Source organism: Salmonella sp. SSDFZ54, from assembly GCF_004010735.1.
Taxonomy (GTDB): domain Bacteria; phylum Pseudomonadota; class Gammaproteobacteria; order Enterobacterales; family Enterobacteriaceae; genus Salmonella; species Salmonella enterica.
Genome location: NZ_CP034819.1, coordinates 230,686 through 346,028, shown reverse-complemented (window position 1 = coordinate 346,028; position 115,343 = coordinate 230,686). Strand labels below are relative to the sequence as shown.

Below are 115,343 nucleotides of genomic sequence, written 5' to 3'. Positions count from 1 at the left end.
GAAATAGCGGGGGAATTACTGAAAGGAATAATGCGACGCGCCTGGCCAAGCAATGTGCGCGAACTGGCTAATGCGGCAGAGCTTTTTGCTGTTGGCGTGCTGCCGCTGGCGGAAACGGTCAACCCGCAGTTGCTTCTGCAGGAGCCGACCCCGCTTGACCGGCGCGTTGAAGAGTATGAGCGACAAATTATTACCGAAGCATTAAATATTCATCAGGGACGAATTAATGAAGTGGCGGAGTACCTGCAAATTCCCCGTAAAAAACTTTATCTGCGCATGAAAAAATATGGTCTAAGTAAAGAGCATTATAAATTCTGATATTACAGTTACTTTCAATCTGGCTGACAACATCAGCAACGATGTCGTTAGCCAGATAACGTCGCATCACCGTAATGGTAAATCATTCCATCATGATTATAGATTGCTTATTATTCACCTGAGCATCAAATTCTATTTCTTAACTTCAATATAAGGTAAAAATGCGTCAAGTTCTCTGGCGTAATAAATGTACTCTTGTCCGACGATTTGACAAGATGAAAACTTCATCACCTCTCCAGATTACATCTGAATATGAGGACAAGAGAAATGAAAAAACATGCTATTGCAGTAATGATGATCGCCGTATTTTCTGAGTCGGTTTATGCGGAGTCTACCTTATTTATTCCGGACGTCTCTCCTGATAGCGTCACGACATCCCTTTCTGTGGGTGTGTTAAATGGTAAATCCAGGGAGCTGGTTTATGATACCGACACCGGGCGGAAGCTGAGTCAACTGGACTGGAAAATAAAAAATGTCGCCACGTTACAGGGGGATTTATCATGGGAACCCTATTCGTTCATGACGCTGGACGCCCGCGGCTGGACGTCTTTGGCGTCGGGATCGGGTCATATGGTTGACCATGACTGGATGAGCAGTGAGCAGCCAGGCTGGACCGATCGTTCAATTCATCCGGACACCAGCGCCAACTATGCTAATGAATACGATTTGAATGTGAAAGGTTGGTTATTGCAGGGCGATAACTACAAGGCGGGCGTGACAGCGGGCTATCAGGAAACCCGTTTTAGCTGGACGGCAAGAGGCGGGTCTTATATTTATGATAATGGTCGATATATTGGTAATTTTCCTCATGGCGTGCGCGGCATAGGTTATAGCCAGCGTTTCGAAATGCCCTATATCGGGCTGGCGGGTGATTATCGTATTAATGACTTTGAGTGTAATGTACTGTTTAAATACAGCGACTGGGTAAATGCGCATGATAATGACGAACACTACATGCGCAAACTTACCTTCCGTGAAAAAACGGAAAATTCACGATATTATGGCGCTTCTATTGACGCCGGATATTATATTACCAATAATGCAAAAATCTTTGCTGAGTTCGCTTACAGTAAATATGAAGAAGGTAAGGGCGGTACGCAAATCATAGATAAAACCAGCGGTGATACGGCGTATTTTGGTGGCGATGCCGCAGGTATAGCTAATAATAACTATACGGTTACCGCGGGGTTGCAGTACCGCTTCTAGACCACATCAGGATGTCATCGGTCATAACCGGCCGATGACGACTTTTTGCTGAACGTATGGCATGTCCGGTGATATTGTGTTTACCTCATATAGATCTGGCGAGTTTGGCGTTAAGATGTGGCAAGGAACAGTAGAGGGGGACCTCATCCAGATGTTATAAACTTCAATTCAGAAAGTTACTTTCCATATACTCTTTGTGGGACTGCTTCAACCTTTGGGCAGATATCGGAAATGAAAAAGATAGACCAGGCGACTATTCGCTATCAGAATATCCGGTACACCAACTACCAACAAATCATTTAGTCGATGGTCTCGTTGCCATTGGTTCATAGAGTGTTGGTCTTGGTATGGATGGCTGGGGAAGTTATGTATCGAACATTCTTATGCAAGATTGCGCAGGGTCTGGTGGTCTATGGTACACATATGGGAAGGCATTCACATATATTTCTGTAATCGATACTAAAACTTTAACACTAACTAATTGTTTGTAGAAAGTGGTTGCATTATTAATGGTTTGAGACTCATTGACATAAAACAAACACCATCTGGTAATCTGTCAGACCCCGCATCCTCAACAGTTAACTATAAAGATTGTATGGTAGCTGAGATGTCATTAGTCCTAATATCGTGTCAGATAAATTTATAAAAGATTACTCATGTTTTGTGTCACATGCAAAAATAATTCGGCTTCGTTAAGGTCTTTAGGGGAAATACCTAATGGATAATTAGTTAGATTAACGTTAACAACACTTTGAACGTGTAATGAATATGGGGGTATAATATAAGTATTGGGATATTGTAATTAAAAATTATGTAATTATCTGATTATTATATATTCACTCCAGCAAAGAAGAAAGGCAATTATGGACGAAAAGAAACTCACAGCTCTTGCGGCTGAACTGGCTAAAGGTCTTAAAACTGAAGCCGACCTCAGTCAGTTTTTCCATATGCTGACGAAATTAACCGTCGAAACGGCGCTCAATGCTGAGCTGGCTGACCATCTCGGGCATGAGAAAAATGCTCCTAAAACGAGCTCAAACTCCCACAATGGCTACTCATTAAAAACGGTGCTGTATGATGGCGGCGAGATAGTGCTGAACATGCTGCGTGACCGTGAAAATACCTTTGAACTGTAGCTGATTAAGGAGCATCAGACGCGTATTACGAGATGGAAAGTCAGATTTATCCCTTTATGCCAAAGGCATGACATGACTACCCGCGAAATCATCGCCACCTTCAAAGAGATGTACGACGCTGATGTGTCGCCCATGCTGATACTTAAGATCACCGCCGCAGTAAAAGAGTTGGTCAAAGGGACGTCAAAAAATGGAGTATGCCGATCCAGGACTGGTCGCTGGCAATGATTCGCTTTATTATCGAGTTCGGTGACCGCCTGAGCGATCACCGTTAATATAGTGGCAGTTACACAGTATGACTGGCATGTTCCATATTGGATTTATATGTAATAGTAACAGCCTATCTATTTGATTATTTTATTTCCAATTTTATTAAAAAGGAAATCAGAACCAGGCTTTGTTAAATGTCCCCAATCAACGGCAGTGATAAAATCAGGACCATTACCAACTCTTGTAAGACATCCACTTTCGTTACATAATGCTTTGTATGCTGATATATATTCAATTCCCATTTTTGGAACATTGTTACTAAAGTAAGAGTCCCACTCGCTTATTTCACTATTTAATCCATATGTCATATACAATGGTGGAGTTTTTTTAAACTCACTCAGGTAGTTAGATATTATTTTAACTAAATTTGCATTCCATTCCGGGACTGGTCCAATGAAAATAATCCTTGAGTCAGGGGATGCCTCTTTAATTTTTTTAATGGTTAATGATAACGCATCAATTGCTAACTTTTTATCATGTACTCCATTTGTTCCTCGAACTGACCATGTCAGCAGAACCACCTCAGGCTGAACACGTTTAATTTCATTAATTCTATTATTGTTTAGAGTGATGACACTTCTCTGTAAATCATCTTTACCGTCAACAAATAGAGGAGGAGCATTACCATCTGTCATTTGGCTTATTATATAATCAGAACCTTTATTATCTATATAATGAGAAAGCCCATTGAAAAGAGCCGCCGCATAAGAATCACCAATGATAAATATATTATGCTTGCCATTTTTTATACATCCATTGGATATGGCAGCAGTAAGTTGTACTGAGTGACATATCCCTCCACGGAGTAGTTCTCCATATTTATAATAATTGTACACGTCAGTAACAGAAGCATATTCACCTGCTGATTTATTGATTTCCCTGTCTTTAACTCCATTTATATGAAAAATAAATGCGCCAATTAAACCCGTCCCAAATACAGATAATGCTAATAATATTGCTGTGATATATTTACTTCTGGAATTTCTCAGTGGTTTTTCAATTAAATAATAAGTTAATATCGCCAAAAAGAACGATAATAATAAAAGAAGAGTTAATTCATGGTAGTCTGATGAACCAGCAAATATTGAACGATAGAATGAATAAATAGGCCAATGCCACAAATAAAGAGGATAGCTAATAAGACCAAAGAAAACAACAGGCCTAACACTAAGCAATTTCGACACAACCAAATCATTACCATTAGATGCTATTATAAGAGAGGCGCCAAGTACTGGGATTATTGCTATATATCCAGGAAATGACATCTTTTCATCTATCATGGTTATTGATAATGCGATTAGTATAATTCCTAACAGGGACATTAATTTTGATAACGAAGTGTTTATTCCTATAAATCTCAATGTGGATATAATCGCTCCAGCCATTAACTCCCAAAATCTTGATGCGGGAGAGTAGTAATTAGCTCCGCCATCAGATGCCATTGTAAAAATGCTAATCGCATAGCTAATTATAAATATAGTTGCGCATGATAATACTATGTTTCTGTTATGGTTTTTGCTTCTAAAGCATAGCAATATAACTACTGGCCATATTATATAAAATTGCTCTTCAATTCCCAGTGACCACAAATGTAGTAAAGGTTTAAGGTATGACTTTGAATCAAAATATCCAGACTCACTCCAAAGAGTAAAGTTTGATATAAAGAATGAGCCACTAAAAACATGCTTACCAAGTAATTTGTAATCATCCTGGAATAAATAAACCCAACCAACAATAAGACATGATACAAGAACTATGGATAATGCTGGAAATATTCTAAGCACTCTCCTTTTATAGAAATCAAGGTATGAAAATGATTTGTTTGATGCAGATTTTAATATTATTGATGTTATAAGGTATCCAGATATCACAAAGAATATATCTACTCCAACAAACCCACCCGGCAATAATGATGGGAAATAATGGAATATTACCACAGATAAAACCGCTATTGCGCGTAATCCATCTATATCAGGTCTGTATTTTAAGTGTTCCAACTTAAATTACCTCAATTTTAAAAAAAAGATTAATAAAATGGTTGTGCATCTTGCATCATTTCCGAAGTTTCGTGTAAACGAAAACGGAATGACGAGTGGATCAGATACGGCTATTATTTTAATTATTGACTCCGTCACATCTTTACTTCCGTCATTAATAAAAATAATCTCAACTTTATATTTTTCAAGTTCATTAAACTCATGTACCGTTCTATAGAAAATCGGTATCGTGTCTTCTTCGTTAAAAACCAGGACGACAAGAGAGATTTTCATTTTTATCCCTGAAGATAATGAATCTGGAATAGATAAAGCCGCATACCAGGCTAATTGCCGAGAAAGTGATGAGGGTAACCAATGGTGGCAAAGAACATTGGTCAGCCATCCATCCAACAACAGCGCTCAGTGTTCCCATAAATCCCACGTACATCATGTAGCGAAGCGTGGTGGTGCTGGCGTTAAAGGTGAAGCGCGCATTGGCATAGAAGCTGAACGATACGGCGATAACAAAACCGGAAAAGTTCGCCAACGCCTGATGCGTATGCATCCCATACACACAAAAAGCAAATACGCCCCAATGAATAAGCGTGTTAAGAACACCGATCGATGTGTACTTAGCGAATAACTTCAACATTATGAAAATCAGCGGATTCGGAAAGGTCTGGAGGGCACTGTTGCAAATAGTCGGTGGTGATAAACTTATCATCCCCTTTTGCTGATGGAGCTGCACATGAACCCATTCAAAGGCCGGCATTTTCAGCGTGACATCATTCTGTGGGCCGTACGCTGGTACTGCAAATACGGCATCAGTTACCGTGAGCTGCAGGAGATGCTGGCTGAACGCGGAGTGAATGTCGATCACTCCACGATTTACCGCTGGGTTCAGCGTTATGCGCCTGAAATGGAAAAACGGCTGCGCTGGTACTGGCGTAACCCTTCCGATCTTTGCCCGTGGCACATGGATGAAACCTACGTGAAGGTCAATGGCCGCTGGGCGTATCTGTACCGGGCCGTCGACAGCCGGGGCCGCACTGTCGATTTTTATCTCTCCTCCCGTCGTAACAGCAAAGCTGCATACCGGTTTCTGGGTAAAATCCTCAACAACGTGAAGAAGTGGCAGATCCCGCGATTCATCAACACGGATAAAGCGCCCGCCTATGGTCGCGCGCTTGCTCTGCTCAAACGCGAAGGCCGGTGCCCGTCTGACGTTGAACACCGACAGATTAAGTACCGGAACAACGTGATTGAATGCGATCATGGCAAACTGAAACGGATAATCGGCGCCACGCTGGGATTTAAATCCATGAAGACGGCTTACGCCACCATCAAAGGTATTGAGGTGATGCGTGCACTACGCAAAGGCCAGGCCTCAGCATTTTATTATGGTGATCCCCTGGGCGAAATGCGCCTGGTAAGCAGAGTTTTTGAAATGTAAGGCCTTTGAATAAGACAAAAGGCTGCCTCATCGCTAACTTTGCAACAGTGCCCTACAAATTGCTTTGATCGATATAAGCGATCAATAATTGTATTTTTAATAGTTTTAAGCTATTGAGTTTTGATATATTGATCGATGTTATCGATCAATTGGTATTGCTGATTTCCAAACGTCTTGGAATAAAAACGGGACATGTAAAGCTTTGCATCGTCTTACAAGGCTTTGCATGTTTTTTCAGGGAGAGGTACTTGAAAGGGTGGAAGTGCTGGGGAGAGGGGGAGCGTTAAAAATTCTGTATAATTTTAGTAACATAAAATAAAAAGAATGGCGCATGTCCCACCCCTTCGATTTCGACAAAGCACTTAAAGCCCTTCAGGTCCGGCCAGGCATTAACGGGCAAAGATGGCATCTTAACGCCATTAATCAAGTATTTAACCGAGTCTACCCTGTCTGCTGAACTTGACTCCCATCTGGCTCAGGATGTTGAGGCAAACCGTAAAAATGGTTCCGGCAAAAAGCCATTAAAGCCCCAACAGGCAGTTTTGAACTGGCAACTCCGCGCAATCGTAACGGCACTTTTGAGCCATAACTGGTGAAGAAGCTTCGGACCCCCCTGTACGACGAGATCGAGCGCAATATCATTCGACTGTTTGCGCTGGAGATGAGTTATCAGGACATCGGCCGGGAGAGTGAAGATCTTGATGCCTTCAGCGTTTCAACCGCCACCGTCAGTGCAGTACCGATAAAGTCCTCCCTGAACTAAAACAGTGGCAACAGCGCCCGCTGGAGAAGATTTATCCCGTCGTCTGGCTAGACGCTATTCATTATAAAAACCGTGAGGATGGCCGTTATCAGAGCAAGGCGGTTTATACCGTTCTGGCACTGAATCTGGAAGGCAAAAAAGAAGTTCTGGGCCTATATCTGTCGGAAAGTGAAGGTGCTAACTTTTGGTTAAGTTCTAACAGCGAGAGGGTACTTTAAAGGGATGTTTTTCGTTATGTTTATAGGCACTATTCGCTGGAAATCATAAGACATCAAAGACGCTGCAACGCCTTGTGTGGTGTGGGTTTGCTGAGATTTGTGAGAGGTGGGTAAAAGAGGTCATGGTGTCCCCTGCAGGAATCGAACCTGCAACTAGCCCTTAGGAGGGGCTCGTTATATCCATTTAACTAAGGGGACAACGCGGCGCCAGTATAGCGTTTTTTATTCGCCGGAGTAAGTGTAGCGCCGCCTGACTGGTTAAACCGTCGCCACTCAGCGCTGTTTTTCCGCTTTTTTCCGCTCCCGTTCCAGGCGCTCGCCGCGTAGCCTCGCTTCTTCCTTACGTTTATTGCTCATATCGTTGCGGATCTGCGCGTGGCTCATTAATGCGAAAATAAAAGTGCCGCCGCAGATATTTCCGGCAAGTGTGGGAAGGGCGAAGGGCCAGAGAAAGTCGCTCCAGGGCAGCGTGCCGTTGAAAACCAAATACAAAATTTCAACGGAACCGACGACAATATGGGTGGTATCGCCCAGCGCGATAAGCCAGGTCATCAAAATAATGACCACAATCTTTGCCCCGCCTGCTGCAGGAAACATCCATACCATTGTGGCGATGATCCAGCCAGAGATAATCGCGTTGGCAAACATCTCCGTTGGGCTATTTTTCATGACCTCCATACCAATTTTGACAAAGGCGTCGCGGGTCTCTTCATCAAATATAGGCATATATTCAAATGCCCACGCCGCAACCCCGGTGCCAATAAGGTTGCCCAATAAGACTACGCCCCATAAGCGCATCAGCAGGCCAACGTTACTCAGAGTGGGATTTTGCATTACCGGCAATACGGCGGTAACGGTATTTTCAGTAAATAATTGCTGGCGGGCCATGATGACAATGATAAAACCAAAGGTATAGCCGAGATTTTCCAGTAAAAAGCCGCCGGGAACGCCTTCAAGCTGCACGTGAAAAATCCCTTTCGCCAGGAGTGATGCCCCCATAGAAAGTCCTGCGGCAATGGCTGACCAGAGCAAAGCCATCGCATCGCGTTCCATCTCTTTTTCACCATCCTGGCGAATATGTTCATGAATCGCCATGGCGCGGGAAGGAAGACGATTTTCATCCACTTCAATCTCTTTACCGCTTTGTTTTTCTTCGCTTTCAACTTCCAGGTCACTGCTGTGCCGGTTAATTTTATCGTCGTTAAGGCTATCCATGATGATCCCTGCTGATTAACACATATTAATAAAGCGTAGCGGTTTTTCATTTACCCAGGCCGGGGCATTCTCCGAAAAAATAAAAATGATCACGCTCGTTTTTATCTGTTTCGTTAGAATAGGGCCGTCACGTTGTTGCGTTACCAGGCTATGCTCAAAGCAATGAGATCGCGCATATAGACATCGTTTGACGTGCTGTTAAAATCGCTCACACCTAAACAGGCGGATACGGTAGCGTTCCGTCATGGATGGCAATCAGCGATAGCCATAATTCACAGGGAGACATCTATGAAGCTTCGCCTGTCGGCGCTGGCGCTGGGAACCACACTGCTGGTCGGGTGTGCGAGTTCCGGTACAGAACAGCAGGGGCGTTCAGACCCATTTGAAGGGTTTAACCGCACCATGTACAACTTCAACTTTAATGTGCTGGACCCGTATGTTGTTCGGCCGGTCGCGGTCGCCTGGCGTGATTATGTTCCACAGCCTGCGCGTAACGGTTTAAGTAATTTCACCGGCAACCTCGAAGAACCGGCGATCATGGTGAACTATTTCCTGCAGGGCGATCCTTATCAGGGTATGGTGCATTTCACCCGTTTCTTCCTGAACACCTTATTAGGGATGGGCGGCTTTATTGACGTCGCGGGAATGGCGAATCCTAAGCTGCAGCGCGTTGAACCGCATCGCTTTGGCAGTACGCTGGGCCATTATGGCGTGGGGTATGGGCCTTATATGCAACTTCCGTTCTACGGCAGCTTCACGCTGCGTGAAGATGGCGGGGATATGGCGGATACCTTGTATCCGGTGCTCTCGTGGTTGACCTGGCCAATGTCCATAGGAAAATGGACTATCGAAGGGATAGAAACCCGCGCGCAGTTGCTGGACTCCGATGGTTTGCTGCGCCAGTCTTCCGATCCTTATATTATGGTGCGCGAGGCGTACTTCCAGCGTCATGACTTTATCGCCAATGGCGGAAAACTCAAGCCGCAGGAAAACCCGAACGCGCAGGCGATTCAGGACGAACTCAAAGAGATCGACTCGGAATAAACGGCAGTAAATAAAAAGGTGAGCGCAATGCTCACCTTTTTGTTCCGTCTCAGAAAGAGATTAGAACGCGTAGTTAAAGTTAGTACCGAACAGCCAGGCTTTCCCTTCAGATTCAAACTGATAAGGGCCTTCATTAATTTTCACGCTCTGACCATGCATATAAGAGACGCCAACGTCGACAGACGCATCTTTATTAAAGGCGTAAGTCGTACCGGCGCTCAGCCAGAAACGGTCCTGGTCCGGAATAGAGATAGAACGGTTTTGCGCTGGTACCGGGCTGTCATCGAAGGCGATACCGGTACGGAACGTCCAGTTGTCATCGTAGTAATAGGTGGTGCCCAACGCAATGCGATAAGCGTCTTTAAAGCCTTCATGCTTCTCAAAGAGCGTATCGCCAGCGGTCGATTTTGCCTTCAATTCCTGGAACTGGCTCCAGCTGGTATAGGCCAGGCTATAGTGGATGGCCCACTGTGGCGCCACACGGTTATAACCGGACACTTCCCACATTTCCGGCAGATTCAGCGTCAGGTAGCCTGACTGCGTCGCGCCGCCGGTTGCCGTTGGGATAGGCAGGTTAAAGCGGTTTATAGCGATGGGAAGATCGCTACTGTAGTTGCCTTTAAAGTCAATTTTGACTTCCGAGCGGTAGGTCAGCGCGTAGCGGTTATTTTTATCCAGTTCATAAAGGATACCGGCATTCCAGCCAAAGCCCCACTGATTACCGTTCAGGTGGGCAATCTTGGTGTCGCTGGGAATCTGACCCGCGACCGGCGCCAGCGCCGGATTCTGTGCCGCGACCAACTGGCCTAAATCGCCCGCAAAACGTTCGATTTTTGCACGCGCGTATACCGCATCAAAGCCGAGGCCGAAGCTCCAGGCCTCATTTAAGCGATAAGCGCCGCTTAAATTCAGGTTCATGGTTTCAAGATCGGTCGTACCGCCAACCGAGCCGCCGGCGTATGTGTCGTTAAACTCTGTCGCCAGACCATAGTTAGAGGTAATAGAAGCCCCCCAGCCAAACTGATCGTTAATCGGGGCGACAAAATGGACGTTCGGCACCCAGGCCGTCGGCGCGATGTTATCCGCATCTAACGTCCGACGAGATGGCGATGTCCCGCTAATATTAACATCAGGATCAATATAAACCGCGCCCGCTGAAAACGTCGGGCGGTCAAACATGGTAATTAACGCCGGGTTGCGGCTAACGTTACCCGCATCATCTGCGATTGCGCCTTCACCCGAATAGGCCCGGCCAAGGCCAGAGGAAGAAAATTCGTTTAACTGAAAGCCTGCAGACCAGGCCTGGGTGGAGATGATTGCCACTGCGACTGCGAGAGCAGACTTTGTAAACAGGGTTTTCTGGCTCATGACCATAACCTCATTGATTATTTTTATACAAACTATGTTACATGCTGTAACAGGAGCGCGAAGTGTAGGGTCTGCGGTACGACTTAGAAATCAGACCAGTGGCGAGAGTATAGGTCTGACCAGCTAGAATGTTGCAAGTATGTTTATAAGTTTTTTCAATTGTGATCTTAGAAACGAGATCTGGCTGGCAAAATCGGCGGGCTTAACGGTCTCCCGATCGCGCGATTTTTGTTTTAGATCATTTTTAAGTGTGATTTCGGTCACTTAACGCGTTTCCCACCATTAACGACTGGAGAGGCGAATGCCGGGAGCGTAAAATATCCCCATCGTTTATCTGGCACCCTGGGTGCAAATACAGAGGAAATCTACAATGAGTAAATGCAGTGCTGATGAAACCCCGGTTTGCTGCTGTATGGACGTTGGAACCATCATGGACAACTCCGATTGCACCGCGTCATACAGCCGCGTATTCGCTACCCGCGCAGAGGCTGAAGAGACGCTGGCGGCGTTAACCGAAAAAGCGCGTAGCGTGGAGTCTGAACCTTGCCAAATTACGCCAACCTTTACCGAGGAATCCGAAGGCGTTCGTCTGGATATTGATTTTGTTTTCGCCTGCGAAGCAGAAACGCTGATCTTCCAGCTCGGCCTGCGTTAATCCGTTCATTCACGACGCCTCCGTCATCATCTGGCGGAGGCGTTTTCTTTTTTTGTCGCTTCCCTTCACTGTGCCTTAGCTCCCACTTTCTTTTCTCTCTGCTTGGCTAAATGTAAAAAATTGGTTAAGACTGTGATCAGGTCAGACCACTAATTTATTTTTTTACAGGGGAGTACTATGCGTCAGGCTTTACCGTTGGTCACCCGTCAGGGCGATCGCATTGCTATTGTCAGTGGGTTACGAACCCCCTTCGCTCGTCAGGCCACTGCATTTCATGGTATTCCCGCTGTTGATCTCGGCAAGATGGTGGTAGGCGAGCTGCTGGCGCGCAGTGAAATTCCAGCCGATGCCATTGAGCAACTGGTTTTTGGTCAGGTAGTACAAATGCCGGAAGCGCCCAACATTGCGCGCGAAATTGTGCTGGGTACGGGAATGAATGTTCATACCGATGCCTATAGCGTAAGCCGCGCCTGCGCCACCAGTTTTCAGGCGGTAGCGAATGTGGCGGAAAGCCTGATGGCCGGCACGATACGCGCGGGTATCGCTGGCGGCGCAGATTCGTCGTCGGTACTGCCAATAGGCGTGAGTAAAGCCCTGGCGCGGGTACTGGTTGATGTCAATAAAGCCCGGACGACCCGCCAACGGCTGACGCTTTTTTCTCGTCTGCGCTTACGCGACCTGTTGCCCGTTCCTCCCGCCGTTGCTGAGTATTCCACCGGTCTGCGCATGGGCGATACCGCCGAACAGATGGCGAAAACGTATGGTATTACGCGTGAACAGCAGGACGCGCTGGCGCATCGTTCACATCAGCGCGCCGCGCAGGCATGGGCGGAGGGCAAACTGGCGGAAGAAGTGATGACGACCTATGTGCCGCCGTATAAAAACCCCTTTGCAGAAGACAACAACATTCGCGGCACCTCCACGCTGGCGGACTACGCTAAACTGCGTCCCGCTTTTGACAGAAAACATGGCTCCGTGACCGCCGCCAATAGTACACCGCTGACCGACGGCGCTGCCGCCGTTATTCTGATGACCGAATCCCGCGCTAAAGAGCTGGGGCTGCACCCGCTTGGTTATCTGCGCAGCTACGCCTTTACCGCTATTGATGTCTGGCAGGACATGCTATTGGGGCCGGCCTGGTCAACGCCGCTGGCGCTGGAGCGGGCCGGGTTGACGATGGCCGATCTGACGCTTTTTGACATGCATGAAGCGTTTGCCGCTCAGACTCTGGCGAACTTACAACTGCTGGGCAGCGAACGATTTGCCCGTGAGGTGCTTGGTCGTGCGCAGGCGACAGGGGAGGTGGATGACGCTAAATTCAACGTGCTCGGCGGCTCAATCGCCTACGGGCATCCTTTTGCCGCAACGGGCGCGCGGATGATAACCCAAACGTTGCATGAATTACGGCGTCGGGGCGGAGGTTTTGGCCTGGTCACGGCCTGCGCAGCTGGCGGTCTTGGCGCGGCGATGGTTCTGGAGGCGGAATAATGACTACCACATCTGCTTTTATGCTTAACGTGCGTCTGGATAATGTCGCGGTTGTCGCTATTGATGTCCCTGGAGAAAAGGTGAACACCCTGAAAGCGGAGTTTGCCGCGCAGGTACGCGCCATCCTGAAGCAGATCCGGGAAAATAAAGCGTTGCAGGGCGTTGTTTTTATCTCAGCCAAAGCAGATAACTTTATTGCTGGCGCTGATATCAACATGATAGGTCACTGCCAAAACGCGCAGGAAGCGGAAACGCTGGCGCGTCAGGGGCAACAACTGATGGCGGAGATTCAGGCGTTGCCTGTTCCGGTTATCGCTGCCATTCATGGCGCCTGTCTGGGGGGCGGCCTTGAAATGGCGCTGGCCTGCCATCGGCGTATCTGTACCGATGACGTTAAAACCGTTCTCGGACTGCCGGAGGTACAGTTAGGGCTTTTACCGGGATCGGGCGGAACGCAGCGTCTTCCGCGGCTGGTGGGGGTCAGTACCGCGCTGGATATGATCCTGACAGGTAAACAGCTTCGCGCCAGACAGGCGCTTAAAGCCGGGCTGGTTGATGATGTGGTGCCGCAAACTATTTTACTGGAAGCGGCTGTCGAGCTGGCTAAAAAAGAACGCCTGGCGCAGCGGACTTTACCGGTCCGTGAACGTATCCTGGCGGGGCCGCTGGGGGGCGCGCTGTTATTTCGCCTGGTGCGTAAAAAGACGGCGCAAAAAACGCAGGGTAATTATCCGGCGACGGAGCGGATCATTGATGTGATTGAAACCGGACTGGCGCAGGGCAGCAGTAGCGGCTATGACGCGGAAGCGCGCGCTTTCGGCGAGCTGGCGATGACGCCGCAATCGCAGGCGCTGCGCGCTATTTTCTTTGCCAGTACCGAGGTGAAAAAAGATCCCGGTAGTGATGCGCCGCCCGGCCCGCTGAACAGCGTGGGCATCTTAGGCGGCGGGTTAATGGGCGGCGGTATCGCCTGGGTTACGGCCTGTAAAGGCGGCTTGCCAGTACGAATTAAGGATATAAATACTCAGGGAATCAATCATGCTCTGAAGTACAGCTGGGATCTGCTTGAAACAAAAGTACGCCGCCGCCATATCAAAGCCAGCGAACGCGATAAACAGTTGGCATTGATATCAGGTTCGACCGATTACCGTGGTTTCAGTCATCGTGATCTGGTCATTGAAGCGGTGTTTGAAGATCTGCCGTTAAAACAACAGATGGTGGCGGAAGTGGAGCAAAATTGCGCTGCTCACACCATTTTTGCCTCCAATACTTCTTCCCTGCCGATTGGCGATATTGCGGCGAATGCGGCCAGACCGGAACAGGTGATTGGATTGCACTTTTTTAGCCCGGTCGAAAAAATGCCGCTGGTTGAGGTCATTCCTCACGCGTCTACTTCCGCGCAGACCATCGCCACGACCGTTAAGCTGGCGAAAAAACAGGGTAAAACCCCGATAGTCGTCAGTGATAAAGCCGGGTTTTATGTTAACCGAATTCTTGCGCCATATATCAATGAGGCGATTCGGATGCTGACTGAAGGCGAACGCGTCGAACATATTGACGCCGCCCTGGTAAAATTTGGTTTTCCGGTGGGGCCAATCCAACTTTTGGATGAGGTAGGAATCGACACGGGCACTAAAATTATTCCTGTGCTTGAGGCGGCGTATGGAGAACGTTTTAGCGCGCCTGCAAATGTTGTCGCTTCAATTTTGAATGACGATCGCAAAGGTAGAAAAAATGGTCGCGGTTTCTATCTTTATGGCGAAAAAGGGCGTAAAAGCAAAAAACAGGTTGACCCTGCTATTTATAAGCTTATTGGCGTGCAAGGGCAGAGTCGACTGTCTGCGCAGCAGGTGGCAGAGCGCTGTGTCATGTTAATGCTTAACGAAGCGGCGCGCTGTTTCGACGAAAAAGTGATTCGCAGCGCGCGCGATGGCGATATTGGCGCCGTGTTTGGTATCGGTTTTCCGCCGTTTCTCGGTGGCCCGTTCCGCTATATGGATGCTCTCGGGCCGGGTGAAATGGTGGCGACATTACAGCGCCTGGTGGCACTTTACGGTCCTCGTTACGCGCCTTGTGAACAATTAGTGCGCATGGCGGAGCGCAGGGAGCATTTCTGGACGAATGGGGAAACTGACCAGGGAAATTGAGGTCAAAGAGAATATGAATCCGCACTGAATGCCTCCTTAGTGGCGAAATAATAATCAAGGATTGACTATACTTACGCCATTGAGGTAAAAAACAGCGTTTCATTCGGTGAATGGATAAGGCACAATGCCGGCCACCGCATTTTTGCCGCAGCCAATAGGGGCATGTGGTAAGCGTGTTGGTGAAACTGGTTAACAAAAGCGGTGCAATATGCAAGTTTTTATCATGCGTCACGGCGACGCAGCCCTCGATGCCGCCAGTGATTCGGTTCGTCCCTTGACCTCTTGTGGGTGTGACGAGTCTCGCCTGATGGCGAACTGGCTGAAAGGTCAAAAAGTGGATATCGAACGTGTTCTGGTGAGTCCGTTTCTTCGGGCCGAACAGACGTTAGATGTGGTCGGCGATTGTATGAATCTGCCGGCTCAGGTGGATGTCCTGCCGGAGCTAACGCCCTGTGGCGATGTCGGTCTGGTTAGCGCTTACCTTCAGGCGCTGGCCAATGAAGAGGTCGGATCGGTGCTGGTGATCTCTCACTTACCTCTGGTCGGATACCTGGTATCTGAGCTTTGTCCGGGCGAAACGCCGCCGATGTTCACGACGTCCGCAATTGCCAACGTTACGCTTGATGAAAGCGGCAAGGGGACATTCAACTGGCAAATGAGTCCCTGCAATCTGAAAATGGCGAAAGCGATTTAATCTTTGCTGCCTGATGGCGCTTCGCTTATCAGGCCTACGACAGCGCTGGCTGTTCGTAGGCTGGATAAGGCGCTTGCGCCGCCATCCGGCAATTCCGCATCAGGGTAATTCGGGCGGTTGCCACTCTTCCACTTCAATCAACACCAGCAGCGCGGCGTCGCCGCCGTACTCTTTCGGCGCCTGGTGAAAGGCCATCACATGCGGATGCTGCGCCAGCCATAACGGCGTTTGCTGTTTCAGAATATGTTTACCGTGTCCATGCATGACGCAGGCGCAAAAAATATGTTCCCGACGGCAGGCGGCAATCAGCGCCCCCAGTTCCTGCTTGGCCTGAAGCTGCGTTAAGCCGTGTAAATCCAGAAACAGTTCTGGCGAATAGTCGCCGCGGCGCATTTTTTTTAGCTCGAAATGGCTGACATCTTCACGGACATACTTTACCGGCCCTTCCGTATTGAGCAGCGGCTGGAACTCATCAGAAAAATAGTGGCTGGCGTCCGCCTGTTCCTGAATTAACCTTCGGGTAGGGACTTCCGTGATTTTCTTGCGCAGTGGCCGATGGACGATAGTATCCTGTTTAATCTTTCGGGTGCCGACCATCAGCTGACGGAACAGCGCCTGGTCCTCCTCGCTGAGCGATGTTTTCTTTTTCATTCGTGGGTCTCGTCTGATCTTTTGCCTTAGTTTACCCGACCCGGAGGATATCCGAACGGTCAAAACGGATTTTTCGTATTCTCCCGCCGCGTCAATGCTGATTTATCCCTGTCTTCGTGGCAAACTAGCCGCCGAATTTAATGCGAGCATGCCCTGGAGGAATACGTGGATAAAATTTTCGTCGATGAAGCAGTAAGTGAACTGCATACCATTCAGGACATGTTGCGCTGGGCGGTAAGCCGCTTTAGCGCGGCGAATATCTGGTATGGACACGGTACCGATAACCCGTGGGATGAAGCGGTACAACTGGTGTTGCCGTCTCTTTATCTGCCGCTGGATATTCCGGAGGATATGCGGACCGCGCGGCTGACGTCCAGCGAAAAACACCGCATTGTCGAGCGAGTGATTCGTCGCATTAACGAGCGTATCCCGGTCGCCTACCTGACCAATAAAGCCTGGTTCTGCGGCCACGAATTTTATGTCGATGAGCGCGTGCTGGTGCCGCGTTCACCGATTGGCGAGCTGATTAATAACCACTTCGCTGGCCTTATTAGCCAACAGCCGAAATATATTCTGGATATGTGTACCGGCAGCGGCTGCATCGCCATCGCCTGTGCTTATGCTTTCCCGGACGCAGAGGTTGATGCGGTCGATATTTCGCCGGATGCGCTGGCTGTCGCCGAGCATAACATTGAAGAACACGGTCTTATCCATCACGTGACGCCAATCCGTTCCGATCTGTTCCGCGATCTGCCGAAAGTTCAGTACGATCTGATTGTCACTAACCCGCCTTATGTCGATGCGGAGGATATGTCCGATCTGCCGAACGAATATCGCCACGAACCTGAGCTGGGGCTGGCGTCCGGCACTGACGGCCTCAAATTGACTCGTCGTATCCTGGGAAATGCGCCGGATTATCTGTCCGATGATGGCGTTCTGATTTGTGAAGTCGGAAACAGCATGGTACATCTGATGGAGCAGTATCCGGATGTGCCGTTCACCTGGCTGGAGTTTGACAACGGCGGCGATGGCGTCTTTATGTTGACCAAAGCGCAGTTGCTCGCGGCCCGTGAACATTTCAATATTTATAAAGATTAAAACACGCAAACGACAACAACGATAACGGAGCCGTGATGGCAGGAAACACAATTGGACAACTCTTTCGCGTAACCACTTTCGGCGAATCACACGGGCTGGCGCTTGGGTGTATCGTCGATGGCGTGCCGCCCGGCATCCCGTTGACGGAGGCCGATCTGCAGCACGATCTCGACAGACGCCGCCCTGGCACCTCGCGCTATACTACCCAGCGCCGCGAACCGGACCAGGTAAAAATTCTCTCCGGCGTGTTTGATGGCGTGACGACCGGCACCAGCATTGGCCTGCTGATTGAGAACACCGATCAGCGCTCGCAGGACTACAGCGCGATTAAAGATGTTTTTCGTCCGGGACACGCGGATTACACCTATGAGCAGAAATACGGCCTGCGCGATTACCGTGGCGGTGGACGTTCTTCCGCGCGTGAAACCGCGATGCGCGTAGCGGCAGGGGCGATCGCCAAGAAATACCTGGCGGAAAAGTTCGGCATCGAAATCCGCGGCTGCCTGACCCAGATGGGCGATATTCCGCTGGAGATTAAAGACTGGCGTCAGGTTGAGCTTAATCCGTTCTTTTGTCCCGATGCGGACAAACTTGACGCGCTGGACGAATTGATGCGCGCGCTGAAAAAAGAGGGTGACTCCATCGGCGCGAAAGTGACGGTGATGGCGAGCGGCGTGCCGGCAGGGCTTGGCGAACCGGTATTTGACCGACTGGATGCGGACATCGCCCATGCGCTGATGAGCATCAATGCGGTGAAAGGCGTGGAGATCGGCGAAGGATTTAACGTAGTGGCGCTGCGCGGCAGCCAGAATCGCGATGAAATCACGGCGCAGGGTTTTCAGAGCAACCACGCTGGCGGCATCCTCGGTGGCATCAGTAGCGGGCAACACATTGTGGCGCATATGGCGCTGAAACCTACCTCCAGCATTACCGTGCCGGGACGTACGATCAACCGGGCGGGTGAAGAAGTCGAAATGATCACCAAAGGGCGCCACGATCCGTGTGTGGGGATTCGCGCAGTGCCGATCGCAGAAGCCATGCTGGCGATCGTGCTGATGGATCACCTGCTGCGCCATCGGGCACAGAATGCGGATGTAAAGACAGAGATTCCACGCTGGTAAGAAATGAAAAAAACCGCGATTGCGCTGCTGGCATGGTTTGTCAGTAGCGCCAGCCTGGCGGCGACGCCGTGGCAGAAAATAACCCATCCTGTCCCCGGCGCCGCCCAGTCTATCGGTAGCTTTGCCAACGGATGTATCATCGGCGCCGACACGTTGCCGGTACAGTCCGATAATTATCAGGTGATGCGCACCGATCAGCGCCGTTATTTCGGCCACCCGGATCTGGTCATGTTTATCCAGCGGTTGAGTCATCAGGCGCAGCAACGGGGGCTCGGAACCGTCCTGATAGGCGACATGGGGATGCCTGCCGGAGGCCGCTTTAATGGCGGACACGCCAGTCATCAGACCGGGCTTGATGTGGATATTTTCTTGCAGTTGCCGAAAACGCGCTGGAGCCAGGCGCAGCTATTGCGCCCGCAGGCGTTAGATCTGGTGTCCCGCGACGGTAAACACGTCGTGCCGTCGCGCTGGTCGTCGGATATCGCCAGCCTGATCAAACTGGCGGCACAAGACAATGACGTCACCCGTATTTTCGTCAATCCGGCTATTAAACAACAGCTTTGCCTCGATGCCGGAAGCGATCGTGACTGGCTACGTAAAGTACGCCCCTGGTTCCAGCATCGCGCGCATATGCACGTGCGTTTACGCTGCCCTGCCGACAGCCTGGAGTGCGAAGATCAACCTTTACCCCCGCCGGGCGATGGATGCGGCGCTGAACTGCAAAGCTGGTTCGAACCGCCAAAACCTGGCACCACAAAGCCTGAGAAGAAGACACCGCCGCCGCTGCCGCCTTCCTGCCAGGCGCTACTGGATGAGCATGTACTCTGATGGACAATTTTTATGATCTGTTTATGGTCTCCCCGCTGCTGCTGGTGGTGCTGTTTTTTGTCGCCGTACTGGCAGGATTTATCGATTCTATCGCCGGGGGCGGAGGGCTGCTCACTATCCCTGCGCTGATGGCCGCCGGGATGTCGCCGGCAAACGCGCTGGCGACCAATAAATTACAGGCGTGCGGCGGCTCCCTCTCGTCTTCGCTCTATTTTATTCGCCGTAAAGTGGTAAACCTGGCCGAGCAAAAGCTCAATATTCTGATGACGTTCATTGGCTCGATGAGCGGCGCGCTGCTGGTGCAGCACGTGCAGGCGGATATTTTGCGCCAGATCTTGCCTATCCTGGTGATTTTCATCGGCCTCTATTTTTTATTGATGCCGAAGCTGGGCGAGGAAGATCGCCAGCGCCGCCTGTATGGATTACCGTTCGCGCTGATAGCCGGGGGATGCGTCGGGTTTTACGACGGCTTTTTCGGGCCTGCCGCCGGGTCGTTTTACGCTCTGGCGTTTGTCACCTTATGTGGCTATAACCTGGCGAAATCCACGGCACATGCCAAAGTGCTTAACGCTACCTCCAACGTTGGCGGCCTGCTGTTATTTATCATCGGCGGCAAAGTGATCTGGGCGACGGGCTTCGTGATGCTGGTTGGTCAGTTTTTAGGGGCGCGAATGGGGTCGCGTCTGGTGTTGAGCAAAGGCCAAAAACTTATCAGACCGATGATCGTTATTGTCTCGGCGGTAATGAGCGCCAGGTTACTTTATGATAGCCACGGACAGGAGATCCTCCACTGGTTGGGGATGAATTAATGAACAATACGCACCATTACGAACAGTTAATTGAGATTTTTAACGGCTGCTTTGCCGAAGAATTTAATACCCGTCTGATTAAAGGCGACGACGAACCGATCTATCTTCCTGCTGACGCGCAGGTACCGTACCACCGCATCGTCTTTGCGCATGGGTTTTACGCCAGCGCGCTGCATGAGATTTCTCACTGGTGTATCGCCGGTAAGGCGCGCCGCGAACTGGTTGACTTTGGTTACTGGTACTGCCCGGATGGACGCGACGCGCAGACCCAAAGTCAATTTGAAGACGTCGAGGTGAAGCCACAGGCTTTCGACTGGTTGTTTTGCGTGGCGGCGGGGTATCCCTTTAACGTCAGTTGCGACAATCTGGAAGGCGATATTGAGCCGGATCGCGTGGCGTTTCAGCGCCGGGTTCATGCGCAGGTAATGGCGTATCTGGAGCAGGGCATTCCTGAACGTCCGGCCCGCTTCATCAAAGCGCTACAGAATTACTATCACACGCCCGAACTTAAGGCGGAACAGTTCCCGTGGCCGGAAGCGCTTAATTAAAGCCAGCGCCACGTTTACAATGAGGAAAGAAGATGATCGCGGAGTTTGAATCACGCATTCTGGCATTAATTGACGATATGGTAGAGCACGCCAGCGACGATGAGCTTTTTGCCAGTGGATACCTGCGTGGCCACCTGACGTTAGCCATTGCCGAGCTGGAGAGCGGTGATGACCACTCCGTCGAGGCGGTCTATGCCAACGTTAGCCAAAGTCTGGAAAAAGCGATCGGCGCCGGCGAACTGTCGCCGCGCGATCAGGCGTTAGTCAAAGCGATGTGGGACAATTTGTTCGACAAGGCAAAACAATAACGCCGTGGGCCGGAAGGCGACGCTTGCCGCCTTCCGCTATTGACAGGCCCATTACTTCACCGCTTTTCCCTTCAATAACTTTCTCACCCATAACCGATTCGGATTTAACGCCGCCAGCGTACTGGCATCCAGAGGAATCGGCTCGTTACTCATCTGCGCCGCCAGAATTTCTGCGCATAATGGCGCTGAGCACAAACCGCGCGATCCCAGCGCGCCGAGCATAAATAAACCCGGATACACAGGCGCAGGCGCCGCCGACGTTTTATTATCGGCTAAATCGGCGTAATGCGTCAGCGTGGCGTGGTAATCCGGGACATTGCCCACCATCGGCAGATGGTCGCGGGTGGCGCAACGCACGCCGCAACGGGCGCTGTTGCCGCTGACGTCAACCTCTGTGGCCCATTTCGCATCCGGAAAACAGTCAAGCAGACGCTGTCGGTTCTGACGCTGATCTTCTTCGCGCCAGACGGTGCTTTCGTCACCCCGGTGATAGCTGGCGCCAATACAGTGCTGCTGATTATGCGGATTTTGCGGCGTCAGATAGCCGTCGTAGCATAACACCTGACGCAACGCCGAGAGAGCGGGGGTGGTGGGAATATGACTGACCTGCCCCCCGACGGCATACACCGGCAGCGGCTGGGTCTGATCAAAACGGTTAATCTGATGGCCGTTCGCCAGAACGACGGTCTCATGGCTGGCGGTTTCACCTGACGTAAAGCGCAGTTGCCAGCGCGACTCCTGCGCAACGAGCGACGTGAGCGTATGGCGAAAGCGCGTTTGTAAACCCTGTTCGGTCGCCAGTGCGATGACTGCGCGAGTTAATTGTTCCGGGCACAGCCAGCCGCCTGCCGGATAGGTAATTCCTCCGCAGCGTGTCGTCACGCCAACCGCCTGTTCCGCCTCTTCGGCATTGAGCGCCGAGGCCAGTCCGGCGGGCAGCGCCAGGGACAGCATCTGGGCAATTTTCTGCTGGCTTTTCTCATCCCATCCGAGCTGCGTTACGCCGCACCAGGCATGATCAAAAGAGACGGGCAGGGCATCATACAGGCGACGGGCAAAGGTGAATGCGGTCGGGAAAAAGCGATTAATGGCGGCGTCATGTTTGCTAAGGAGCGGATAAAGCGCGCCCTGTCGATTACCGGAAGCGCCCTGGGCGGGCTGATCATCTGCGCAATAGAGCGTCACCTGCCAGCCGCGACGCAGTAACGCCAGTGATAACAGCGCGCTGGCAATGCCGCCGCCAATGATCGCCGTTTCACGTTTTTCGCTTCCACTGCGGTAAAACCAGGGCGCGGAAAGGGTCGGCATGAGGTGTTGTTCCATCACTCCACAAAGCATCTCGCGTTTACGCCCGAAGCCTTTGCGTTTTTGCATGGTAAAACCGGCTTCCTGCAATCCCCGACGGACGAAACCCGCCGAGGTAAACGTCGCCAGCGTTGCGCCGGGCCGCGCCAGCCGCGCCATCGCGTTAAACAGGTTTGGCGTCCACATATCCGGATTTTTCGCCGGGGCAAAACCGTCGAGGAACCAGGCGTCGACTGTTTGATTCAGCGTGGCGTCCAGTTGGTCGGTCAATTCATTAATATCGCCAAACCACAAATCCAGCGTCACCCGACCCCGATCCAGCAATAGGCGGTGGCACCCCGGGAGCGGCAGCGGCCATTGCGCCTGCAGCTGCTCTGCCCAGGGCGCGAGCTCCGGCCAGTGTTGGTGCGCCAGCGCCAGATCGTCGCGCGTTAACGGGAATTTCTCAAAACTGATGAAATGTAACCTTTGCAGCGTCGCCTGTGGGTGCGCAGAACGAAAGCTGTCAAACGCCTGCCACAGCGTCAGGAAGTTGAGTCCGGTGCCAAAACCGCTTTCCGCGACTATAAATAATGGATGTGAATGTACGGGAAATCGCTCCGCAAGACGATTGCCGCCAAGAAAAACGTAGCGTGTCTCTTCGAGTCCATTGTCATTAGAAAAATAGACATCATCAAAATCTCGGGAAACAGGTGTACCCTCAGCGTTAAATTCGAGTGTGGCGGGTTGTATGGCGTATTGTTTCACGTAAGTTACTCGTCTGACGGGCGGTATCGCGATCTTAACGATGTGTGCCTGATGGCGCAAATTTCCGTACTAAATGGCTGATCGGACTTGTTCGGCGTACAAGTGTACGCTATTGTGCCAATCGAAACTTAAAAATAGTGCGAATTACAGAGGTATTGAATGAAACGTGCAGTGATTACTGGCCTGGGCATCGTTTCCAGCATCGGTAATAACCAGCAGGAAGTCCTGGCATCTCTGCGTGAAGGACGTTCAGGGATCACTTTCTCTCAGGAGCTGAAGGACGCCGGCATGCGTAGCCAGGTATGGGGCAACGTAAAACTGGATACCACTGGCCTCATTGACCGCAAAGTCGTGCGCTTTATGAGCGACGCCTCCATCTATGCTTATCTGTCTATGGAGCAGGCAGTGGCCGACGCCGGTCTGGCGCCGGAAGTCTATCAGAATAACCCGCGTGTCGGCCTGATTGCAGGTTCCGGCGGCGGCTCCCCGAAATTCCAGGTCTTTGGCGCAGACGCCATGCGTAGCCCGCGTGGTCTGAAAGCCGTGGGCCCGTATGTGGTGACGAAAGCAATGGCATCCGGCGTTTCCGCCTGCCTCGCTACGCCGTTTAAAATTTATGGCGTGAACTACTCCATTAGCTCCGCTTGCGCGACCTCCGCACACTGTATCGGCAATGCGGTTGAACAGATCCAACTGGGCAAACAGGACATCGTTTTTGCTGGCGGCGGCGAAGAGCTGTGCTGGGAAATGGCCTGTGAGTTCGACGCGATGGGGGCACTGTCCACCAAATATAACGATACGCCTGAAAAAGCGTCCCGTACCTATGATGCGCACCGTGATGGGTTTGTCATCGCGGGCGGTGGCGGTATGGTTGTTGTCGAAGAGCTGGAGCACGCTCTGGCGCGCGGCGCGCATATCTATGCGGAAATCGTCGGCTATGGCGCAACATCCGATGGCGCAGACATGGTTGCTCCGTCTGGTGAAGGCGCAGTACGTTGCATGCAGATAGCGATGCACGGCGTAGACACGCCGATCGACTACCTGAACTCTCACGGTACCTCTACTCCGGTAGGCGACGTGAAAGAACTCGGTGCAATCCGTGAAGTGTTTGGCGATAACAGCCCGGCTATCTCCGCGACCAAAGCGATGACCGGCCACTCGCTGGGTGCGGCTGGCGTGCAGGAAGCTATCTACTCTCTGCTGATGCTGGAGCACGGTTTTATCGCGCCGAGCATCAACATCGAAGAGCTGGATGAGCAGGCTGCGGGTCTGAACATCGTGACCGAAACGACCGAGCGTGAACTGACTACCGTAATGTCTAACAGCTTCGGTTTTGGCGGCACCAACGCCACGCTGGTGATGCGTAAGTTGTAAGCCTGACTATTACGTTGTAGTATCAACAATGAAACAGGTCGCTAATGCGACCTGTTTTTTCATTCAGGGAACAACAAATTATATGGATATTATATAAATGCCAACTAATACATTAGATAAAATTAGGCATAGTTTGAGTTGTGTGGCTGTTTTATTTGGTTTGTTCGGCATTTTTGTTTTTGCCTCATTTTCGCCTTCCTATGCCTGGCTTTATTTGGGAGGTCTGGCTGCGCCTTTTATATATAGTATTGTTTTTGTCTATGCGATTGCCGCCTGGAGTATTTATTCAAAGTATTACCCGTTTTTATCATTGGGTCGCTTATCATTCGTGGAGTGTTTTGTTCCGGCGCTGGCCCTGGTGTGCCTTACCGTTCTCTACAATGCTTTTAGTGGCCCGGAACCCTGGATGGCCGAGTTATCAAGGCAATTTTTTCTTCATAAATTTCTTAACACGCTGGCGATGTGCTTTCTGGCTCCTGTGGCGGAGGAAATTATATTCAGAGGGTTTTTATTAAACAGCAGTATCGGTTGGGGTCGGTACTCAAGAGCTTCCGGTATTATTATTACTTCACTCGCTTTTGCATTTATGCATACACAATATCTCTTTGCGGTGACTTTTGTTTATCTGTTTGTTTTTTCATCGATATTATGCGTTGTTCGAATGAGAAGCCGTGGGCTAATGATACCTATAACACTTCATATTTTAAATAATGCCTGGGTTGTTTTCGGCTTACTGTTTTCAGCGACGGAATAAGAGCCTGATGAAATAGGCGCTTTAACCTCTCCGGTACGAACAAGAGACCGATGGCGATTCCCTTTTTTAATGCTTCTTATATTCCGGCGCGACTTTTGCTGACCAGGCCTCAGCCTGGGTGATGGCGCCTGCGTCATAAATCGGCTGTTCATAACCCCTGTCAGCATCCCGAACGCGGTAAATTTTCCAGCGTCCCTCTTCCCAACGGGTATAAACTTCCAGGTGGATGGGCGTTGACTCTGTGCCCAACAGAACATCCACTTTTTCTCCGCCGAGGAAAGGGTGTGCCTTCCCAACCCGTAACTGTGGAATCCACTCTGGCGCATAGTCCTGCGCATACATAAAATAATCTGCCCCTACAATCTCCTGTTCATAAAGGGACTGTATTAGCGCCAGGCGATGAATAACCTCTTTAGCAACGTAACGTTGCATTAAGGCGGTGGTGTCGTCAGGGGTATTCACATCGTTCGTGAACGTCGTCATCCATGAGGTATAGAACTGCTTCACGGCCTGCGTACTGTCGTGATGAGGCGCAGAGCAACTACAAAGCAACAGGATAAGCGCGACAAGGGAGAACGTTTTCATTAATTCTTCCTGTAGATGGTATATGAGGGCCTGGCTGCCCGGTAGCCCGGGCCGGCCCACATATCGCGTTGTTTAAAATCTGAATACCACTCTGTGCCATCGTATATCGCCATGTGACCGCTCGGGTTTCCGCCAGCGTAAGGTTGAATAATGATGACGTCACCCTCGCGCGGCATTTCATAGGTACCAATAGCGGTGAATCCGGCGCTTCTTAACATTGGGCCATAATCTTTCGCATGATATGTATGCCCAGCGTGATACCGCCCGCCTGAATTGCCTTTCGGGTAAATTCCGCACACCGGCCTGACGAGAAAGATCTCTGAGCGTAATACCTCTTTTTTCAAGTGTACTTTTAATATCTGCACGATGCCAGTCCTGGCTTTTTGGTTCCATTCTGTAATCCTAAGAAGATGTGTTATCGGCACCGATATTTTTAAGGTAAAAATTAGCGCGAGAAAAAGAAAGTTACTTTCTTTTTCACTCTGAGAATAGTGCCAGAAAGAAAGCAAAATTTCGCGAAAAAGAAGAAATATTTTTATTTCATCAGGGGAAAGGAAAGAAACCGATGGCAAAGGAATGGTTCACGGTTAAGGAATGTCTTGGCTTACCGGGGTTTCCGGGAAGCGAGCCTGCGGTTCGCGAACGTTTATATAAGTACAGCGAAGGGAAAGAGGGTGTCAGGCGTAAGCGTGTTAAATCAAAGGCCGAGGAGTTTCATATATCTGTTTTCCCTCTTTATGTTCATCGTTATCTTGACGACAGCGGAGAGGAACCGACGCCAGAACCCATTTCCTTACAGGAAGCGGAGCCTGAAGATATCTGGGAGATGATGTTCAGGTTACTGACGCCAGAACAGCGCAAGCAGGTGACCGGACGCTTTAAGGTGAGAGGAATGAAAGCGGTCTTTCCCTTTCTGTTTGATGACACGCCGCCACGTTGATACCCTGGCTGCAATTTCAAGGTTGACAAGTTTCGCGTCTCACAGGCAGACTTCACTCTCTACATTATCCTTCCGATAATGCGTAAGCGTTTAACGTTATCCAACGCACCTTAATCCTGACGTTCAGGTAGAGGGGGGCGTGGCCTTTCCCCGCCTTACTCTGCATTCTGGAGTAATGCATGACAGCAGTTAGCCAAAAAACAACGACCCCGTCTGCGAATTTTTCGCTGTTCCGCATCGCCTTTGCGGTTTTCCTGACCTATATGACGGTCGGCCTGCCGTTACCCGTCATCCCGCTTTTTGTTCATCACGAACTGGGCTATAGCAATACGATGGTTGGGATCGCCGTGGGCATTCAGTTTTTTGCGACGGTACTGACGCGCGGCTATGCCGGACGGCTGGCGGATCAATATGGCGCTAAACGATCGGCGTTACAGGGGATGTTTGCCTGCGGGCTGGCGGGCGCCGCCTGGCTCCTGGCCGCGCTGTTGCCGGTTTCCGCGCCGGTAAAATTCGCGCTGCTTATTGTCGGGCGTTTGATCCTCGGATTTGGCGAAAGCCAACTGCTGACCGGAACCCTGACCTGGGGACTGGGGCTGGTTGGCCCAACGCGTTCCGGTAAGGTGATGTCGTGGAACGGAATGGCGATTTACGGCGCGCTGGCGGCCGGTGCGCCGTTGGGCTTGCTGATCCATAGCCACTTTGGCTTCGCGGCGCTGGCGGGGACGACGATGGTTTTACCGCTGCTGGCCTGGGCATTCAACGGCACCGTGCGTAAAGTGCCTGCGTATACGGGGGAGCGACCTTCACTGTGGAGCGTGGTCGGGCTTATCTGGAAACCGGGCCTGGGCCTGGCATTGCAGGGCGTGGGCTTTGCCGTCATCGGTACGTTTATTTCACTTTATTTTGTCAGCAATGGCTGGACGATGGCGGGATTCACCCTGACCGCGTTTGGCGGTGCGTTTGTACTGATGCGCATATTGTTCGGTTGGATGCCGGACCGCTTTGGCGGCGTGAAGGTCGCCGTTGTCTCATTGCTGGTTGAGACGGCAGGGTTGCTGCTCTTGTGGCTGGCGCCGACGGCCTGGATAGCGCTGGTAGGCGCGGCGCTCACCGGGGCAGGGTGTTCACTGATTTTCCCGGCGCTGGGCGTGGAGGTTGTGAAACGCGTACCTGCACAGGTACGCGGTACGGCGCTCGGCGGCTACGCCGCGTTTCAGGATATCTCCTACGGCGTTACCGGCCCGCTGGCGGGCATGCTGGCCACGTCATGCGGCTATCCTTCCGTATTCCTCGCGGGAGCGATCTCCGCAGTGGTTGGCATCCTGGTGACGATATTATCGTTCCGGCGTGGTTAAGAAACCAGCCAGAAAAGCGCCAGTACAATTATTAGCGCGATAAACAACAGGCCTGGTCGCGCAGACAGATTTTTCACGGTTTCAATCATCGGCGCGAACGGACGGTAGATGGGTTGAATAGAGAGCGGTTCAAGCTCATCCGCCTCCCGCTCTACGCGACGCAGGAAAATATGGTTAAGTAAATCCTGCACCTGGGCGGTGGTCAGCACCGTTTGCGGCTGAATTTGATAAGTGTGTTGGGCATACTCTTTGATCGCTGTGAGCTCGTCCGGCTCAAGCGGTTGTTTTAACGCAGCCTGCAGCGTATGTAGCGTAGGCGCGTGTTGTAGTGACAGCGTCTGCCGCGCCTGTAGCCATGTCGCCAGATGGGTAAACTGCTTTGCCGGAATGAGCTCGCCGCTTTTCACGCCGGAGAGTTCCAGCATTGATTGCCAGATAAGTTTGTTTGACTCGCCGGTCGCGGCTGCCAGCTTCGTCACCAACTGATTCAACGTATTATGTTCAGCAGGCAATAATGGCCGATCCGTTGCCGGACGTTGCTGCGGCTGCGGAATGGAAAGCTGCCCCTGTTGCAGGAGCGTCAGCACGTTTTTGAGTTGATCGGGCGTAAGCTGGCTAAGCGCGGTTTGACCGTATTGCTGACGGATAAAATCGCTGACGGCCTGACGATTATTCCCGACGCCAAGCAGCTCTGTTAGCTGTGAAAGTACCTGACGATTGGCGTGATTTTGCTGCGCTACGCCCAGACGCTGGGTAAGATTCTGTTCAGCGGCGGGGAAGTGGCGCGACAGTAGCGGCGCGTCATTTTTTATCCCCAGATCGTGTTTCATTCCGGCCCATACTTCCGCGCTTTGCTGCTGGGTCAGTGAAATCAGGCGCGTGATCAGCCTTTCCAGTACCGTACGCTGTTGCATGGAAAGCGGCTGCTCGCTCGCAGCGGAAAGAGGATTACGCCCTTCGCCTGGAGGCTGTGCAGGGGCGCCGGAGATGGGATGCATAATTAATTATCCTTTAACCATAAATCTGAGCAATATATGCCTGGCGGCCAGATTATGGCACACTTGTCCGGTTAACTCTCGTTCTCAAACAGGTACGACAGTCGTGAAAATTCTCGTTGATGAAAATATGCCTTACGCCCGCGAATTATTTAGCCGCCTGGGTGAGGTAAAGGCAGTGCCGGGTCGCCCGATCCCCGTTGAAGAATTGAACCATGCCGATGCGTTAATGGTGCGTTCGGTCACGAAAGTGAATGAATCGCTGCTGAGCGGCACGCCGATTAACTTCGTTGGTACTGCTACGGCAGGCACCGATCATGTGGATGAGGCATGGCTGAAGCAGGCGGGCATCGGTTTTTCAGCCGCGCCCGGCTGTAATGCTATCGCCGTGGTGGAGTATGTGTTTTCCGCGCTGTTGATGCTGGCCGAACGTGACGGCTTTTCGTTACGCGATCGCACTATAGGGATTGTCGGCGTGGGTAACGTCGGAAGCCGGCTACAGACCAGGCTTGAAGCGTTGGGTATCCGCACGTTGCTGTGCGATCCGCCACGCGCCGCACGCGGGGACGAGGGTGATTTTCGTACGCTGGATGAGCTGGTGCAGGAAGCGGATGTCCTGACTTTCCATACGCCGCTCTATAAAGACGGACTGTACAAAACGCTGCATCTGGCCGATGAGACGCTGATCCGTCGACTGAAACCCGGCGCCATTCTCATTAACGCCTGCCGCGGTCCGGTGGTGGATAACGCCGCGTTGCTGGCGCGACTTAATGCCGGGCAGCCGCTGAGCGTGGTGCTTGATGTGTGGGAGGGCGAACCGGATCTTAACGTCGCGCTACTGGAAGCCGTGGATATCGGCACGTCGCATATTGCCGGCTATACGCTGGAAGGCAAAGCGCGCGGCACCACCCAGGTCTTTGAGGCGTATAGCGCGTTTATCGGTCGCGAGCAGCGTGTCGCGCTGGAGACATTACTGCCTGCGCCTGAGTTTGGTCGTATTACGCTTCACGGCCCGCTGGATCAACCGACGCTGAAAAGACTGGCGCATTTGGTGTATGATGTGCGCCGCGACGATGCGCCACTGCGTAAAGTCGCTGGAATTCCGGGTGAATTTGATAAATTGCGTAAAAATTATCTTGAGCGCCGTGAATGGTCGTCTTTATACGTGATGTGTGACGACGAAACGGCAGCCGCCTTGCTGTGTAAGCTAGGTTTTAACGCTGTTCATCACCCGGCACATTAATGTCTTCTTAATGCTCCCTGTCGAATAATGCGACAGGGACGCTTATGTATTTCTGGAGTAAATCACCATGTCTGAAGGCTGGAACATTGCCATTCTGGGCGCAACGGGCGCCGTAGGCGAAGCCCTGCTTGAAACACTGGCTGAACGCCAGTTCCCGGTCGGTGAAATTTATGCGTTGGCGCGTCATGAAAGCGCGGGCGAGCACCTCCGTTTTGGTGGCAAGTCGGTCATTGTCCAGGATGCGGCGGACTTTGACTGGACGCAGGCGCAGTTGGCGTTTTTCGTTGCCGGCGCAGAGGCATCGGCTGCCTGGATAGACGACGCGACCAATGCAGGTTGCCTGGTGATAGATTCCAGCGGTCTGTTCGCGCTGGAGCCTGATGTGCCGCTGGTCGTGCCGGAAGTTAACCCGTATGTACTGGCGGATTACCGTAACCGTAACGTGATTGCGGTCGCCGATAGTCTGACCAGTCAACTGCTGGCGGCGCTCAAGCCGTTAATCGATCAGGGGGGACTGTCGCGCATCGCCGTCACCAGTATGTTATCAGCGTCCGCACAGGGGAAAAAAGCGGTCGATGCGCTGGCTGGACAGAGTGCGAAGCTGCTTAACGGCATACCGATTGATGAAGATGATTTCTTTGGCCGCCAGTTAGCGTTCAATATGCTGCCGCTGCTGCCGGATCGTGAAGGCAGCGTGCGCCAGGAACGTCGTATCGTCGATGAAGTGCGTAAAATTTTGCAGGACGATGGCGTGATGATCTCCGCCAGTGTCGTGCAGTCGCCGGTGTTCTATGGCCATGCGCAGATGGTGAGCTTTGAAGCGCTCCGTCCGCTGGCGGCGGAAGAGGCGCGCGAGGCATTTTCCCGCGGTGAAGATATCGTACTGTCAGAAGAGACGGATTACCCGACGCAGGTGGGCGACGCTTCCGGCAATCCACAGCTTTCTATTGGCTGTGTGCATAATGATTACGGTATGCCGGAACAAATTCAGTTCTGGTCAGTGGCGGACAACGTGCGTTTCGGCGGCGCGCTGATGGCCGTTAAAATTGCGGAGAAGCTGGTGCAGGAGTATCTGTACTGATGTCCGGACAGCAATCATCGCCGGTCTATAAAATTGCGCTGGGTATTGAGTACGACGGCAGCAAGTATTATGGCTGGCAGCGTCAGAATGAAGTGCGCAGCGTGCAGGAAAAGCTGGAAAAAGCGCTCTCGCAGGTGGCAAATGAACCTATTAACGTGTTCTGCGCCGGGCGTACCGATGCCGGCGTTCACGGCACCGGGCAGGTTGTCCATTTCGAAACGACCGCATTGCGCAAAGATGCGGCATGGACGCTGGGGGTAAATGCGAATTTGCCTGGTGACATTGCCGTGCGCTGGGTGAAAACTGTACCGGATGATTTTCACGCGCGATTTAGCGCTACGGCTCGCCGTTATCGCTATATCATCTACAATCATCGACTGCGTCCTGCGGTGTTAGCAAAAGGCGTGACGCATTACTATGAGCCGCTGGATGCAGAGCGGATGCATCGCGCGGCGCAGTGTCTGCTTGGCGAAAATGATTTTACCTCGTTTCGCGCAGTGCAGTGCCAGTCGCGCACGCCGTGGCGTAATGTGATGCACATCAACGTTACCCGCCACGGCCCTTATGTGGTGGTCGATATCAAAGCGAATGCCTTTGTTCATCATATGGTCAGGAATATTGTCGGCAGCCTGCTGGAAGTAGGCGCTCACAACCAGCCGGAGAGCTGGATCGCAGAGCTGTTAGCGGCCAGGGACAGAACGCTGGCGGCGGCAACGGCGAAGGCGGAGGGGCTATATTTGGTTGCGGTGGATTACCCTGACCGGTTTGACCTTCCAAAACCGCCAATGGGCCCGCTATTTCTGGCGGACTAATCCGAATCGTACACCCGAAACGTGTCGGGTAGAAAGGCAAAGACAAATATGGACCTGATCTACTTTATTATTGATTTTATTCTGCACATCGATGTGCATCTGGCGGAGCTGGTCGCGGAGTACGGCGTCTGGGTGTACGCTATTTTGTTTTTGATTCTGTTTTGTGAAACCGGCCTGGTCGTCACGCCGTTCCTGCCGGGCGACTCGCTGCTGTTTGTCGCCGGGGCGCTGGCTTCGCTGGAAACCAACGATCTCAATGTGCATGTCATGGTGGCGTTAATGCTGATCGCCGCAATTGTCGGCGATGCGGTAAATTACACGATTGGTCGACTGTTCGGCGAAAAACTGTTCAGTAATCCGAATTCGAAAATTTTCCGCCGCAGTTATCTGGATAAAACCCACCAGTTTTATGAAAAACACGGCGGTAAAACTATCATTCTCGCTCGCTTCGTGCCGATCGTCAGAACCTTTGCGCCGTTTGTGGCAGGGATGGGGCACATGTCCTATCGGCATTTTGCCGCCTATAACGTCATCGGCGCGCTGCTGTGGGTACTGCTCTTTACCTACGCCGGTTATTTCTTCGGTACGATACCGTTGATTCAGGATAACCTTAAGCTGCTGATTGTGGGGATTATCGTGGTTTCGATATTACCTGGCGTCATTGAGATTGTCCGGCATAAGCGCGCTGCGTCGCGTGCCGCAAAATAGAAAGTAACTCAGCGGTTCGACCACTTTTTTATCCAAAGTTTCGGGCTGTTATGTTTTAATGTGCAACATTCATGGTCTGTTGGGGGCAAAAATGGCATTATGCGCCCCCTTATAATAAAGCTGACTAAGGTTCAGGCAGAAAGGTCACCAATGAGCTGGATTGAACGAATTAAAAGCAACATTACTCCCACCCGCAAGGCAAGCATTCCTGAAGGGGTGTGGACCAAGTGTGATAGCTGCGGTCAGGTTTTATACCGCGCTGAGCTGGAACGTAATCTTGAGGTCTGTCCTAAGTGTGACCATCATATGCGCATGTCGGCGCGCAATCGCCTGCATAGCCTGTTAGATGAAGGTTCCCTTGTGGAGTTGGGTAGCGAGCTGGAGCCAAAAGACGTGCTCAAGTTCCGCGACTCCAAAAAATATAAAGACAGACTGGCGTCCGCGCAGAAAGAAACCGGCGAGAAAGACGCGCTGGTGGTCATGAAAGGGACGCTTCACGGTATGCCGGTTGTCGCCGCCGCGTTTGAATTCGCGTTCATGGGCGGCTCAATGGGGTCTGTCGTTGGCGCACGCTTCGTTCGCGCCGTTGAACAGGCGCTGGAAGATAACTGTCCGTTAGTGTGTTTCTCTGCTTCCGGCGGCGCGCGTATGCAAGAAGCGTTGATGTCGCTGATGCAGATGGCGAAAACCTCTGCTGCGCTGGCGAAAATGCAGGAACGTGGTCTGCCCTACATTTCGGTATTGACCGATCCGACAATGGGCGGCGTTTCCGCCAGTTTTGCGATGCTGGGCGATCTCAACATCGCCGAGCCAAAAGCCCTGATTGGCTTCGCCGGCCCGCGCGTTATCGAACAAACCGTTCGTGAGAAGCTCCCGCCAGGATTCCAGCGCAGTGAGTTCCTGATCGAAAAAGGCGCTATTGATATGATAGTCCGCCGCCCGGAAATGCGCCTGAAGCTGGCGAGCATTCTGGCGAAGCTGATGAATCTGCCCGCGCCGAACCCGGACGCCCCGCGTGAAGGCGTGGTGGTGCCTCCGGCGCCGGATCAGGAGTCTGAGGCCTGATAACTGAAAAGGGCAGGGCCGCAGGCTCTGCCCTTTTGCTTTTCACCGTAAAGAAGCAGCGGAATCAATGAAAAACAAATCTATACCTCAAGCTGCGTCGCCCCTGGCCTCGTGGCTTTCTTATCTGGAAAACCTGCACAGCAAGAGTATCGATTTAGGCCTTGAGCGCGTAAGCCAGGTGGCAGCGCGTCTGGACATCCTCAAGCCTGCGCCGTTCGTTTTTACCGTTGCGGGAACCAACGGCAAAGGTACGACCTGTCGAACGCTGGAGTCGGTGTTAATCGCGGCGGGATACCGTGTGGGCGTCTATAGTTCGCCTCATCTGGTACGTTACACCGAGCGCGTGCGCGTGCAGGGGAAAGAATTAGCGGAATCCGCGCATACCGCGTCCTTTGCGGAAATAGAAGCGGCGTGCGGCGATATTTCATTGACCTATTTTGAATATGGTACGTTGTCGGCATTGTGGCTGTTTAAACAGGCTAACCTTGACGTGGTGATTCTGGAGGTCGGGTTGGGCGGGCGCCTGGACGCCACGAACATTGTGGATGCCGATGTAGCGGTAATTACCAGCATCGCGCTTGACCATACTGACTGGCTGGGGCCGGATCGCGAAAGTATCGGCCGCGAGAAGGCCGGGATTTTTCGTGCGGAAAAACCCGCTATCGTCGGCGAACCGGAAATGCCGGCAACCATCGCGGATGTCGCGCAGGAGACCGGCGCGCTGTTGCTGCGTCGCGGCGTTGACTGGCGTTATGAGGTGACAGCGACCCACTGGGCGTTTACCGATGGTGACGGCATGCTTGCCGGACTGCCGTTGCCGCAGGTTCCTCAGCCGAATGCCGCCACCGCTCTGGCCGCGCTGCGCGCCAGCAGGTTGAACATTGACGAGCAGGCGATTCGCGACGGTATTGCGCAGGCTACCTTGCCGGGACGTTTTCAAATCGTGAGTGAGTCGCCGCGCGTTATCTTTGATGTCGCCCATAATCCCCACGCGGCGGAATACCTGACGGGTCGTCTGAAAATGTTGCCGAAACGCGGGCGCGTGCTTGCGGTGATTGGTATGCTGCATGATAAAGATATCGCCGGCACGTTAGCCTGGTTGAAAAGCGTGGTTGACGACTGGTATTGTGCTCCGTTAGAGGGGCCGCGCGGCGCGACGGCGGAACAACTTCTGGAACATCTGGGGAAAGGGAATGTCTATGATAGCGTCGCGCAGGCATGGCAGGCCGCTATCGACGCGGCGCAGCCAGAAGATACCGTGCTGGTGTGCGGATCGTTCCACACCGTCGCACATGTTATGGAAGTGATAGACGCGGGGAGAATCGGTGGCGAGTAAGTTTCAGAATCGTTTAGTCGGCACGATTGTGTTAGTCGCGCTGGGGGTTATTGTGCTTCCCGGTCTGCTGGACGGACAGAAAAAGCATTATCAGGATGAATTTGCTGCGATTCCACTGGTACCGAAGCCTGGCGACCGCGATGAGCCGGATATGATGCCTGCCGCAACGCAGGCGCTGCCGACACAGCCGCCGGAAGGGGCGGCTGAAGAGGTGCGGGCGGGAGATGCGGCAGCGCCATCGCTGGACCCGTCGCGCATGGCGTCTAACAATGTCGAGCTTGATCCGATACCGGCGGAGACGCCTAAACCGAAGCCGGTTGAAAAGCCGAAGCCGCAGCCTAAACCGCAACAGCCGGTTGTCGCCGCTTCCACGCCGACGCCCGCGCCGCAACCAGTCGCCGACGATAAACCTGCGCCGACCGGCAAAGCCTATGTCGTACAGTTGGGCGCGCTGAAAAATGCGGATAAAGTCAACGAGATAGTCGGCAAGCTTCGTTCCGCCGGGTTCCGGGTTTATACTTCCCCCTCAACGCCGGTACAGGGTAAAATAACCCGTATTCTCGTCGGGCCGGATGCGTCGAAAGATAAGATGAAAGGATCGCTTGGCGAGCTCAAGCAGATTTCCGGGTTAAGCGGCGTGGTGATGGGATATAGCCCGAACTAAGGCGCGTTTTGCCTGAGCGCGCAGCGTTAAGGCCTACGGTGTTCACCTGGTAATAGCCGAAGTTCTGTAGGCTGGATAAGGGGTTTACGCCGTCATCCGGCAGAAGGAATAAACCTGGTATCCTGCGCTTATCAGGCCGATGGCAGCTCTTCTGGTTGTGCCCGAAGAGATAAAAAGTGTGATGGCGTTGAATATTTTTTCAGCGCCATTTTTATTTACGCGTGGGAAGGAAATCCCTACGCAAACGTTTTCTTTTTCTGTTAGAATGCGCCCCGAACAGGACGACAGGGCGTAAAATCGTGGGACATCTATGGTCTGGATTGATTACGCCATTATCGCGGTGATTGCTTTTTCCTGTCTGGTTAGCCTGATCCGCGGCTTTGTTCGTGAAGCGTTATCGCTGGTGACGTGGGGTTGTGCTTTCTTTGTCGCCAGTCACTACTACACTTACCTGTCTGTCTGGTTTACGGGCTTTGAAGACGAACTGGTTCGTAATGGGATTGCTATCGCGGTACTGTTTATCGCGACGCTTATCGTCGGCGCTATCGTGAATTTTGTGATAGGTCAGCTAGTAGAAAAGACCGGCCTGTCGGGAACTGACCGGGTGTTGGGGATCTGTTTCGGCGCACTGCGAGGCGCGCTGATTGTCGCCGCCATTCTGTTCTTCCTTGATACTTTCACCGGCTTGTCGAAAAGCGAAGACTGGAGCAAATCGCAGCTCATCCCGCAGTTCAGCTTCATCATCAGATGGTTCTTTGACTATCTGCAAAGCTCGTCGAGTTTCTTGCCCAGGACGTAACAGGTTCTGAGATGTGGCTTAACGAGGAAAATGACGTATGTGCGGTATTGTCGGTATCGCCGGTGTTATGCCGGTCAACCAGTCGATTTATGACGCGTTAACAGTGCTCCAGCATCGTGGTCAGGATGCTGCCGGTATCATCACCATTGATGCGAATAACTGCTTCCGCTTGCGTAAGGCAAACGGGCTGGTGAACGATATTTTTGAAGCTCGCCACATGCAGCGTTTGCAGGGCAACATGGGGATCGGCCATGTGCGCTACCCTACCGCAGGCAGCTCCAGCGCTTCGGAAGCGCAACCTTTTTACGTTAACTCGCCGTATGGCATCACGTTGGCCCATAATGGCAACCTGACTAACGCGCACGAGCTACGTAAAAAGCTGTTTGAAGAAAAGCGCCGTCATATCAACACCACCTCCGATTCCGAAATCCTGCTCAATATTTTCGCCAGCGAGCTCGACAACTTCCGTCACTATCCGCTGGAAGCCGACAATATTTTTGCCGCGATTGCCGCGACTAACCGTCAAATCCGCGGCGCCTATGCCTGCGTGGCGATGATTATCGGCCACGGCATGGTGGCTTTTCGCGATCCGCACGGCATTCGCCCGTTAGTGCTGGGCAAGCGTGACGTTGGCGATGGTCGTACGGAGTATATGGTCGCTTCTGAAAGCGTGGCGCTGGATACGCTGGGCTTTGAATTCCTGCGCGATGTCGCGCCGGGCGAAGCTATCTATATTACCGAAAAGGGGCAACTGTTCACGCGCCAGTGCGCGGATAACCCGGTCAGTAATCCCTGCCTGTTCGAGTACGTTTATTTTGCTCGCCCGGACTCCTTTATCGACAAAATCTCCGTCTACAGCGCTCGTGTGAATATGGGCACCAAACTTGGCGAAAAAATCGCTCGTGAATGGGAAGATCTGGACATCGACGTCGTGATCCCTATCCCGGAAACCTCCTGCGATATCGCACTGGAAATTGCCCGTATTCTCGGCAAGCCGTACCGCCAGGGATTTGTCAAAAATCGTTACGTGGGACGTACCTTTATCATGCCGGGCCAACAGCTACGCCGTAAATCCGTGCGCCGTAAGCTCAATGCTAATCGCGCGGAATTCCGCGATAAGAACGTCCTGCTGGTGGATGATTCCATCGTGCGTGGCACCACATCAGAGCAGATCATCGAGATGGCCCGGGAAGCCGGCGCGAAGAAGGTTTATCTGGCGTCCGCCGCGCCGGAAATTCGTTTCCCCAACGTCTATGGCATTGATATGCCGACCGCCAATGAGCTGATCGCGCATGGTCGCGAGGTGGATGAGATTCGGCAGATTATCGGCGCAGACGGGCTTATCTTCCAGGATCTGAACGATCTGATCGAAGCCGTACGCGCGGAAAACCCGGATATCCAGCAGTTTGAATGTTCGGTATTTAACGGGGTATATGTCACCAAAGACGTAGACCAGCAATACCTCGACTTCCTGGATTCATTACGTAATGACGACGCCAAAGCGGTGCTGTTCCAGAACGAAATGGAAAACCTGGAAATGCATAACGAAGGCTAATGGCTTTGCCAGCGGCGCGATGCCGCTGGCCGATGTCAATTACGTACCACGCCGAAGCGAATAGCGTATTTTTGTACTTTGTACTGTAACGTGGTGCGCGATACGTTAAGGCTGCGGGCCGCGGCGGCAATATTCCCCTGATGCGTATCCAGCGCGGTTTCTATTAAATGCCTTTCGTAGTTGGCAACCCGTACCTCCAGCGACCCTTCATACTGCGGATCGGGTGACGAGGGAAGGGGATTTTCCGGCGCGGTTTCCGGTACGCCTAAATTTAACTCGTCCTGTTCAAAAATGATGTGTTTCAGCAGCCCGTCTTTTTCCTGCATGATCATACTGCGTACAATCGCGTTTTCCAGCATCCTGACATTACCCGGCCAGGCGTGATTGAGCAGATCAGCACGTGCCGTCTCGCTTAATCCGTGAATATCCTGCGGCACGTCATTACGGTATTTATCAATAAAATAATTCGCCAGTAAGGGAATATCTTCCGGGCGGGCGCGCAGCGGCGGTAACGTCAACATTCCGACGCTCAACCGATAAAAAAGATCTGCTCGCAGACGTTCTTGTTGAATTAATTTGACGGGCGCTTCGTTCATGGCGGCAACGATCCTGACATCAGAGTGGAGTTGCTGTTGTCCGCCGAGCCGCCAGAAGGTTTTATCCTGCAAGAATCGCAGCAGCTTACTTTGCATCTCTATCGGCATGGCGTTCAGCTCATCAAGAAAGAGCGTTCCCCCGTTTGCCAGTTCCAGATAGCCCTGGCTATTTTCCGCGCCGGTATAGGCGCCGCGCACGGTGCCGAAAAGCGTACTTTCGATAAGCGTAGGCGGTAGGGCGCCGCAGTTCAGGGCGATGAAGGGTTTATTCGCCCGCTTGCTGCATTGATGTATCAGGCGGGAAAATAACTCCTTACCCGTTCCCGTCTCCCCGACAATCGTCACCGGAATATTACTGGCGGCCAGCCGTTTGGCTTTGGCGATATTACTGAGCATTTCCGGGTTTTCGGTAATAATGGCATGGTGCTTCTCATGGTGATCGGCATACAGCAGTTGGTTCAGTTCTACCACCTGCTCCTGGAGCCGCCTGACGCCGGACATATTCCTGCCGATTTCGATAACGCCGACCATGCCGCCATCGCTTGCATAGAGCGGCGCGGTGGTGTGCTGATAGTCAACGGCCTGGCCTCGCGCATTGTAATAAATTTGATAATGGCCAATGTATTCCACGCCTTTTTTTAACGATGAAAGCATCGTACTTTGCGTCTCTTTCATGCCCGGATAGACATCGAGCATATGTTTTCCCATTGCCCGTTCAATGCTGTAGCCGTCCAGATCCGCGCTTTCCTGATTGTAGTAAACGTATTCACCACGCTCATTAATGACGGCCAACGGCTGATGAATCAAATCGAAAAAGCGGGAAAACATCCTGAGCGCCGAGGCCAGTTCCTGATTGGTGGATGCCATACATGCATTCCTCATATCTATTGTTCATATTGCCATTATAAAAGTGACGAATTTTCGTCGTTGTGATGAATAACAAACTCAATGACGAAAATGAGAAAAAGCTTATTTTTATAAGCAATTGATTATTATGATAAAAAATAGTTGCATGCCTTTTGCTTTATCCCTGTAAAGAATGCGGATTTTTACCATAAACATTAAGCAGAGGGCGTTATGACTGACTCGATTATGCAGAATTACAACCAGCTACGTGAGCAGGTAATCAACGGCGATCGCCGTTTCCAGCACAAAGACGGTCATTTGTGTTTTGAAGGGGTCGATCTGGACGCTCTGGCGCGCCAGTACCCCACGCCGTTCTATGTGTTTTCTGAGCCGGAGATTATTCGTAACATTCATGAAATCCAGCAGGCATTTGCGGCGCATAAAAATACCAAAACCTTCTTTGCGTCAAAAACCTGCTCGGTCATGGGGGTGTTGAAAGCCATTCGTGACGCCGGAATTTGCGCGGAGGCAAACTCACAATATGAGGTTCGCAAGTGTCTGGAGATAGGCTTTCGCGGCGATCAGATCGTCTTCAACGGCGTGGTGAAAAAGCCTGCCGATCTGGAATATGCCATCGCTAACGATCTGTATCTTATTAATGTTGATAGCCTGTATGAGCTGGAACATATTGATGCCATCTCTCGCAAGCTGAAGAAAGTCGCCAATGTTTGCGTCCGCGTAGAGCCGAATGTTCCCTCGGCGACGCATGCGGAACTGGTTACCGCTTTCCATGCGAAGTCGGGTCTCGACCTGGAACAGGCGGAAGAAACCTGCCGCCGCATTCTGGCGATGCCTTATGTGCATTTGCGCGGCTTGCATATGCATGTGGGTGATCAGGTGCCGGAGTCAGAGCCTTTCGCAAAAGCGACTAAAGTGCTGGTGGATGAATCCCGTCGCCTGGAAGAGGTGCTCGGTATTAAATTTGATTTGATCAACGTGGGCGGCGGAATTCCGGTTCCCTATAAATATGACGATGAGAATGGCGACCCGTTAAAAGATAATATGTATGCCGGTATTACCGCCCAGGATTTTGCCGATGCGGTCATTCGCGAAGTGCATAAATGGCGTACCGATGTGGAAATATGTATTGAACCTGGACGTAAAGTGACCGGGTCGGCGGCGGTGTTACTGACGGAAGTCTCCTGCGAAAAACGTAAAACAAATTACGATCTTAACGGCAATGTGGAATGCCACGTTGAATGGAAATTTGTCGACGCCGGTTACAGCGTACTCTCTGACAGCCAGCATTTTGACTGGTTCTTTTATGTCTATAACGCCTCTCGCATGACGGCAGCGCACGACGCCTGGATAAAATTAGCCGGGCCGCTGTGTGATGGCGGAGATTATTTCCACATGGGAGTGAAAGGCGAAGAGTTTTTACTGCCGAAGGAGACTCATGTTGGCGATATTGTCGCATTTCTTGATGCCGGGGCATACACCATTGAAAGTCAAACCGTTTATAACAACCGTCCGCGCACGGGCGTGGTGATGATCGATAAAAATGGTGAGACGCGTCTGATTCGTCGGGAAGACAGTTACGAAGATATGGTCAAGTACGACATTTATTAATACTGTTTTGGGCTTCAGTTTCATGCTGAAGCCCGTCGTCAGATGATAAGAAGAGGGCAGTGATGCCTGAATGCATAACAGGAGATGGCCATGAGTAACACGAATTCTGGCTTACTTGGCATCAAAGACATTGTCTTTATGAATGTCATCGCTATTCTGAGTTTGCGGCAAATCCCTAACGTGGCGCCTTACGGGGCATCGGCCATGTTGTTATGGGTGATCGCCGCATTCTGCTTGTTTTTTCCTTTAGCGATGGTATGCGGCGAGCTGTCAACCGGCTGGCCGAAAGATGGCGGGATATTTGTCTGGATTAAAGAGGCATTTGGTAAACGTATTGCATGGATTGTCGTGGTTTGTTTTCTCTTTTCCTGCGTACTGTTTTTCCCATTAATGCTGCAATTCGGCTTTACCGCGTTGGGCTATATGATCGGCGGCGGCCTGGCGGAAAATAAAGCATTTATCGGTATTGGTTCCGCGGTAATTTTCTGGCTATTAACGCTGATGAATATCCGCGGGATGGAATGGACAAAAATTATTAATAGCATCAGCGCCTGGTGCGGCGTATTTATTCCCTCCGCCATCCTCATTTTACTGGCGGTGGTATGGCTATGTACCGGACACCAGATGCAGACGGACTACACTACAGCGAAAAACTGGATTCCGGATCTCGGACACTGGGATACGATCGTTTTCTTATCCAGCATGATGTTTGCGTTTGCCGGACTGGAGGTCGCCCCGATGATTGCCGGGCGTACCCGTAATCCACAGCGTGATTTTCCGCGAGCGATGGCCGTCTCCGCCGCCGTTATCGTTGGGATCTATATGGTCGGCACCTGGGCGCTAAACACGCTTTTACCCGCCGGGAAAACCGACATTGTGGCAGGCGTCATGCAGGCTATGCATGCTGCTGCGGATACGCTGCATATGCCGTGGTTAATTCCTGTTATGGCCATCTGTATGTTTTTTGGCGCTCTCGGGCAGATTAACTCCTGGCTGGTGGGGCCGATTTATATGCTCCAGGAAGCCTCGCGTGAAGATAATCTGCTGGGGGACCGAATCGGCAAATTACATCCGGTGTGGAAAACGCCCGCCTTTGCCTTGACTGTACAGGCGATTATTGTCACGGTCCTGTGTTTTTCGACTTTTATTTCGCCAAGCGTTGCGGCGGCTTACTGGATGTTAACGGCGCTAACGACCATCACCTATTTTATTCCTTACCTGGTGATGTTCCCGGCGTTCTGGCGTTTACGTAAGACTCAGCCGGATACGCCAAGAAGTTTTAAAATTCCGGGCAAGGTTTTACCGGCTATTTTACCCGCGCTGGGCTTTCTTTCTATCGCCTTTGCCGTTGCGCTGTTATTTATTCCGCCTTCTCAAATTGATATGGGCGGATATTTCCAGTACGCCGGGAAAATTATTGGCGGAGCCGTGCTGGCGGTTGTCGTCGCGGAGTACATTTACCATCGGGCGCAGAAACGTAATGCCCGTTTAAGCATGGCGGGAGGAAAATAAAATGTATATGCCAGTTCTGGAAATCAATCTACGCAAGCTGGAAGAAAACGCCCGCACGGAAAAAGCTCTGCTGGCAAGCAGCGGTATTGACGTGATGGCTGTCAATAAAGTTTTTGACGGCTGCGTGGAAACTGCACAGGCGGTGTTCAACGGCGGAATTACCGTTATTGCTGAATCACGAACCTATAATTTGAAAAAAATACGCGAGACAGGATGTACGACTTGCCTGTTACGCAGCCCGTGTCTGAGTGAAATCGAAGATGTGGTGCGCTACGCGGATATTAGTTTAAATAGCGAGCCGGTGGTATTACGGGCATTATCGCAAGAAGCCCAACGCCAGGGGAAAACGCATCAGGTATTACTGATGGTGGATATGGGCGATTTACGCGAGGGTATCTGGTTTGGTGAATATCAACGCATTCTTGAGACCGTGACTCTGATTACTGGTCTGCCCGGTCTGGAATTATATGGACTGGGCACCAACTTTAATTGTTACGGCACCGTGTTGCCAACGGTAAAAAATGGCGAGGATTTTCTGGCGCTGGCCGCCCGGCTGGAAGCCGACAGCGGTATTCCTGTCCGGCGGCTTTCTGCGGGAAACTGCACCAGCTATCACCTGCTGGATAAAGGTATCTGGCCGCAGGGACTGAATCATCTGCGCATCGGCGGACTGCATGAATTCGGCATTGAATATGTGGACATGAAATACCTGAATGAATTTCACCACTCCGCAAAACCGGTCGATAAAGCCTGTTCCGATATGTATATCCTGGAAGCGGAAATCATCGAACTGAACAGTAAACCTACCGTCCCGGTCGGGGAGCTGGGCGTCGATGCCTTTTTGCAAAGTAAAACCTTTGTCGATCGTGGCATACGCCGACGCGCATTGCTGGCGTTTGGTCGCCAGGATGTGCCGTCGGATAACTGTGTGCCATGCGACGACGCTATCACTATCTTAGGACAAACCAGCGATCATACGCTGGTGGATATTGAAGATTGTCGTCAGTCGCTAAAAGTAGGCGATGTGGTTCGCTTTGAGCTGGATTATACGGGCCTGTTAATGGCCTGCCAGACCAAAGGCGTCGCCTGGAGGTTTACGCGTTAACGCATAACCGCCGCGGCTATGTCGCGGCGGCATCTTTGACCTCACGAAAGACAGGGAGTAACGATGGATACCCTGCAACAACCACCGCCAGCAGAGCCCGAAGGCGGTCTGCGGCGTAACCTGAAGAAGCGGCATCTGCTAATGATGTCGTTGGGCGGCACGATTGGCACCGGCTTATTTATCGGCATTGCCGAACCGTTAAGCAGCGTCGGGCCGGCGGGAACCTTACTGGCCTATCTGTTTGCCGGAAGCATTATGCTGGCGACGATGATGTGTCTTGGCGAATTATCATGCGCCTTTCCTCACTCCGGTTCATTTCAACATTACGCGCTGATGTTCATGCCGTCACCTTGCTGGAGCTATACCATTGGCTGGCTTTACTGGTTTAGCTGGGTCTTTTCCCTGGCAGCCGACCTCACTGCCGCAGGGTTTATTGCTCACCAGTTTTTCCCCGCGGTTCCGGTATATATGTTCTGCCTGGCGATTCTGCTCATCCTGACGGCCATCAATCTTACCTCCGCAAAAAGTTTTGGCGAATGCGAATACTGGCTTTCGGCCATTAAGGTCTTCGCGATCGTGCTGTTTATTTGCGCGGGCGGGGTTATGATCTACTCGCTAATGGGCCATAGTGACTGGCACCCGACGTTAAAAACAGACGGAATGTGGTTTCCCCACGGTTGGGAGCAAATTGTGGTCTGTATGACGATCGTGATTTACTCCTTCCAGGGGGTGGAACTGGTAGGAAATGCGGCAGGGGAGACCGAATCGCCGCACATTATTTTACCGAAAGTGATCCTGGGGATCGGTCTCAGAATCATTTTGTTTTACGGCCTGGCGATTGCGGTGCTGGCGCTGGTCTATCCGCATGAACTGACGCCAAATGGACAAAGTCCCTTTGTATGGGTATTCTCCCACGCGGGCATTCCGGGGGCGGATACGCTGATGACGCTGGTGATCTTTTCCGCCGCGGTTTCTGCCGCTAACTCGGCTATTTACGCCAGTTCGCGTATGCTGTGGTCTATGGCGGGCGATCGCTTTGCGCCAGCCTGCTTTGGTAAAACGAACGGCGGCGGCGTGCCGGTGTATGCTATTTTAATCACGGCCTTGTTGGCGTTGGTGTCGTTGCTGACCCGCTATATTCCCGCACAGCAATTTTATTTATATCTGATCGCCAGTACCGGGCAGGTGGGTTGCCTGGCATGGATAACCATCGGATGGTGCCAGTATCGTTTCCGACAATCGGTGCGTAATGGAACGTACGCCAGCGATTTGCTACGCTATCGATCGCCGCTTTTCCCCTGGACGGCCCGATTTGTCATTATCACCAATTTTGCCATTATGGTCGGCACCTGGTTTAGTGAGCAAGGGGTAGTGATAATGTTGGTTGAGCTGGCTTTTATGATAGGGATTCTTTTGTCATGGTATCTCTTCAGACCCACTTTGAGCCGATTACGTAACACAGTGGGATGAACGGCGCTCGTAAACGGTAAGAGAACATGAAACGACTCATTGTAGGAATTAGCGGCGCCAGCGGAGCGATTTATGGCGTGCGCTTATTACAAATTTTGCGCGATGTCGATAGCGTGGAAACGCATCTGGTGATGAGCCAGGCGGCCCGGCAAACGCTGGCGCTGGAGACCCATTTTTCGCTGCGCGAGGTGCAGGCGCTGGCCGATGTGACGCACGATGCGCGCGACATTGCCGCCAGCATTTCCTCGGGCTCTTACCCGACGGCGGGAATGGTTATCTTGCCCTGTTCGATTAAAACGCTGTCGGGGATTGTCCACAGTTATACTGACGGACTGCTTACCCGCGCGGCGGATGTGATATTAAAAGAGCGGCGACCTCTGGTGCTGTGTGTGCGCGAAACGCCGCTGCATATCGGGCATTTGCGTTTAATGACCCAGGCCGCTGAGATAGGCGCGGTGATTATGCCGCCGGTTCCGGCTTTTTATCATCTTCCTCAGACGTTAGATGATATTATAAATCAAACGGTTAACCGAGTTTTGGATCAGTTTGATATCCCCCTTCCGCACGATCTTTTTGTTCGCTGGCAGGGCGCATAGCGTTGTCTGTTTAGCGTGCATTATTGTCCCTGTTGCCCTGTTTCAGGGCAATTTTGTAACCGCGATCATATCCTCAACATTTAATTCGTTAAAAGCCGCCGAAACGCTGCGGTTCAACCGTCATACCTGCTATCTTCAACATCAGGACAATATTGCAACGTTTTATTAACAAATTTAACGTCGAATCGTTTTGCTGACGTGAAAATGGCATAAGACCTGCATGAAAAAGTCTGCAAACACACAACACCACGTAAAACATAAGAAAATGACGCCACTTGAGGGGTATGTATGAAGAAGACCGTTCTCGCTTTGTCTTTGCTGATAGGTCTGGGCGCGACGGCGGCCAGTTACGCCGCGCTCCCGCAAACGGTTCGTATTGGAACAGATACCACCTACGCGCCTTTCTCATCAAAAGATGCCAAAGGCGAGTTTATTGGCTTTGATATCGATCTCGGTAATGAAATGTGTAAGCGTATGCAGGTGAAATGTACCTGGGTCGCCAGCGACTTTGATGCGCTTATTCCCTCACTAAAAGCGAAAAAAATTGATGCCATTATTTCATCGCTCTCTATCACCGATAAACGCCAGCAAGAAATTGCGTTTTCCGACAAACTTTACGCGGCGGATTCACGCCTGATTGCGGCAAAAGGGTCTCCCATTCAGCCGACGCTGGAATCGCTGAAAGGCAAGCATGTCGGCGTGCTGCAAGGGTCCACGCAAGAGGCTTACGCCAATGATAACTGGCGCACTAAAGGCGTGGATGTGGTGGCTTATGCTAACCAGGATCTTATCTATTCCGATTTAACCGCCGGTCGTCTGGATGCCGCATTGCAGGATGAAGTCGCCGCCAGCGAAGGTTTCCTGAAGCAGCCAGCGGGCAAAGAGTATGCGTTTGCCGGTCCTTCCGTGAAGGATAAAAAATATTTTGGCGACGGGACGGGGGTTGGGCTGCGTAAAGACGATACCGAGCTAAAAGCCGCGTTTGATAAAGCGCTGACCGAACTGCGCCAGGACGGAACTTACGACAAAATGGCCAAAAAGTACTTCGATTTTAATGTTTACGGCGATTGAGGGAAGGGGATAACGCGCCGCGCTGGGGAACTATCACGGTGCAAAATAGATGTTTTGCACCTTTTTGGTGCATAAGCCGTTGCGGAACAGGCGCATAAATGCATACTTAATCGATTTTTATGCAAAATAAACCGGCTGACAAGGTAGAATGCTTTGCCTTGTCGGCCTGATTAATGGCACGATAGTCGCATCGGATCTGTAAAGATCTCCTGGAAAGACAGTCTGTTGAGGATAGTTATGAAAAAACTGGCGTTATCCCTTTCTCTGGTGCTGGCATTTTCCAGCGCTACCGCAGCATTTGCCGCTATTCCACAAAAGATTCGTATCGGTACCGATCCTACATACGCACCGTTTGAATCCAAAAATGCACAAGGTGAATTGGTCGGCTTTGATATCGATCTGGCCAAAGAGCTGTGCAAACGTATCAACACACAGTGTACGTTCGTGGAAAACCCGCTGGATGCGCTGATTCCGTCTTTAAAAGCGAAGAAAATTGATGCCATCATGTCCTCGCTGTCCATCACTGAAAAGCGCCAGCAGGAAATCGCGTTTACCGACAAGCTTTACGCCGCTGATTCCCGTCTGGTGGTGGCGAAGAACTCTGATATTCAGCCGACCGTCGCGTCGCTGAAAGGCAAGCGCGTCGGCGTGCTACAGGGGACGACGCAGGAGACCTTCGGCAATGAGCATTGGGCGCCGAAAGGGATTGAGATCGTCTCTTACCAGGGGCAGGACAACATTTATTCCGATCTGACGGCGGGTCGTATTGATGCAGCGTTCCAGGACGAGGTCGCGGCCAGCGAAGGTTTCCTTAAACAGCCCGTCGGAAAAGACTATAAATTCGGCGGCCCGGCGGTGAAAGATGAGAAGTTATTCGGCGTAGGAACCGGTATGGGGCTGCGCAAAGAGGATAACGAGCTGCGCGAAGCGCTGAACAAAGCCTTTGCTGAAATGCGTGCTGACGGTACTTACGAAAAGCTGGCGAAAAAGTACTTTGATTTTGATGTTTATGGCGGTTAATCACCGTCGGTGCAGATAAAGCCCAAAGAATGTTGACTGTCTGCATTGCCTGATGGCGCTGCGCTTGTCAGGCCTACGGAGCATCGTAGGCCTGACAAGGCATAGCCGCCATCCGGCGTGATGTGAGGCAAAAATGCAAAAGAGGCTTCTTACTTCACCACACACAACAGGACAGGCTGCATGTTGTACGGGTTTTCAGGCGTAATTTTACAGGGCGCGATCGTCACGCTGGAACTGGCGCTCAGTTCCGTGGTGCTGGCCGTGCTTATCGGTCTTGTCGGCGCGGGGGCGAAGCTTTCGCAAAACCGGGTTACGGGGCTTATTTTTGAAGGATACACCACCCTGATTCGCGGGGTGCCGGATCTGGTCTTAATGCTGCTGATATTTTACGGATTGCAAATCGCGCTTAACGTGGTGACCGATTCGCTGGGTATCGACCAGATAGATATTGATCCGATGGTGGCCGGTATTATCACCCTTGGTTTCATCTACGGCGCCTATTTTACCGAAACCTTTCGCGGCGCGTTTATGGCGGTGCCGAAAGGCCATATCGAGGCGGCGACGGCCTTTGGTTTTACCCACGGGCAAACCTTCCGGCGGATTATGTTCCCGGCGATGATGCGTTACGCCCTGCCGGGGATCGGCAATAACTGGCAGGTGATACTCAAAGCGACGGCGCTGGTGTCGCTGCTGGGCCTGGAAGATGTCGTCAAAGCCACGCAGCTTGCCGGTAAAAGCACCTGGGAGCCTTTCTATTTTGCCGTGGTCTGTGGACTTATCTACCTGGTATTTACCACCGTTTCCAATGGTGTGCTGCTCTTACTTGAGCGTCGCTATTCCGTGGGCGTGAAGAGGGCCGATTTGTGATTGAGATCATTCAGGAGTACTGGAAATCCCTGCTGTGGACGGATGGCTATCGTTTTACCGGCGTGGCGATTACGCTGTGGCTGTTAATTTCATCGGTGGTGATGGGCGGTCTTCTGGCGGTGATTCTGGCGGTAGGTCGCGTTTCCAGTAATAAATTCATCCGTTTTCCCATCTGGCTGTTTACGTATATTTTTCGCGGCACGCCGCTGTACGTACAGCTACTGGTGTTCTATTCGGGGATGTATACGCTGGAGATAGTCAAAGGCACCGATCTTCTTAACGCGTTTTTCCGCAGCGGACTGAACTGTACCGTACTGGCGCTGACGCTGAATACCTGCGCGTACACCACGGAAATTTTCGCCGGGGCGATTCGCTCGGTGCCGCACGGTGAAATTGAAGCGGCACGGGCCTATGGCTTCTCGTCATTTAAAATGTATCGCTGCATTATTTTGCCGTCGGCATTACGCATCGCCTTGCCTGCCTACAGCAACGAAGTGATTTTAATGCTGCACTCTACGGCGCTGGCGTTTACCGCGACGGTGCCGGATTTGTTGAAAATCGCCCGCGATATTAACTCAGCGACTTACCAGCCGTTTACCGCGTTTGGCATTGCCGCCGTGTTGTATTTACTCATTTCGTATGTCCTGATAAGCCTGTTCCGTCGGGCGGAAAGACGCTGGTTGCAGCACGTGTCCTCTAAATAATTCGAGTAACATGATGTCAGAAAATAAATTACACGTTATCGATTTGCACAAACGCTACGGCGGTCATGAAGTGCTGAAAGGGGTATCGCTGCAGGCCCGCGCCGGAGATGTGATTAGCATCATCGGCTCGTCCGGCTCCGGTAAAAGCACTTTTTTGCGCTGTATTAACTTCCTCGAAAAACCGAGCGAAGGCGCGATTATCGTGAACGGTCAGAACATTAATCTGGTGCGCGACAAAGACGGGCAGCTCAAAGTGGCGGATAAAAATCAGCTACGCTTGTTGCGTACCCGCCTGACGATGGTGTTTCAGCACTTTAACCTCTGGAGCCACATGACGGTGCTGGAAAATGTGATGGAAGCGCCGATTCAGGTACTGGGATTAAGCAAGCACGACGCGCGCGAGCGGGCGTTGAAATATCTGGCGAAGGTGGGGATTGATGAGCGCGCTCAGGGCAAATATCCCGTCCATCTCTCCGGCGGCCAACAGCAGCGCGTTTCTATTGCGCGCGCGCTGGCGATGGAACCTGACGTTTTACTGTTCGATGAACCCACATCGGCGCTCGATCCTGAACTGGTCGGCGAAGTGTTGCGCATCATGCAACAACTGGCGGAAGAAGGCAAAACGATGGTGGTGGTCACGCATGAAATGGGCTTCGCTCGCCATGTCTCTTCGCACGTTATTTTTCTGCATCAGGGGAAAATTGAAGAAGAGGGCGATCCGGAGCAGGTGTTCGGCAATCCACAAAGCCCGCGTTTACAGCAATTCCTGAAAGGCTCGCTGAAATAAAAGAAGCCCGGCGGCGCATCGCTTACCGGGCAGGATACGGCGCTTTAGGAACTAGCGAATCACATCCGCCAGCGCCTCTTCTAAATCATACCAGCGAAATGCGAATCCGGCGGCTTCAAGCCGTTTTGGCAGCGCCCGCTGTCCGCCCAGCACCAGCACTGACGACTCTCCCATTAATAAGCGAATTGCCGTCGCCGGAATGCGAATAATCGCCGGGCGGCGCAGCGCGCGACCCAGCGCATGAGCAAAATGCTCATTATGGACGGGATACGGCGAGACCATATTGAAGGGACCGCGAAGATCGTTATCCAGCAGCCACAGGATGCCGTTGACCATATCGTCAATGTGAATCCAGGCCAGATATTGCCGACCATTACCCACCGGACCGCCGAGTCCGAGGCGAAACGGCGGAACCATTTTCCCCAGAATCCCGCCTTGCGGCGCCAGGACAACGCCGGTACGCAGCAGGCAGACGCGGGTCTGGTCGCTCTGCGCACGACAGGCAATCTGTTCCCAGCGGGCGCAAAGTTTATGCGTAAATTCGTTGTGCGGCGGCTCATCTTCAGTGACGACAACGTCGCCCAGATCGCCGTAATAGCCCGTGGCGGAGCCGGATATCAACACCGAGGGCGGCGTAGCGCTGGCATGAATTAAATCCACCAACTTTTGCGTGATAGCCCAGCGGCTTTGGCACAACCGTTCTTTTTGTTGTGACGTCCAGCGCTTGTCGGCAATCGGTTCGCCCGCCAGATTGATGATGGCATCAATCTCATTGAGGTGCTCACGTTCCGCCAGCCCTTTCCATAATGTCACTCTGGAATCGAGAATCTGACGCGCGTTATCGGGATTGCGCGTAACGACCGTCACCTTGTGCCCCAGTGTTAACAGCCGGGGAATGAGATGACGCCCTATCAGGCCCGTACCGCCGGTAATCAGAATCTGCATATGACCTCCAGAGTAGGGAGGATTTCCTCTTCCCTAATGTCAGGTTTTTAATACGAATAAGGGTGCCGGACGCAGGTTTTTTCCGTGTATACACCTCTACATCATACATGATGTATGCCACCGCGTTACGCTTTCGCACTGTTACAGTGCAGTTGCGCTTGTAACAGTGCGCGCGCTGTCGCAGGGCGCGTGCGAATGCGTTCAAACCAGTTATACACCGCCGGGTAGGTATCAAGATCGATTCGCTGACGCTGATGTGCGTTAACCCACGGCCAACTGGCGATATCCGCAATACTGTAGTGGTCGCCGCCCAGCCACGGGGAGGTTTCCAGGCGTTTATTCAGGACGTTGTATAAGCGTTGCGTTTCAACCTGATAGCGTTCAATCGCATAGGGGATGGCCTGCGGCGCAAAATGGTTAAAGTGATGATTCTGGCCCAGCATCGGCCCTAACCCGCCGACCTGCCAGAACAGCCATTGCAGTGTGGTATGGCGTTCACGCAGCTCCCCGCTAAGCAGTTTGCCGCTTTTTTCCGCCAGGTAGAGAAGAATTTCACCGGATTCAAAAAGACTAAGCGGTTGACCGCCGTCTGCCGGGGCGTGATCGACGATGGCAGGAATTTTATTATTGGGAGAGATAGCCAAAAAATCAGGGCGAAACTGATTGCCCTTGCTGATATCTACTTTTAGCAAACGATACGCCAGCTCCGCCTCTTCCAGAAACAGCGTTATTTTATGCCCGTTGGGCGTGGGGGCGTAGTAAAGGTCAATCATTTTGGCTCCTGCATGTGCGTAAAGAGTCTGGGCTGAATTAAGTATAGAAAGCCTCCTGATGTGTGTGAGTTTTCATCAGGTGACAGCAGGCGAAAGACGCTATATTTTGGGAAGAAACTTAATACGCCCTCAAGAGGACATTATGAGTAAGCCTGTTATTGTGCTGTGGTCGGATGCGAACTTTTTCTCTCCCTACGTCTTGTCCGCCTGGGTGGCATTACAAGAAAAAGGGCTTTCCTTTACTCTGAAAACCCGCGATCTGGACCAGGGAGAACATCTGCAACCTGGCTGGCGGGGATATGCGCTGACGCAGCGCGTACCGGTGCTTGAGGCCGACAATTTTGAGTTGAGCGAGTCGTCCGCTATTGCGGAATACCTGGAGGAGCGTTTCGCGCCGCCGCAGTGGGAGCGTATCTACCCGCACGATTTACAAAAACGCGCCCGCGCGCGACAGATTCAGGCGTGGCTACGCAGCGATTTACTGCCGCTTCGCGAAGAACGGCCTACCGACGTGGTGTTTGCCGGGGCGAAAAAAGCGCCGCTAAGCGAGGCTGGAAAAGCCAGCGCGGCAAAACTGTTTGCGACGGCTGAAGCGCTATTGGGGCAGGGGACGCAAAATTTATTTGGTGAATGGTGCATTGCCGATACCGATCTGGCATTGATGATCAATCGTCTGGCGCTGCATGGCGATGACGTGCCGGCGTCGCTGGCGGCGTATGCGACATTCCAGTGGCAGCGTGCTTCCGTACAGCGTTTTATTGCGCTTTCCTCGAAGCGTTCAGGCTGAAAATCTATTCATATTCCAGTATCATAACGCCGTTTTTCACAACGAGGAGTGAGCGATGAAACTGATGTTCGCATCGGACATTCATGGTTCTTTACCCGCCACGGAACGCGTGCTTGAGCGGTTCGCGCAAAGCGGCGCGCGTTGGCTGGTGATATTAGGCGATGTCCTTAACCACGGGCCGCGAAATGCGCTGCCTGAAGGCTATGCGCCCGCCCAGGTCGCCGAACGCCTGAACGCGGTGGCGACGCAAATCATTGCCGTGCGCGGCAACTGCGATAGCGAAGTGGATCAGATGCTGCTGCATTTCCCGATAACTGCGCCGTGGCAGCAAATATTGACGCAAGAGAGGCGGCTATTTTTAACGCATGGGCACCTCTTCGGGCCGACGAATCTGCCCGCTCTGCATACTGGCGATGTGTTGGTTTATGGTCATACGCATCTGCCGGTGGCGCAACAGCAGGAAGGACTGTATCACTTTAATCCTGGGTCAGTGAGCATCCCGAAAGGCGGGTATGCAGCAAGCTACGGTATTCTGGATGATAATGTGTTGAGCGTAATCGCACTCAATGATCAAAGTATCATTGCGCAGGTTGCAATTAACTCGTAATTTACCTCACAAACGTAAATGCGCCGTAAGAGCGCCAGAAATAAGAAGGTTTCCTGATGGTGGAACAGCGTCGTTTGGCAAGTACGGAATGGGTGGATATTGTGAATGAAGACAATGAAGTCATTGCACAGTCCAGCCGGGAACAGATGCGTGCGCAACGCTTACGGCATCGTGCGACGTATATCGTCGTTCATGATGGTATGGGTAAAATTCTGGTGCAGCGTCGTACCGAAACAAAAGATTTTTTGCCCGGTATGTTAGATGCTACCGCAGGCGGCGTGGTCCAGGCTGATGAGCAGCTACTGGAATCTGCCCGCCGCGAAGCGGAAGAAGAGTTGGGTATTGCAGGCGTGCCGTTTGCCGAACACGGTCTGTTTTACTTTGAAGACCAACATTGCCGGGTTTGGGGCGCGCTGTTTAGCTGCGTTTCCCACGGGCCTTTCGCGCTTCAGGAAGATGAAGTCAGCGAAGTGTGTTGGCTGACCCCGGAGGAGATCACCGCGCGCTGTGATGAGTTTACGCCGGACTCGCTCAAAGCGCTGGCACTGTGGATGACCCGCAACGCCAAAAACGAAGCCGCGCTTCAGGAGAAACCGGAAGAGACGGAATAAGCGTTTTAGCAGCTTTCCCGCATACATAAACTGGAGGCGATGGATTTTCGATCGCTCCAGTTTCCCTGATTTAACCTTTCCAACAGCGCCCGTCCGGCTTCACTGCCAATCTTACGGTGCGGTACGGCCATGGTGGTTAACGGCGGCTGGCAGACCCGGCTGACATCGCTATCGCCAAACCCGACCACCGCTAAATCGTCCGGAACTTTGATCCGCCGTCGTTGGCACTCGTATAACGCGCCGCAGGCCAGCTCATCCGATACGCATACCAGCGCGTCCAGCTCCGGCCACGCCAGTAAAAACTCCGGCAGTTGCGACGCGCCGGTAGAAAAATTGGGCGGCAAGGCGGCATTAATCACCCGGTTTGGCGACATATGGTGGCGAAGCATCGCTTTGTACCAGCCGTGCAGATGTTGCTGAAAAATCCACTGCTCCTGATTGGCGCATAGTAGCCCGATATTCTGATAACCGCGCTGAATCAGCATTTCCGTCAGCTCATACATTGCCGCAACGTTATCAATACCGATATTCATATCAATAGGATCGCTGCGAATCGCGCCCATCTCCATCACCGGGATAGAGGCATTTTTCAGCCACTGGCGCACGGTAGTGCTATGTTCGACGCTAAGCAGAATCGCCGCGGCAATGTTGGAGGCCAGCAGCGTTTCGAGCAGCTTCTCCTCTTGTTCCACGCGATGCTGCGATTCCGCCAGCATAATCTGGTAGCCAGCGGGCTGTAAAATTTGTTGCAGCCCGGCGAACATTTCAGAACACCCCGCTTCCGCAAGGTTCGGTACGACCATTGCGATGGTGTGCGAGGAGGCAGACGCCAGCGCGCTGGCGGCGAGATTAGGCATATAGCCCAGCTCATGCACTGCCGCTTCAATTTTTTCCCGGAGTTTATCAGAGACCTGTTCCGGCGTGCGTAAGGCGCGTGATACGGTCATCGTGCCTACACCGGCAAGTTGGGCTACATCGGCGATAGTCACTTTACCGGTACTGCGCCGTTTACGGGGTATCGACATACAAATTCCTGCGTCATTACAACATGTTGAGATGCTTTTTTATTGTCGTTCTTTGCTTCGCATGACTGGCAGTATACGCCTTAAATCCGCTTTTTTGCTGTGATTTCACACCATGATTTTAATTTGATAGCGCTATCACAATTCTGAGTAATAGTCGCTGGTAGCGCTATCTTTGTGATAACGATCGCAGCTAATATCGAATGGCTTGAATAAAGTTTGTTCATAATTTCATACACCGTGGGGGCGAATAACATGCTGGGAACCTGGTTATCTGACGCAACCATCACGCTACAGGAGAGCGTGGAAACGTGGCCGCAGGCGCTGGAAATTTGCGGCAAACCCCTGCTGGACGCAGGTGTTATCGCACCGGAATACATTACGGCGATTGTTCAGCAGCACCAAAAGCTTGGGCCGTATTATGTATTAGCGCCAGGGTTAGCGATGCCGCATGCGAGGCCGGAAGAGGGGGCGAAAGGGTTAGGTTTATCGTTACTGAAACTACAGCGCGGCGTTTCATTTGGCGCAGACGAATTTGATCCGGTTGACATCATTATTATGCTGGCGGCGCCTGATAAGCACAGTCATATCGAAATGATATCGGCGCTGGCGGAATTATTTTCCAGTGATGTAGATATGGAAAAATTACATCAGGCAAAAAACCTGGAGGACATTAAAACGATTATTGACCGTTTCTGATTTTATTCCATTTTCTTGCGGTAAATAACATTACGCCCGTGCGTGATGCAGACCAACTCTACTTTTAAAAGGTGACAATAATGAAAATCATGGCAATTTGCGGTTCCGGCCTGGGTAGTAGTTTTATGGTAGAAATGAACATTAAAAAAGTATTAAAGAAACTCAATATTGACGCTGAAGTGGAACACTCCGATCTCTCATCGGCCACGCCCGGGGCTGCCGATCTTTTTGTAATGGCCAAAGATATTGCGGCCAGCGCCAGCGTACCGGAAAGCCAACTGGTGGTGATCAATAACATCATCGACATCAACGAACTGGAAACGCAGCTGCGCGCATGGTTCGCTAAACAATAATTATTGCTGGCGAGGTGGATATGTTTATCCTTGAAACGCTGAATTTTGTTGTTGATATTTTAAAAGTGCCCTCGGTGCTTGTAGGGTTAATTGCGCTGATTGGTCTGGTGGCGCAGAAAAAAGCGTTTTCCGATGTGGTAAAAGGCACGATTAAAACCATTTTAGGTTTTATTGTGCTTGGCGGCGGCGCAACCGTACTGGTGGGTTCATTAAATCCGCTAGGGGGTATGTTTGAACACGCTTTTAATATTCAGGGCATTATTCCTAATAATGAAGCGATAGTCTCAATCGCGCTGGAAAAATATGGCGCGTCCACGGCGTTAATTATGGCATTTGGTATGGTGGCCAATATTGTCGTGGCGCGCTTTACGCGTCTTAAATATATCTTTTTGACCGGGCATCACACCTTTTACATGGCCTGTATGATTGGCGTAATCCTGACCGTGGCGGGGTTTGAGGGCGTAGGGCTGGTCTTCACCGGATCGCTGATCCTGGGGCTGGTGATGGCTTTCTTCCCGGCGTTGGCCCAACGTTATATGAGGCGGATTACCGGTACCGATGACATTGCGTTTGGTCACTTCGGTACCCTGGGATATGTGCTTTCCGGCTGGATTGGCAGCCTGTGTGGTAAAGGCTCCCGCTCCACGGAAGAGATGAACCTGCCGAAAAACCTCAGTTTTTTACGCGACAGTTCTATCTCGATTTCGCTGACCATGATGATTATCTATCTGATCATGGCAGTCAGCGCAGGGCGTGAGTATGTCGAAGCGACGTTTAGCGGCGGGCAAAACTATCTGGTGTACGCCATCATCATGGCAATCACCTTCGCCGCCGGCGTATTCATCATTCTGCAAGGCGTCCGTCTGATTCTGGCGGAAATTGTTCCGGCCTTTACCGGCTTTTCAGAAAAACTGGTGCCAAACGCGCGTCCGGCGCTGGACTGCCCGGTGGTGTATCCCTATGCCCCTAACGCGGTACTGATTGGCTTCCTGTTCAGTTTTCTCGGCGGGCTGGTGGGGCTGTTCCTGCTTGGACAGATGAAGCTTGTGTTAATCCTGCCAGGCGTTGTGCCGCACTTCTTTACCGGCGCGACCGCAGGCGTCTTTGGCAATGCCACCGGCGGTCGCCGCGGGGCGATGATCGGCGCATTTGCTAATGGTCTATTAATCACTTTCCTGCCAGTGCTGTTACTGCCGGTTCTCGGCGCGATCGGCTTCGCCAATACCACGTTCTCGGATGCTGACTTTGGCGTAATCGGTATTTTGCTGGGCAACCTGGCGCGTTATCTGTCGCCGATGGCTATCACGGGGCTGGTGGTGGCGCTATTCGCGCTACTGGTGGCGTACAACGTGTTGGCCAAAAACAAAAAAGCGACTGCCGAAGTGCAGGAAAATAGCGGAGCGAAAGAATGAACGTAACCGAAATCACCCAACTGGCGCGCGACATTCGCGTCGCCACGCTCAAATCCTTAAACCATCTTGGCTTTGGTCACTATGGCGGCAGCATGTCGGTAGTGGAGACTCTGGCGGTTCTGTACGGCGCGGTGATGAAAATCGACCCTGCCGACCCGGACTGGCCGGAGCGCGATTACTTCGTACTGTCGAAAGGCCATGCGGGCCCCGCGTTGTACAGTACCCTGGCGATTAAAGGCTATTTCCCGCTCGAAGAGCTGAATACGCTTAACCAGAACGGCACCCGTCTTCCCAGCCATCCGGATCGGCTAAAAACGCGCGGCGTGGACGCCACGACCGGCTCACTGGGACAGGGCATCTCTATTGCGGGCGGAATGGCGTTGTCGCATAAACTGGCGCGGCGACCCAACCGGGTATTTTGCATTGTCGGCGATGGGGAGCTGAATGAAGGGCAGTGCTGGGAGGCGTTTCAGTTTATTGCCCACCACCGCCTGAATAATCTGACCGTTTTCATTGACTGGAATAAACAGCAGCTTGACGGCGAACTGGAGGAGATTATCAATCCATTCGATCTGGAAGGGAAATTCCGCGCGTTTGGTTTCGATGTCGTCACCGTCAAAGGCGATGATATCGCCGGACTACTGGCGGTGGTTCAGCCTGTGCCGCCCGCCGATGCCCAGCCACGGGTAGTGATCCTTGACAGCATTAAAGGGCAGGGGGTGCCATGCCTGGAGCAGTTAACGAATTCTCACCACTTACGCCTGACGGATGGCATGAAGCAGACGCTCAATGAGGCCATTCATCAACTGGAGGTCATGCATGATTAAGCTTGCGCCCGCAGGGCTTAAAGACGATATCGAAATGCGCAAAGTTTACGCCGGTTTTGTCGCCGGGCAGATTGAGGCCGGAAGCCCAATTATTGCGCTTGAGGCTGATTTAATGAGCTCAATGGCGATGGACAGCGTGGCGCGTGACTACCCGCAGCATGTCATTAACTGCGGTATTATGGAGGCGAATGTGATTGGCACTGCGGCGGGGCTGGCGCTGACCGGTCGCAAACCGTTTGTGCATACTTTTACCGCTTTTGCCAGCCGTCGCTGTTTTGATCAGCTCTTTATGGCGCTGGATTATCAGCGTAACAACGTCAAAGTGATCGCCTCCGATGCCGGAGTGACGGCGTGCCATAACGGCGGCACCCATATGTCTTTTGAAGATATGGGGATTGTTCGCGGGCTGGCGCACTCCGTAGTACTGGAGGTGACGGATGCGGTGATGTTCGCGGATATTTTACGCCAACTAATGGACCTGGACGGTTTTTACTGGCTACGTACCATCCGTAAGCAGGCGCGGAGTATCTATGCGCCAGGCTCTACCTTTACCATTGGCAAGGGCAACGTACTGCGCGAGGGCGATGATATTACGCTTATCGCCAACGGCATTATGGTGGCGGAGGCGTTGGAGGCGGCGCGCCAACTGGAGCAGGAAGGCGTGAGCGCCGCGGTCATTGATATGTTCACCTTAAAGCCTATCGATCGCATGTTGGTGAAAAACTACGCGGAAAAAACGCGGCGTATCGTCACGTGTGAAAACCACAGCATCCATAATGGACTGGGGTCAGCGGTGGCGGAAGTGCTGGTGGAAAACTGCCCGGTGCCGATGCGCCGTGTTGGCGTCAAAGAGCGTTATGGGCAGGTAGGAACGCAGGATTTCTTACAACAAGAGTACGGACTCACCGCCGAAGCGATTGTAGAAGCCGCGAAATCACTGCTTTAATCATGGAGATATTGCCGGATGGCGCTGATGCTCATCCGGCATTTTGGATTAATGATATCCCATCATTTGCGCGCCAATGACGACCACGCTGGACATAATAAACAGTAGTCCCAGCAGCGACGCCCCCACTTTTAGCCAGTTGCGAAAATCGACCCGGCATACGCCCAGCGTGGCCATCAGCGAGGCCGATGTCGGATAGATAATATGGCTGAAGCCATCGCCAAACTGGAAGGCCAGAACAGTCACCTGACGGTTAACGCCGACCAGATCGCCGAGCGGCGCCAGTAATGGCATGGTTAACGCCGCCTGGCCCGAACCGGACGTGACAAAGAAATTAAATACCGCCTGGAAGAGCAGCATAAACCAGGCGGCGATAGCATTATTAAGCCCGCTGATGCCATGAGCGATACTGTTAAGCAACGTATTGAGCACGCTGGGTTCCCCGGCTTCGCCGTTGCCGACCAGCAGCAGAATGCCTTTGGCAAAACCCACCAGCAAGGCGGGCGCGATCATCATCCTCGCCCCTTCGGTGAATGAGGACGCCATCACGTTGATCGTCATACCGTTGAGGCGGAAGATAACGCCGATGAGGCCGATCACCACGCCCATGGTGAAAAACTGGCTGGCGATCTCCGGAATAAACCAGGCGTGGACAATCACGCCCCAGACGACCCAAATCATTACGCCGGTCAGGACCAGCAGTACCAGCCAGTCACCAAAGGTGAAAGGGCGCTGGACGACTTCATCCTGCTGTTCGCGGAAATAGCGATCGGATTCGTGGACGCGGGACAGCAGCGGATTCTTTTTCACGCGTGAGGCGTAGACCAGCGTAAAAACCAGCCCAATCAGCGTGGCGACAATCCAGACCACAATACGCAGCCCGGAGCCGGAAAGTACCGGCACGCCGGCAATCCCCTGGGCGACGACTACGCAGAAAGGGTTCATCCACGAACTGGCAAAGCCAATTTGGGTGGCGATATAGGTCACCAGGACGGTGGTAATGCTGTCATAGCCCAGCCTGACCATCAGCGGGGCTATGATAATTGCAAAGGCGACCGCCTCTTCGCCCATGCCAAATACGGCGCCCCCTAACGAAAAGAGGACAAATAGCACCGGAATAAACAGGACTTCGTTGCCCCGCGTGTGGCGAATAAGCGCCAGAATGCCGTTATCCACGGTGCCGGTACGCATCACGATGCCGAATGCGCCGCCAATCACCAACATAAACATAATGATGCCGACGGCAGTGCCGAATTTCGATCCGGATGTTAACCCTTCAAACGGAAAATTCATCAGCCCTGGTCTTTCATCGCCAGTAGTGAAAAATTGTACGCGATGATACTGCGCTTCCCCGGCCTCATTGGTCACAATGCGAAAAGAGTGCGGGTCGACGACTTTGCGGGTTATTGTCTGACCATCGACCTGATACTGCACTTCCTGGCTATCAAACATCCCAACGGGGACGACCCAGGTGGCGATACTGGTTAAAATGGCGACAAAAAAGATGATGACCAGCGTATCGGGCATTGCCCATTTTCTGGCTGTTTTTGATTCTGTAACGACAGACATGACAGACTATCCCTGTTGCAAAGCAAAGAGGCTAAGTATGAGAAGAAGGGAATAGTTATTCATTGATGCAGCGCAGTTAAGCAAAAAATTCCGCTTTGCAGGGTAAATAGCAGAATGCCGGACGGCGATGCTAACGCGTCTTATCCGGCCTACAACGGTATCTCACCTGTAGGCCGGACAAGGCGTTCACGCCGATCCGGCATTAGCTTTTACTGTTACTGCTGCTGTTGGGAAGCCTGGATCGCCGTCAGGGCGATGGTATAGACGATATCGTCAACCAGCGCGCCACGGGACAGGTCGTTCACCGGCTTGCGCATACCCTGCAGCATCGGCCCGATGGAGATCAGGTCGGCAGAACGCTGTACCGCTTTGTAGGTGGTGTTACCGGTGTTCAGATCCGGGAAAATGAACACGGTAGCGCGACCCGCAACCGGCGAGTTCGGCGCTTTGGATTTCGCTACGTCAGCCATGACCGCGGCGTCGTACTGCAACGGACCGTCGATCATCAGGTCAGGACGTTTTTCCTGCGCCAGACGCGTCGCTTCACGTACTTTCTCTACGTCGCTGCCCGCGCCAGAGGTGCCGGTGGAGTAGGAGAGCATTGCCACACGCGGTTCGATGCCGAAGGCAATGGCGGAATCCGCAGACTGAATCGCGATTTCTGCCAGCTGCTCTGCAGTCGGGTCTGGGTTGATTGCGCAGTCGCCGTAAACGTAAACCTGTTCCGGCAGTAGCATAAAGAACACAGAAGAGACCAGGGAGCTACCCGGCGCCGTTTTAATAAGCTGCAGCGGCGGACGGATGGTGTTGGCGGTGGTATGAACCGCGCCGGAAACCAGGCCGTCGACTTCGTCTTGCTCCAGCATCAGCGTGCCGAGCACCACGTTGTCTTCCAGCTGTTCGCGGGCAACCGGTTCGGTCATGCCTTTGCTCTTACGCAGCTCGACCAGGCGAGCGACATAGCTTTCACGCACCACTTCCGGATCGACGATTTCAATACCTGCGCCCAGCTCAACGCCCTGAGATGCCGCGACGCGGTTGATTTCATCCGGGTTGCCCAGCAGAACGCAAGTGGCGATGCCGCGTTCAGCGCAGATTGCCGCCGCTTTGACGGTACGCGGTTCGTCGCCTTCCGGCAGCACTACGCGTTTACCGGCTTTACGCGCCAGCTCAGTCAGTTGGTAGCGGAACGCCGGCGGAGAGAGACGACGGCTACGCTCGGAAGTGGCGGTCAGCGACTCGATCCACTCAGCGTTAACGTAGTTCGCGACGTATTCCTGAACTTTCTCGATGCGCTCATGGTCATCAACCGGGACTTCCAGATTGAAGCTTTGCAGGCTCAGCGAAGTCTGCCAGGTGTTGGTGTTCACCATAAAGACCGGCAGACCGGTGGCGAATGCGCGTTCGCACAGTTTAGAAATGCGCGCGTCCATTTCATAGCCGCCGGTCAGCAACAGGGCGCCGATTTCTACGCCGTTCATCGCGGCCAGGCAAGCTGCGACCAGTACGTCCGGACGGTCAGCGGAGGTCACTAACAACGATCCTGCGCGGAAATGTTCCAGCATATGCGGAATACTACGCGCGCAGAACGTAACGGATTTAACGCGGCGGGTTTTGATATCGCCTTCGTTAATGATGGTGGCGTTCAGGTGACGCGCCATATCGATAGCGCGGGTCGCAATCAGGTCGAAGCTCCACGGCACCGCGCCCAGAACCGGCAGCGGGCTGGATTCCTGCAGTTTAGCAGGATCGATTTTGATCACCTGCGCTTTGGAAGAGTCGTCAAAAATCTCCGACAGATCCGGGCGAGTACGGCCTTGTTCATCAACCGGCGCATTCAGTTTGTTGATGATAACGCCGGTGATGTTGGTGTTTTTCGCGCCGCCGAAGCTGCTGCGCGTCAGTTCGATACGCTCGTTCAGCTGTTCTGGCGTGTCGGTACCCTGAGACATGACAAAAACGATTTCCGCATTCAGCGTTTTCGCGATTTCATAGTTCAGAGACTGAGCGAACTGATGTTTACGGGTCGGAACCAGACCTTCAACCAGCACCACTTCCGCGTCTTTGGTATTCGCATGGTAGTTCGCGATGATCTCTTCCATCAGCACGTCTTTCTGGTTGCTGGAGAGCAGAGATTCAACGTGGCTCATCTTCAGCGGTTCAGCCGCCGGCAGGGTAGAGTTCGCGCGAACGATAGTGGTGGTCTGGTCAGGCGCATCGCCGCCAGCGCGAGGCTGGGCGATAGGCTTAAAGACGCTCAGACGAACGCCTTTGCGTTCCATAGCACGGATGACGCCGAGGCTGACGCTGGTCAGGCCGACGCTGGTTCCGGTAGGGATCAGCATAATAATACGGGACACGGTTTATCCTCTTTCGTTACCGTCTTTTGGGGACGGGTTACAAAACAGCACCGCCAGCGAGGCTGGCGGTGTGAAATCAGGCAGTCAGACGGCTCGCGTCCTGCGCGATAACCAGTTCTTCGTTGGTTGGGATCACCACCGCCGGACGGGTACCTTCTTTGTTGATGAAACCAGATTTGCCGAAGCGGGCCGCCAGGTTACGTTCGTGGTCGACTTCAAAGCCCAGCACGCCCAGTTTACCCAGAGACAGTTCGCGAACCATCGCGGCGTTTTCACCGATACCGCCGGTGAACACGACTGCATCCAGACGACCGTCCATCAGAGCGGTGTAAGAACCGATGTACTTCGCCAGGCGGTGGCAGTAAACATCCATCGCACGTTTTGCGTCTTCTTTGGTGGTGTAGTTGTCTTCAACATAACGGCAGTCGCTGGTCACTTCAGTCAGACCCAGCAGACCGGACTCTTTGGTCAGCATTTTGTTGATCTGATCCACGCTCATGCCCAGAGTGTCGTGCAGGTGGAAGATAATCGCAGGGTCGATATCGCCGGAACGGGTACCCATGACCAGGCCTTCCAGCGGGGTCAGACCCATAGAGGTATCCACGCATTTACCGTTACGGATAGCGGAAACAGAACCGCCGTTGCCCAGGTGGCAGGTGATAATGTTCAGTTCTTCTACCGGCTTGTTCAGCATTTTTGCCGCTTCCTGAGTTACATAGAAGTGGCTGGTGCCGTGTGCGCCATAGCGACGAACGCCGTGTTCTTTATACAGGCTGTACGGCAGGGCATACAGGTAAGATTCTTCCGGCATGGTCTGATGGAAGGCGGTGTCGAATACTGCAACGTTTTTATCTTTCAGCTGCGGGAAAGATTTCAGCGCTTCGGCGATACCAATCAGGTGAGCCGGGTTATGCAGCGGTGCGAAAGAGGCGGAATCTTTGATGCCCTGAATGACGGACTCATCAATGACTACGGAGCTGGTATACTTCTCGCCGCCGTGTACGATACGGTGACCAATTGCAGTTAACTGCGCAGACAGTTCTGGTTTTTGTGCCAGAATAGTGTTAACGATAAAGTTCAGCGCTTCACTGTGAGCGGCGCCTGCACCTAAAGCCGCTTCTTGTTTACTGCCGTCCATTTTCCATTTGATGCGTGCTTCTGGCAGATGGAAACATTCGGCTAAACCAGAAAGGTATTCATCACCATTAACTGCATCAATAATTGCAAATTTCAGTGAAGAACTACCGCAGTTCAGAACCAGTACTAACTTACTCGACATGGAAGTACCTATTTATGATACGTGGCTAAAAAAACGTCAGTGAGCCATAGAGCGTAGCGCATGATAGCCCTGACATTTATGATTAACATCATGCGCAGGAGTTTTTTTGGGCATGATGGAAGAAATACCTTTGAGTCTATGCCATTTTGCGTATTTTTCAGCCAATGGCATACTATGTGTAATATTGACGACTCAATGATTTTAAACTACCGGCCTTTGACAGGCCGACACAGGATACCTGATAGTGGGTATCGAAGACAAAATGTTTTGAACGTTGTCCCTCGCAGTTGTTGTTTTGCACAAATTTTTTAAATTTTATATGTGAAGTTGAGGTAGGCCATGTCGACACCGGATAATCGCTCCGTAAATTTTTTTAGCTTATTTCGCCGGGGGCAGCACTACGCGAAGACGTGGCCGATGGAAAAGCGGCTGGCGCCCGTTTTCGTCGAAAACCGCGTCATTCGTATGACGCGCTATGCCATACGATTTATGCCGCCTGTCGCCGTCTTTACATTATGCTGGCAGATAGCGCTGGGCGGTCAGTTAGGTCCGGCCGTGGCGACCGCCCTGTTCGCCCTGAGCTTGCCTATGCAGGGATTATGGTGGTTAGGGAAACGTTCTGTGACGCCATTGCCGCCTTCAATCCTTAACTGGTTTTACGAAGTTCGCGGTAAATTGCAGGAGGCTGGACAAGCGCTGGCGCCGGTAGAAGGAAAGCCGGATTACCAGGCATTAGCTGACACGCTTAAGCGCGCCTTCAAACAACTGGATAAAACTTTCCTGGATGATTTGTAATTGACCCCGGATTACGCATATAAAAGAAGGCATACCAATGCCTTCTTTTTTTCATCGCCATAGCGTGATACAGGAGTTCAAAATGGAAATGACCAACGCGCAACGTCTGATTTTGTCTAACCAGTACAAAATGATGACGATGCTCGATCCCACCAACGCCGAGCGTTACCGTCGCTTACAAACAATTATTGAACGCGGCTACGGCCTGCAGATGCGCGAGCTGGATCGCGAGTTTGGCGAGCTGACGGAAGAGACCTGTCGTACCATCATCGATATTATGGAGATGTACCATGCGCTGCACGTCTCCTGGACCAACCTCAAAGATACGCAAGCCATCGACGAACGTCGCGTCACCTTCCTGGGGTTTGACGCCGCGACGGAAGCACGTTACCTCGGCTATGTCCGTTTTATGGTGAATATAGAAGGACGCTACACTCACTTTGACGCCGGGACACACGGCTTTAATGCCCAGACGCCGATGTGGGAAAAATACCAGCGGATGTTGAATGTCTGGCATGCCTGCCCGCGTCAGTACCACCTGAGCGCGAATGAAATCAATCAAATCATTAATGCCTGAGGAGGCTCGCGTGCAGTGTAAAGGTTTTCTGTTTGATCTGGATGGAACGTTGGTTGACTCATTACCTGCCGTCGAACGCGCGTGGTGTAGCTGGGCCGATCGTTTTAACCTTGCTCATGATGAGGTGCTGGGCTTTATTCATGGCAAACAGGCGATCACCTCGTTGCGGCATTTTATGGCGGGTAAATCGGAGGCGGAAATTGCCGCTGAGTTTACGCGCCTGGAGCAAATAGAAGCCACTGAAACCGCAGGGATCACCGCGTTGCCGGGGGCAGTCGATTTACTCAATCACCTGAATAAAGCGGGCATTCCGTGGGCTATCGTCACCTCCGGTTCAATGCCGGTCGCGCGTGCGCGCCATCAGGTCGCGGGCCTTCCAGCGCCAGAGGTGTTTGTCACCGCCGAACGAGTCAAACGCGGCAAACCGGAGCCGGATGCGTATTTGCTGGGCGCACAACTGCTTGGCCTGGCCCCTCAGGAGTGCGTCGTAGTAGAAGATGCCCCGGCTGGCGTGCTGTCCGGGCTGGCTGCGGGCTGCCACGTCATTGCGGTCAATGCGCCGGCCGACACGCCGCGTCTGGCGGATGTTGATTTTGCGTTGGATAGCCTGACGCAATTATCGGTCGCTAAACAACCAAACGGCGATGTGGTGGTATTAAGAAAGACCTGATCATGATATCGCCCCGCTTTGGCGGGGCATATTTATGGCAGAATCGCGTTATCTTCTCATCTGACAAGGATATGTTGTGAACGGTGAATTGATTTGGGTTCTCTCTTTACTGGCGATTGCCGTCGTGTTGTTTGCGACGGGCAAAGTACGTATGGATGCGGTGGCTTTATTCGTCATTGTTGCTTTTGTCCTTAGCGGTACCTTGACCCTTCCGGAAGCCTTCTCCGGCTTTAGCGATCCGAATGTCATTCTTATCGCCGCCTTATTTATTATTGGCGACGGCCTCGTGCGCACCGGCGTTGCGACGGTGGTCGGTACCTGGCTGGTTAAAATGGCGGGCAGCAGTGAAATCAAAATGCTGGTTTTACTGATGATCACCGTCGCCGGACTTGGCGCTTTCATGAGTTCAACCGGCGTGGTGGCGATCTTTATCCCCGTTGTTCTTAGCGTTTCTATGCATATGCAAACCTCGCCTTCGCGCCTGATGATGCCGCTGAGTTTTGCCGGGCTTATCAGCGGAATGATGACGCTGGTGGCGACGCCGCCGAACCTGGTGGTTAACAGTGAACTGCTGCGTGAAGGCCTGCACGGGTTCAACTTTTTTAGCGTGACGCCGCTGGGGATAGTGGTGTTGGCGCTCGGCATTGTTTATATGCTGGTGATGCGCTTCATGCTAAAAGGCGATGCGCCCGGACAACAGGCCGGTAAGCGGCGCACTTTCCGCGATCTTATCCGCGAGTACCGTCTGACGGGGCGCGCTCGCCGTCTGGCGATTCGCCCCGGTTCGCCAATGGTGGGACAGCGGCTGGACGACCTTAAACTGCGCGAACGTTACGGCGCCAATGTCATCGGCGTTGAACGCTGGCGGCGCTTTCGGCGGGTTATCGTCAATGTGAACGGCGTATCGGAGTTTCGCGCTCGCGACGTTCTGCTGATTGATATGTCGGCGGCGGAGGTTGACCTCAGAGAGTTCTGCGCCGAGCAACTGCTGGAACCGATGGTATTGCGTGGAGAATATTTTTCCGATCAGGCGTTGGATGTCGGGATGGCGGAAATTTCGCTTATTCCGGAGTCTGAACTGATTGGCAAGTCGGTGCGTGAAATCGCTTTCCGTACACGTTACGGGCTGAATGTGGTCGGCCTGAAACGCGACGGCGTCGCGCTGGAAGGGTCGCTGGCCGATGAGCCGTTATTGATGGGCGATATCATTCTGGTCGTGGGGAACTGGAAGTTAATCAGCCTGCTGGGGCAAAAAGGCCGCGACTTTGTGGTGCTGAATATGCCGGTCGAGGTCAGCGAAGCCTCTCCTGCGCACAGCCAGGCGCCGCACGCCATTTTCTGCCTGGTATTGATGGTGGCGCTGATGTTGACCGATGAAATTCCCAACCCGATCGCGGCGATTATCGCCTGCCTGCTGATGGGAAAATTTCGCTGTATTGATGCTGAAAGCGCATATAAAGCGATCCACTGGCCGAGCATTATCTTGATTGTGGGTATGATGCCGTTTGCGCAGGCGTTGCAAAAAACCGGCGGCGTCTCTCTGGTCGTGCAAGGGTTAATGAATATCGGCGGCGGCTATGGGCCGTATATGATGCTGGGATGCCTGTTCGTGCTGTGCGCCGTCATAGGACTGTTCATTTCTAACACGGCAACGGCGGTGCTGATGGCGCCGATTGCGCTGGCGGCGGCGAAATCGATGGGGGTGTCGCCCTATCCGTTTGCGATGGCGGTGGCGATGGCGGCATCCGCCGCCTTTATGACGCCGGTTTCATCGCCGGTCAATACTCTGGTTCTGGGGCCGGGAAACTATAGCTTTAGCGATTTTGTGAAGCTTGGCGTGCCGTTCACGCTTATTGTGATGGCGGTTTGTATTGTGATGATTCCGATGTTGTTTCCGTTTTAACCCCTGGCTGGAAAAGGCCTGATGGCGCTACGCTTATCAGGCCTACGGGAAGAACGGTAGGCCGGATAAGGCGTTAGCCGCCATCCGGCAACTAAAGCGGTGAATCCTGGCTTATCTCGTCAAGAGAGAGATGGAAACTTGGTACGAACACCGCCATAAAATAGTCCATCTCCTGGCTGCGACGTAATTCCAGCGTTTTTTCCAGCCGCGTTTTTGCCAGTCCAAACTCATTGTTTCCCGCTGAGAGCTCCTCCAGGCATTTCAGGTAGGCGCAAAGCGCATCGGCCTGTTTTACGATTGCCTGTTCTTCTTCGCTCCAGGCATTCTCATCAATAAGCGGTGCGAAAATATCGCGTAATTCATCCGGCGCCATATCAACCAGCTTTTGCTGGGCGATTTTTTCGATCGCTTTATATTCCTGAGCTATCTGGGAATTAAAATATTTTACCGGCGTCGGCAGATCGCCGGTCAGTACTTCCGAGGCATCATGATACATCGCCAGAAGCGAGATGCGTTCAGCATTGAGCTGACCGCCAAATTTACGGTTTTTTATCGCCGCCAACGCATGGGCGACCATCGCCACCTGCAGACTATGTTCGGAGACGTTTTCCGTACGCACGTTACGCATCAGCGGCCAGCGGTTAATCAACTTCATGCGGGAGAGATGGGCGAAAAAATGGCTCTGCTTCATAGATTACCTTTTGTTTTCACTGCGGCAGACTTCATTGTGCGGGGAGGGGGATGAAGATGCAATTCAGGCTACCGAAGTAGCCTGAATTTAAGATTATTGATGGTAACCTGAGAGGAAACGCCCAAAACGGTTGATGGCCATCTCCAGGTCATCTTCACGCGGTAGCGTCACAATGCGGAAGTGATCCGGCCACGGCCAGTTAAAGGCGGTACCTTGCACCAGCAGCACCTTTTCCTGTAGCAGGAAGTCCAGCACCATCTTCTGATCGTCGTGAATATTAAAACGTTTAGCGTCGATCCTGGGGAACATGTACAACGCGCCGCGCGGTTTTACGCAGGAAACGCCGGGAATATCGTTAATCAACTCCCAGGCGCGGTTACGCTGTTCATACAGTCGACCGCCCGGCAGAATAAATTCACTAATGCTTTGATAGCCGCCGAGCGCGGTCTGAATAGCATGTTGCGCCGGGACGTTGGCGCACAGGCGCATTGAGGCTAACATCTCCAGCCCTTCAATATAGCCTTTCGCATGTTTTTTCGGCCCGTTCAGCACCATCCAGCCCTGGCGGAAGCCGGCGACGCGATAGGTTTTAGACAAACCATTAAAGGTGATGGTCAGCAGATCAGGCGCCAGTGCGGCGATAGAGTGATGCTCGGCATCGTCATAGAGAATCTTGTCATAAATTTCATCGGCGAAGATGATGAGATTATGCTCGCGCGCAATGTTGACAATTTCCATCAACAATTCTTTAGAATAGACGGCGCCAGTAGGGTTGTTTGGATTAATAATGACAATACCACGCGTACGTGGGGTGATTTTGGCGCGGATATCGTCAAGGTCCGGGAACCAGTCGGAAGATTCATCGCAAAGATAATGTACCGCCTTGCCGCTGGAGAGCGATACCGCCGCTGTCCATAACGGATAATCGGGCGCGGGAACCAGCATTTCATCGCCACTGTTAAGCAACGCCTGCATCGCTTGAACGATCAGCTCGGAAACGCCGTTACCGATATAGATATCTTCCACGGTTACATCGCGCATTCCACGGGCCTGATAATGCTGCATAATCGCTTTACGGGCAGAATAAAGCCCTTTCGAGTCGCAATATCCTTGCGCCGTCGGCAAATTACGAATGACATCGACCAGAATTTCGTCCGGCGCTTCGAATCCGAAGGGGGCGGGGTTGCCGATATTCAGTTTAAGAACTTTATTACCTTCTTCCTCAAGGCGTTTCGCTTCTTTCAGAACGGGGCCACGAATGTCATAACAGACATTTTCGAGTTTGCTGGATTTTTCAATGGGGGACATGAATCTTGACCTTTTAGCTGTTATTGCCACTCCCTGCCGTGGAAGTCAGCACGAAACAATGTACTCCCACGACGGTGAGTTTTGAAGAGTGAACAGAAGAAGATTTTGTTTATTTTTAACGCGCTTTCGTGCTGTTTAAAACTTCATAAAATCATTTGGTTAGATGTATTTTCTATTTTTGTTTGTATGTATAGTGTTTTATTCTATGTGATTGTGCGTAATGTGGTTTTTTATGTTGTCAGAAATTATCTGTTTTATGAGAGATAAGCATTCATCATTAGTGTCGCGTCGGCTATTTCGGAAATACTGAGTATTAAAGGTAAAATGAGAAGGTTAGACCTTTCCGGCGGCGGGGGGTGTGAAACTATTGTTAAGTATAATTAATGAATGGTAGAAATCTTAATTAATTATTATTTAATATTTAAAAAGCATTTACTAAAGTCGTAATAATATCTTTCTGGTCCGATTAGTATAACATATCCCAGGTTAAGATTATTCGTAATAATACTTATAAATATAGCGGTTTTAGGTTAAGATAATGATCCGAAACGAGGGCGTAGTCTGCGTTGTCTGCTAATTATTATGACGCGATTTTATACATAACCTATTGTTCAATATATTGTTTTTGTATCTGTGCGTCTCGGTAAACTATTTGACGCTGTTACAAGATTTACACGTCCATCATTAGCAGAAATCTGTAGACGCCTAAAGGTATGACACATTCTCTTTGATATATCCCGATCAGTTGCATTTGGTATTATATCAGTAAGTAAGAGAAGTGTTTTGGTCGTATTTTCAATTACATTCTAACATTTACCTGGGTAACCAGGCGGTACTGCGAAGGATGCACATTACAAATGGAATTGCTTGTTTCTGAATGCACAGCATTAACCAGGTCAGCCCGATATGACCCGCCAGTAAGTGAAAAATTATGATAAATGCAAATCGTCCGATAATTAACCTCGATCTCGATCTGCTGAGAACGTTCGTGGCCGTTGCCGATCTGAACACCTTCGCCGCGGCGGCGGCGGCGGTATGTCGTACTCAGTCTGCGGTCAGTCAGCAAATGCAGCGTCTTGAGCAACTCGTGGGAAAGGAATTGTTCGCCCGCCATGGTCGTAACAAGCTTTTGACCGAACACGGTATCCAGCTTCTGGGGTACGCCAGAAAAATCCTGCGTTTTAATGATGAGGCGTGTTCATCATTAATGTTCAGTAATCTTCAGGGAGTGTTAACAATCGGCGCTTCTGATGAATCAGCTGATACTATCCTGCCTTTTTTGCTTAGCCGAATCAGCTCGGTTTATCCGAAACTCGCGCTTGATGTACGGGTAAAACGCAACGCCTATATGGTGGACATGGTTAAATCGCAGGAAGTAGATTTGGTGGTGACGACTAACCAACCTCATTCGCTGGACTGTCTGAATTTGCGGACCTCGCCCACCCATTGGTATTGTGCGGCTGAGTATGTTTTGCAAAGGGGAGAGCCCGTACCATTAGTCCTGCTGGACGATCCCAGCCCATTCCGCGATATGGTGCTGGAGACGCTAAATGCAGCGGGTATTCCCTGGCGGCTGGCCTATGTGGCGTCTACATTACCGGCGGTACGCGCGGCCGTTAAAGCCGGTCTTGGCGTAACGGCTCGACCTGTCGAAATGATGAGTCCCGACCTTCGCGTGCTGGGCGCCGCAGACGGATTACCGCCTTTGCCGGATACGGAATATCTGTTGTGCCGCGATCCCAATAGCCAGAACGAGCTGGCGATGGTGATTTTCCATGCGATGGAAAGCTATCAAAACCCATGGCATTACAACCAGTTTTCTGCAGAGGGCGGAGATGATCCGCTGATGGTGGAAGGGGGTTTTGAGTAGCTCGCAGGCAAAAGACGCTAAGTCGTAAATGTAAAATAAAGAGCCGCTGGCGATGAAAAAACGCTCAGTGGCTCTTTTTTTGTGCCCATCTGTACGCGCTTAACCGCACAAATTGTAAAAGTTGCGGTAAATCAGCCAGTAGCGATTCGCAGTTCAATATGGGCAAAAAATAACCAGAACATCCATTTTATGAATTTGCATGTTAAAAAACTAGAGAAATTGTTGCTGTTTTAGGGGGTGAATTAACAAAAGCGTGTCACAGATCAAGAAAATACTCCCATTTAGGGGGAGGCATCTTCACAAATTCCTGTCAAAATAGGTGTGTGTTATTTCTTTTGCTTCACAACGGACACGATTCAACAACATAAAATCCCCCTGGTCGAAGAGTCATTTTCTCCAGGATGGCACTTAATGTTAATGGTGATGAATTGATGTAAATTAATGTGAAGGAACTTTTGTTAAAGTTGACAAAAGGTTATAGAAAGGAGTAAAAAACCACATCAATTAGCTGTTTTTATCATTTTCTACAGTAATTGTAGGGTTTTTTTTATTCCTCCCCATGAATCGATGTGGCGCCCATCTGCCGTAAAGAGCAGAGAAACTGGCGCTACTTTTGATGAGTAAGCAATGAGTATGTCAACATCCACTGAAGTCATCGCTCATCACTGGGCATTCGCTATCTTTCTTATCGTTGCCATTGGCCTGTGCTGCCTGATGCTGGTAGGCGGTTGGTTTTTGGGCGGTCGCGCACGCGCGAGGCACAAGAACGTTCCGTTTGAATCAGGTATCGACTCGGTCGGCACCGCCCGCTTACGCCTGTCTGCCAAGTTTTACCTGGTAGCCATGTTCTTCGTTATCTTCGACGTTGAAGCGCTGTATCTGTTCGCATGGTCGACTTCTATCCGCGAAAGCGGCTGGGTTGGCTTTGTGGAAGCTGCAATTTTTATTTTTGTGTTACTGGCTGGTCTGGTTTATCTGGCGCGTATTGGCGCGTTGGACTGGACGCCCGCGCGTTCACGCCGCGAGCGTATGAACCCGGAAACGAACAGTATCGCTAATCGTCAACGCTAACCGCGAGGCATTAAGATGGATTATACGCTCACCCGCATAGATCCTAACGGTGAGAATGACCGTTACCCCCTGCAAAAACAGGAGATCGTAACCGACCCCCTGGAGCAGGAAGTTAACAAAAACGTGTTCATGGGCAAACTGCATGACATGGTTAACTGGGGCCGTAAAAACTCAATTTGGCCCTACAACTTCGGCCTTTCTTGCTGCTATGTAGAGATGGTGACCTCTTTTACCGCAGTGCATGACGTTGCCCGTTTCGGCGCGGAAGTGCTGCGTGCGTCGCCACGTCAGGCTGACCTGATGGTGGTGGCCGGTACCTGCTTTACCAAAATGGCCCCGGTTATTCAGCGTCTGTATGACCAAATGCTGGAGCCAAAATGGGTCATTTCTATGGGCGCCTGCGCCAACTCCGGCGGCATGTACGATATTTATTCGGTAGTGCAGGGTGTTGATAAGTTCATCCCGGTGGATGTGTATATCCCTGGCTGTCCGCCGCGTCCGGAAGCGTATATGCAGGCGTTGATGCTGCTGCAAGAATCGATTGGCAAAGAGCGCCGTCCGCTCTCATGGGTGGTGGGCGATCAGGGCGTGTATCGCGCCAATATGCAGCCAGAACGCGAACGTAAACGCGGCGAGCGTATTGCCGTCACGAACCTGCGTACCCCGGACGAGATTTAATTTGCGCCTGTCGGCAGCAGCACTTCACTTCGCTAACCACTATTTTAATAGCGCGAAGCACTGCCGACCACCACGGACCATTTGCAATGGTGAACAATATGACCGACTTAACCGCGCAAGACGCTGCATGGAGTACCCGCGATCATCTTGATGATCCGGTTATCGGCGAACTGCGCAACCGTTTTGGGCCGGATGCCTTTACCGTTCAGGCGACCCGCACCGGTATCCCCGTTGTTTGGGTCAAGCGTGAACAACTACTGGAGGTTGGCGATTTCTTAAAGAAACTGCCGAAACCTTACGTCATGCTGTTTGACTTACACGGCATGGATGAACGCCTGCGTACGCACCGTGACGGGTTACCCGCCGCGGATTTTTCCGTTTTCTACCACCTGATTTCCATTGAGCGTAATCGCGATATCATGCTCAAGGTGGCGTTGTCTGAAAACGACCTGCGCGTGCCGACCTTCACTAAACTTTTCCCTAACGCCAACTGGTACGAGCGTGAGACCTGGGAGATGTTTGGTATTGATATCGAAGGCCACCCGCACCTGACGCGCATCATGATGCCGCAAACCTGGGAAGGCCATCCGCTGCGTAAAGATTATCCGGCGCGCGCGACCGAATTCGACCCGTTTGAGCTGACCAAAGCCAAGCAGGATCTGGAAATGGAAGCGCTGACCTTTAAGCCGGAAGACTGGGGGATGAAGCGCGGGACTGACAACGAGGACTTTATGTTCCTCAACCTCGGCCCGAACCACCCGTCTGCGCACGGTGCGTTTCGTATTATCCTGCAACTTGACGGTGAAGAAATCGTCGACTGCGTGCCGGATATCGGCTATCACCACCGCGGCGCCGAAAAAATGGGCGAGCGCCAGTCCTGGCATAGCTACATTCCCTATACCGACCGTATCGAATACCTCGGTGGTTGCGTCAATGAAATGCCGTACGTGCTGGCGGTAGAAAAGTTGGCAGGGATCACCGTCCCGGATCGTGTGAACGTCATCCGCGTGATGCTCTCCGAACTGTTCCGCATTAACAGTCATCTGCTGTACATCTCGACCTTTATTCAGGACGTCGGCGCGATGACGCCGGTCTTCTTTGCCTTTACCGACCGGCAGAAAATTTATGACCTGGTGGAAGCCATTACCGGTTTCCGTATGCACCCGGCCTGGTTCCGTATCGGCGGCGTCGCGCACGACTTGCCGCGCGGTTGGGATCGCCTGCTGCGAGAGTTCCTTGAGTGGATGCCGAAGCGTCTGGATTCTTACGAGAAAGCCGCGCTGCGTAACACCATTCTGAAAGGGCGTTCGCAGGGCGTTGCCGCTTACGGCGCGAAAGAGGCGCTGGAGTGGGGCACCACCGGCGCAGGGCTGCGCGCGACCGGGATCGACTTCGACGTACGTAAATGGCGTCCATACTCTGGCTACGAAAACTTTGACTTTGAAGTGCCGGTGGGCGGCGGTGTTTCCGACTGCTATACCCGCGTGATGCTGAAAGTGGAAGAGCTGCGCCAGAGTCTGCGCATTCTTCAGCAGTGCCTCGATAACATGCCGGAAGGCCCGTTCAAAGCGGATCACCCGCTGACCACGCCGCCGCCGAAAGAGCGCACGCTGCAACATATCGAAACCCTGATCACCCACTTCCTGCAGGTCTCCTGGGGCCCGGTGATGCCGGCGCAGGAGTCCTTCCAGATGGTGGAAGCGACGAAGGGGATTAACAGTTACTACCTGACCAGCGACGGCAGCACTATGAGCTACCGTACCCGCGTGCGCACGCCGAGCTTTGCGCACCTGCAGCAGATTCCCTCGGCGATCCGCGGTAGCCTGGTCTCCGACCTGATTGTCTATCTGGGTAGTATCGATTTTGTTATGTCAGATGTGGACCGCTAATTATGCACGAGAATCAACAACCACAAACCGAGGCTTTTGAGCTGAGTGCGGCAGAGCGTGAAGCGATAGAGCACGAGAAGCACCACTACGAAGACCCGCGTGCGGCGTCCATTGAAGCGCTGAAAATCGTTCAAAAGCAGCGTGGCTGGGTGCCGGACGGCGCGATCTACGCTATTGCCGATGTGCTGGGTATTCCGGCGAGCGACGTCGAAGGCGTCGCCACATTCTACAGCCAGATCTTCCGTCAGCCGGTCGGTCGCCACGTGATTCGCTACTGCGACAGCGTGGTGTGCCATATCACCGGCTATCAGGGGATTCAGGCCGCGCTGGAAAAAAATCTCAACATCAAACCGGGGCAGACGACCTTTGACGGTCGCTTTACGCTGCTGCCGACCTGCTGCCTGGGGAATTGCGATAAAGGGCCGAACATGATGATTGATGAGGATACTCACAGCCATCTGACCCCGGAAGCCATTCCTGAACTACTGGAGCGGTATAAATGAAAAACGTTATCCGTACTCCCGAAACCCATCCGCTGACCTGGCGTCTGCGCGATGACAAACAGCCGGTCTGGCTGGATGAATATCGTAGCAAAAACGGCTACGAAGGCGCACTTAAGGCGCTGACCGGCCTGTCTCCGGATGAAATCGTCAGCCAGGTAAAAGACGCCGGTCTGAAAGGGCGCGGCGGCGCGGGCTTTTCCACCGGTCTGAAGTGGAGCCTGATGCCGAAAGATGAATCCATGAACATCCGTTACCTGCTGTGTAACGCCGATGAAATGGAGCCGGGCACCTATAAAGACCGTCTGCTGATGGAACAACTGCCGCACCTGCTGGTGGAAGGCATGCTGATCTCCGCGTTCGCGCTGAAAGCGTATCGCGGCTACATCTTCCTGCGCGGCGAATATATCGAAGCGGCTGTACATTTGCGCCGTGCGATTGCTGAAGCCACCGAGGCCGGGCTGCTTGGCAAAAATATCATGGGCACCGGGTTCGACTTTGAACTGTTTGTCCACACCGGGGCAGGGCGTTACATCTGTGGTGAAGAAACGGCGCTGATTAACTCCCTCGAAGGCCGCCGCGCGAACCCACGCTCCAAGCCGCCCTTCCCGGCGACCTCCGGCGTATGGGGCAAACCGACCTGTGTGAATAACGTCGAAACGTTGTGCAACGTCCCGGCAATCCTCGCCAACGGCGTGGAGTGGTACCAGAACATCTCGAAAAGCAAAGATGCGGGTACCAAGCTGATGGGCTTCTCGGGCCGCGTGAAGAATCCGGGCCTGTGGGAATTACCGTTCGGCACCACCGCGCGCGAGATCCTTGAAGACTACGCGGGCGGTATGCGCGATGGCCTGAAATTCAAAGCCTGGCAACCGGGCGGGGCGGGAACCGACTTCCTGACCGAGGCGCATCTTGACCTGCCGATGGAATTCGAAAGTATCGGTAAAGCAGGCAGCCGTCTGGGCACCGCGCTGGCGATGGCGGTAGACCACGAAATCGGCATGGTGTCGCTGGTGCGTAACCTGGAAGAGTTCTTTGCCCGCGAATCCTGCGGCTGGTGTACGCCATGCCGCGACGGGTTGCCGTGGAGCGTGAAAATTCTGCGCGCGCTGGAGCGTGGCGAAGGGCAGCCGGGGGATATCGAGACACTTGAGCAACTGTGTCGTTTCCTCGGACCGGGTAAAACCTTCTGCGCGCATGCGCCGGGCGCGGTTGAGCCACTGCAAAGCGCAATTAAGTATTTCCGCGAAGAATTCGAAGCTGGCATCAAGCAGCCGTTCAGCAATACCCATTTAATCAATGGTATTCAGCCGAACCTGCTCAAAGAGCGCTGGTGAGTTAACGATTTTTAATTTGGAAGCATGCTAATGGCTACGATTCATGTAGACGGCAAAGAATACGAGGTCAACGGCGCGGACAACCTGCTACAGGCATGTCTGTCCCTCGGCCTTGATATTCCGTATTTTTGCTGGCACCCGGCGCTGGGAAGCGTCGGTGCTTGCCGCCAGTGTGCGGTGAAGCAATACCAAAACGCGGAAGATACGCGTGGTCGCCTGGTGATGTCCTGTATGACGCCAGCCACCGACGGTACCTTTATCTCTATTGACGACGAAGAAGCGAAACAGTTCCGTGAAAGCGTGGTGGAGTGGCTGATGACTAACCACCCGCACGACTGTCCGGTCTGTGAAGAGGGCGGTAACTGCCATCTTCAGGATATGACCGTGATGACGGGGCACAGTTTCCGTCGCTACCGTTTCACCAAACGTACCCACCGCAACCAGGATCTGGGGCCGTTCATCTCTCACGAAATGAACCGCTGCATCGCCTGCTACCGTTGTGTGCGTTACTACAAAGATTATGCCGACGGCACCGATCTGGGCGTCTATGGCGCACATGACAACGTCTACTTCGGGCGTCCGGAAGACGGTACGCTGGAAAGCGAATTCTCCGGTAACCTGGTCGAGATTTGCCCGACCGGCGTCTTCACCGATAAAACGCACTCCGAGCGTTACAACCGTAAATGGGACATGCAGTTTGCGCCGAGCATCTGCCAGCAGTGTTCCATCGGCTGTAACATCAGCCCGGGCGAGCGCTATGGCGAATTACGCCGTATCGAAAACCGTTACAACGGTACCGTTAACCACTACTTCCTCTGCGACCGCGGTCGTTTCGGCTATGGCTATGTGAACCTGAAAGACCGTCCGCGTCAGCCGGTTCAGCGCCGTGGCGATGACTTTATTACTCTCAACGCCGAGCAGGCGATGCAGGGCGCGGCGGATATTCTGCGCCAGTCGAAGAAAGTGATCGGTATCGGTTCGCCACGCGCCAGCATTGAGAGCAACTTTGCGCTGCGTGAGCTGGTTGGTGCGGAAAACTTCTACACCGGTATCGCGCGCGGCGAGCAGGAGCGTCTGCAACTGGCGCTGAAAGTGTTGCGTGAAGGCGGAATTTACACCCCGGCGCTGCGGGAAATCGAATCTTATGACGCGGTACTGGTCTTGGGTGAGGATGTCACTCAGACCGGCGCGCGCGTTGCGCTGGCGGTACGCCAGGCGGTGAAAGGTAAAGCGCGTGAAATGGCGGCGGCGCAGAAAGTGGCCGACTGGCAGATTGCGGCCATCCTTAACATCGGCCAGCGTGCCAAACATCCGCTGTTCGTGACCAACGTGGACGACACCCGTCTGGATGATATCGCCGCCTGGACCTATCGGGCGCCGGTGGAAGATCAGGCGCGCCTGGGCTTTGCGATTGCCCATGCGCTGGACAATACAGCGCCTGCGGTTGACGGTATCGACAGCGACTTACAAAACAAAATTGATGTCATTGTGCAGGCGTTGGCCGGCGCGAAAAAACCGCTGATTATCTCCGGCACTAACGCCGGTAGCAGTGAGGTGATTCAGGCGGCCGCCAACGTGGCGAAAGCGCTGAAAGGCCGTGGCGCCGACGTCGGTATTACTATGATTGCCCGCTCCGTGAACAGCATGGGGCTGGGTATGATGGGCGGCGGTTCGCTTGACGATGCGTTGGGCGAGCTGGAAACCGGCAACGCGGACGCGGTGGTGGTGCTGGAAAACGATCTCCACCGTCATGCAAGCGCTACGCGCGTGAACGCCGCGCTCGCCAAAGCGCCGCTGGTGATGGTGGTTGACCATCAGCGCACGGCGATTATGGAAAACGCGCATCTGGTGCTTTCCGCGGCAAGCTTCGCCGAAAGCGATGGTACGGTCATCAACAACGAAGGCCGCGCGCAGCGCTTCTTCCAGGTTTATGATCCGGCCTACTACGATAACAAGACGATTATGCTGGAAAGCTGGCGCTGGCTGCATTCGCTGCACAGCACCGTCGAAAACCGCGAAGTGGACTGGACTCAGCTTGACCACGTGATCGACGCGGTCATTGCCGCCATGCCGCAATTTGCCGGCATTAAGGACGCCGCGCCGGATGCGACCTTCCGCATTCGTGGGCAGAAGCTGGCGCGCGAACCGCATCGTTACAGCGGTCGTACGGCGATGCGCGCCAATATCAGCGTGCATGAACCACGTCAGCCGCAGGATAAAGACACCATGTTCGCCTTCTCAATGGAAGGGAATAACCAACCGACTGCCCCGCGATCTGAAATTCCGTTCGCCTGGGCACCGGGCTGGAACTCCCCGCAGGCGTGGAACAAATTCCAGGATGAAGTGGGCGGCAAACTGCGTCACGGCGATCCGGGCGTGCGTTTGATTGAAGCGACTGAGGGCGGTCTGGATTATTTCACTACCGTGCCGGCAAGCTTCCAGGCGCAGGACGGTCAGTGGCGTATTGCGCCGTATTACCACCTGTTTGGCAGCGACGAATTGTCTCAGCGTTCTCCGGTCTTCCAGAGCCGTATGCCGCAGCCGTATATCAAACTTAACCCGGCGGATGCCGCGAAGTTGGGCGTCAATGCCGGGACGCGCGTCTCCTTTAGCTACGATGGCAATACGGTGACGCTGCCGGTTGAAATCTCTGAAGGGTTAGCGGCAGGGCAGGTAGGGCTGCCGATGGGTATGCCTGGCATCGCGCCGGTTCTGGCTGGCGCGCGTCTTGAAGATCTGCGGGAGGCGCAACAATGAGTTGGATTACACCGGATCTGATTGAGATCCTGCTGAGCATTCTCAAAGCGGTGGTGATTCTGCTGGTGGTCGTCACCTGCGGGGCCTTCATGAGCTTTGGCGAACGTCGTCTGCTGGGTCTGTTCCAGAACCGTTATGGACCAAACCGCGTTGGTTGGGGCGGCTCGCTCCAGCTGGTCGCGGATATGATCAAGATGTTCTTTAAAGAAGACTGGATCCCGAAATTCTCGGATCGCGTCATCTTTACCCTGGCGCCGATGATCGCGTTTACTTCGCTGTTACTCTCCTTCGCCATTGTGCCGGTTAGCCCTAATTGGGTGGTGGCCGATTTAAACATCGGGATTCTGTTCTTCCTGATGATGGCCGGTCTGGCGGTTTACGCGGTGCTGTTTGCCGGGTGGTCGAGTAACAACAAATACTCGCTGCTCGGCGCGATGCGCGCGTCTGCCCAAACGGTGAGCTACGAAGTGTTTCTTGGTCTTTCCCTGATGGGCGTGGTGGCGCAGGCCGGTTCATTTAATATGACCGATATCGTCAATAACCAGGCGCATCTGTGGAACGTGATTCCGCAATTCTTTGGGTTTGTTACTTTCGCCATCGCGGGCGTAGCGGTCTGTCACCGTCACCCGTTTGACCAGCCGGAAGCCGAGCAGGAACTGGCGGACGGTTACCACATCGAATATTCCGGTATGAAATTCGGTCTGTTCTTCGTGGGGGAGTACATCGGTATCGTCACCGTTTCCGCGCTGATGGTAACGCTGTTCTTCGGTGGCTGGCATGGCCCGTTCTTACCGCCATTCGTCTGGTTCGCGCTGAAAACCGCGTTCTTCATGATGATGTTCATTTTGATTCGTGCGTCGTTACCGCGTCCGCGTTATGACCAGGTAATGTCCTTCGGCTGGAAAGTTTGCCTGCCGCTGACGCTCATCAACTTGCTGGTAACGGCGGCTGTCATTCTGTGGCAGGCGCAATAAGGGACACAAAGACCATGACCTTAAAAGAATTATTAGTAGGTTTCGGCACTCAGGTACGCAGTATCTGGATGATCGGCCTGCATGCGTTCGCCAAACGCGAAACGCGGATGTATCCGGAAGAGCCGGTCTATTTACCGCCCCGTTACCGTGGTCGTATCGTGCTCACGCGCGACCCGGACGGTGAAGAGCGCTGCGTTGCCTGTAACCTGTGTGCGGTAGCCTGTCCGGTAGGCTGTATCTCTCTGCAAAAAGCGGAGACCAAAGATGGCCGCTGGTATCCGGAATTTTTCCGCATTAACTTCTCACGCTGCATCTTCTGCGGCCTGTGCGAAGAAGCGTGCCCGACCACGGCGATTCAGTTGACCCCGGACTTCGAACTGGGCGAATACAAACGTCAGGATCTGGTGTACGAAAAAGAGGATCTGCTGATTTCCGGTCCGGGCAAATACCCGGAATATAACTTCTACCGGATGGCGGGTATGGCAATCGACGGCAAAGATAAAGGCGAAGCAGAGAACGAAGCCAAGCCTATCGACGTCAAGAGCCTGTTACCGTAAGGAGAGGGCAATGGAATTCGCTTTTTATATCTGTGGCCTGATAGCCATCCTCGCGACCCTGCGAGTGATCACCCATACCAATCCGGTACACGCGCTGTTGTATCTGGTGATATCGCTACTGGCGATTTCCGGGGTGTTCTTTTCGCTGGGCGCTTATTTTGCCGGTGCGCTGGAAATTATCGTCTACGCAGGCGCCATCATGGTGCTGTTTGTGTTCGTGGTGATGATGCTCAACCTCGGCGGCAGCGAAATCGAGCAGGAACGCCAGTGGCTGAAGCCGCAGGTGTGGATTGGTCCGGCGGTTTTGTCGGCCATTATGCTGGCGGTCATTGTGTACGCCATTCTGGGCGTTAACGACCAGGGCATCGACGGCACGCCGATTAGCGCGAAAGCGGTGGGCATTACGCTGTTCGGGCCTTATGTTCTGGCGGTCGAACTGGCGTCTATGCTGCTGCTGGCAGGCCTGGTGGTGGCGTTCCACGTCGGTCGTGAAGAGCGTGCGGGCGAAGTGCTAAGCAACCGCGCCGATGACCGCGCGAAAAGAAAAACGGAGGAGCGCGCATGATCCCCTTAACACACGGACTGATCCTCGCTGCGATTTTATTCGTCCTGGGTTTAACCGGTCTGGTTATCCGCCGCAATCTGCTGTTTATGCTGATCGGGCTGGAAATCATGATTAACGCCTCCGCGCTGGCCTTTGTGGTCGCCGGGAGCTACTGGGGCCAGACCGATGGTCAGGTGATGTACATTCTCGCCATCAGCCTTGCGGCTGCGGAAGCGAGTATTGGACTTGCGCTGTTGCTGCAACTCCATCGCCGTCGCCAGAACCTGAACATCGATTCAGTAAGTGAGATGCGTGGATGAACATGCTTGCCTTAACCATTATTCTGCCATTGATTGGCTTTGTATTGCTGGCGTTCTCTCGCGGACGCTGGTCGGAAAATCTCTCCGCGACCATTGGCGTGGGCTCCGTTGGTCTGGCGGCGTTGGTGACAGCGTTTGTCGGGATGGATTTCTTCGCCAACGGCAAACAGGCGTTCAGCCAGCCGCTGTGGACGTGGATGTCGGTCGGTAACTTCAACATCGGTTTTAACCTGGTGCTGGACGGCCTGTCGCTGACCATGCTCTCTGTGGTCACCGGCGTCGGCTTCTTGATCCACATGTTCGCGTCCTGGTACATGCGTGGAGAAGAGGGTTACTCCCGCTTCTTCGCTTATACCAACCTGTTTATCGCCAGCATGGTTGTTCTGGTGCTGTCCGATAACCTGCTGTTGATGTACCTCGGCTGGGAAGGCGTGGGCCTGTGCTCTTATCTGTTGATCGGCTTCTATTACAGCGATCCGAAGAATGGCGCGGCGGCAATGAAAGCCTTCGTGGTGACCCGTGTCGGTGACGTATTCCTCGCCTTCGCGCTGTTCATCCTCTACAACGAACTGGGCACGCTGAACTTCCGCGAAATGGTCGAGCTGGCGCCAGCGCACTTTGCTGACGGCAACAACATGCTGATGTGGGCGACGCTGATGCTGCTGGGCGGCGCGGTCGGTAAATCTGCGCAGCTACCGTTGCAGACCTGGCTTGCCGACGCGATGGCCGGTCCGACGCCGGTCTCCGCGCTGATCCACGCCGCTACCATGGTCACCGCCGGTGTCTACCTGATCGCTCGTACCCATGGTCTGTTCCTGATGACCCCGGAAATTCTGCATCTGGTGGGCATTATCGGGGCGATTACGCTGGTAATGGCAGGTTTCGCCGCGCTGGTGCAGACCGACATCAAACGCGTGCTGGCCTATTCCACCATGAGCCAGATTGGCTACATGTTCCTGGCGCTTGGCGTGCAGGCGTGGGATGCGGCGATTTTCCACCTGATGACGCACGCCTTCTTTAAAGCGCTGCTGTTCCTGGCCTCCGGCTCGGTGATTCTGGCCTGCCATCACGAACAGAACATCTTTAAGATGGGCGGTCTGCGTAAGTCGATTCCACTGGTGTATGCCTGCTTCCTGGTGGGGGGCGCGGCGCTGTCGGCGCTGCCGCTGGTCACTGCGGGCTTCTTCAGTAAGGATGAGATCCTGGCTGGCGCGATGGCGAACGGTCATATCAATCTGATGGTGGCGGGTCTGGTCGGCGCGTTCATGACCTCGCTGTACACCTTCCGGATGATTTTCATCGTATTCCACGGGAAAGAACAAATTCATGCTCATGCAGGGAAGGGGATTACCCACCATCTGCCGCTGATTGTCCTGATGATTCTGTCTACCTTTGTTGGCGCGCTGATTGTGCCGCCATTGCAGGGGGTGCTGCCGCAGACAACTGAACTGGCGCATGGGCGCGTCATGACGCTGGAAATTACCTCTGGCGTAGTGGCGATTGCCGGCATCCTGATTGCCGCATGGCTGTGGCTGGGTAAACGCACGCTGGTGACGTCGATCGCCAACAGCGCGCCGGGCCGTCTGCTGGGGACCTGGTGGTATAATGCCTGGGGCTTTGACTGGTTGTACGACAAAGTATTCGTCAAGCCATTCCTCGGTATCGCCTGGCTGCTGAAGCGCGACCCGCTTAATGCGTTGATGAACATTCCGGCTATCCTTTCCCGTTTTGCAGGCAAAGGCCTGGTACTGAGCGAGAACGGTTATTTGCGCTGGTATGTGGCATCCATGAGCATCGGCGCGGTTGTGGTGCTGGCGCTGCTGATGGTACTGCGTTGATCGTAAAGTGAATTTTATCCAAATTCGTTGAAAATCAGGCCTCTGTCAGAGGCCTTAAAAAGGAATAAAAATCGCCATGTTACTACCCTGGCTAATATTGATTCCCTTTATCGGCGGCTTTCTGTGCTGGCAGACCGAACGCTTTGGCGTGAAGGTGCCGCGCTGGATAGCGCTGATTACCATGGGGCTGACGCTGGCGCTCGGTCTGCAATTGTGGTTGCAGGGCGGCTACTCACTGACGCAATCCGCCGGTATTCCGCAGTGGCAATCTGAATTTGTCCTGCCGTGGATCCCGCGTTTTGGCATCTCTATCCATCTGGCGCTCGACGGACTGTCGCTGCTAATGGTGGTGCTGACCGGCCTGCTCGGCGTTCTGGCGGTGCTTTGCTCCTGGCGAGAAATCGAAAAATATCAGGGCTTCTTCCACCTGAACCTGATGTGGATCTTAGGCGGCGTTATCGGCGTGTTCCTGGCCATCGACATGTTCCTGTTCTTCTTCTTCTGGGAAATGATGCTGGTGCCGATGTACTTCCTGATAGCGCTGTGGGGCCACAAAGCTTCTGACGGGAAAACGCGTATCACGGCGGCGACCAAGTTCTTCATCTACACCCAGGCGAGTGGTCTGGTGATGCTGATTGCCATCCTGGCGCTGGTCTTTGTGCACTACAACGCGACCGGCGTGTGGACTTTCAATTATGAAGAGCTGCTGAACACGCCGATGTCCCACGGTGTGGAATATCTGCTGATGCTGGGCTTCTTCATCGCCTTCGCGGTGAAAATGCCGGTGGTGCCGTTGCATGGCTGGCTGCCGGATGCGCACTCCCAGGCGCCGACCGCCGGTTCTGTCGACCTGGCCGGTATCTTGCTGAAAACCGCCGCTTACGGTCTGCTGCGTTTCTCCCTGCCATTGTTCCCGAACGCGTCGGCGGAGTTTGCGCCCATCGCTATGTGGCTGGGCGTTATCGGCATTTTCTACGGCGCGTGGATGGCCTTTACCCAATACGACATCAAGCGTCTGATTGCCTATACCTCCGTTTCCCACATGGGCTTCGTGCTGATCGCTATCTACACCGGCAGTCAGCTGGCGTACCAGGGCGCGGTGATTCAGATGATTGCGCACGGTTTGTCCGCAGCCGGTCTGTTCATTCTGTGTGGCCAGTTGTACGAACGTCTGCATACGCGTGACATGCGTATGATGGGCGGCCTGTGGGGCAAGATGAAGTGGTTGCCTGCGCTGTCTATGTTCTTTGCGGTGGCGACGCTCGGGATGCCGGGCACCGGTAACTTTGTCGGCGAATTTATGATTCTGTTCGGCAGCTACCAGGTGGTGCCGATGATTACCGTGATCTCCACCTTTGGGCTGGTATTCGCCTCTGTATACTCGCTGGCGATGCTGCATCGCGCTTACTTCGGTAAAGCGAAGAGCCAGATTGCCAGCCAGGAACTGCCAGGGATGTCGCTGCGCGAGCTGTTTATCATTCTGTTGCTGGTGGTGCTTCTGGTACTGCTTGGCTTCTATCCGCAGCCGATTCTGGATACCTCGCATTCTGCGATGAGCAACATCCAGCAGTGGTTTGTTAATTCCGTTACTACTACAAGGCCGTAAATCGCCATGACAATAACTCCACAACACCTGATTGCGCTGCTACCGCTGCTGATCGTCGGCTTGACGGTGGTGGTTGTGATGCTCTCCATTGCGTGGCGACGCAATCACTTCCTCAATGCCACGCTGTCGGTCATTGGGCTTAACGCTGCTCTGGTTTCGCTTTGGTTTGTCGGCCAGGCCGGGGCAATGGACGTCACGCCGCTGATGCGCGTTGACGGCTTTGCGATGCTCTACACCGGGCTGGTGCTGCTGGCGAGCCTCGCCACCTGTACCTTTGCCTACCCGTGGCTGGAAGGCTATAACGATAACCAGGAAGAGTTCTACCTGCTGGTGTTAATCGCCAGCCTGGGCGGAATTCTGCTGGCGAACGCTAACCATCTGGCGGCGCTGTTCCTTGGTATTGAACTGATCTCGCTGCCGCTGTTCGGCCTGATTGGTTATGCTTTCCGCCAGAAACGCTCGCTGGAAGCCAGTATCAAATACACCATCCTCTCCGCTGCCGCCTCGTCTTTCCTGCTGTTCGGGATGGCGCTGGTCTATGCGCAGTCCGGCAACCTGTCTTTCGAAGCGCTCGGTAAGAGCCTCGGCGATGGTATGCTGCACGAGCCGTTGCTGCTGGCGGGCTTTGGCCTGATGATTGTCGGTCTGGGCTTTAAACTCTCTCTGGTGCCGTTCCACCTGTGGACGCCAGACGTTTACCAGGGCGCGCCTGCGCCGGTTTCCACCTTCCTGGCGACGGCGAGCAAAATTGCTATCTTCGGCGTGGTGATGCGTCTGTTCCTCTATGCGCCGGTAGGCGACAGCGAAGCGGTACGCGTGGTGCTGGGCATTATCGCCTTTGCCTCTATCATCTTTGGTAACCTGATGGCGCTGAGCCAGACCAACATCAAACGTCTGCTCGGTTACTCTTCTATCTCTCACCTCGGCTATCTGCTGGTGGCGCTGATTGCCCTGCAGAGCGGCGAGATGTCGATGGAAGCGGTTGGCGTTTACCTGGCCGGTTATCTGTTCAGCAGCCTCGGTGCGTTTGGCGTGGTCAGCCTGATGTCCAGCCCGTTCCGCGGCCCGGATGCCGATTCCCTGTACTCTTACCGTGGTCTGTTCTGGCACCGTCCGGTTCTTGCCGCGGTGATGACGGTGATGATGCTGTCGCTGGCAGGTATCCCGATGACGCTGGGCTTTATCGGCAAATTCTACGTGCTGGCGGTCGGCGTTCAGGCCAGCCTGTGGTGGCTGGTCGCCGCCGTGGTGGTGGGTTCCGCGATTGGTTTGTACTACTACCTGCGCGTTGCGGTGAGTCTCTACCTGCACGCGCCGCAGCAACCGGGACGCGACGCGCCGACAAACTGGCAGTACAGCGCAGGCGGTATCGTGGTGCTGATCTCCGCGTTGCTGGTGTTGGTACTGGGCGTCTGGCCGCAGCCGCTGATTAGCCTTGTGCAACTGGCGATGCCGCTGATGTAATGCCGCGTTGATGATGTCAATAACCGCCGATTTATCGGCGGTTGAGGCTGATGGCCAACACCGGAGCCTCTAAATGTTGGATTGCATCCAACTTATGAAAACCTGTGACGCATAGAGACCCTGGACTCGTTGGGTGAGGCGTAGCCGAAACCCAACACTTTTTCAACGAACACAGAACCAGATGCCGGATAAGGCGTAGTCGCCATCCGGCATCAACGTTGTATTCTCCTTTGTCAGCCATCCGACAGCGCCGCCAGGCGCTATTATATTCACATCTCCTCTATATTCCCCCTGAATAATAGACCGAAGCGATAAAATTCAAAACCAGCCAGCTTTGTTAATATAATTGGCAGTAATGTTATTTTGATTTATTTAATTTACATGAATCCAAACGGTAGAATTACTAATTATTACCGCAACCCCTAAGTGCATATAATCGTTAAATAAATTTATTTGCATACCATGTCATGCTAATGTTCATTTATAAAATTTAATAAAATGACAAATTCCGATTTATTATGTCGTAAACGTTACTCCGATATAGCCGGGTTTTGTGCTGCTCCACGGAGGTAAACAAAAAGGACAAAAAGAAAATAAGGACATAGTAAGTGAACAAAACCTACAATATTATATGGAACGCCGCCCGCGGCATGTATATTGTCACCTCCGAACTGGCGCGCAGTGGTAGCCGCGCTATCGTCAGCGTCAGCGCCTCGTGCGCGGTAACTCTGCTGGCGATGGATGCTGCCCCCGCCGTCGCAGAGGAAACGCGAGTTTCCATTCCCTCCCAGACCACCACCTACACCCTGTCAGGCGCTACGCCGTTCGTCGTGGAAACGGGCAATACCGTCGCCACCGACACAGCGACCAGCGCCGCCATCGTCGGCGATAACAGCAACGACTGGGATCTGCTGATTGAAAGCGGCGCTGTCGTGGGGAGCAGTCTGACCGACAGCCAGGCGATGAACCTGGATTCGTCAACGGGCGCCACCAGCGTACATAACCAGGGGACGATCACCGGTTCCAACGAGGATGGAACGATAATGCTTCAAAATGGCGGCAGCGTGATCAACGACGCCCGGATCGAAAACAGCGCAACGTATGAGCATGATCCTGAGGATATCCCCCAGGAATATGCCGGCGTTTATATGCTCAATGGCGGCAGTTACGTCAGCAGCGAAAGCGGGGTGCTGGAGGGCGTTTCCGGGGTGATAGTCCAGAGCGGCGAGGCCCACATCACCAACGGCGGGATGATTAACTCCGACGGCTCCTGGCGCTCTTATGGCGTCGAGTTTCGCGACGGTACTTACGGTACGATTGTCAATACCGGCACCATTATCACCACGGCCAGCGATGGTTCAAACAAGATCGAGGATGCGGCGATTTATGTCCACACCCTGAATGATATGGCGGTGAGTGGTTCTGTTTCTGTTGATAATAGCGGCCTTATGCAGTCTGATTTTATTACCGTTGCGCTCTATCACGGTTCTCATTTTGAAGTGGTCAACCGTGTCGGCGGGGTGATCACGGCGGGAAACAGCAGCCTCGTCGGCATCAAGTCCACCGCCATGGAACTTAAAGTGGGCGTCGACAACCTCGTCACCAATGACGGCACGATTTCCGCATATGGCACCGCCAATACTTACGGCATCCATTATGGCGAAAGTACCTCCGGCGGCGTTATCACCAATACCGGCTCCATTACCACCACGGGCGGCGGCGCGGGAGACGCCAGCGTCTATGTCCACGGCAACGGCGACGGCACCATCGTTAATAACAGCGGAACCATGAGTTCCAGCGTCTATGGCGTTTATCTCGACTCGGCACGTTCCAAAGGCCATACGCTCAATAACCAGGCCGGGGGCGCAATCTCGGCCAACACGGCGGTGGCGATTAATGGCAACGGCAATACCATCACCAACCAGGGGAAGATGACCGGCGTAAGCGACGGCCTCCTTATCAGCGGCAATAACAATATCGTCACCACCTCAGGCGGTGAAATTTCAGGCAAAAATGGTATCCGCGTCAGTAAAGGCAGCGGCAACCAGATCACGGCCAAAAGTGGAAGTAAGATTACCGCCACCAGTACCGGCATCAGTATCGCGAGCGGCAATAACCAGGTCACGACTGAAAGCGGAAGCGCTATCGTCGCCAAAGACAACGGCATTCTGATTAACAGCGGCGCCAACAACGTCACCAATGGCGGCAGCATCACGGCGACCGGCTCCAGTAACTCTTACGGCATCCAGTACAATAGCGGCGCCAGCGGCACTATCACCAACACCGGCACCATTACCACAACGGGTAAAGGCGTCGGGGACGCGAGCGTCTATGCCCACGGCGGCGCTGTCACGATTAACAACAGCGGCACGATGGACTCCTCGGTATTCGGCGTCTACGTCACCACGGGCCACACGCTCAATAACCTGGCGGGCGGCTCCATCACGGCAAATACCGCCGTTCAGCTCAACGGCAATAACAATACGCTCGCTAATGCGGGAGCAATCCTGGGCGACACCAATGGCGTAACCATTAGCGGCTCCGGCAACACCCTGACCAGTCAGGGCAAAATAACCGGCGGAACCAACGCCGTTCTCATCAATAGCGGCAGCAAGAACAACACTATCACCCTCAATACCGGTACGGAGATATCCGGCAGCATTACCGACGACAACAATAGCGCCAGCGCCAACAATAATCTGATTCTGGATGGGGAGGGTACGCTGGGCAGCAGCATCAGCGGCCTGAACAGCGTGACCAGCAGCGGCGACTGGACGCTGTCGGGCGCGACGATGAACCTCTCGGGAACAACCAACAGCGCGCTTTGGGTAAAATCCGGCACGCTGATACTGAACGGCGCGATGACCGCCAAAGGCGCGACCGTCGATAGCGGCACGACGCTGCAGATTGGCAACGGCGGCACGCTGGGCGCGTTTAACGGCGACATCGTTGACAACGGCACGCTGACGTTTAACCGCAGCGATGCCGCCGCCTACGGCAGCGTCATAAGCGGCAGCGGCAACGTGGTAAAACAGGGCGGCGGCGAGCTGACGCTCAGTAACAACAACAGCTACAGCGGCGGCACCACCATTGCAGAGGGAACGCTGACCGCCACCGCTGGCGGCGCGCTGGGCAGCGGCAATATCGACAACCGCGCTTACCTCAAACTGGACGCGGCAAGCGCCAGCGATCCCTTTATCGTCGCGGATCTCACCACCCACAGCGGCGCCACCGTTGAAATCGGCGCGGGCAGCACGCTACAGGCCAATACCCTGACCCAGCAGGACGGCAGCACGCTAACGGCCGATTTGACGGAGACCAGCGGCCCCGTCATCCGCGCAAAAAACGTGAATCTGGACGGTACGCTCAATGTCGCCTCGCCAGCCAGCCAGGAGCCGATACGCAGCACCGACGATCTGATCTCCCTGGCGCTTATCGAATCGGACAACGCCATTAGCGGCGATTTTGACGACATCACTATCAACGGCAACGCCATGAACCCGGACGCGTTCATTACCGTCGTGGGGCAGAAAAACGTCAATGACACACACTATGATCTGGTCGAGACGTTGACGTGGTATGCCGATCGCGACAACGCCGCCATCGACGCCCACGGCACCTTCAACCTGGCGGATGCCGACGACAGCTTTACGGTCAACACGGTGCTGGAAGACGTTGACGCCAACAGCGGCTGGAACGGCCAGTCGCTTACCAAAACCGGCGCAGGCACGCTGATCCTGAATGCGGAAAACACCTATACCGGCGGCACCACTATCAGCGACGGTACGCTGGTCGCCAACAACGTTGAGGCGCTGGGGACCGGCAACGTCACCGACAACGCCACGCTGGAGCTGAACACCGGCGGCGATTTTGACAATGCCATCAGCGGCAGCGGCCAGGTGGTGAAATCCGGCGACGAGACGCTCACGCTCTCCGGCGCCAATTCTTACACCGGCGGCACCACCATCAGCGGCGGCACGCTGGTCGCCAGCAACGTTGAGGCGCTGGGCACTGGCGACATTACCGACAACGCCACGCTGGAGCTGAACGCCGGCGGCACGTTCGACAACGTCATCAGCGGCAGCGGCCAAGTGGTGAAATCCGGCGACGACGCGCTCACGCTTTCTGGCGCCAATTCTTACACCGGCGGCACCACCATCAGCGGCGGCACGCTGGTCGCCAACAACGTTGAGGCGCTGGGGACTGGCGACGTCACCAACAACGCCACGCTGGAACTGAACACCGGCGGTGACTTTACCAACGCTATCAGCGGCAGCGGCCAGGTAGTCAAATCCGGCGACAAGACGCTCACGCTCTCAGGCGCCAACAGCTACAGCGGCGCTACCACCATCAGCGGCGGCACGCTGATTGCCACTCACGTCAACGCGCTGGGTACGGGCGCTATCGACAACCGCGCCAGCCTGTTGCTGGACGCCAGCGGCCAGTTTACGGTAACGGATCTCACCACCGAAAGCGGCGGCAACACCGAAATCGGCGCAGGCAGTACGCTACAGGCGACCACGCTGACGCAAAAAAGCGATAGCACGCTGACCATCAACCTGAACAGCAACACCGCCGATCCTGTTATCCACGCCGCTTCTCAGGTCTCGCTGGCCGGTACGCTGGACATCACCGGCGTCGGCGATGTGCTGGACAGCGATCCCGCCAGCACGGACGATCTGGATATCTTCACCCTGATCGCGTCAGACAAAACCATTGCGGGCGATTTCGAAAAGCTTACCGTCGCCGGAATGGACGCCGATCTGGCCGATTTTATCACCGTCGATGGCCGCATTGATGACACGGGCAAGCAGTACGAACTGACCACCGCCCTGACATGGTATGCCGACCGCGACGACGCCGTCACCGACGCCCACGGCACGTTTAACCTGACCAATGCCGACGGCAGTTTTGCGGTCAATACGGTGCTGGAAAACGTTGACGCCACGCTCGATCCCGCCAGCGCCACCGGCTGGGACGGCACATCGCTGATCAAACAGGGCGCAGGCACGCTGATCCTGAATGCGGAAAACACCTATACCGGCGGCACCACCATCAGCGGCGGCACGCTGGTCGCCACTAACGTTGACGCGCTGGGCAGCGGCGACGTCACCGACGACGCCACGCTGGAGCTGAACACCGGCGGCACGTTCGACAACGCCATCAGCGGCAGCGGCCAGGTGGTCAAATCCGGCGACGGCGCGCTGACGCTCTCAGGCGCCAACAGCTACAGCGGCGGCACGCTCATCAGCGACGGCACGCTGGTCGCCAGCAACGTTGACGCGTTGGGCAGCGGCGACGTTACCAACAACGCCACGCTGGAAATGAATACCGGCGGTGACTTCATCAATAACATCGGCGGTACGGGCCGTGTGGAAAAATCCGGCGACGACACGCTCACCCTCTCCGGATCCAATACTTATACCGGCGGCACCCTTATCAGCGATGGCACGCTGGTCGCCAGTAACGTTGAGGCGCTGGGTACCGGCGATGTTACCAACAACGCCACGCTGGAATTGAACACCGGCGGCACGTTCGACAACGCCATCAGCGGCAGCGGTCAGGTGGAAAAATCCGGCGACGACGTGCTGACGCTCTCAGGCGCCAACAGCTACAGCGGCGGCACGCTCATCAGCGACGGCACGCTGGTCGCCAGCAACGTTGAGGCGCTGGGTACCGGCGACGTCACCGACGACGCCACGCTGGAGCTGAACACCGGCGGTGACTTCATCAATAACATCGGCGGTACGGGCCGTGTGGAAAAATCCGGCGATGACAAGCTCACGCTTTCCGGCAGCAATACTTATACCGGCGGCACCCTTATCAGCAGCGGCACGCTGGTCGCCAACGATGTAAACGCGCTGGGTACTGGCGACGTTACCGACAACGCCACGCTGATGCTGAACACAGGCGGTGACTTTACCAACAACATCGGCGGTACGGGCCGCGTGGAGAAATCCGGCGACGACGCGCTCACGCTCTCCGGCAGCAATACTTATACCGGCGGCACCCTTATCAGCGGCGGCACGCTGGTCGCCAACGACGTGAACGCGCTGGGTACTGGCGACATTACCGACAACGCCACGCTGGCGCTGAACGCTGTCGGCGATTTTGACAACGCCATCAGCGGTAGCGGCAAAGTGGAAAAATCCGGCGACGACGCGCTCACGCTTTCCGGCAGCAATACTTATACCGGCGGCACCCTTATCAGCAGCGGCACGCTGGTCGCCAGCAACGTTGAGGCGCTGGGTACTGGCGACGTCACTGACAACGCCACTCTGGAGTTGAACACCGGCGGCACGTTCGACAACGCCATCAGCGGCAGCGGTCAGGTGGTCAAATCCGGCGACGAGACGCTCACGCTTTCCGGCAGCAATACTTACACCGGCGGCACGCTCATCAGCGGCGGCACGCTGGTCGCCAGCAACGTTGAGGCGCTGGGCAGCGGCGACGTCACTAACGACGCCGTGCTGGAACTGAACACCGACGGCGATTTTGACAACGCCATCGGCGGTACGGGCCGCGTGGAAAAATCTGGCGACGACGCGCTCACGCTTTCCGGCAGCAATACTTATACCGGCGGCACCACCATCAACGACGGCACGCTGATTGCCACTAGCGTTGATGCGCTGGGCACCGGTGACGTCACCGACAACGCCGTGCTGGAACTGAACACCGGCGGCACGTTCGACAACGCCATCAGCGGCAGCGGGCAGGTGGAAAAATCCGGCGACGACGTGCTGACGCTCTCAGGTGCCAACAGCTACAGCGGCGGCACGCTCATCAGCGACGGCACGCTGGTCGCCAACGATGTAAACGCGCTGGGCACCGGTGACGTCACCGATAACGCCGTGCTGGAACTGAACACCGGCGGTGATTTTGACAACGCCATCAGCGGCAGCGGCCAGGTGGTGAAATCCGGCGACGAGACGCTCACACTCTCCGGCGCCAATTCTTACACCGGCGGCACCCTCATCAGCGGCGGCACGCTGGTCGCCACTAGCGTTGAGGCGCTGGGAAGTGGCGACGTCACCGACAACGCCGTGCTGGAACTGAACACAGGCGGCACGTTCGACAATGCCATCAGCGGCAGCGGCCAGGTGGTAAAATCCGGCGATAAGACGCTCACGCTTTCCGGCGCCAATTCTTACACTGGCGGCACCACCATCAGCGGCGGTACGCTGGTCGCCAGTAACGTTGAGGCGCTGGGCAGCGGCGATATCGACAATTACGCCAGCCTGCAACTGAACGCCAGCGGCCAGTTCGTTACGGCAAATCTCACCACTCACGATAACGCCATCACTGCAATTGGCGCAGGCAGCGCATTGCGGGCAAATACGCTAACGCAGGAGGCGAACAGCACCCTGGCCGTACACCTGACCGACAGCAACAGCGGCGCCATCGTCACCGCCGACCGCGCCAACCTGGGCGGCACGCTGGATATTACCGGCATCGGCAACGTGGCGAAATCCTGGACCCGCGACGCGTACGCCTACACGCTGATTGACTCGGACAGCGCCATCGATAGCGATTTTGCGCAATTCACCGTAGCCGGTATGGACGCCAAACAGGTGGATTTTCTCACCGTCGATGGGCGCGTGAACGCCGCCGACGACACCCGCTATGACGTAACCGCCTCGTTGTCCTGGTATGCCGACAGCGACAACGCCGCCACCGACGCCCACGGCACCTTCACCCTGAGCGAGCAAGGTCACAGCTTCACGCTGAACACCGCGCTGACGGACGTTGACGCCACGCTCAATCCCGACAGCGCCACCGACTGGGACGGCAAATCGCTCATCAAACGGGGCGCTGGCACGCTGATCCTGGGGGCGCAAAATACCTACAGCGGCGACACCGACGTGCAGGAGGGCACGCTATGGCTGGCCGAAACGGCGACCATCGGCTCTGCGGGGAGCGCGCAGGCGGTTAATATCGCCGCGAACGCCGCCTTTGGCGGCCACAACGCCACGGTGAACGGCCATGTTAACAACCAGGGCAGCCTGTACTTTGTCGATACGTTCACCGTCAATGGCGATGTCGTCAACAGCAGCGCGATGATAAGCGGCAGCGACCAGCCCAACAATACGCTGACGATCGCGGGAAACTATACCGGCAACGACGGTCATCTCTATCTCAATACCCAACTGGGCGATGACAGCTCGCCCACCGATAAACTGATCGTCACCGGCGACACCGCCGGCAGCACCACGCTGCATATCACCAACGTCAATGGCCTGGGCGCACAAACGGTTAACGGTATTGAAGTCATTGAGGTGGGCGGCCAGTCCGACGGTGATTTTACGCTCTACAAAGGGCATGTTGATATTAACGCCTGGACTTACACGCTGAAACAAGACGGCGGCGACTGGTACTTGCGCTCCGAGTCTGATGACGTGCCGGACGACGGCGGCGATGTCACTCCGCCGGACGATGGCGGCGATGTCACTCCGCCGGACGATGGCGGCGATGTCACTCCGCCGGACGATGGCGGTGAGGTCACTCCGCCGGACGACGGTGGCGATGTCACCCCGCCGGACGACGACGGCGAGGTCACTCCGCCGGACGATGGCGGCGATGTCACCCCGCCGGACGATGACGGCGATATCACTCCGCCTGACGGCGGCGACGTCACGCCCGTGACGCCGCAGTACCGCGCCGACATTGGCGTTTATCTCGGCAACCAGTGGATGGCGCGCAACCTGCAAATGCAGACCCTCTACGACCGGGAAGGCAGCCAGTACCGTTCCGCCGACGGCAGCGTCTGGATGCGTTTTAAGGCCGGTAAAGCCGAATCGCAGGCGGTTAACGGCAATGTAGATATCGACAGCGACTACTCGCAGTTCCAGCTCGGCGGCGACATCCTGACCTGGAGCGACGGCGCGCAGAGCGTCACCGTTGGCCTGATGGGCAGCTACATCAACGCCAGCACCGACAGCACCGGCAACCGGGGGGCGGACGGCAGCCAGTTCTCCGCCAACGGTAGCGTGGACGGCTACAACCTCGGCCTCTACGCCACCTGGTTTGCCGATGCGCAAAGCCATCGCGGGGCTTACATCGACAGTTGGTATCAGTACGGCGCCTACAACAACAGCGTGGATAACGACGGACTCAGCGCCAGCCGTTACGACTCCGCTGCGCACGCCGTCTCGCTGGAGACGGGTTATCGTTATGATATTGCGTTAAGCAACCGCAACACGGTCAGCCTGACGCCGCAGGCGCAGGTCACCTGGCAGCGCTACAGCGCCGACACGGTTATTGACGATGGCGGCACCCGCATCAGCGGCCAGAACGATGATAGCTGGACGACGCGCTTAGGCGTGCGTGTGGACGGTAAACTGTACAAAGATAGCGGCAGGATCCAGCCGTTTATGGAGGTCAACTGGCTGCACGCCAGCGACAATGCCTCGGCCACCTTTGGCGACACGAAGGTATCGCAGGATTTGCCGAACGACCGCGTGGAAGTGAAAGTGGGGATTCAGGCAAACGTCAGCGAACGGCTAAGCGTCTACGCCCAGGCCGCCGGTCAGAAGGGAAAGAACGACTACGGCGACGCCAGCTTTAGCCTGAACATGCGCTATAACTGGTAGGTTGCTGACCAGGCATAGTACAACATTTATGCCGGATGGCGGCTACGCCTTATCCGGCCTATAGGGTTATCAATATAGGATAATTCGTAGGCCTGATAAGCGAAGCGCCATCAGGCGTAGGTTGGGTAGAGCGCAACGCAACATTCGGTATCCGGTTCCGCAAGCAGGCAGTGGAACAACTCTCCCAACTGTTTTCGTGACCCGTTTCCCGGATAAATGTTTATTCATCGACTTCAATGGGAAAAATTTGATCTGAAGCGTATTTCTGTCAGCGTTTTTCAGGGCGACAACGATCGCGCTCAGTTCATTATTTCATGTGACGGCGGCATATAATCTCTTTCCATCAATAACGTGAGCAACGGCACGGCTTAATGGGTTGGTGTCTGGCGGGTTGTAAAAGGAAGTATCGGCGAGGGCACAGTGCAGATTGTCCCCCATCTTATATATTCACTTTTGGTAAACCGGTCACTGTAAATAGTGTTCTTCACGCAGAATCTGTGGGTCGAACGCCAGCAACTGATTAAGTTTTTCATCTTAAACATAAATATTATTTGCCTCAAAAATATAATTATGTTTTTTATTATGGGTGGTTATTAACGCAGGTAATATTATTTTCTACTTTCGCCATGCAGATAATAAAAGTAAAGCGGAATATAATGCAGGACATCTGCAGAGAGTTACCCGAATATAATTGAAAAGGAATTTGTATGCTTAATGGAAAAACATTAATGCTGTTGTTGGGTGGGGTTGTTCTCTCGGGCTGTGGGCCGGAGCCCTCCGACCCGCAGGGAAATAATCCGGCTGAGTTAAAACAGGAGCAGGCTATCCAGAAAGAAAATAGCGCTCAGGCCGGGGATGACACTGTCCAGAAAAGACAAGCCGAGGCCGCCCAACAGGCTGCGAAAAAAGCAGCCGAATATGCTGAAGCCAAAGCCCTGGCAGATGCCAAAGCGGCATCTCTGGCAACAGCCGAAGCACCGCAATATGAAATGCAGACACGTGCCGCGGCACCAAAAGCGTTCGCTGCACAAGGCGGTAATGTAATGGGGACCGCGCGTTACGAACACTACGATGAAAATCCGATTAAACAGGTAAGTCAGGCGCCGCTCGCCACGTTTAGTCTGGATGTAGACACTGGCAGCTACGCTAACGTGCGGCGCTTTCTGAATCAGGGACAACTGCCGCCGCCGGAAGCCGTGCGGGTAGAAGAGATGCTCAACTATTTTCCCGCGCCTCAGCCCGTTGCGGATAAGCAGGATAACACTAAACCCATTGCGGCCTGTATACCGATGCCATTTGCGGTTAAATACGAACTGGCTCCCTCGCCGTGGAACGCGCAGCGTACGCTATTAAAAGTTGATGTTCAGGCCCGGGACATGCAGACCAGAGATCTGCCACCTGCCAACCTGGTTTTTCTCATTGATACTTCTGGTTCTATGCAGCCAGCGGAACGCCTACCGTTGATCCGGTCGGCGCTAAAACTGCTGGTGAACGATCTGCGTGCGCAGGATAACATCACGATTGTGACCTACGCGGGCGGCACTCACGTCGCGCTGGCGTCTACAGCGGGAAATAACACAACTGCGATTAAAGCGGCAATTGATAATCTGGATGCTTACGGGAGTACCGGTGGTGAAGCGGGATTACGACTAGCCTACGAGCAGGCCGAAAAAGGGTTTATCAAAGGCGGCGTTAACCGCATTTTGTTGACCACCGACGGTGATTTTAACCTCGGTATTACCGATCCCAAAGACATCGAAGCGCTGGTAAAAAAAGAGCTCGAGAAAGGTATTACCTTATCTACGCTGGGCGTCGGCGATGACAATTTCAACGAAGCCATGATGGTGAGAATTGCTGATGTGGGTAACGGTAATTACAGCTACATCGACTCCCTCTCCGAGGCGCAAAAAGTCCTCAAGGATGAGATGCATCAAACGCTGGTCACCGTTGCCAAAGATGTAAAATCGCAAATCGAATTTAATCCGCAGTGGGTGACTGAGTACCGGCAGATTGGTTATGAAAAACGCCAACTGCGCGACGAGGATTTCAATAACGATAAGGTTGATGCCGGTGATATCGGCGCGGGTAAACACGTCACGCTATTCTTTGAACTGACGCTTAACGGGCAGAAAGCCTCGGTGGATAAACTGCGCTACGCTCAGGACAAAGCCGCCTCAAAGCCAACAAAATCAAGCGAGCTGGCGTGGATCAAATTGCGCTGGAAAGCGCCGCAGGCCAGCGAAAGTACATTAGCCGAGTTCCCGGTCGTTATGGGAAAGATGCCGATCTTTGCTGACGCCTCTGAAGATTTTCGTTTCCGCGCGGCGGTAGCGGCTTTCGGGCAAAAACTGCGTGGCTCAGAAACGCTGGCAGATACGACCTGGCCGCAAATTATTAAATGGGGTGAACAGGCGCGCGGGGAAGATAAACAAGGCTATCGCGCGGAGTTTATTAAACTGGTAAAACTGGCGGAAGGCTTGTCTCACTAAGCGTCAGGGGATGCCTGTACTGTAGGCATCCCCTGTTACGTCAGGCGCTTTTGCGGCTGATCAGTGGTCCCTGGCTGTTTGTTGCTGCGCGCTCCAGCACTTCCTGAATGACCGAAGAGAGTTCGTTAATCTCAAACTTGGCCACGTAGCCTTCGGCCTGCACTTTACGTATATGATCTTCGTTGGCGCTGCCGGAAAGGGAAGAGTGAATAACGACCGGGATCTTTTTCAGCCGTTCATCGGTTTTAATTTTACGCGTTAACGTAAAGCCATCCATCTCCGGCATCTCAAGATCTGTCAGGACCAGCGCGATTTTCTCGCTAATTGGCTTACCATCGGCCTCCGCTTCCTGCGCCAGTTGCTGGATTCTCTCCCATGCATCCTTGCCGGTCACATGCATCTGATGCGGAATTCCCATCGCGTTCAGCCCTTTTTCCAGCATCGCGCGGGCGACTTTGGAGTCTTCCGCCACAATGGCTACCGCGCCAGGGGTAATATAAAATTTATTGGTCTTCAGATTGGTGGCGCGCAGATCGTGGCTGGAGGGGACAATATCATAAAGGATCTGCTCAACGTCGAGCACAAGCGCCAGGTTGTTGGTTTCTTTGTTGTCATCCAGGCAGGCAATACTGGTGATGTAGCGACCGTTGACGGCTTTCTCGGCGGTATGCACCTGTTGCCAGTCAAGACGCATAATATTTTCCACCGACTCGACGGCAAATGCCTGTACGCTGCGCGCATATTCGGTGATCAGCAAAATATTCAGCCCGGTTTCCGGCTTGCAGCCCGCTACCGCTGGTAAATCAATCACCGGAATGACCTGATCCCGAATATTGACCATGCCCAATAGCGGCGCTTTCATGCCTGCCGGGCGCGTAAAGGCGGGCATTGGTACGATTTCGCGCAGCTTAAATACATTGATGCCGAACAGCTCTGACTTCTGTTCATGCAGCGATGTACCAAGACGGAATAACAGCAGTTCAAAACGGTTGGACAGGGTTAAATTGGCCCTGTCATCAATATCTTTCTGAAAATTGTCCATCCTAACCTCATTATGAAAGCCTGCCTTTTTTAGTGTTATCGGCAATGAGGACAAAAAATGGAGCGCTAAACCGGGAAAACAGAAAAATCGTAAGCCAGCTCCGTCGCCGGGAAAATAGCGCGGCATTCCGCCAGTAAGCGCTGACAGCCTTTATCGTCATAGCGTGAGCTAATATGGGTCATGATCAGCCGACCGACGGCAGCTTCCCGCGCCAGCGTCGCGGTTTGACGGGTGGAGCTGTGTCCGCGAGCGTTGGCTTTCTCCTCCATTGACGCATCCAGCGTGGTTTCATGGACCATCACATCCACGCCTTGCGCCAGCGCGAGGGCGGCCTCGCAGGGCGCGGTATCGCCGAAAATCGCCACTGATTTCCCGGCCACGGCGGGAGCAAGGTAGTCGGCGCCATTGATCTGCCTTCCATCGGCAAGCGTGACGGTTTTTCCTGCCTTCAACGCCTGAAACAGCGGGCCGGGCGTAACGCCTGCGGCTTTTAACGCCCTGGCATTCAGCGCGCCAGGCTTGTCATGTTCAACAACGCGATATCCGTAGCACTCCAGTGGATGCTCCAGCCTGAACGCGGTCACTTTACGCAGACCGTCGTCAAGAATATCGCCTGCGCTAATTTCTTCAATTTGCAACGGAAAATCGGTCCATGAACCGCTAAGTCGCAGTGTGGTTGCAATAAACTCACGCACGCCTTGAGGCCCGTATACGGTTAGCGGATGGGGATTCCCCGCCATCGACCGGCTGCATAGCAGACCCGGCAGGCCAAACAGATGATCGCCGTGAAGATGGCTGATAAAAATGCGCTCAAGCTTACCGGGATGAAACGCGGTATTAAGCATTTGATGCTGTGTCCCTTCGCCGCAATCAAAAAGCCATACTCCCGGCTGCGTTGGATGTTGCAGATGTAATAAAATTGCCGTTACATTGCGTGAGCGCGTGGGAACGCCTGCGGACGTACCTAAAAAAATTAATTCCATCTTGTCCATACACGTTTGGTTATCGTTTAACCCAAGATTACCACAACACAGGAGCGCATCATGATTGACTGGCAGGATCTCCACCATAGCGAACTTACCGTTCCTCAACTTTACGCGTTACTCAAATTGCGCTGCGCGGTCTTTGTGGTAGAACAGCGCTGTCCTTACCTGGATGTGGATGGCGATGATTTAGTCGGCGACAATCGGCATATTCTGGGCTGGCATCAGGATGAGCTGGTGGCGTATGCGAGGATTCTGAAAAGCGATAACGAATCAGACCCGGTTGTCATTGGCCGGGTGATCGTCAGCGACGCCTGGCGAGGGGCGAAACTGGGCCAGCAATTAATGGCGAAAACGCTGGAATCTTGTGGGCGGCACTGGCCGGATAAGCCGCTATATCTGGGGGCGCAGGCGCATCTGCAACCTTTTTATGCGCGGTTTGGTTTTATTCCCGTCACCGATGTTTATGACGAAGACGGCATTCCGCACCGGGGAATGGCGCGGGAGGTTCATCAGGCATAAACCGAAACCGTTGACTATAGTTAGGAGCAGGTGTTAACACAACGGAGAATGAGAATGTCATATCAATTTGGTGAATCACGTGTTGATGATGATCTGACTTTGCTCAGCGAAACGCTGGAAGAGATTTTACGTTCCTCAGGCGATCCCGCCGATCAAAAATACATTGAGCTGAAAGCCCGCGCGGAACAAGCGCTGGAAGAGGTGAAAAACCGCGTAAGCCATGCGTCGGATAGCTATTATTACCGGGCAAAGCAGGCCGTTTATAAAGCGGATGACTACGTTCATGAAAAACCCTGGCAGGGTATTGGCGTAGGCGCGGCGGTAGGACTGGTGCTTGGACTGCTGCTGGCGCGGCGCTAAATCCCCCCACTGAACAGAATTGCAACCCTCCCTAAATGAGGTACTGCTTTTTTAGGGCAGTACCCCGTATAATGTGGGGTTTTTAACAGGGAGGGTCCGCGTGCATTCTATTACTACTGCGCTGGAAAATCTGACGCGCCAGCTATCGCAAGAGATACCGGCGACGCCTGGGCTTTGCGTTTTCGATGCGCCTTTCCCTTTAAACGATGCCTTCGATGCATTGAGCTGGCTGGCCAGCCAGTCATCCTTTCCGCAATTCTACTGGCAACAGCGCAATGGCGACGAAGAAGCTGCCGTTCTCGGGGCAATCACCGTTTTTTCATCGCTCGATCTGGCGCAACGGTTTTTACGTCAGCACGCGCAGCCTGACCTGCGTATTTGGGGGCTGAATGCGTTCGAGCCGAAAGAGGGCTACTTATTGCTGCCGCGGCTGGAGTGGCGACGTAGCGGTGGTACGGCGACCTTACGCTTACATCTGCACAGTGACGTTTCGCTACGCGATGATGCGCGCCAGGCGAAAGCGTTTCTCGCTTCTCTGGTCGGCATTAAGCCTGTTCCGGCGCTGCGCCTTTCGCTCACGAGCGAACAGCACTGGCCGGACAAAGACGGTTGGGTGAAGCTGATTCAGCAGGCCACCCACACCATTGCGCAAGAGGCGTTTGATAAAGTTGTGCTGGCGCGGGCCACCGACTTACAATTCTCCCGTCCGGTCAATGCCGCCGCGATGATGGCGTCCAGTCGTCGTTTAAATCTCAACTGCTACCACTTTTTTATGGCTTTTTCCGCCGATACCGCCTTTCTGGGATCATCGCCGGAGCGGCTCTGGCGGCGGCGTGAAACGGCGCTGCGTACCGAAGCGCTGGCCGGGACGGTGGCGAACCATCCGGATAACCATAAAGCCTGGCAGCTTGGCGAATGGTTAATGAAAGACGATAAAAACCAGCGAGAAAATATGCTGGTTGTCGAAGACATCTGCCAGCGACTGCAAAACTGCACCCACTCGCTGGATGTGCTGCCGCCGCAGGTGCTCAGACTGCGCAAGGTACAGCATTTGCGCCGCTGTATCTGGACGGCGCTTAATCAGGCGGATGACACGCTCTGCCTGCACCAGTTACAGCCTACCGCAGCGGTCGCCGGGATCCCTCGTGAACCCGCGCGTTGTTTTATAGAACAACATGAGCCGTTCGAACGTGAATGGTATGCCGGGTCGGCAGGCTATCTCTCCACGCGGCAAAGTGAGTTTTGCGTGACGTTACGTTCAGCCAAAGTGACGGCCAATGTGGTGCGGTTGTATGCCGGCGCGGGAATCGTCCGCGGCTCCGATCCGGAACAGGAATGGCAGGAAATAGATAATAAAGCGGCCGGGTTACGTACCTTATTGCAGATGGATGCGTAATGAGTCACATATTCCCGACCCATATCAATAATCCATTTTTGCAGCTCTTTATACTTAGTCCCAATGATTGATACCGGACAAACTCATGTCAGTAAGTGCATTTAACCGGCGCTGGGCGGCGGTCATCCTGGAAGCCTTAACCCGTCATGGCGTCAGGCATGTTTGTATCGCCCCTGGTTCCCGTTCCACGCCGCTCACGTTGGCGGCGGCAGAGAATCCTGCTTTTATTCACCATACGCACTTTGATGAGCGTGGGCTTGGTCATCTGGCGTTAGGGCTGGCGAAAGTCAGCCAACAGCCGGTTGCCGTTATTGTCACTTCAGGTACCGCCGTGGCGAACCTCTATCCGGCGCTGATTGAGGCGGGTCTGACGGGCGAGAAGCTCATTTTACTTACCGCCGATCGCCCGCCGGAGCTGATTGACTGCGGCGCCAACCAGGCGATCCGTCAGGCGGGGATGTTTGCCTCGCACCCCTCCCAAACTCTGTCGTTGCCGCGTCCCACGCAGGATATTCCGGCGCGCTGGCTGGTGTCGACCATCGACAATGCGCTCGCCATGCTTCATGCGGGCGCGCTGCACATTAACTGTCCTTTTGCCGAACCGCTGTATGGCGATATGAATGACACCGGTCTGGTCTGGCAGCAGCGCCTCGGCGACTGGTGGCAGGATGAAAAGCCCTGGCTGCGCGAAGCGCGTCGACTGGAAAGCGACAAACAGCGCGACTGGTTCTTCTGGCGACAAAAACGCGGCGTTGTCGTCGCCGGGCGTATGAGCGCGGAAGAAGGCAAAAAAGTGGCGCAGTGGGCGCAAACTCTGGGATGGCCATTAATTGGCGACGTATTGTCGCAAACCGGGCAGCCGCTGCCATGCGCCGACCTGTGGCTCGGCAACGCCAAAGCGGTGACCGAACTGCAGCAGGCGCAGATTGTCGTCCAGCTTGGCAGTAGCCTTACCGGAAAACGCTTACTGCAATGGCAGGCAACCTGCGAGCCGGAAGAGTATTGGGTAATCGACAATATTGAAGGTCGTCTGGACCCGGCGCACCATCGTGGACGCAGACTGGTAGCGAAAATCGCCGACTGGCTGGAGATGCATCCGGCGGAAAAACGTAAACCGTGGTGTGTAGAGATCCCGCGTCTGGCGGAACTGGCGTGGCAACGGGTGGTCGCGCAGCGAGACACCTTTGGCGAAGCGCAGCTGGCGCACCGTATCCGCGACTATCTGCCGGAGCAGGGGCAATTGTTCGTGGGCAATAGTCTGGTGGTGCGTCTGATCGACGCGCTGTCACAGTTGCCGGCCGGCTATCCGGTATACAGCAATCGCGGGGCGAGCGGCATTGACGGCCTGCTTTCCACGGCGGCGGGCGTGCAGCGCGCCAGCGCTAAATCGACGCTGGCTATCGTCGGCGATTTATCCGCGCTGTACGATCTTAACGCGCTGGCGTTACTACGTCAGGTATCCGCGCCGTTTGTGTTGATTGTGGTCAACAATAACGGCGGGCAAATCTTCTCCCTGCTGCCGACGCCGCAAAGCAAACGTGAGCGCTTTTATTTGATGCCGCAAAACGTCCATTTTGACCATGCGGCCGCCATGTTTAACCTGCGCTATCATCGCCCGGAAAACTGGGAAGAACTGGAGTCTGCGCTGGCTGGCGCGTGGCGAACCCCGGCGGCAACGGTGATTGAGCTGGTGGTAAACGATACGGATGGCGCGCAGACGCTGCAGCAACTTTTGGCTCAGGTAAGCCATCTATGATGTTGCACGCGCAGCACATGCCCGGACAGCCTGGGGCGCCCTCGCTGGTTTTCCTGCACGGTTTTTCTGGCGATTGCCGTGAATGGCAGCCGGTTGGCGAACAGTTTCACGGCTGTTCACGGCTTTATATTGACTTACCGGGACATGGCGGATCTGCGGCTATTCCGGTCGGCGGATTTGCCGATGTCATCAGATTACTGCGCGCCACGTTAATTAGTTACAACATACTAAAGTTTTGGTTGGTGGGATACTCCCTTGGCGGCCGTGTGGCGATGATGGCAGCCTGCCAGGGAATACCCGGCCTGTGCGGCCTGGTGGTTGAAGGCGGTCATCCGGGGCTGCAAAATGAACAGGCGCGCGCTGAAAGACGATTGTCCGACGGGCGCTGGGCAGAGCGTTTTCGTCGTGAACCCCTGACTGAGGTTTTTCACGACTGGTATCAGCAGCCGGTGTTCGCCTCGCTGACGGCGCAGCAAAGACAGGCGCTAACGGCGCTGCGTAGCCAGAATAACGGCGAAACGCTGGCTGCGATGCTGGAGGCGACATCGCTTGCCGTCCAGCCGGATTTACGCGAGGCGCTCAACGCGCTGGCATTTCCGTTTTATTATTTATGTGGCGAACGCGACAGCAAATTCCGCGCCCTGGCGCAGGAAGTGGCGGCGACATGCCATGTCATTCGTAACGCCGGACACAACGCACATCGGGAAAACCCCGCTGGCGTGGTAGACAGTCTGGCTCAGATTCTGCGTCTCTGACTAAAGGACACACTATGATCTATCCTGATGAAACAATGCTTTACGCACCGGTAGAATGGCACGACTGCTCGGAGGGTTACACCGACATTCGTTATGAAAAATCCACCGACGGTATTGCAAAAATCACTATTAATCGTCCGCAGGTGCGCAATGCATTTCGTCCGTTGACCGTCAAAGAGATGATTCAGGCGCTGGCGGATGCCCGTTACGACGACAACGTGGGCGTGATTATTCTGACCGGCGAAGGCGATAAAGCGTTTTGCGCGGGCGGCGACCAGAAGGTGCGCGGCGATTACGGCGGTTATCAGGATGACTCCGGCGTGCATCACCTGAACGTGCTGGACTTCCAGCGCCAGATTCGCACCTGTCCAAAACCGGTTGTCGCGATGGTCGCGGGGTATTCTATCGGCGGTGGTCATGTGCTGCACATGATGTGCGACCTGACCATCGCGGCGGAAAACGCCATCTTCGGCCAGACCGGTCCGAAAGTCGGCTCCTTTGACGGCGGTTGGGGCGCTTCGTATATGGCGCGTATCGTTGGTCAGAAGAAAGCGCGTGAAATCTGGTTCCTGTGCCGCCAGTACGATGCGCAACAGGCGCTGGACATGGGGCTGGTTAACACCGTCGTTCCGCTGGCGGATCTGGAAAAAGAGACCGTGCGCTGGTGCCGCGAAATGTTGCAAAACAGCCCGATGGCGCTGCGTTGCCTGAAAGCGGCGCTGAATGCCGATTGTGACGGTCAGGCCGGGCTGCAGGAGCTGGCGGGCAACGCTACCATGCTGTTCTACATGACCGAAGAAGGGCAGGAAGGCCGTAACGCCTTTAACCAGAAGCGTCAGCCTGACTTCAGCAAATTCAAACGGAACCCATAATGCGTAGCGCGCAGGTATACCGCTGGCAGATCCCCATGGACGCGGGGGTGGTTCTGCGCGACAGGCGGTTAAAAACTCGCGACGGGCTGTATGTTTGTCTGCGTGACGGCGAGCGTGAGGGATGGGGAGAGATCTCTCCGCTGCCGGGGTTCAGTCAGGAAACGTGGGAAGAGGCGCAGACGGCGCTCCTGACGTGGGTGAACGACTGGCTTCAGGGGAGCGAGGGATTACCGGAGATGCCTTCGGTCGCGTTTGGCGCAAGCTGCGCGCTGGCGGAACTGACTGGCGTCTTGCCGGAGGCGGCGGACTATCGCGCCGCGCCGTTATGCACTGGCGATCCTGACGATTTGGTGCTGCGGCTTGCCGATATGCCCGGCGAGAAAATCGCTAAGGTCAAAGTGGGTCTCTATGAAGCGGTACGTGACGGCATGGTGGTTAATTTGCTGCTGGAGGCGATCCCGGATCTGCATCTGCGTCTGGATGCGAATCGCGCCTGGACGCCGCTAAAAGCCCAACAGTTCGCAAAGTACGTTAATCCGGACTACCGCGCTCGTATCGCCTTTCTCGAAGAACCGTGTAAGACGCGGGATGATTCCCGCGCCTTTGCCCGTGAAACCGGCATCGCGATTGCCTGGGACGAAAGTCTGCGCGAAGCGGATTTCACCTTTGAAGCCGAAGAGGGCGTCAGGGCTGTGGTTATTAAACCTACGCTGACCGGATCGCTTGATAAAGTGCGTGAGCAAGTCGCTGCCGCCCATGCGTTGGGACTGACGGCGGTCATCAGCTCTTCGATCGAGTCCAGCCTCGGCCTGACGCAACTGGCGCGGATTGCCGCCTGGTTGACGCCGGGAACGCTGCCCGGACTGGATACCTTGCATCTGATGCAGGCGCAACAGATTCGCCCCTGGCCCGGTAGCGCGTTGCCTTGTCTGAAGCGTGATGAGCTGGAACGACTGTTATGACATTCACGGACTGGCCGTGGCGCCACTGGCGTCAGGTTCGCAGCCAGGCGCCCGCTCTGCGCCTGAACGATGAAGTGCTAAGCTGGCGCGCCCTCTGTGAGCGTATTGATGCGCTGGCGGACGGGTTTGCCGCGCAGGGCGTACGCGAGGGCGACGGTGTTCTGCTGCGCGCCGGGAATCAGCCGCGCACTCTGTTGGCATGGCTTGCGCTGATGCAGTGCGGCGCGCGGGTTCTGCCCGTCAATCCGCAGTTGCCCCAGACGTTGCTGGAGGCGCTGGTGCCGAAGTTAACGCTGCGTTTTGCGCTGACACTGGAAGGCGAAAACGCGTTTTCCGGATTAACCGCGTTGCAGATACAAAAGAGCACAGCGGCGTATGCTGTGGCCTGGCAACCGCAGCGTCTGGTTTCCATGACGCTGACATCGGGTTCCACAGGATTGCCAAAAGCGGCTGTACATACGTGCCAGGCGCATCTTGCCAGCGCGCAGGGGGTGCTTTCGCTAATGCCGTTTGGCCCGCAGGATGACTGGCTGCTATCGCTGCCGCTGTTTCATGTATCCGGGCAGGGTATTATGTGGCGTTGGCTCTTCGCCGGGGCGCGCATGACGGTACGCGATAAGCAACCGCTGGAGCAGATGCTGGCAGGGTGTACTCATGCTTCGCTGGTGCCGACGCAGCTGTGGCGGCTGCTGGCGAATCGGGCGGCGGTGACGCTGAAAGCCGTTTTGCTCGGCGGCGCGGTGATTCCGGTTGAACTCACCGACCAGGCCAGCAAACAAGGGATTCGCTGCTGGTGCGGGTATGGGCTCACGGAGTTCGCGTCTACGGTATGCGCCAAAGAGGCCGATGGTTCGGATGATGTTGGCGCGCCGCTTCCCGGCAGAGAGATCAGAATCGTCGATAATGAAGTCTGGCTGCGCGCCGCCAGTATGGCGGAAGGTTACTGGCGTGATGGCAAACTGATCCCGCTGGTTAATGACGAGGGCTGGTTTGCCACGCGCGATCGCGGCGAGCTGAACCACGGCAGGCTAACCATCGCCGGGCGGCTGGACAACCTGTTCTTTAGCGGCGGCGAAGGCATTCAGCCGGAGGAAGTTGAACGCGTTATTAACGCGCATCCGCTGGTGCAACAAGCCTTCGTCGTGCCGGTAGAAGATAAAGAGTTTGGTCATCGTCCCGTTGCGGTTGTGGAGTATGCATCGCAGGCCGGAGACGTGAACCTCGCTGAATGGGTTCGCGATAAGCTGGCGCGTTTTCAGCAGCCGGTTCGCTGGTTGACGCTGCCGTCAGAACTGAAAAACGGAGGGATTAAAATATCTCGCCGTGCGCTCCAGCAGTGGGTGTGTGAGAGCTGTAAAAATTAATGTTAGGTTAATATACAACCATTCCATCGCTATTGCCGTTTTGTTTATCCGTTGATGTGTAACGTGTTATGAACAATCAGCGTGAAACGGGGGCGCTATGGAATGGTTGGTTAAGAAATCGCATTATGTCAAAAAGAGGGCGTGCCATGTTCTGGTGCTGTGCGATAGCGGCGGTTCGCTAAAAATGATCGCCGAGGCGAATTCCATGATATTACTGAGTCCTGGCGATATCCTGTCGCCTTTACAGGATGCGCAGTATTGTATTAATCGGGAAAAACACCAGACCTTAAAAATCGTTGATGCACGCTGTTATTCCTGCGACGAATGGCAGCGGTTGACGCGCAAGCCATCATGATCTGGCGGGTAGAAAAATCAGCATTACCCCCGCCATAATACACAATACGCCGAGCATCGCTTTTAGGCTGAAAGCGCCTTGCAAACCGGGTAACAGCATTGAGGCTACCCAGACAAGCACATAGCTGAGACTCAGTAGCGCATAGGCTTTGCTGAGCGCGAGCGTGTGTAATGTTTTATGCCAGCAGAAGACGGAAACCAGATACCCCGCTAAACCGGCAAATAGCGCCAGGGTCGCGGCATTAAATGCGCCCAGTCCGGAAATAAACGCCAGTGGATGCGCTATCGATGGCAGCCGCATCATGGCGAATCCTAAACTCAACTGGGCGAGGGAGGCAATCGCAACGCTTATCAGTCCCCACATTACGCCCATTATGCCGCACTCCCCAGAATGATAATGCCGCTGATAATCAATGCGACGCCCAACCAGTGGCGGGGCGGAACCTGTTCATGCCAGATTTTCCAGGCCGCCAGCGTGACCCAGACAAAATTCAGACTCAACATCGGGTAAGCAATCCCCACCGGCAGGGTTTGTAGCACCAGCAGCCACAGCACCATCGCTGCGCCCATGCATATCAGCGCCAGGCCCAGCCACAGCATCAGGTGACGGCGGCGTCCGCCCGCCGTCAATGGCCGTGTCGCTTGCTTCTGGCAGAGCTGACCGCCAACGCTGAGCAGACTGGCAAGCACCAGAACGACGCCGATCATTTAGGCCGATACTGAATTAACACCAGACGCCCCTGATAATCAACATTGTCCGCAGGGGGAAGGGAAAGAGCGCTGATGTCTTCATCTTTGGCTATTGAAAGTACTAGCGTAATAATGCCCTCCTGACGATGCTGGTTGAGCCAGGCGTTAAAATCGTCGGCTTTAACGAATTTATCCTGCACATCAGGATAGCTAAGACCATACCTGAGTTCGCCCGCGTGTCCGTAGAGCATAATATCGTCTCGTTTCAGACTCCAGGCCAGCCCGGCGGCGACGCCCACGTTGTCGGCAAGAATATAGCGGCTTGATGCCAAAGGCGCCTGGGTCATTTCGACAAAAAACTGTGGCTGTTTGGACTCCATCACCCTGTCGGGGACGGAAAAGCCGAACAGCAGCGCCAGTCCCAGCGGACAAAACGCGGGTAATAGGTATTTTTGGCTATGACAGAAGCTATACCAGCCCACAAACGCCCAAACAGTAAAGACGCCCCAGACGCAAAACACTTTATAGGTTTCGATATGCGTCCACACCGGCGATTTCAGCGGGCCCCATGAGGAGACGACAAACGCCGCGACGATCCCGATTATCCCGAACACCAGGTTGATCCCGCCGTTGACACGTAGCGCGGCGACGCCTTCTTTTACGTTATGCAGGACGAAGCGCGCCATGAGTATCGCTATCGGTGCGAAACAGGAAAGAACATAGGTGGGCAGTTTCCCTTTCGCAATGCTGAAAAAGAGAAGCGGCATGATCGTCCATCCGAGCAAATAGAATGCGCCGTTTCGCTCGCGCCAGCCCAGTTTAAGCGCGCCAGGCAGTAACCCCAGCCACGGTAAACTTCCCGCGAGCAGTACCGGCAGATAGTACCAGAAAGGGGCTTTATGCTGGGCATCGCTCATGGCGAATCGCTGGATATGCTCCACCCAGAAAAAGTAATGCCAGAAATCGGCTTCGCGTCGCGCAATGGCGATCGCCCAGGGAAGGACAACCACAAAGCAGCTCAAGACCGCCAGCCAGCCGTATAGCAAAAAGTCCTTCCAGCGTTTCTGGACAATAACCCACGGCAGCACGCTCACTACCGGTACGGCCAGGGCGAGGAAGCCTTTAGTTAATACACCCAGACCGCAGGTTGCACCCAGTAGCAAAAACATCCCAATCTTGCCCGTTCGGGTCGTGGCCTGCATCCCCTGCCAGAAACAACACATCCCGGCCGTAAGCCAAAGCGCGATCATCGGGTCGAGTACCGCATACGTCCCGATACTGTAAACGGCAAAGAGGGAGAGAAAGATAACGGAGGCGAGCAACGCGGTACGTTTATCCCGCCATAAGCGGAACGTCAGCCACGCCACCAGCGCTGCGGCCAGCAATGTCGTTAAAATAGCGCCAGCCCGCACGCCAAAATTGGTAGCGCCAAAAAGCCACTGACCCAGACTGTTTATCCAGTAACCGGCTATCGGTTTTTCAAAATAACGTAATCCCAGAAAATGCGGCACGATCCAGTCGCCAGACGCCAGCATCTCCCGACTTATTTCGGCATAGCGCGTTTCATCCGGCTGCCAGAGCAGGCGGCTATTGACAGGAATAACATAGTAGAGCGCGATAAATGCGGCGAAAGCCAGATAATAGCGTATCGATTTCATCATGAGGCGCTCGCTGCCTGTTGGCACCCCAGCCAACCTTCACGGCCAGGGATGTGTCCACGTACAATTTGCCCCAACGGCAGAGACTCAGGCGATGTCGGCAGCAGTTCGCCCAGAGGACAAAAGGTGATCCCCGCGTCACGTGCACGAACGAGCAAATCTTCAAACAGCGGCTGATGGACAATACCTTCGACTTCCGCATGGATGGTATATACCGGCGTGCCTTTGTCCTGCAACATACGGGAGATAATCCAGGTATTGAACGACTGCGCCTGAACGGCGGGGCCGATAACCTCATCCCACGTGGGTAAGGTAACCGGGATTTGCGGCGTCCCGGTCTGGCCCGGCATCAGTAGCGGACGGAATAAGGTGGTTCCACGGCAATCGCTGTTATACCGCAGGTTGAACGGCTCTTTCGCACGAACAACGTGCCCATCCGCTCGCCAGCCGGCCGCGGCTGAGCAGGTGACGGGTTTTCCGATAATGGCCTCAAGCGCCGTTATGCCGCGCGCGATATCTTCTTCAAGCTGGCGGATACTCCAGTGGCCGCTGTGAGTCTGCCACGCATGGTGATCCCAGGCATGTAGTCCCGTCTCATGGTATGTTGCCGTTTCACGAATAATCCCGGCATTGGCGTTGCCGATATTTTTTCCCGGCCAGGCGGTACCGGCCAGCAGGATATCCCAGCCGTAGAGCGAAGCGGCGTTTGAACGTAGCATTTTCCATAAAAATCGCGGTTTTATCAGACGCCAAAGATGACGTCCCATATTGTCCGGCCCGACGCTGAAGAAAAAGCTGGCCTGAACGCCGTGGCGATGCAATGTCGCCAGCAGCCGGGGGACACCTTCACGCGTTCCTCGCAAAGTATCAACGTCAATGCGTAAACCGACTTTCGTCATGATGCGCGTTCCGCGATATCTACGCTGCGCAGGAAGAAGTCCAGCGTTTCTTCAACCGTATCACGCATCGCAATAGACGGTTCCCAGCCCAGACAGCGCCTGGCATTGTCGATACTGGGTTTCCGGTGTGCGACATCCTGATAACCCTTGCCGTAATAACTACGGCTTTCGACGACCTGGAAACCGGCAAATGGTGGGAAATGGCAGCGCAGCGGATGCTTATCAAAACTGTCGAGCAACAGCGTCGCCAGTTCCTGAATACTGGCTTCGTTGTCAGGGTTGCCGATATTAATGATTTTGCCATCGCACCGATCGCCATCATTCACAATAATGCGGAATAATGCTTCGATCCCGTCACGAATATCGGTGAAACAGCGCTTCTGCTGACCACCGTCGATAAGCTTGATCGGCGTCCCTTCTACCAGGTTCAGAATCAACTGCGTTATCGCGCGTGAACTGCCGATACGCGCCGCGTTCAGGCTATCCAGCCGCGGCCCCATCCAGTTAAAGGGACGGAAAAGCGTGAAGCGCAATCCCTCTTTTTCGCCATAAGCCCAAATCACCCGGTCGAGAAGCTGTTTGGAAACGGAGTAAATCCAGCGTGGCTTATTCACCGGCCCGACGATCAGATTCGATTTGTCCTCGTCAAAAGAGGCGTCCGTACACATGCCGTACACTTCAGAGGTAGACGGGAAAACCACGCGTTTACGGTATTTCACGCAATAACGGATAATCCGCAGATTTTCTTCAAAATCAAGTTCAAAGACGCGCAGCGGGTTGCGGGTGTATTCAATCGGGGTAGCAATCGCTACCAGCGGCAGTACGACATCGCATTTTTTGACATGATATTCGATCCATTCTGAGTGGATGCTGATATCTCCCTCCACGAAATGAAAGCGAGGGTGGAGCAGGAATCGGCTAATGGCGTTGCTGCCAATATCCATACCGTAGACCTCGTAATTCTCTTCATTCAGTAACCGTTCGGTCAAATGATTGCCGATAAAACCGTTGACGCCGAGGATGAGAACGCGAATGCGACGTTTACCGCTGGTCGCTGGTGGACGGTTCAAACGCGCGCCCGCCACCAGACCAAGCGTCTGTGCAAGCTGCGAGCCCTGTACAGTAATACCGTCTCCGGCCTGGCCGGTAATAATCTCCAGCGCGCCATCGGCGCAGGCGACCCGCAGCGGAGAGACCGAAATTACCGAGCCGGGAAGCGCGCCCTGCGCATCCGGACAAATTCGGGAAGACCAGATAGTGAATTTTTGCGAGCC

Annotated in this window: 99 protein-coding genes, 1 tRNA gene and 6 pseudogenes (2 of these 106 only partly in view); 78 read left to right on the top strand and 28 right to left on the bottom strand. The window is 53.8% G+C overall.

The genetic code is table 11. From position 1 onward, the window contains the following. The 4 genes and pseudogenes from pgtA to EOS97_RS01620 form a co-directional block, all read left to right on the top strand. Positions 1-318, top strand: partial view of a two-component system response regulator PgtA gene (gene pgtA / locus EOS97_RS01640; RefSeq protein ID WP_000930843.1) — the end only. The gene continues 930 nt to the left of window position 1, outside the view; 318 of the gene's 1,248 nt are visible here — the last part of the coding sequence; its start codon lies off the left edge, out of view; the stop codon is at positions 316-318. Between the two features lie 267 nt (positions 319-585). Continuing rightward, on the top strand, positions 586-1,524 hold the full coding sequence (gene pgtE, locus EOS97_RS01635) for an omptin family outer membrane protease PgtE (RefSeq protein WP_023226598.1): 939 nt from the start codon (positions 586-588) through the stop codon (positions 1,522-1,524). Between the two features lie 194 nt (positions 1,525-1,718). Beyond that, positions 1,719-2,015 (top strand): annotated as a pseudogene (locus EOS97_RS27015) (tail spike protein). A 372-nt stretch (positions 2,016-2,387) separates the two neighbouring features. Next, a pseudogene (locus EOS97_RS01620) lies at positions 2,388-2,834 on the top strand (transposase); the annotation flags it as partial. Between the two features lie 170 nt (positions 2,835-3,004). On the opposite strand, the gene EOS97_RS01615 reads toward EOS97_RS01620, so the two are convergent. From EOS97_RS01615 to EOS97_RS01605, 3 genes and pseudogenes are all read right to left on the bottom strand, one after another. Continuing rightward, entirely contained in the window at positions 3,005-4,927 is a 1,923-nt protein-coding gene (locus EOS97_RS01615; RefSeq protein WP_127836107.1) for an acyltransferase family protein, read from the bottom strand. A 54-nt stretch (positions 4,928-4,981) separates the two neighbouring features. Next, positions 4,982-5,200, bottom strand: a pseudogene (locus tag EOS97_RS01610) (glycosyltransferase); the annotation flags it as partial. Next, the gene (locus EOS97_RS01605) at positions 5,169-5,558 is read right to left on the bottom strand and encodes a GtrA family protein (RefSeq protein WP_023226602.1); all 390 of its coding nucleotides are present in this window, start codon (positions 5,556-5,558) and stop codon (positions 5,169-5,171) included. The gene EOS97_RS01605 and the pseudogene EOS97_RS01610, both read right to left, overlap by 32 nt. 96 nt (positions 5,559-5,654) lie before the next feature. Between EOS97_RS01605 and EOS97_RS01600 the strand changes: the two genes are divergently transcribed. Together EOS97_RS01600 and EOS97_RS01590 are read left to right on the top strand one after the other, a co-directional pair. Next, the gene (locus EOS97_RS01600; protein WP_001067855.1) at positions 5,655-6,359 is read left to right on the top strand and encodes an IS6-like element IS26 family transposase; all 705 of its coding nucleotides are present in this window, start codon (positions 5,655-5,657) and stop codon (positions 6,357-6,359) included. 331 nt (positions 6,360-6,690) lie between these two features. Beyond that, positions 6,691-7,316 (top strand): annotated as a pseudogene (locus EOS97_RS01590) (transposase); the annotation flags it as partial. Positions 7,317-7,463: 147 nt separating this feature from the next. Here the strand turns inward: EOS97_RS01590 and EOS97_RS01585 are convergent. Further along, positions 7,464-7,538 (bottom strand) — tRNA-Arg (locus EOS97_RS01585). 75 nt (positions 7,539-7,613) lie between these two features. Further along, the gene (locus tag EOS97_RS01580) at positions 7,614-8,555 is read right to left on the bottom strand and encodes a formate/nitrite transporter family protein (protein ID WP_001590337.1); all 942 of its coding nucleotides are present in this window, start codon (positions 8,553-8,555) and stop codon (positions 7,614-7,616) included. A 288-nt stretch (positions 8,556-8,843) separates the two neighbouring features. Here EOS97_RS01580 and mlaA point away from each other — a divergent pair, with 288 nt between their 5' ends. Continuing rightward, complete coding sequence (gene mlaA, locus EOS97_RS01575) at positions 8,844-9,599, top strand: phospholipid-binding lipoprotein MlaA (RefSeq protein ID WP_000776787.1); 756 nt, start codon at positions 8,844-8,846, stop codon at positions 9,597-9,599. A gap of 60 nt (positions 9,600-9,659) precedes the next feature. On the opposite strand, the gene fadL is transcribed toward mlaA, so the two are convergent. Beyond that, on the bottom strand, positions 9,660-10,967 hold the full coding sequence (gene fadL, locus EOS97_RS01570) for a long-chain fatty acid transporter FadL (protein WP_001518618.1): 1,308 nt from the start codon (positions 10,965-10,967) through the stop codon (positions 9,660-9,662). A gap of 370 nt (positions 10,968-11,337) precedes the next feature. On the opposite strand from fadL, the gene EOS97_RS01565 reads away from it, so the two are divergent. From EOS97_RS01565 to sixA, 4 genes are all read left to right on the top strand, one after another. Next, the gene (locus EOS97_RS01565; protein ID WP_000030904.1) at positions 11,338-11,622 is read left to right on the top strand and encodes a YfcZ/YiiS family protein; all 285 of its coding nucleotides are present in this window, start codon (positions 11,338-11,340) and stop codon (positions 11,620-11,622) included. 177 nt (positions 11,623-11,799) lie between these two features. After that, entirely contained in the window at positions 11,800-13,110 is a 1,311-nt protein-coding gene (fadI, locus tag EOS97_RS01560) for an acetyl-CoA C-acyltransferase FadI (protein ID WP_001248130.1), read from the top strand. Further along, entirely contained in the window at positions 13,110-15,257 is a 2,148-nt protein-coding gene (fadJ, locus tag EOS97_RS01555; RefSeq protein WP_023226603.1) for a fatty acid oxidation complex subunit alpha FadJ, read from the top strand. Before fadI ends, fadJ begins: the two co-directional genes overlap by 1 nt. Before the next feature lie 208 nt (positions 15,258-15,465). After that, a complete protein-coding gene (gene sixA / locus EOS97_RS01550) occupies positions 15,466-15,951 on the top strand; it encodes a phosphohistidine phosphatase SixA (RefSeq protein ID WP_023226604.1) in 486 nt (161 codons plus the stop codon). A gap of 99 nt (positions 15,952-16,050) precedes the next feature. Here the strand turns inward: sixA and smrB are convergent, their stop codons facing one another. Continuing rightward, positions 16,051-16,602 carry an endonuclease SmrB gene (gene smrB / locus EOS97_RS01545; RefSeq protein ID WP_000730794.1) on the bottom strand — a complete coding sequence of 184 codons (552 nt, stop codon included), beginning with the start codon at positions 16,600-16,602 and terminating at the stop codon, positions 16,051-16,053. Between the two features lie 165 nt (positions 16,603-16,767). Between smrB and prmB the strand changes: the two genes are divergently transcribed. Genes prmB through EOS97_RS01515 form a run of 6 tightly spaced genes read left to right on the top strand, consistent with a single transcriptional unit; the run spans position 16,768 to position 21,314 of the window. Next, positions 16,768-17,700, top strand: coding sequence for a 50S ribosomal protein L3 N(5)-glutamine methyltransferase (prmB, locus tag EOS97_RS01540; protein ID WP_001542329.1), 933 nt, complete (start codon positions 16,768-16,770; stop codon positions 17,698-17,700). 35 nt (positions 17,701-17,735) lie between these two features. Then, positions 17,736-18,821, top strand: coding sequence for a chorismate synthase (gene aroC / locus EOS97_RS01535; RefSeq protein WP_000918456.1), 1,086 nt, complete (start codon positions 17,736-17,738; stop codon positions 18,819-18,821). Between the two features lie 3 nt (positions 18,822-18,824). After that, complete coding sequence (gene mepA, locus EOS97_RS01530; RefSeq protein WP_000750429.1) at positions 18,825-19,649, top strand: penicillin-insensitive murein endopeptidase; 825 nt, start codon at positions 18,825-18,827, stop codon at positions 19,647-19,649. Next, on the top strand, positions 19,649-20,458 hold the full coding sequence (locus tag EOS97_RS01525; protein WP_000368599.1) for a sulfite exporter TauE/SafE family protein: 810 nt from the start codon (positions 19,649-19,651) through the stop codon (positions 20,456-20,458). The genes mepA and EOS97_RS01525 overlap by 1 nt, the downstream gene beginning before the upstream one ends. Next, a complete protein-coding gene (locus tag EOS97_RS01520) occupies positions 20,458-21,006 on the top strand; it encodes an elongation factor P hydroxylase (RefSeq protein WP_001066345.1) in 549 nt (182 codons plus the stop codon). The genes EOS97_RS01525 and EOS97_RS01520 overlap by 1 nt, the downstream gene beginning before the upstream one ends. Before the next feature lie 32 nt (positions 21,007-21,038). Next, complete coding sequence (locus EOS97_RS01515) at positions 21,039-21,314, top strand: YfcL family protein (RefSeq protein ID WP_000559749.1); 276 nt, start codon at positions 21,039-21,041, stop codon at positions 21,312-21,314. Positions 21,315-21,365: 51 nt separating this feature from the next. On the opposite strand, the gene mnmC is transcribed toward EOS97_RS01515, so the two are convergent. Then, positions 21,366-23,366: a bifunctional tRNA (5-methylaminomethyl-2-thiouridine)(34)-methyltransferase MnmD/FAD-dependent 5-carboxymethylaminomethyl-2-thiouridine(34) oxidoreductase MnmC gene (mnmC, locus tag EOS97_RS01510; RefSeq protein WP_023226605.1), complete on the bottom strand. Its 2,001-nt coding sequence runs from the start codon at positions 23,364-23,366 to the stop codon at positions 21,366-21,368. 159 nt (positions 23,367-23,525) lie between these two features. Here mnmC and fabB point away from each other — a divergent pair, with 159 nt between their 5' ends. Together fabB and EOS97_RS01500 are read left to right on the top strand one after the other, a co-directional pair. Further along, positions 23,526-24,740 (top strand): beta-ketoacyl-ACP synthase I, encoded by a 1,215-nt coding sequence (gene fabB / locus EOS97_RS01505; RefSeq protein ID WP_127836106.1) that lies wholly within the window; start codon positions 23,526-23,528, stop codon positions 24,738-24,740. Positions 24,741-24,837: 97 nt separating this feature from the next. Next, positions 24,838-25,494: a CPBP family intramembrane glutamic endopeptidase gene (locus EOS97_RS01500; protein WP_001142900.1), complete on the top strand. Its 657-nt coding sequence runs from the start codon at positions 24,838-24,840 to the stop codon at positions 25,492-25,494. A gap of 66 nt (positions 25,495-25,560) precedes the next feature. On the opposite strand, the gene EOS97_RS01495 is transcribed toward EOS97_RS01500, so the two are convergent. The 3 genes and pseudogenes from EOS97_RS01495 to EOS97_RS27005 all read right to left on the bottom strand — a co-directional run. Beyond that, positions 25,561-26,079 carry a YbjP/YqhG family protein gene (locus EOS97_RS01495; RefSeq protein ID WP_000847542.1) on the bottom strand — a complete coding sequence of 173 codons (519 nt, stop codon included), beginning with the start codon at positions 26,077-26,079 and terminating at the stop codon, positions 25,561-25,563. Then, positions 26,079-26,383: pseudogene (locus EOS97_RS27010) on the bottom strand (hypothetical protein); the annotation flags it as partial. The gene EOS97_RS01495 and the pseudogene EOS97_RS27010, both read right to left, overlap by 1 nt. Continuing rightward, positions 26,377-26,472 (bottom strand): annotated as a pseudogene (locus EOS97_RS27005) (helix-turn-helix domain-containing protein); the annotation flags it as partial. The pseudogenes EOS97_RS27005 and EOS97_RS27010, both read right to left, overlap by 7 nt. A gap of 172 nt (positions 26,473-26,644) precedes the next feature. Here EOS97_RS27005 and EOS97_RS01485 point away from each other — a divergent pair. Continuing rightward, the gene (locus EOS97_RS01485) at positions 26,645-27,019 is read left to right on the top strand and encodes a hypothetical protein (protein WP_001051266.1); all 375 of its coding nucleotides are present in this window, start codon (positions 26,645-26,647) and stop codon (positions 27,017-27,019) included. A 179-nt stretch (positions 27,020-27,198) separates the two neighbouring features. After that, complete coding sequence (locus EOS97_RS01480; RefSeq protein ID WP_000127728.1) at positions 27,199-28,377, top strand: MFS transporter; 1,179 nt, start codon at positions 27,199-27,201, stop codon at positions 28,375-28,377. On the opposite strand, the gene flk is transcribed toward EOS97_RS01480, so the two are convergent. Beyond that, positions 28,374-29,375 carry a flagella biosynthesis regulator Flk gene (gene flk, locus EOS97_RS01475; protein ID WP_000553395.1) on the bottom strand — a complete coding sequence of 334 codons (1,002 nt, stop codon included), beginning with the start codon at positions 29,373-29,375 and terminating at the stop codon, positions 28,374-28,376. The genes EOS97_RS01480 and flk overlap by 4 nt on opposite strands. Before the next feature lie 103 nt (positions 29,376-29,478). Between flk and pdxB the strand changes: the two genes are divergently transcribed. The 9 genes from pdxB to purF all read left to right on the top strand — a co-directional run bounded on the left by pdxB (position 29,479) and on the right by purF (position 38,635). Then, positions 29,479-30,615 (top strand): 4-phosphoerythronate dehydrogenase PdxB, encoded by a 1,137-nt coding sequence (gene pdxB, locus EOS97_RS01470; RefSeq protein ID WP_000699173.1) that lies wholly within the window; start codon positions 29,479-29,481, stop codon positions 30,613-30,615. A gap of 67 nt (positions 30,616-30,682) precedes the next feature. Then, complete coding sequence (locus tag EOS97_RS01465; protein WP_001289141.1) at positions 30,683-31,696, top strand: aspartate-semialdehyde dehydrogenase; 1,014 nt, start codon at positions 30,683-30,685, stop codon at positions 31,694-31,696. Further along, positions 31,696-32,508, top strand: a complete 813-nt coding sequence (truA, locus tag EOS97_RS01460; protein ID WP_000016631.1) for a tRNA pseudouridine(38-40) synthase TruA — start codon at positions 31,696-31,698, stop codon at positions 32,506-32,508. The genes EOS97_RS01465 and truA overlap by 1 nt, the downstream gene beginning before the upstream one ends. A gap of 48 nt (positions 32,509-32,556) precedes the next feature. Further along, positions 32,557-33,216, top strand: coding sequence for a DedA family protein (locus EOS97_RS01455; RefSeq protein WP_000364318.1), 660 nt, complete (start codon positions 32,557-32,559; stop codon positions 33,214-33,216). Between the two features lie 150 nt (positions 33,217-33,366). Next, positions 33,367-34,281: an acetyl-CoA carboxylase, carboxyltransferase subunit beta gene (gene accD / locus EOS97_RS01450; protein WP_000118383.1), complete on the top strand. Its 915-nt coding sequence runs from the start codon at positions 33,367-33,369 to the stop codon at positions 34,279-34,281. Between the two features lie 67 nt (positions 34,282-34,348). Beyond that, entirely contained in the window at positions 34,349-35,617 is a 1,269-nt protein-coding gene (folC, locus tag EOS97_RS01445; RefSeq protein WP_080229785.1) for a bifunctional tetrahydrofolate synthase/dihydrofolate synthase, read from the top strand. After that, positions 35,607-36,281, top strand: a complete 675-nt coding sequence (dedD, locus tag EOS97_RS01440) for a cell division protein DedD (protein WP_000157031.1) — start codon at positions 35,607-35,609, stop codon at positions 36,279-36,281. The genes folC and dedD overlap by 11 nt, the downstream gene beginning before the upstream one ends. A gap of 310 nt (positions 36,282-36,591) precedes the next feature. Then, positions 36,592-37,080 carry a colicin V production protein gene (gene cvpA / locus EOS97_RS01435; RefSeq protein WP_000262102.1) on the top strand — a complete coding sequence of 163 codons (489 nt, stop codon included), beginning with the start codon at positions 36,592-36,594 and terminating at the stop codon, positions 37,078-37,080. Positions 37,081-37,117: 37 nt separating this feature from the next. After that, the gene (gene purF, locus EOS97_RS01430; protein ID WP_000334205.1) at positions 37,118-38,635 is read left to right on the top strand and encodes an amidophosphoribosyltransferase; all 1,518 of its coding nucleotides are present in this window, start codon (positions 37,118-37,120) and stop codon (positions 38,633-38,635) included. Positions 38,636-38,670: 35 nt separating this feature from the next. On the opposite strand, the gene EOS97_RS01425 is transcribed toward purF, so the two are convergent. Then, positions 38,671-40,098, bottom strand: a complete 1,428-nt coding sequence (locus EOS97_RS01425; protein WP_000168925.1) for a sigma-54-dependent Fis family transcriptional regulator — start codon at positions 40,096-40,098, stop codon at positions 38,671-38,673. Positions 40,099-40,308: 210 nt separating this feature from the next. Here EOS97_RS01425 and EOS97_RS01420 point away from each other — a divergent pair, with 210 nt between their 5' ends. The 10 genes from EOS97_RS01420 (at position 40,309) to hisP (ending at position 50,838) form a co-directional block, all read left to right on the top strand. Beyond that, positions 40,309-41,706 carry an alanine racemase gene (locus tag EOS97_RS01420; protein ID WP_000132306.1) on the top strand — a complete coding sequence of 466 codons (1,398 nt, stop codon included), beginning with the start codon at positions 40,309-40,311 and terminating at the stop codon, positions 41,704-41,706. A 90-nt stretch (positions 41,707-41,796) separates the two neighbouring features. Beyond that, positions 41,797-43,218, top strand: coding sequence for an APC family permease (locus tag EOS97_RS01415; protein WP_000072512.1), 1,422 nt, complete (start codon positions 41,797-41,799; stop codon positions 43,216-43,218). A gap of 1 nt (position 43,219) precedes the next feature. Further along, positions 43,220-44,323 (top strand): alanine/ornithine racemase family PLP-dependent enzyme, encoded by a 1,104-nt coding sequence (locus EOS97_RS01410; protein WP_000281907.1) that lies wholly within the window; start codon positions 43,220-43,222, stop codon positions 44,321-44,323. A 63-nt stretch (positions 44,324-44,386) separates the two neighbouring features. Next, positions 44,387-45,793, top strand: a complete 1,407-nt coding sequence (locus EOS97_RS01405) for an amino acid permease (RefSeq protein WP_000380346.1) — start codon at positions 44,387-44,389, stop codon at positions 45,791-45,793. Positions 45,794-45,819: 26 nt separating this feature from the next. Continuing rightward, on the top strand, positions 45,820-46,389 hold the full coding sequence (locus EOS97_RS01400) for a UbiX family flavin prenyltransferase (protein WP_000825680.1): 570 nt from the start codon (positions 45,820-45,822) through the stop codon (positions 46,387-46,389). Positions 46,390-46,677: 288 nt separating this feature from the next. After that, positions 46,678-47,460, top strand: a complete 783-nt coding sequence (argT, locus tag EOS97_RS01390) for a lysine/arginine/ornithine ABC transporter substrate-binding protein ArgT (protein ID WP_000754423.1) — start codon at positions 46,678-46,680, stop codon at positions 47,458-47,460. A 237-nt stretch (positions 47,461-47,697) separates the two neighbouring features. Beyond that, positions 47,698-48,480, top strand: a complete 783-nt coding sequence (gene hisJ, locus EOS97_RS01385; protein WP_000731868.1) for a histidine ABC transporter substrate-binding protein HisJ — start codon at positions 47,698-47,700, stop codon at positions 48,478-48,480. A 180-nt stretch (positions 48,481-48,660) separates the two neighbouring features. After that, positions 48,661-49,347, top strand: coding sequence for a histidine ABC transporter permease HisQ (locus EOS97_RS01380; RefSeq protein WP_000965498.1), 687 nt, complete (start codon positions 48,661-48,663; stop codon positions 49,345-49,347). Continuing rightward, the gene (hisM, locus tag EOS97_RS01375) at positions 49,344-50,051 is read left to right on the top strand and encodes a histidine ABC transporter permease HisM (RefSeq protein WP_000569771.1); all 708 of its coding nucleotides are present in this window, start codon (positions 49,344-49,346) and stop codon (positions 50,049-50,051) included. Before EOS97_RS01380 ends, hisM begins: the two co-directional genes overlap by 4 nt. A 13-nt stretch (positions 50,052-50,064) precedes the next feature. After that, positions 50,065-50,838 carry a histidine ABC transporter ATP-binding protein HisP gene (gene hisP, locus EOS97_RS01370; RefSeq protein ID WP_001293591.1) on the top strand — a complete coding sequence of 258 codons (774 nt, stop codon included), beginning with the start codon at positions 50,065-50,067 and terminating at the stop codon, positions 50,836-50,838. Positions 50,839-50,889: 51 nt separating this feature from the next. On the opposite strand, the gene EOS97_RS01365 is transcribed toward hisP, so the two are convergent. Then, positions 50,890-51,783 (bottom strand): TIGR01777 family oxidoreductase, encoded by an 894-nt coding sequence (locus EOS97_RS01365; protein ID WP_001166266.1) that lies wholly within the window; start codon positions 51,781-51,783, stop codon positions 50,890-50,892. Positions 51,784-51,908: 125 nt separating this feature from the next. Beyond that, the gene (yfcG, locus tag EOS97_RS01360; RefSeq protein ID WP_000566562.1) at positions 51,909-52,556 is read right to left on the bottom strand and encodes a GSH-dependent disulfide bond oxidoreductase; all 648 of its coding nucleotides are present in this window, start codon (positions 52,554-52,556) and stop codon (positions 51,909-51,911) included. 142 nt (positions 52,557-52,698) lie between these two features. On the opposite strand from yfcG, the gene yfcF reads away from it, so the two are divergent. Genes yfcF through yfcD form a run of 3 tightly spaced genes read left to right on the top strand, consistent with a single transcriptional unit; the run spans position 52,699 to position 54,561 of the window. After that, positions 52,699-53,343 (top strand): glutathione transferase, encoded by a 645-nt coding sequence (yfcF, locus tag EOS97_RS01355; protein ID WP_000043010.1) that lies wholly within the window; start codon positions 52,699-52,701, stop codon positions 53,341-53,343. A 55-nt stretch (positions 53,344-53,398) separates the two neighbouring features. Continuing rightward, entirely contained in the window at positions 53,399-53,950 is a 552-nt protein-coding gene (gene yfcE, locus EOS97_RS01350) for a phosphodiesterase (protein ID WP_000772458.1), read from the top strand. A gap of 56 nt (positions 53,951-54,006) precedes the next feature. Next, positions 54,007-54,561 (top strand): NUDIX hydrolase YfcD, encoded by a 555-nt coding sequence (yfcD, locus tag EOS97_RS01345; RefSeq protein WP_000230215.1) that lies wholly within the window; start codon positions 54,007-54,009, stop codon positions 54,559-54,561. 5 nt (positions 54,562-54,566) lie between these two features. On the opposite strand, the gene EOS97_RS01340 is transcribed toward yfcD, so the two are convergent. After that, the gene (locus tag EOS97_RS01340) at positions 54,567-55,586 is read right to left on the bottom strand and encodes a LacI family DNA-binding transcriptional regulator (protein WP_000026949.1); all 1,020 of its coding nucleotides are present in this window, start codon (positions 55,584-55,586) and stop codon (positions 54,567-54,569) included. A 252-nt stretch (positions 55,587-55,838) separates the two neighbouring features. Here EOS97_RS01340 and EOS97_RS01330 point away from each other — a divergent pair, with 252 nt between their 5' ends. From EOS97_RS01330 to EOS97_RS01310, 5 genes are all read left to right on the top strand, one after another. Beyond that, complete coding sequence (locus tag EOS97_RS01330; RefSeq protein ID WP_000901810.1) at positions 55,839-56,282, top strand: PTS sugar transporter subunit IIA; 444 nt, start codon at positions 55,839-55,841, stop codon at positions 56,280-56,282. Between the two features lie 80 nt (positions 56,283-56,362). Beyond that, positions 56,363-56,635 (top strand): PTS sugar transporter subunit IIB, encoded by a 273-nt coding sequence (locus EOS97_RS01325; RefSeq protein ID WP_000699818.1) that lies wholly within the window; start codon positions 56,363-56,365, stop codon positions 56,633-56,635. 20 nt (positions 56,636-56,655) lie between these two features. After that, positions 56,656-58,047 (top strand): PTS ascorbate transporter subunit IIC, encoded by a 1,392-nt coding sequence (locus tag EOS97_RS01320; protein ID WP_001522266.1) that lies wholly within the window; start codon positions 56,656-56,658, stop codon positions 58,045-58,047. Beyond that, positions 58,044-58,874, top strand: coding sequence for a transketolase (locus EOS97_RS01315; RefSeq protein WP_001103256.1), 831 nt, complete (start codon positions 58,044-58,046; stop codon positions 58,872-58,874). Before EOS97_RS01320 ends, EOS97_RS01315 begins: the two co-directional genes overlap by 4 nt. Beyond that, positions 58,867-59,820, top strand: a complete 954-nt coding sequence (locus EOS97_RS01310) for a transketolase family protein (RefSeq protein ID WP_000593026.1) — start codon at positions 58,867-58,869, stop codon at positions 59,818-59,820. Before EOS97_RS01315 ends, EOS97_RS01310 begins: the two co-directional genes overlap by 8 nt. Before the next feature lie 48 nt (positions 59,821-59,868). Here EOS97_RS01310 and yfcC read toward each other — a convergent pair whose 3' ends face one another. The 3 genes from yfcC to ackA all read right to left on the bottom strand — a co-directional run bounded on the left by yfcC (position 59,869) and on the right by ackA (position 65,028). Further along, positions 59,869-61,389 carry a putative basic amino acid antiporter YfcC gene (gene yfcC / locus EOS97_RS01305; protein ID WP_127836105.1) on the bottom strand — a complete coding sequence of 507 codons (1,521 nt, stop codon included), beginning with the start codon at positions 61,387-61,389 and terminating at the stop codon, positions 59,869-59,871. A gap of 215 nt (positions 61,390-61,604) precedes the next feature. Then, positions 61,605-63,749, bottom strand: coding sequence for a phosphate acetyltransferase (pta, locus tag EOS97_RS01300; RefSeq protein WP_000086692.1), 2,145 nt, complete (start codon positions 63,747-63,749; stop codon positions 61,605-61,607). Between the two features lie 76 nt (positions 63,750-63,825). Continuing rightward, positions 63,826-65,028 carry an acetate kinase gene (gene ackA, locus EOS97_RS01295; RefSeq protein ID WP_000095692.1) on the bottom strand — a complete coding sequence of 401 codons (1,203 nt, stop codon included), beginning with the start codon at positions 65,026-65,028 and terminating at the stop codon, positions 63,826-63,828. A 339-nt stretch (positions 65,029-65,367) separates the two neighbouring features. Between ackA and yfbV the strand changes: the two genes are divergently transcribed. The 4 genes from yfbV to EOS97_RS01270 all read left to right on the top strand — a co-directional run bounded on the left by yfbV (position 65,368) and on the right by EOS97_RS01270 (position 68,973). Continuing rightward, positions 65,368-65,823 carry a terminus macrodomain insulation protein YfbV gene (gene yfbV, locus EOS97_RS01285; protein WP_000106617.1) on the top strand — a complete coding sequence of 152 codons (456 nt, stop codon included), beginning with the start codon at positions 65,368-65,370 and terminating at the stop codon, positions 65,821-65,823. A gap of 82 nt (positions 65,824-65,905) precedes the next feature. Next, on the top strand, positions 65,906-66,400 hold the full coding sequence (locus EOS97_RS01280) for a YfbU family protein (RefSeq protein WP_000426135.1): 495 nt from the start codon (positions 65,906-65,908) through the stop codon (positions 66,398-66,400). Continuing rightward, positions 66,393-67,070: a sugar phosphatase gene (locus EOS97_RS01275; RefSeq protein WP_001555201.1), complete on the top strand. Its 678-nt coding sequence runs from the start codon at positions 66,393-66,395 to the stop codon at positions 67,068-67,070. The genes EOS97_RS01280 and EOS97_RS01275 overlap by 8 nt, the downstream gene beginning before the upstream one ends. A 76-nt stretch (positions 67,071-67,146) precedes the next feature. After that, entirely contained in the window at positions 67,147-68,973 is a 1,827-nt protein-coding gene (locus EOS97_RS01270; RefSeq protein WP_001012857.1) for an SLC13 family permease, read from the top strand. Positions 68,974-69,064: 91 nt separating this feature from the next. Here the strand turns inward: EOS97_RS01270 and yfbR are convergent, their stop codons facing one another. Next, positions 69,065-69,664 carry a 5'-deoxynucleotidase gene (yfbR, locus tag EOS97_RS01260; RefSeq protein ID WP_000813885.1) on the bottom strand — a complete coding sequence of 200 codons (600 nt, stop codon included), beginning with the start codon at positions 69,662-69,664 and terminating at the stop codon, positions 69,065-69,067. Positions 69,665-69,757: 93 nt separating this feature from the next. Continuing rightward, the gene (gene alaA, locus EOS97_RS01255; protein WP_000074540.1) at positions 69,758-70,972 is read right to left on the bottom strand and encodes an alanine transaminase AlaA; all 1,215 of its coding nucleotides are present in this window, start codon (positions 70,970-70,972) and stop codon (positions 69,758-69,760) included. 931 nt (positions 70,973-71,903) lie between these two features. On the opposite strand from alaA, the gene lrhA reads away from it, so the two are divergent. The 17 genes from lrhA to EOS97_RS01165 all read left to right on the top strand — a co-directional run bounded on the left by lrhA (position 71,904) and on the right by EOS97_RS01165 (position 100,456). Further along, positions 71,904-72,842: a transcriptional regulator LrhA gene (gene lrhA, locus EOS97_RS01245; RefSeq protein WP_000606288.1), complete on the top strand. Its 939-nt coding sequence runs from the start codon at positions 71,904-71,906 to the stop codon at positions 72,840-72,842. A gap of 81 nt (positions 72,843-72,923) precedes the next feature. Further along, positions 72,924-73,076 (top strand): hypothetical protein, encoded by a 153-nt coding sequence (locus tag EOS97_RS01240; protein ID WP_031606670.1) that lies wholly within the window; start codon positions 72,924-72,926, stop codon positions 73,074-73,076. Positions 73,077-73,469: 393 nt separating this feature from the next. Continuing rightward, on the top strand, positions 73,470-73,913 hold the full coding sequence (gene nuoA / locus EOS97_RS01235) for an NADH-quinone oxidoreductase subunit NuoA (protein WP_000062993.1): 444 nt from the start codon (positions 73,470-73,472) through the stop codon (positions 73,911-73,913). A gap of 15 nt (positions 73,914-73,928) precedes the next feature. Beyond that, complete coding sequence (gene nuoB / locus EOS97_RS01230) at positions 73,929-74,591, top strand: NADH-quinone oxidoreductase subunit NuoB (protein ID WP_000386728.1); 663 nt, start codon at positions 73,929-73,931, stop codon at positions 74,589-74,591. A gap of 86 nt (positions 74,592-74,677) precedes the next feature. Next, the gene (gene nuoC / locus EOS97_RS01225; protein WP_000247855.1) at positions 74,678-76,480 is read left to right on the top strand and encodes an NADH-quinone oxidoreductase subunit C/D; all 1,803 of its coding nucleotides are present in this window, start codon (positions 74,678-74,680) and stop codon (positions 76,478-76,480) included. Positions 76,481-76,482: 2 nt separating this feature from the next. After that, positions 76,483-76,983 carry an NADH-quinone oxidoreductase subunit NuoE gene (gene nuoE / locus EOS97_RS01220; RefSeq protein WP_000545038.1) on the top strand — a complete coding sequence of 167 codons (501 nt, stop codon included), beginning with the start codon at positions 76,483-76,485 and terminating at the stop codon, positions 76,981-76,983. Beyond that, complete coding sequence (nuoF, locus tag EOS97_RS01215; protein WP_127836104.1) at positions 76,980-78,317, top strand: NADH-quinone oxidoreductase subunit NuoF; 1,338 nt, start codon at positions 76,980-76,982, stop codon at positions 78,315-78,317. Before nuoE ends, nuoF begins: the two co-directional genes overlap by 4 nt. Before the next feature lie 30 nt (positions 78,318-78,347). Further along, the gene (gene nuoG / locus EOS97_RS01210; protein WP_001728014.1) at positions 78,348-81,074 is read left to right on the top strand and encodes an NADH-quinone oxidoreductase subunit NuoG; all 2,727 of its coding nucleotides are present in this window, start codon (positions 78,348-78,350) and stop codon (positions 81,072-81,074) included. Continuing rightward, positions 81,071-82,048 carry an NADH-quinone oxidoreductase subunit NuoH gene (nuoH, locus tag EOS97_RS01205; RefSeq protein ID WP_000118515.1) on the top strand — a complete coding sequence of 326 codons (978 nt, stop codon included), beginning with the start codon at positions 81,071-81,073 and terminating at the stop codon, positions 82,046-82,048. Before nuoG ends, nuoH begins: the two co-directional genes overlap by 4 nt. Before the next feature lie 14 nt (positions 82,049-82,062). Beyond that, the gene (gene nuoI, locus EOS97_RS01200) at positions 82,063-82,605 is read left to right on the top strand and encodes an NADH-quinone oxidoreductase subunit NuoI (RefSeq protein WP_000172747.1); all 543 of its coding nucleotides are present in this window, start codon (positions 82,063-82,065) and stop codon (positions 82,603-82,605) included. A gap of 10 nt (positions 82,606-82,615) precedes the next feature. Beyond that, positions 82,616-83,170 (top strand): NADH-quinone oxidoreductase subunit J, encoded by a 555-nt coding sequence (gene nuoJ, locus EOS97_RS01195; RefSeq protein ID WP_000393522.1) that lies wholly within the window; start codon positions 82,616-82,618, stop codon positions 83,168-83,170. After that, on the top strand, positions 83,167-83,469 hold the full coding sequence (gene nuoK, locus EOS97_RS01190) for an NADH-quinone oxidoreductase subunit NuoK (RefSeq protein ID WP_000612687.1): 303 nt from the start codon (positions 83,167-83,169) through the stop codon (positions 83,467-83,469). Before nuoJ ends, nuoK begins: the two co-directional genes overlap by 4 nt. Next, on the top strand, positions 83,466-85,307 hold the full coding sequence (gene nuoL, locus EOS97_RS01185; protein WP_001056582.1) for an NADH-quinone oxidoreductase subunit L: 1,842 nt from the start codon (positions 83,466-83,468) through the stop codon (positions 85,305-85,307). The genes nuoK and nuoL overlap by 4 nt, the downstream gene beginning before the upstream one ends. Before the next feature lie 76 nt (positions 85,308-85,383). After that, positions 85,384-86,913 carry an NADH-quinone oxidoreductase subunit M gene (nuoM, locus tag EOS97_RS01180; RefSeq protein ID WP_000926428.1) on the top strand — a complete coding sequence of 510 codons (1,530 nt, stop codon included), beginning with the start codon at positions 85,384-85,386 and terminating at the stop codon, positions 86,911-86,913. A 6-nt stretch (positions 86,914-86,919) separates the two neighbouring features. Then, positions 86,920-88,377 (top strand): NADH-quinone oxidoreductase subunit NuoN, encoded by a 1,458-nt coding sequence (gene nuoN, locus EOS97_RS01175; RefSeq protein ID WP_000156667.1) that lies wholly within the window; start codon positions 86,920-86,922, stop codon positions 88,375-88,377. A 608-nt stretch (positions 88,378-88,985) separates the two neighbouring features. Next, positions 88,986-97,967, top strand: coding sequence for an autotransporter-associated beta strand repeat-containing protein (locus EOS97_RS01170; protein WP_039521498.1), 8,982 nt, complete (start codon positions 88,986-88,988; stop codon positions 97,965-97,967). A gap of 707 nt (positions 97,968-98,674) precedes the next feature. Beyond that, a complete protein-coding gene (locus tag EOS97_RS01165; protein WP_000931750.1) occupies positions 98,675-100,456 on the top strand; it encodes a VWA domain-containing protein in 1,782 nt (593 codons plus the stop codon). A gap of 40 nt (positions 100,457-100,496) precedes the next feature. Here the strand turns inward: EOS97_RS01165 and EOS97_RS01160 are convergent, their stop codons facing one another. Then, positions 100,497-101,498 (bottom strand): chemotaxis protein, encoded by a 1,002-nt coding sequence (locus EOS97_RS01160; protein ID WP_127836103.1) that lies wholly within the window; start codon positions 101,496-101,498, stop codon positions 100,497-100,499. Between the two features lie 65 nt (positions 101,499-101,563). Beyond that, positions 101,564-102,481: a ribonuclease BN gene (gene rbn, locus EOS97_RS01155; RefSeq protein ID WP_000419093.1), complete on the bottom strand. Its 918-nt coding sequence runs from the start codon at positions 102,479-102,481 to the stop codon at positions 101,564-101,566. Positions 102,482-102,541: 60 nt separating this feature from the next. Between rbn and EOS97_RS01150 the strand changes: the two genes are divergently transcribed. The 9 genes from EOS97_RS01150 (at position 102,542) to pmrD (ending at position 110,823) form a co-directional block, all read left to right on the top strand. Further along, positions 102,542-103,003 (top strand): GNAT family N-acetyltransferase, encoded by a 462-nt coding sequence (locus tag EOS97_RS01150; protein WP_000568155.1) that lies wholly within the window; start codon positions 102,542-102,544, stop codon positions 103,001-103,003. Between the two features lie 54 nt (positions 103,004-103,057). Next, positions 103,058-103,363 carry a stress response protein ElaB gene (gene elaB / locus EOS97_RS01145; RefSeq protein ID WP_001519663.1) on the top strand — a complete coding sequence of 102 codons (306 nt, stop codon included), beginning with the start codon at positions 103,058-103,060 and terminating at the stop codon, positions 103,361-103,363. 100 nt (positions 103,364-103,463) lie between these two features. Continuing rightward, the gene (menF, locus tag EOS97_RS01140; RefSeq protein ID WP_000555674.1) at positions 103,464-104,759 is read left to right on the top strand and encodes an isochorismate synthase MenF; all 1,296 of its coding nucleotides are present in this window, start codon (positions 103,464-103,466) and stop codon (positions 104,757-104,759) included. Positions 104,760-104,844: 85 nt separating this feature from the next. Beyond that, complete coding sequence (gene menD, locus EOS97_RS01135; RefSeq protein ID WP_000116394.1) at positions 104,845-106,515, top strand: 2-succinyl-5-enolpyruvyl-6-hydroxy-3-cyclohexene-1-carboxylic-acid synthase; 1,671 nt, start codon at positions 104,845-104,847, stop codon at positions 106,513-106,515. Then, on the top strand, positions 106,512-107,270 hold the full coding sequence (gene menH, locus EOS97_RS01130; RefSeq protein ID WP_000979136.1) for a 2-succinyl-6-hydroxy-2,4-cyclohexadiene-1-carboxylate synthase: 759 nt from the start codon (positions 106,512-106,514) through the stop codon (positions 107,268-107,270). The genes menD and menH overlap by 4 nt, the downstream gene beginning before the upstream one ends. 14 nt (positions 107,271-107,284) lie before the next feature. After that, positions 107,285-108,142 carry a 1,4-dihydroxy-2-naphthoyl-CoA synthase gene (gene menB / locus EOS97_RS01125; RefSeq protein WP_000640013.1) on the top strand — a complete coding sequence of 286 codons (858 nt, stop codon included), beginning with the start codon at positions 107,285-107,287 and terminating at the stop codon, positions 108,140-108,142. After that, positions 108,142-109,104 (top strand): o-succinylbenzoate synthase, encoded by a 963-nt coding sequence (gene menC, locus EOS97_RS01120; RefSeq protein ID WP_001255560.1) that lies wholly within the window; start codon positions 108,142-108,144, stop codon positions 109,102-109,104. Before menB ends, menC begins: the two co-directional genes overlap by 1 nt. After that, positions 109,101-110,468 (top strand): o-succinylbenzoate--CoA ligase, encoded by a 1,368-nt coding sequence (gene menE / locus EOS97_RS01115; RefSeq protein WP_000144655.1) that lies wholly within the window; start codon positions 109,101-109,103, stop codon positions 110,466-110,468. Before menC ends, menE begins: the two co-directional genes overlap by 4 nt. 97 nt (positions 110,469-110,565) lie before the next feature. After that, positions 110,566-110,823, top strand: coding sequence for a signal transduction protein PmrD (gene pmrD / locus EOS97_RS01110; RefSeq protein WP_000455132.1), 258 nt, complete (start codon positions 110,566-110,568; stop codon positions 110,821-110,823). Here the strand turns inward: pmrD and arnF are convergent. The 5 genes in view from arnF to arnA are tightly spaced (each overlapping or abutting the next) and all read right to left on the bottom strand, a layout consistent with a single transcriptional unit that may run on beyond the window. Beyond that, entirely contained in the window at positions 110,818-111,195 is a 378-nt protein-coding gene (gene arnF, locus EOS97_RS01105; protein WP_000538692.1) for a 4-amino-4-deoxy-L-arabinose-phosphoundecaprenol flippase subunit ArnF, read from the bottom strand. The genes pmrD and arnF overlap by 6 nt on opposite strands. Next, the gene (gene arnE / locus EOS97_RS01100; RefSeq protein WP_000580685.1) at positions 111,195-111,530 is read right to left on the bottom strand and encodes a 4-amino-4-deoxy-L-arabinose-phosphoundecaprenol flippase subunit ArnE; all 336 of its coding nucleotides are present in this window, start codon (positions 111,528-111,530) and stop codon (positions 111,195-111,197) included. Before arnE ends, arnF begins: the two co-directional genes overlap by 1 nt. Further along, positions 111,527-113,173: a lipid IV(A) 4-amino-4-deoxy-L-arabinosyltransferase gene (gene arnT, locus EOS97_RS01095; RefSeq protein ID WP_000978046.1), complete on the bottom strand. Its 1,647-nt coding sequence runs from the start codon at positions 113,171-113,173 to the stop codon at positions 111,527-111,529. The genes arnE and arnT overlap by 4 nt, the downstream gene beginning before the upstream one ends. Further along, entirely contained in the window at positions 113,170-114,069 is a 900-nt protein-coding gene (gene arnD, locus EOS97_RS01090) for a 4-deoxy-4-formamido-L-arabinose-phosphoundecaprenol deformylase (RefSeq protein ID WP_000169757.1), read from the bottom strand. Before arnD ends, arnT begins: the two co-directional genes overlap by 4 nt. Then, positions 114,066-115,343 carry the 3' portion of a bifunctional UDP-4-amino-4-deoxy-L-arabinose formyltransferase/UDP-glucuronic acid oxidase ArnA gene (gene arnA, locus EOS97_RS01085; protein WP_127836102.1) on the bottom strand. 705 nt of this gene lie beyond the right edge of the window, so only the last 1,278 of its 1,983 coding nucleotides appear in the window; its start codon lies beyond the right edge, outside the window — the gene reads right to left on this strand; the stop codon is at positions 114,066-114,068. Before arnA ends, arnD begins: the two co-directional genes overlap by 4 nt.

Bases quoted from the DNA above. Each gene is read 5' to 3' on its own strand.
- pgtE (WP_023226598.1), top strand. From the start codon at position 586: ATGAAAAAACATGCTATTGCAGTAATGATGATCGCCGTATTTTCTGAG.
- EOS97_RS01605 (WP_023226602.1), bottom strand. From the start codon at position 5,558: ATGTTGAAGTTATTCGCTAAGTACACATCGATCGGTGTTCTTAACACG.
- EOS97_RS01600 (WP_001067855.1), top strand. From the start codon at position 5,655: ATGAACCCATTCAAAGGCCGGCATTTTCAGCGTGACATCATTCTGTGG.
- EOS97_RS01580 (WP_001590337.1), bottom strand. From the start codon at position 8,555: ATGGATAGCCTTAACGACGATAAAATTAACCGGCACAGCAGTGACCTG.
- mlaA (WP_000776787.1), top strand. From the start codon at position 8,844: ATGAAGCTTCGCCTGTCGGCGCTGGCGCTGGGAACCACACTGCTGGTC.
- fadL (WP_001518618.1), bottom strand. From the start codon at position 10,967: ATGAGCCAGAAAACCCTGTTTACAAAGTCTGCTCTCGCAGTCGCAGTG.
- EOS97_RS01565 (WP_000030904.1), top strand. From the start codon at position 11,338: ATGAGTAAATGCAGTGCTGATGAAACCCCGGTTTGCTGCTGTATGGAC.
- fadI (WP_001248130.1), top strand. From the start codon at position 11,800: ATGCGTCAGGCTTTACCGTTGGTCACCCGTCAGGGCGATCGCATTGCT.
- fadJ (WP_023226603.1), top strand. From the start codon at position 13,110: ATGACTACCACATCTGCTTTTATGCTTAACGTGCGTCTGGATAATGTC.
- sixA (WP_023226604.1), top strand. From the start codon at position 15,466: ATGCAAGTTTTTATCATGCGTCACGGCGACGCAGCCCTCGATGCCGCC.
- smrB (WP_000730794.1), bottom strand. From the start codon at position 16,602: ATGAAAAAGAAAACATCGCTCAGCGAGGAGGACCAGGCGCTGTTCCGT.
- aroC (WP_000918456.1), top strand. From the start codon at position 17,736: ATGGCAGGAAACACAATTGGACAACTCTTTCGCGTAACCACTTTCGGC.
- mepA (WP_000750429.1), top strand. From the start codon at position 18,825: ATGAAAAAAACCGCGATTGCGCTGCTGGCATGGTTTGTCAGTAGCGCC.
- EOS97_RS01525 (WP_000368599.1), top strand. From the start codon at position 19,649: ATGGACAATTTTTATGATCTGTTTATGGTCTCCCCGCTGCTGCTGGTG.
- EOS97_RS01520 (WP_001066345.1), top strand. From the start codon at position 20,458: ATGAACAATACGCACCATTACGAACAGTTAATTGAGATTTTTAACGGC.
- EOS97_RS01515 (WP_000559749.1), top strand. From the start codon at position 21,039: ATGATCGCGGAGTTTGAATCACGCATTCTGGCATTAATTGACGATATG.
- fabB (WP_127836106.1), top strand. From the start codon at position 23,526: ATGAAACGTGCAGTGATTACTGGCCTGGGCATCGTTTCCAGCATCGGT.
- EOS97_RS01500 (WP_001142900.1), top strand. From the start codon at position 24,838: ATGCCAACTAATACATTAGATAAAATTAGGCATAGTTTGAGTTGTGTG.
- EOS97_RS01495 (WP_000847542.1), bottom strand. From the start codon at position 26,079: ATGAAAACGTTCTCCCTTGTCGCGCTTATCCTGTTGCTTTGTAGTTGC.
- EOS97_RS01485 (WP_001051266.1), top strand. From the start codon at position 26,645: ATGGCAAAGGAATGGTTCACGGTTAAGGAATGTCTTGGCTTACCGGGG.
- EOS97_RS01480 (WP_000127728.1), top strand. From the start codon at position 27,199: ATGACAGCAGTTAGCCAAAAAACAACGACCCCGTCTGCGAATTTTTCG.
- flk (WP_000553395.1), bottom strand. From the start codon at position 29,375: ATGCATCCCATCTCCGGCGCCCCTGCACAGCCTCCAGGCGAAGGGCGT.
- EOS97_RS01465 (WP_001289141.1), top strand. From the start codon at position 30,683: ATGTCTGAAGGCTGGAACATTGCCATTCTGGGCGCAACGGGCGCCGTA.
- truA (WP_000016631.1), top strand. From the start codon at position 31,696: ATGTCCGGACAGCAATCATCGCCGGTCTATAAAATTGCGCTGGGTATT.
- EOS97_RS01455 (WP_000364318.1), top strand. From the start codon at position 32,557: ATGGACCTGATCTACTTTATTATTGATTTTATTCTGCACATCGATGTG.
- accD (WP_000118383.1), top strand. From the start codon at position 33,367: ATGAGCTGGATTGAACGAATTAAAAGCAACATTACTCCCACCCGCAAG.
- folC (WP_080229785.1), top strand. From the start codon at position 34,349: ATGAAAAACAAATCTATACCTCAAGCTGCGTCGCCCCTGGCCTCGTGG.
- cvpA (WP_000262102.1), top strand. From the start codon at position 36,592: ATGGTCTGGATTGATTACGCCATTATCGCGGTGATTGCTTTTTCCTGT.
- purF (WP_000334205.1), top strand. From the start codon at position 37,118: ATGTGCGGTATTGTCGGTATCGCCGGTGTTATGCCGGTCAACCAGTCG.
- EOS97_RS01425 (WP_000168925.1), bottom strand. From the start codon at position 40,098: ATGGCATCCACCAATCAGGAACTGGCCTCGGCGCTCAGGATGTTTTCC.
- EOS97_RS01420 (WP_000132306.1), top strand. From the start codon at position 40,309: ATGACTGACTCGATTATGCAGAATTACAACCAGCTACGTGAGCAGGTA.
- EOS97_RS01415 (WP_000072512.1), top strand. From the start codon at position 41,797: ATGAGTAACACGAATTCTGGCTTACTTGGCATCAAAGACATTGTCTTT.
- EOS97_RS01410 (WP_000281907.1), top strand. From the start codon at position 43,220: ATGTATATGCCAGTTCTGGAAATCAATCTACGCAAGCTGGAAGAAAAC.
- EOS97_RS01405 (WP_000380346.1), top strand. From the start codon at position 44,387: ATGGATACCCTGCAACAACCACCGCCAGCAGAGCCCGAAGGCGGTCTG.
- EOS97_RS01400 (WP_000825680.1), top strand. From the start codon at position 45,820: ATGAAACGACTCATTGTAGGAATTAGCGGCGCCAGCGGAGCGATTTAT.
- argT (WP_000754423.1), top strand. From the start codon at position 46,678: ATGAAGAAGACCGTTCTCGCTTTGTCTTTGCTGATAGGTCTGGGCGCG.
- hisJ (WP_000731868.1), top strand. From the start codon at position 47,698: ATGAAAAAACTGGCGTTATCCCTTTCTCTGGTGCTGGCATTTTCCAGC.
- EOS97_RS01380 (WP_000965498.1), top strand. From the start codon at position 48,661: ATGTTGTACGGGTTTTCAGGCGTAATTTTACAGGGCGCGATCGTCACG.
- hisP (WP_001293591.1), top strand. From the start codon at position 50,065: ATGTCAGAAAATAAATTACACGTTATCGATTTGCACAAACGCTACGGC.
- EOS97_RS01365 (WP_001166266.1), bottom strand. From the start codon at position 51,783: ATGCAGATTCTGATTACCGGCGGTACGGGCCTGATAGGGCGTCATCTC.
- yfcG (WP_000566562.1), bottom strand. From the start codon at position 52,556: ATGATTGACCTTTACTACGCCCCCACGCCCAACGGGCATAAAATAACG.
- yfcF (WP_000043010.1), top strand. From the start codon at position 52,699: ATGAGTAAGCCTGTTATTGTGCTGTGGTCGGATGCGAACTTTTTCTCT.
- yfcE (WP_000772458.1), top strand. From the start codon at position 53,399: ATGAAACTGATGTTCGCATCGGACATTCATGGTTCTTTACCCGCCACG.
- yfcD (WP_000230215.1), top strand. From the start codon at position 54,007: ATGGTGGAACAGCGTCGTTTGGCAAGTACGGAATGGGTGGATATTGTG.
- EOS97_RS01340 (WP_000026949.1), bottom strand. From the start codon at position 55,586: ATGTCGATACCCCGTAAACGGCGCAGTACCGGTAAAGTGACTATCGCC.
- EOS97_RS01330 (WP_000901810.1), top strand. From the start codon at position 55,839: ATGCTGGGAACCTGGTTATCTGACGCAACCATCACGCTACAGGAGAGC.
- EOS97_RS01325 (WP_000699818.1), top strand. From the start codon at position 56,363: ATGAAAATCATGGCAATTTGCGGTTCCGGCCTGGGTAGTAGTTTTATG.
- EOS97_RS01320 (WP_001522266.1), top strand. From the start codon at position 56,656: ATGTTTATCCTTGAAACGCTGAATTTTGTTGTTGATATTTTAAAAGTG.
- EOS97_RS01315 (WP_001103256.1), top strand. From the start codon at position 58,044: ATGAACGTAACCGAAATCACCCAACTGGCGCGCGACATTCGCGTCGCC.
- EOS97_RS01310 (WP_000593026.1), top strand. From the start codon at position 58,867: ATGATTAAGCTTGCGCCCGCAGGGCTTAAAGACGATATCGAAATGCGC.
- yfcC (WP_127836105.1), bottom strand. From the start codon at position 61,389: ATGTCTGTCGTTACAGAATCAAAAACAGCCAGAAAATGGGCAATGCCC.
- ackA (WP_000095692.1), bottom strand. From the start codon at position 65,028: ATGTCGAGTAAGTTAGTACTGGTTCTGAACTGCGGTAGTTCTTCACTG.
- yfbV (WP_000106617.1), top strand. From the start codon at position 65,368: ATGTCGACACCGGATAATCGCTCCGTAAATTTTTTTAGCTTATTTCGC.
- EOS97_RS01280 (WP_000426135.1), top strand. From the start codon at position 65,906: ATGGAAATGACCAACGCGCAACGTCTGATTTTGTCTAACCAGTACAAA.
- EOS97_RS01275 (WP_001555201.1), top strand. From the start codon at position 66,393: ATGCCTGAGGAGGCTCGCGTGCAGTGTAAAGGTTTTCTGTTTGATCTG.
- yfbR (WP_000813885.1), bottom strand. From the start codon at position 69,664: ATGAAGCAGAGCCATTTTTTCGCCCATCTCTCCCGCATGAAGTTGATT.
- alaA (WP_000074540.1), bottom strand. From the start codon at position 70,972: ATGTCCCCCATTGAAAAATCCAGCAAACTCGAAAATGTCTGTTATGAC.
- lrhA (WP_000606288.1), top strand. From the start codon at position 71,904: ATGATAAATGCAAATCGTCCGATAATTAACCTCGATCTCGATCTGCTG.
- nuoA (WP_000062993.1), top strand. From the start codon at position 73,470: ATGAGTATGTCAACATCCACTGAAGTCATCGCTCATCACTGGGCATTC.
- nuoB (WP_000386728.1), top strand. From the start codon at position 73,929: ATGGATTATACGCTCACCCGCATAGATCCTAACGGTGAGAATGACCGT.
- nuoC (WP_000247855.1), top strand. From the start codon at position 74,678: ATGGTGAACAATATGACCGACTTAACCGCGCAAGACGCTGCATGGAGT.
- nuoE (WP_000545038.1), top strand. From the start codon at position 76,483: ATGCACGAGAATCAACAACCACAAACCGAGGCTTTTGAGCTGAGTGCG.
- nuoF (WP_127836104.1), top strand. From the start codon at position 76,980: ATGAAAAACGTTATCCGTACTCCCGAAACCCATCCGCTGACCTGGCGT.
- nuoG (WP_001728014.1), top strand. From the start codon at position 78,348: ATGGCTACGATTCATGTAGACGGCAAAGAATACGAGGTCAACGGCGCG.
- nuoH (WP_000118515.1), top strand. From the start codon at position 81,071: ATGAGTTGGATTACACCGGATCTGATTGAGATCCTGCTGAGCATTCTC.
- nuoI (WP_000172747.1), top strand. From the start codon at position 82,063: ATGACCTTAAAAGAATTATTAGTAGGTTTCGGCACTCAGGTACGCAGT.
- nuoJ (WP_000393522.1), top strand. From the start codon at position 82,616: ATGGAATTCGCTTTTTATATCTGTGGCCTGATAGCCATCCTCGCGACC.
- nuoK (WP_000612687.1), top strand. From the start codon at position 83,167: ATGATCCCCTTAACACACGGACTGATCCTCGCTGCGATTTTATTCGTC.
- nuoL (WP_001056582.1), top strand. From the start codon at position 83,466: ATGAACATGCTTGCCTTAACCATTATTCTGCCATTGATTGGCTTTGTA.
- nuoM (WP_000926428.1), top strand. From the start codon at position 85,384: ATGTTACTACCCTGGCTAATATTGATTCCCTTTATCGGCGGCTTTCTG.
- nuoN (WP_000156667.1), top strand. From the start codon at position 86,920: ATGACAATAACTCCACAACACCTGATTGCGCTGCTACCGCTGCTGATC.
- EOS97_RS01165 (WP_000931750.1), top strand. From the start codon at position 98,675: ATGCTTAATGGAAAAACATTAATGCTGTTGTTGGGTGGGGTTGTTCTC.
- EOS97_RS01160 (WP_127836103.1), bottom strand. From the start codon at position 101,498: ATGGACAATTTTCAGAAAGATATTGATGACAGGGCCAATTTAACCCTG.
- rbn (WP_000419093.1), bottom strand. From the start codon at position 102,481: ATGGAATTAATTTTTTTAGGTACGTCCGCAGGCGTTCCCACGCGCTCA.
- EOS97_RS01150 (WP_000568155.1), top strand. From the start codon at position 102,542: ATGATTGACTGGCAGGATCTCCACCATAGCGAACTTACCGTTCCTCAA.
- elaB (WP_001519663.1), top strand. From the start codon at position 103,058: ATGTCATATCAATTTGGTGAATCACGTGTTGATGATGATCTGACTTTG.
- menD (WP_000116394.1), top strand. From the start codon at position 104,845: ATGTCAGTAAGTGCATTTAACCGGCGCTGGGCGGCGGTCATCCTGGAA.
- menH (WP_000979136.1), top strand. From the start codon at position 106,512: ATGATGTTGCACGCGCAGCACATGCCCGGACAGCCTGGGGCGCCCTCG.
- menB (WP_000640013.1), top strand. From the start codon at position 107,285: ATGATCTATCCTGATGAAACAATGCTTTACGCACCGGTAGAATGGCAC.
- menC (WP_001255560.1), top strand. From the start codon at position 108,142: ATGCGTAGCGCGCAGGTATACCGCTGGCAGATCCCCATGGACGCGGGG.
- menE (WP_000144655.1), top strand. From the start codon at position 109,101: ATGACATTCACGGACTGGCCGTGGCGCCACTGGCGTCAGGTTCGCAGC.
- pmrD (WP_000455132.1), top strand. From the start codon at position 110,566: ATGGAATGGTTGGTTAAGAAATCGCATTATGTCAAAAAGAGGGCGTGC.
- arnF (WP_000538692.1), bottom strand. From the start codon at position 111,195: ATGGGCGTAATGTGGGGACTGATAAGCGTTGCGATTGCCTCCCTCGCC.
- arnE (WP_000580685.1), bottom strand. From the start codon at position 111,530: ATGATCGGCGTCGTTCTGGTGCTTGCCAGTCTGCTCAGCGTTGGCGGT.
- arnT (WP_000978046.1), bottom strand. From the start codon at position 113,173: ATGATGAAATCGATACGCTATTATCTGGCTTTCGCCGCATTTATCGCG.
- arnD (WP_000169757.1), bottom strand. From the start codon at position 114,069: ATGACGAAAGTCGGTTTACGCATTGACGTTGATACTTTGCGAGGAACG.